106 protein-coding genes, 1 other RNA gene and 2 pseudogenes (1 of these 109 running past the window's edge) are annotated in these 110127 nt (G+C 71.1%); 60 read left to right on the top strand and 49 right to left on the bottom strand.

The annotated features are described in order from the left end of the window. The 6 genes from pulA to ACIHEJ_RS11975 all read right to left on the bottom strand — a co-directional run. Positions 1-663 carry the beginning of a pullulanase-type alpha-1,6-glucosidase gene (gene pulA / locus ACIHEJ_RS12000; protein ID WP_400134458.1) on the bottom strand. The gene continues 4710 nt to the left of window position 1, outside the view, so the window shows 663 of its 5373 coding nt (coding positions 1-663); it begins with the start codon at positions 661-663; its stop codon lies beyond the left edge, outside the window. 160 nt (positions 664-823) lie between these two features. Then, positions 824-2200 carry an alpha-amylase family protein gene (locus tag ACIHEJ_RS11995; RefSeq protein ID WP_400134456.1) on the bottom strand — a complete coding sequence of 459 codons (1377 nt, stop codon included), beginning with the start codon at positions 2198-2200 and terminating at the stop codon, positions 824-826. Positions 2201-2335: 135 nt separating this feature from the next. After that, positions 2336-4018 carry a glycoside hydrolase family 13 protein gene (locus ACIHEJ_RS11990; RefSeq protein ID WP_400134453.1) on the bottom strand — a complete coding sequence of 561 codons (1683 nt, stop codon included), beginning with the start codon at positions 4016-4018 and terminating at the stop codon, positions 2336-2338. 158 nt (positions 4019-4176) lie between these two features. After that, a complete protein-coding gene (locus ACIHEJ_RS11985) occupies positions 4177-5082 on the bottom strand; it encodes a sugar ABC transporter permease (protein ID WP_400134451.1) in 906 nt (301 codons plus the stop codon). A 19-nt stretch (positions 5083-5101) separates the two neighbouring features. After that, a complete protein-coding gene (locus tag ACIHEJ_RS11980) occupies positions 5102-6106 on the bottom strand; it encodes a carbohydrate ABC transporter permease (RefSeq protein WP_400134449.1) in 1005 nt (334 codons plus the stop codon). 119 nt (positions 6107-6225) lie between these two features. Continuing rightward, a complete protein-coding gene (locus tag ACIHEJ_RS11975; protein ID WP_400134446.1) occupies positions 6226-7500 on the bottom strand; it encodes an extracellular solute-binding protein in 1275 nt (424 codons plus the stop codon). Between the two features lie 342 nt (positions 7501-7842). On the opposite strand from ACIHEJ_RS11975, the gene ACIHEJ_RS11970 reads away from it, so the two are divergent. After that, complete coding sequence (locus ACIHEJ_RS11970; RefSeq protein WP_400134444.1) at positions 7843-8877, top strand: LacI family DNA-binding transcriptional regulator; 1035 nt, start codon at positions 7843-7845, stop codon at positions 8875-8877. 68 nt (positions 8878-8945) lie between these two features. Next, positions 8946-9806: a phosphatase PAP2 family protein gene (locus ACIHEJ_RS11965; RefSeq protein ID WP_400134442.1), complete on the top strand. Its 861-nt coding sequence runs from the start codon at positions 8946-8948 to the stop codon at positions 9804-9806. On the opposite strand, the gene ACIHEJ_RS11960 is transcribed toward ACIHEJ_RS11965, so the two are convergent. Both ACIHEJ_RS11960 and ACIHEJ_RS11955 read right to left on the bottom strand, forming a co-directional pair. Beyond that, complete coding sequence (locus ACIHEJ_RS11960) at positions 9788-12787, bottom strand: bifunctional [glutamine synthetase] adenylyltransferase/[glutamine synthetase]-adenylyl-L-tyrosine phosphorylase (protein WP_400134441.1); 3000 nt, start codon at positions 12785-12787, stop codon at positions 9788-9790. The two genes, ACIHEJ_RS11965 and ACIHEJ_RS11960, sit on opposite strands and share 19 nt — an antisense overlap. Positions 12788-13190: 403 nt before the next feature. Next, complete coding sequence (locus ACIHEJ_RS11955) at positions 13191-14183, bottom strand: DUF72 domain-containing protein (protein ID WP_400134439.1); 993 nt, start codon at positions 14181-14183, stop codon at positions 13191-13193. Positions 14184-14313: 130 nt separating this feature from the next. Between ACIHEJ_RS11955 and ACIHEJ_RS11950 the strand changes: the two genes are divergently transcribed. The 3 genes from ACIHEJ_RS11950 to ACIHEJ_RS11940 are packed head-to-tail and all read left to right on the top strand — an operon-like array spanning position 14314 to position 17514. After that, complete coding sequence (locus ACIHEJ_RS11950) at positions 14314-15201, top strand: alkaline phosphatase family protein (RefSeq protein WP_400134438.1); 888 nt, start codon at positions 14314-14316, stop codon at positions 15199-15201. Between the two features lies 1 nt (position 15202). Further along, the gene (locus ACIHEJ_RS11945) at positions 15203-16498 is read left to right on the top strand and encodes an MFS transporter (RefSeq protein ID WP_400134437.1); all 1296 of its coding nucleotides are present in this window, start codon (positions 15203-15205) and stop codon (positions 16496-16498) included. Further along, positions 16495-17514 carry a TolB family protein gene (locus ACIHEJ_RS11940; RefSeq protein ID WP_400134435.1) on the top strand — a complete coding sequence of 340 codons (1020 nt, stop codon included), beginning with the start codon at positions 16495-16497 and terminating at the stop codon, positions 17512-17514. The genes ACIHEJ_RS11945 and ACIHEJ_RS11940 overlap by 4 nt, the downstream gene beginning before the upstream one ends. Before the next feature lie 7 nt (positions 17515-17521). Here the strand turns inward: ACIHEJ_RS11940 and ACIHEJ_RS11935 are convergent, their stop codons facing one another. After that, the gene (locus tag ACIHEJ_RS11935) at positions 17522-18874 is read right to left on the bottom strand and encodes an MFS transporter (RefSeq protein WP_400134433.1); all 1353 of its coding nucleotides are present in this window, start codon (positions 18872-18874) and stop codon (positions 17522-17524) included. 233 nt (positions 18875-19107) lie between these two features. After that, positions 19108-19194 (bottom strand): annotated as a pseudogene (locus ACIHEJ_RS11930) (glutamine synthetase); the annotation flags it as partial. A gap of 1361 nt (positions 19195-20555) precedes the next feature. Between ACIHEJ_RS11930 and ACIHEJ_RS11925 the strand changes: the two are divergent. The 3 genes from ACIHEJ_RS11925 (at position 20556) to ACIHEJ_RS11915 (ending at position 23300) form a co-directional block, all read left to right on the top strand. Then, entirely contained in the window at positions 20556-21728 is a 1173-nt protein-coding gene (locus ACIHEJ_RS11925) for an ImmA/IrrE family metallo-endopeptidase (protein ID WP_400134431.1), read from the top strand. After that, positions 21728-22228, top strand: coding sequence for a DUF4411 family protein (locus ACIHEJ_RS11920; protein ID WP_400134429.1), 501 nt, complete (start codon positions 21728-21730; stop codon positions 22226-22228). The genes ACIHEJ_RS11925 and ACIHEJ_RS11920 overlap by 1 nt, the downstream gene beginning before the upstream one ends. 295 nt (positions 22229-22523) lie before the next feature. Continuing rightward, on the top strand, positions 22524-23300 hold the full coding sequence (locus ACIHEJ_RS11915) for a hypothetical protein (RefSeq protein WP_400134427.1): 777 nt from the start codon (positions 22524-22526) through the stop codon (positions 23298-23300). A gap of 30 nt (positions 23301-23330) precedes the next feature. On the opposite strand, the gene ACIHEJ_RS11910 is transcribed toward ACIHEJ_RS11915, so the two are convergent. After that, positions 23331-23975 (bottom strand): YdcF family protein, encoded by a 645-nt coding sequence (locus ACIHEJ_RS11910; RefSeq protein WP_400134425.1) that lies wholly within the window; start codon positions 23973-23975, stop codon positions 23331-23333. Beyond that, positions 23972-24772 carry a GntR family transcriptional regulator gene (locus ACIHEJ_RS11905; protein WP_400134423.1) on the bottom strand — a complete coding sequence of 267 codons (801 nt, stop codon included), beginning with the start codon at positions 24770-24772 and terminating at the stop codon, positions 23972-23974. Before ACIHEJ_RS11905 ends, ACIHEJ_RS11910 begins: the two co-directional genes overlap by 4 nt. A 461-nt stretch (positions 24773-25233) precedes the next feature. Here ACIHEJ_RS11905 and ACIHEJ_RS11900 point away from each other — a divergent pair, with 461 nt between their 5' ends. From ACIHEJ_RS11900 to ACIHEJ_RS11865, 8 genes are all read left to right on the top strand, one after another. Continuing rightward, the gene (locus ACIHEJ_RS11900; protein ID WP_400134421.1) at positions 25234-25503 is read left to right on the top strand and encodes a DUF6284 family protein; all 270 of its coding nucleotides are present in this window, start codon (positions 25234-25236) and stop codon (positions 25501-25503) included. After that, on the top strand, positions 25500-25667 hold the full coding sequence (locus ACIHEJ_RS11895) for a hypothetical protein (protein ID WP_400134419.1): 168 nt from the start codon (positions 25500-25502) through the stop codon (positions 25665-25667). The genes ACIHEJ_RS11900 and ACIHEJ_RS11895 overlap by 4 nt, the downstream gene beginning before the upstream one ends. Beyond that, the gene (locus ACIHEJ_RS11890) at positions 25664-26515 is read left to right on the top strand and encodes a protein spdB (protein WP_400134416.1); all 852 of its coding nucleotides are present in this window, start codon (positions 25664-25666) and stop codon (positions 26513-26515) included. Before ACIHEJ_RS11895 ends, ACIHEJ_RS11890 begins: the two co-directional genes overlap by 4 nt. Then, positions 26515-26862 (top strand): RRQRL motif-containing zinc-binding protein, encoded by a 348-nt coding sequence (locus tag ACIHEJ_RS11885; RefSeq protein ID WP_400134414.1) that lies wholly within the window; start codon positions 26515-26517, stop codon positions 26860-26862. The genes ACIHEJ_RS11890 and ACIHEJ_RS11885 overlap by 1 nt, the downstream gene beginning before the upstream one ends. Position 26863: 1 nt before the next feature. Beyond that, the gene (locus ACIHEJ_RS11880) at positions 26864-27181 is read left to right on the top strand and encodes a hypothetical protein (RefSeq protein ID WP_400134412.1); all 318 of its coding nucleotides are present in this window, start codon (positions 26864-26866) and stop codon (positions 27179-27181) included. A gap of 2 nt (positions 27182-27183) precedes the next feature. Continuing rightward, positions 27184-27384: a hypothetical protein gene (locus ACIHEJ_RS11875; protein WP_400134410.1), complete on the top strand. Its 201-nt coding sequence runs from the start codon at positions 27184-27186 to the stop codon at positions 27382-27384. Positions 27385-27476: 92 nt separating this feature from the next. Continuing rightward, a complete protein-coding gene (locus ACIHEJ_RS11870; protein WP_400134408.1) occupies positions 27477-29591 on the top strand; it encodes an ATP-binding protein in 2115 nt (704 codons plus the stop codon). Between the two features lie 206 nt (positions 29592-29797). Next, entirely contained in the window at positions 29798-30247 is a 450-nt protein-coding gene (locus ACIHEJ_RS11865; RefSeq protein ID WP_400134405.1) for a hypothetical protein, read from the top strand. A 6-nt stretch (positions 30248-30253) separates the two neighbouring features. On the opposite strand, the gene ACIHEJ_RS11860 is transcribed toward ACIHEJ_RS11865, so the two are convergent. Further along, positions 30254-30841 (bottom strand): restriction endonuclease, encoded by a 588-nt coding sequence (locus tag ACIHEJ_RS11860; protein WP_400134403.1) that lies wholly within the window; start codon positions 30839-30841, stop codon positions 30254-30256. Between the two features lie 136 nt (positions 30842-30977). Here ACIHEJ_RS11860 and ACIHEJ_RS11855 point away from each other — a divergent pair, with 136 nt between their 5' ends. From ACIHEJ_RS11855 to ACIHEJ_RS11830, 6 genes are all read left to right on the top strand, one after another. Further along, a complete protein-coding gene (locus ACIHEJ_RS11855; protein WP_400134401.1) occupies positions 30978-31664 on the top strand; it encodes an SAM-dependent methyltransferase in 687 nt (228 codons plus the stop codon). After that, positions 31661-32500 (top strand): bifunctional DNA primase/polymerase, encoded by an 840-nt coding sequence (locus ACIHEJ_RS11850; protein ID WP_400134399.1) that lies wholly within the window; start codon positions 31661-31663, stop codon positions 32498-32500. The genes ACIHEJ_RS11855 and ACIHEJ_RS11850 overlap by 4 nt, the downstream gene beginning before the upstream one ends. Before the next feature lie 2 nt (positions 32501-32502). Next, positions 32503-33978 carry an ATP-binding protein gene (locus ACIHEJ_RS11845; protein ID WP_400134396.1) on the top strand — a complete coding sequence of 492 codons (1476 nt, stop codon included), beginning with the start codon at positions 32503-32505 and terminating at the stop codon, positions 33976-33978. A gap of 450 nt (positions 33979-34428) precedes the next feature. After that, positions 34429-34668, top strand: a complete 240-nt coding sequence (locus ACIHEJ_RS11840; protein ID WP_400134394.1) for a helix-turn-helix domain-containing protein — start codon at positions 34429-34431, stop codon at positions 34666-34668. Between the two features lie 79 nt (positions 34669-34747). Further along, a complete protein-coding gene (locus tag ACIHEJ_RS11835) occupies positions 34748-36004 on the top strand; it encodes a tyrosine-type recombinase/integrase (protein WP_400134392.1) in 1257 nt (418 codons plus the stop codon). Positions 36005-36096: 92 nt separating this feature from the next. Next, positions 36097-37005, top strand: coding sequence for a hypothetical protein (locus tag ACIHEJ_RS11830; RefSeq protein WP_400134390.1), 909 nt, complete (start codon positions 36097-36099; stop codon positions 37003-37005). Positions 37006-37151: 146 nt separating this feature from the next. Here the strand turns inward: ACIHEJ_RS11830 and glnA are convergent, their stop codons facing one another. Then, a complete protein-coding gene (gene glnA, locus ACIHEJ_RS11825; protein ID WP_400134388.1) occupies positions 37152-38513 on the bottom strand; it encodes a type I glutamate--ammonia ligase in 1362 nt (453 codons plus the stop codon). A gap of 306 nt (positions 38514-38819) precedes the next feature. On the opposite strand from glnA, the gene ACIHEJ_RS11820 reads away from it, so the two are divergent. Next, positions 38820-40004, top strand: coding sequence for a globin domain-containing protein (locus tag ACIHEJ_RS11820; RefSeq protein WP_400134386.1), 1185 nt, complete (start codon positions 38820-38822; stop codon positions 40002-40004). Positions 40005-40101: 97 nt separating this feature from the next. Here the strand turns inward: ACIHEJ_RS11820 and ACIHEJ_RS11815 are convergent, their stop codons facing one another. Further along, positions 40102-41145 carry an FAD-dependent monooxygenase gene (locus ACIHEJ_RS11815; RefSeq protein ID WP_400134385.1) on the bottom strand — a complete coding sequence of 348 codons (1044 nt, stop codon included), beginning with the start codon at positions 41143-41145 and terminating at the stop codon, positions 40102-40104. Between the two features lie 87 nt (positions 41146-41232). Further along, positions 41233-41676 carry an RrF2 family transcriptional regulator gene (locus tag ACIHEJ_RS11810; protein ID WP_400134383.1) on the bottom strand — a complete coding sequence of 148 codons (444 nt, stop codon included), beginning with the start codon at positions 41674-41676 and terminating at the stop codon, positions 41233-41235. Between the two features lie 131 nt (positions 41677-41807). Between ACIHEJ_RS11810 and ACIHEJ_RS11805 the strand changes: the two genes are divergently transcribed. From ACIHEJ_RS11805 to ACIHEJ_RS11795, 3 genes are all read left to right on the top strand, one after another. Then, positions 41808-42494 (top strand): DUF3105 domain-containing protein, encoded by a 687-nt coding sequence (locus tag ACIHEJ_RS11805; protein ID WP_400134381.1) that lies wholly within the window; start codon positions 41808-41810, stop codon positions 42492-42494. Continuing rightward, on the top strand, positions 42491-43126 hold the full coding sequence (locus ACIHEJ_RS11800) for a DUF305 domain-containing protein (RefSeq protein ID WP_400134380.1): 636 nt from the start codon (positions 42491-42493) through the stop codon (positions 43124-43126). The genes ACIHEJ_RS11805 and ACIHEJ_RS11800 overlap by 4 nt, the downstream gene beginning before the upstream one ends. A 233-nt stretch (positions 43127-43359) precedes the next feature. Beyond that, on the top strand, positions 43360-45303 hold the full coding sequence (locus ACIHEJ_RS11795; RefSeq protein ID WP_400134378.1) for a protease pro-enzyme activation domain-containing protein: 1944 nt from the start codon (positions 43360-43362) through the stop codon (positions 45301-45303). A 169-nt stretch (positions 45304-45472) separates the two neighbouring features. Here ACIHEJ_RS11795 and ACIHEJ_RS11790 read toward each other — a convergent pair whose 3' ends face one another. The 4 genes from ACIHEJ_RS11790 to ACIHEJ_RS11775 form a co-directional block, all read right to left on the bottom strand. Continuing rightward, positions 45473-46771 carry an MFS transporter gene (locus ACIHEJ_RS11790; protein WP_400134376.1) on the bottom strand — a complete coding sequence of 433 codons (1299 nt, stop codon included), beginning with the start codon at positions 46769-46771 and terminating at the stop codon, positions 45473-45475. A gap of 103 nt (positions 46772-46874) precedes the next feature. Continuing rightward, positions 46875-47924: an endonuclease/exonuclease/phosphatase family protein gene (locus ACIHEJ_RS11785; RefSeq protein ID WP_400134374.1), complete on the bottom strand. Its 1050-nt coding sequence runs from the start codon at positions 47922-47924 to the stop codon at positions 46875-46877. A 187-nt stretch (positions 47925-48111) separates the two neighbouring features. After that, a complete protein-coding gene (locus ACIHEJ_RS11780; RefSeq protein WP_400134372.1) occupies positions 48112-48741 on the bottom strand; it encodes a TetR/AcrR family transcriptional regulator in 630 nt (209 codons plus the stop codon). An 89-nt stretch (positions 48742-48830) separates the two neighbouring features. Further along, positions 48831-50417 (bottom strand): MFS transporter, encoded by a 1587-nt coding sequence (locus tag ACIHEJ_RS11775; RefSeq protein ID WP_400134370.1) that lies wholly within the window; start codon positions 50415-50417, stop codon positions 48831-48833. A 201-nt stretch (positions 50418-50618) separates the two neighbouring features. On the opposite strand from ACIHEJ_RS11775, the gene panB reads away from it, so the two are divergent. The 6 genes from panB (at position 50619) to ACIHEJ_RS11745 (ending at position 56395) form a co-directional block, all read left to right on the top strand. Next, positions 50619-51485, top strand: a complete 867-nt coding sequence (panB, locus tag ACIHEJ_RS11770) for a 3-methyl-2-oxobutanoate hydroxymethyltransferase (RefSeq protein ID WP_400134368.1) — start codon at positions 50619-50621, stop codon at positions 51483-51485. A gap of 252 nt (positions 51486-51737) precedes the next feature. Continuing rightward, positions 51738-53273: a zinc ribbon domain-containing protein gene (locus ACIHEJ_RS11765; protein ID WP_400134366.1), complete on the top strand. Its 1536-nt coding sequence runs from the start codon at positions 51738-51740 to the stop codon at positions 53271-53273. A 34-nt stretch (positions 53274-53307) separates the two neighbouring features. Next, positions 53308-53691, top strand: coding sequence for a hypothetical protein (locus tag ACIHEJ_RS11760; RefSeq protein ID WP_400134365.1), 384 nt, complete (start codon positions 53308-53310; stop codon positions 53689-53691). A 14-nt stretch (positions 53692-53705) separates the two neighbouring features. Then, positions 53706-54437 carry a hypothetical protein gene (locus ACIHEJ_RS11755; protein WP_400134363.1) on the top strand — a complete coding sequence of 244 codons (732 nt, stop codon included), beginning with the start codon at positions 53706-53708 and terminating at the stop codon, positions 54435-54437. A 108-nt stretch (positions 54438-54545) separates the two neighbouring features. Continuing rightward, positions 54546-55571 carry an ATP-binding cassette domain-containing protein gene (locus tag ACIHEJ_RS11750; protein ID WP_400134361.1) on the top strand — a complete coding sequence of 342 codons (1026 nt, stop codon included), beginning with the start codon at positions 54546-54548 and terminating at the stop codon, positions 55569-55571. After that, positions 55568-56395: an ABC transporter permease gene (locus tag ACIHEJ_RS11745; protein ID WP_400134359.1), complete on the top strand. Its 828-nt coding sequence runs from the start codon at positions 55568-55570 to the stop codon at positions 56393-56395. The genes ACIHEJ_RS11750 and ACIHEJ_RS11745 overlap by 4 nt, the downstream gene beginning before the upstream one ends. A gap of 14 nt (positions 56396-56409) precedes the next feature. On the opposite strand, the gene ACIHEJ_RS11740 is transcribed toward ACIHEJ_RS11745, so the two are convergent. Both ACIHEJ_RS11740 and ACIHEJ_RS11735 read right to left on the bottom strand, forming a co-directional pair. After that, complete coding sequence (locus tag ACIHEJ_RS11740; RefSeq protein ID WP_400134358.1) at positions 56410-59685, bottom strand: ATP-binding protein; 3276 nt, start codon at positions 59683-59685, stop codon at positions 56410-56412. Positions 59686-59699: 14 nt separating this feature from the next. After that, positions 59700-60218: a DUF6578 domain-containing protein gene (locus tag ACIHEJ_RS11735; RefSeq protein ID WP_400134356.1), complete on the bottom strand. Its 519-nt coding sequence runs from the start codon at positions 60216-60218 to the stop codon at positions 59700-59702. A gap of 109 nt (positions 60219-60327) precedes the next feature. Between ACIHEJ_RS11735 and ACIHEJ_RS11730 the strand changes: the two genes are divergently transcribed. Then, a complete protein-coding gene (locus tag ACIHEJ_RS11730; RefSeq protein WP_400134354.1) occupies positions 60328-61128 on the top strand; it encodes a site-2 protease family protein in 801 nt (266 codons plus the stop codon). Here ACIHEJ_RS11730 and ACIHEJ_RS11725 read toward each other — a convergent pair. The 3 genes from ACIHEJ_RS11725 to ACIHEJ_RS11715 all read right to left on the bottom strand — a co-directional run bounded on the left by ACIHEJ_RS11725 (position 61118) and on the right by ACIHEJ_RS11715 (position 63197). Beyond that, positions 61118-61309, bottom strand: coding sequence for a hypothetical protein (locus ACIHEJ_RS11725; RefSeq protein ID WP_400134352.1), 192 nt, complete (start codon positions 61307-61309; stop codon positions 61118-61120). The genes ACIHEJ_RS11730 and ACIHEJ_RS11725 overlap by 11 nt on opposite strands. A 63-nt stretch (positions 61310-61372) precedes the next feature. Further along, a complete protein-coding gene (gene npdG / locus ACIHEJ_RS11720; RefSeq protein ID WP_400134350.1) occupies positions 61373-62086 on the bottom strand; it encodes an NADPH-dependent F420 reductase in 714 nt (237 codons plus the stop codon). Between the two features lie 37 nt (positions 62087-62123). After that, the gene (locus ACIHEJ_RS11715) at positions 62124-63197 is read right to left on the bottom strand and encodes an exo-alpha-sialidase (RefSeq protein WP_400134348.1); all 1074 of its coding nucleotides are present in this window, start codon (positions 63195-63197) and stop codon (positions 62124-62126) included. A 117-nt stretch (positions 63198-63314) separates the two neighbouring features. On the opposite strand from ACIHEJ_RS11715, the gene ACIHEJ_RS11710 reads away from it, so the two are divergent. After that, a complete protein-coding gene (locus ACIHEJ_RS11710) occupies positions 63315-63911 on the top strand; it encodes a hypothetical protein (protein ID WP_400134346.1) in 597 nt (198 codons plus the stop codon). Between the two features lie 58 nt (positions 63912-63969). After that, entirely contained in the window at positions 63970-65238 is a 1269-nt protein-coding gene (locus ACIHEJ_RS11705) for an MFS transporter (protein WP_400134344.1), read from the top strand. Between the two features lie 7 nt (positions 65239-65245). Here the strand turns inward: ACIHEJ_RS11705 and ACIHEJ_RS11700 are convergent, their stop codons facing one another. After that, positions 65246-65482: a hypothetical protein gene (locus ACIHEJ_RS11700; protein ID WP_400134342.1), complete on the bottom strand. Its 237-nt coding sequence runs from the start codon at positions 65480-65482 to the stop codon at positions 65246-65248. 58 nt (positions 65483-65540) lie between these two features. On the opposite strand from ACIHEJ_RS11700, the gene map reads away from it, so the two are divergent. Beyond that, positions 65541-66398, top strand: a complete 858-nt coding sequence (map, locus tag ACIHEJ_RS11695; protein ID WP_400134340.1) for a type I methionyl aminopeptidase — start codon at positions 65541-65543, stop codon at positions 66396-66398. 130 nt (positions 66399-66528) lie between these two features. Further along, entirely contained in the window at positions 66529-67176 is a 648-nt protein-coding gene (locus ACIHEJ_RS11690) for a heme oxygenase (biliverdin-producing) (RefSeq protein WP_400134338.1), read from the top strand. Here ACIHEJ_RS11690 and ACIHEJ_RS11685 read toward each other — a convergent pair. Both ACIHEJ_RS11685 and ACIHEJ_RS11680 read right to left on the bottom strand, forming a co-directional pair. Next, positions 67173-67817 carry a PhzF family phenazine biosynthesis protein gene (locus ACIHEJ_RS11685; protein WP_400134336.1) on the bottom strand — a complete coding sequence of 215 codons (645 nt, stop codon included), beginning with the start codon at positions 67815-67817 and terminating at the stop codon, positions 67173-67175. The genes ACIHEJ_RS11690 and ACIHEJ_RS11685 overlap by 4 nt on opposite strands. Beyond that, the gene (locus ACIHEJ_RS11680) at positions 67810-68286 is read right to left on the bottom strand and encodes a type II toxin-antitoxin system RelE/ParE family toxin (protein ID WP_400134335.1); all 477 of its coding nucleotides are present in this window, start codon (positions 68284-68286) and stop codon (positions 67810-67812) included. Before ACIHEJ_RS11680 ends, ACIHEJ_RS11685 begins: the two co-directional genes overlap by 8 nt. 212 nt (positions 68287-68498) lie before the next feature. Between ACIHEJ_RS11680 and efeO the strand changes: the two genes are divergently transcribed. The 4 genes from efeO to ACIHEJ_RS11660 are packed head-to-tail and all read left to right on the top strand — an operon-like array spanning position 68499 to position 72719. Continuing rightward, the gene (gene efeO, locus ACIHEJ_RS11675; RefSeq protein WP_400134333.1) at positions 68499-69635 is read left to right on the top strand and encodes an iron uptake system protein EfeO; all 1137 of its coding nucleotides are present in this window, start codon (positions 68499-68501) and stop codon (positions 69633-69635) included. A gap of 2 nt (positions 69636-69637) precedes the next feature. Beyond that, positions 69638-70891 (top strand): iron uptake transporter deferrochelatase/peroxidase subunit, encoded by a 1254-nt coding sequence (gene efeB, locus ACIHEJ_RS11670; protein ID WP_400134331.1) that lies wholly within the window; start codon positions 69638-69640, stop codon positions 70889-70891. 3 nt (positions 70892-70894) lie between these two features. Further along, positions 70895-71767 carry an iron uptake transporter permease EfeU gene (efeU, locus tag ACIHEJ_RS11665; RefSeq protein WP_400134329.1) on the top strand — a complete coding sequence of 291 codons (873 nt, stop codon included), beginning with the start codon at positions 70895-70897 and terminating at the stop codon, positions 71765-71767. Further along, positions 71727-72719, top strand: a complete 993-nt coding sequence (locus tag ACIHEJ_RS11660) for a hypothetical protein (RefSeq protein ID WP_400134328.1) — start codon at positions 71727-71729, stop codon at positions 72717-72719. The genes efeU and ACIHEJ_RS11660 overlap by 41 nt, the downstream gene beginning before the upstream one ends. Positions 72720-72734: 15 nt before the next feature. Here ACIHEJ_RS11660 and ACIHEJ_RS11655 read toward each other — a convergent pair whose 3' ends face one another. From ACIHEJ_RS11655 to ACIHEJ_RS11640, 4 genes are all read right to left on the bottom strand, one after another. Then, positions 72735-73472 carry a bifunctional DNA primase/polymerase gene (locus tag ACIHEJ_RS11655; protein ID WP_400134327.1) on the bottom strand — a complete coding sequence of 246 codons (738 nt, stop codon included), beginning with the start codon at positions 73470-73472 and terminating at the stop codon, positions 72735-72737. A 137-nt stretch (positions 73473-73609) separates the two neighbouring features. Further along, a complete protein-coding gene (locus tag ACIHEJ_RS11650) occupies positions 73610-74587 on the bottom strand; it encodes a small ribosomal subunit Rsm22 family protein (protein ID WP_400134326.1) in 978 nt (325 codons plus the stop codon). Between the two features lie 58 nt (positions 74588-74645). Beyond that, a complete protein-coding gene (locus ACIHEJ_RS11645) occupies positions 74646-75827 on the bottom strand; it encodes a serine hydrolase domain-containing protein (protein WP_400134324.1) in 1182 nt (393 codons plus the stop codon). Further along, entirely contained in the window at positions 75767-77074 is a 1308-nt protein-coding gene (locus tag ACIHEJ_RS11640; protein WP_400134322.1) for a multidrug effflux MFS transporter, read from the bottom strand. The genes ACIHEJ_RS11645 and ACIHEJ_RS11640 overlap by 61 nt, the downstream gene beginning before the upstream one ends. A gap of 99 nt (positions 77075-77173) precedes the next feature. Here ACIHEJ_RS11640 and ACIHEJ_RS11635 point away from each other — a divergent pair, with 99 nt between their 5' ends. The 3 genes from ACIHEJ_RS11635 to ACIHEJ_RS11625 all read left to right on the top strand — a co-directional run bounded on the left by ACIHEJ_RS11635 (position 77174) and on the right by ACIHEJ_RS11625 (position 79488). Then, on the top strand, positions 77174-78187 hold the full coding sequence (locus ACIHEJ_RS11635) for a Gfo/Idh/MocA family protein (RefSeq protein WP_400134320.1): 1014 nt from the start codon (positions 77174-77176) through the stop codon (positions 78185-78187). A 96-nt stretch (positions 78188-78283) separates the two neighbouring features. Continuing rightward, entirely contained in the window at positions 78284-78646 is a 363-nt protein-coding gene (locus ACIHEJ_RS11630; protein WP_400135133.1) for a hypothetical protein, read from the top strand. An 83-nt stretch (positions 78647-78729) separates the two neighbouring features. Next, complete coding sequence (locus tag ACIHEJ_RS11625) at positions 78730-79488, top strand: SDR family oxidoreductase (RefSeq protein ID WP_400134317.1); 759 nt, start codon at positions 78730-78732, stop codon at positions 79486-79488. Positions 79489-79707: 219 nt separating this feature from the next. Here ACIHEJ_RS11625 and ACIHEJ_RS11620 read toward each other — a convergent pair whose 3' ends face one another. After that, complete coding sequence (locus ACIHEJ_RS11620) at positions 79708-80925, bottom strand: D-alanyl-D-alanine carboxypeptidase family protein (RefSeq protein ID WP_400134315.1); 1218 nt, start codon at positions 80923-80925, stop codon at positions 79708-79710. A 207-nt stretch (positions 80926-81132) separates the two neighbouring features. Between ACIHEJ_RS11620 and ACIHEJ_RS11615 the strand changes: the two are divergent. Next, positions 81133-81924 (top strand): annotated as a pseudogene (locus tag ACIHEJ_RS11615) (ABC transporter permease); the annotation flags it as partial. A 182-nt stretch (positions 81925-82106) separates the two neighbouring features. Here ACIHEJ_RS11615 and ACIHEJ_RS11610 read toward each other — a convergent pair. After that, entirely contained in the window at positions 82107-82433 is a 327-nt protein-coding gene (locus ACIHEJ_RS11610; RefSeq protein WP_400134313.1) for a nuclear transport factor 2 family protein, read from the bottom strand. A gap of 140 nt (positions 82434-82573) precedes the next feature. On the opposite strand from ACIHEJ_RS11610, the gene ACIHEJ_RS11605 reads away from it, so the two are divergent. From ACIHEJ_RS11605 to ACIHEJ_RS11595, 3 genes are all read left to right on the top strand, one after another. After that, positions 82574-83128: a DoxX family membrane protein gene (locus ACIHEJ_RS11605; protein ID WP_400134311.1), complete on the top strand. Its 555-nt coding sequence runs from the start codon at positions 82574-82576 to the stop codon at positions 83126-83128. Between the two features lie 38 nt (positions 83129-83166). After that, positions 83167-83514, top strand: a complete 348-nt coding sequence (locus ACIHEJ_RS11600) for a MazG-like family protein (protein ID WP_400134309.1) — start codon at positions 83167-83169, stop codon at positions 83512-83514. A gap of 462 nt (positions 83515-83976) precedes the next feature. After that, the gene (locus ACIHEJ_RS11595) at positions 83977-84327 is read left to right on the top strand and encodes a type II toxin-antitoxin system Phd/YefM family antitoxin (protein ID WP_400134308.1); all 351 of its coding nucleotides are present in this window, start codon (positions 83977-83979) and stop codon (positions 84325-84327) included. A 164-nt stretch (positions 84328-84491) separates the two neighbouring features. On the opposite strand, the gene rnpB is transcribed toward ACIHEJ_RS11595, so the two are convergent. Both rnpB and ACIHEJ_RS11585 read right to left on the bottom strand, forming a co-directional pair. Then, positions 84492-84894, bottom strand: an RNA gene (rnpB, locus tag ACIHEJ_RS11590) — RNase P RNA component class A. A 118-nt stretch (positions 84895-85012) separates the two neighbouring features. Then, entirely contained in the window at positions 85013-86449 is a 1437-nt protein-coding gene (locus ACIHEJ_RS11585; RefSeq protein WP_400134306.1) for an RNB domain-containing ribonuclease, read from the bottom strand. A gap of 74 nt (positions 86450-86523) precedes the next feature. Here ACIHEJ_RS11585 and yaaA point away from each other — a divergent pair, with 74 nt between their 5' ends. Further along, on the top strand, positions 86524-87306 hold the full coding sequence (gene yaaA, locus ACIHEJ_RS11580) for a peroxide stress protein YaaA (protein ID WP_400135132.1): 783 nt from the start codon (positions 86524-86526) through the stop codon (positions 87304-87306). A gap of 106 nt (positions 87307-87412) precedes the next feature. After that, positions 87413-88075 (top strand): bifunctional 4-hydroxy-2-oxoglutarate aldolase/2-dehydro-3-deoxy-phosphogluconate aldolase, encoded by a 663-nt coding sequence (gene eda, locus ACIHEJ_RS11575; protein ID WP_400134304.1) that lies wholly within the window; start codon positions 87413-87415, stop codon positions 88073-88075. Here eda and ACIHEJ_RS11570 read toward each other — a convergent pair. From ACIHEJ_RS11570 to ACIHEJ_RS11560, 3 genes are read right to left on the bottom strand one after another with little or no spacing between them, the layout of a single operon-like run. Beyond that, on the bottom strand, positions 88047-89351 hold the full coding sequence (locus ACIHEJ_RS11570) for a bifunctional RNase H/acid phosphatase (RefSeq protein WP_400134302.1): 1305 nt from the start codon (positions 89349-89351) through the stop codon (positions 88047-88049). The two genes, eda and ACIHEJ_RS11570, sit on opposite strands and share 29 nt — an antisense overlap. Positions 89352-89377: 26 nt before the next feature. Then, positions 89378-90121, bottom strand: coding sequence for a zinc ribbon domain-containing protein (locus tag ACIHEJ_RS11565; protein ID WP_400135131.1), 744 nt, complete (start codon positions 90119-90121; stop codon positions 89378-89380). A gap of 16 nt (positions 90122-90137) precedes the next feature. Next, positions 90138-90974, bottom strand: a complete 837-nt coding sequence (locus tag ACIHEJ_RS11560) for a Nif3-like dinuclear metal center hexameric protein (RefSeq protein WP_400134300.1) — start codon at positions 90972-90974, stop codon at positions 90138-90140. 186 nt (positions 90975-91160) lie between these two features. Here ACIHEJ_RS11560 and ACIHEJ_RS11555 point away from each other — a divergent pair, with 186 nt between their 5' ends. Both ACIHEJ_RS11555 and ACIHEJ_RS11550 read left to right on the top strand, forming a co-directional pair. Next, a complete protein-coding gene (locus ACIHEJ_RS11555; RefSeq protein WP_400134298.1) occupies positions 91161-92372 on the top strand; it encodes a hypothetical protein in 1212 nt (403 codons plus the stop codon). A 96-nt stretch (positions 92373-92468) separates the two neighbouring features. Next, positions 92469-92627 carry a hypothetical protein gene (locus tag ACIHEJ_RS11550; protein WP_400134297.1) on the top strand — a complete coding sequence of 53 codons (159 nt, stop codon included), beginning with the start codon at positions 92469-92471 and terminating at the stop codon, positions 92625-92627. Between the two features lie 52 nt (positions 92628-92679). Here the strand turns inward: ACIHEJ_RS11550 and ACIHEJ_RS11545 are convergent, their stop codons facing one another. From ACIHEJ_RS11545 to ACIHEJ_RS11535, 3 genes are read right to left on the bottom strand one after another with little or no spacing between them, the layout of a single operon-like run. Continuing rightward, the gene (locus tag ACIHEJ_RS11545; RefSeq protein WP_400134295.1) at positions 92680-93618 is read right to left on the bottom strand and encodes a 3-oxoacyl-ACP reductase; all 939 of its coding nucleotides are present in this window, start codon (positions 93616-93618) and stop codon (positions 92680-92682) included. A gap of 12 nt (positions 93619-93630) precedes the next feature. Beyond that, positions 93631-94707 carry a Zn-dependent alcohol dehydrogenase gene (locus ACIHEJ_RS11540; RefSeq protein ID WP_400134293.1) on the bottom strand — a complete coding sequence of 359 codons (1077 nt, stop codon included), beginning with the start codon at positions 94705-94707 and terminating at the stop codon, positions 93631-93633. 25 nt (positions 94708-94732) lie between these two features. Further along, a complete protein-coding gene (locus tag ACIHEJ_RS11535) occupies positions 94733-95590 on the bottom strand; it encodes a MaoC/PaaZ C-terminal domain-containing protein (protein ID WP_400134291.1) in 858 nt (285 codons plus the stop codon). A 284-nt stretch (positions 95591-95874) separates the two neighbouring features. Between ACIHEJ_RS11535 and ACIHEJ_RS11530 the strand changes: the two genes are divergently transcribed. After that, positions 95875-97149: a sensor histidine kinase gene (locus ACIHEJ_RS11530; protein WP_400134289.1), complete on the top strand. Its 1275-nt coding sequence runs from the start codon at positions 95875-95877 to the stop codon at positions 97147-97149. Here ACIHEJ_RS11530 and ACIHEJ_RS11525 read toward each other — a convergent pair. After that, positions 97112-97273, bottom strand: a complete 162-nt coding sequence (locus tag ACIHEJ_RS11525; RefSeq protein WP_400134287.1) for a hypothetical protein — start codon at positions 97271-97273, stop codon at positions 97112-97114. The two genes, ACIHEJ_RS11530 and ACIHEJ_RS11525, sit on opposite strands and share 38 nt — an antisense overlap. Positions 97274-97317: 44 nt before the next feature. Between ACIHEJ_RS11525 and ACIHEJ_RS11520 the strand changes: the two genes are divergently transcribed. Beyond that, entirely contained in the window at positions 97318-97959 is a 642-nt protein-coding gene (locus ACIHEJ_RS11520; RefSeq protein ID WP_400134285.1) for a response regulator, read from the top strand. Between the two features lies 1 nt (position 97960). On the opposite strand, the gene ACIHEJ_RS11515 is transcribed toward ACIHEJ_RS11520, so the two are convergent. From ACIHEJ_RS11515 to ACIHEJ_RS11495, 5 genes are all read right to left on the bottom strand, one after another. Then, positions 97961-98749, bottom strand: coding sequence for a hypothetical protein (locus ACIHEJ_RS11515; protein WP_400134283.1), 789 nt, complete (start codon positions 98747-98749; stop codon positions 97961-97963). Continuing rightward, positions 98749-99288: a SigE family RNA polymerase sigma factor gene (locus ACIHEJ_RS11510; RefSeq protein ID WP_400134281.1), complete on the bottom strand. Its 540-nt coding sequence runs from the start codon at positions 99286-99288 to the stop codon at positions 98749-98751. Before ACIHEJ_RS11510 ends, ACIHEJ_RS11515 begins: the two co-directional genes overlap by 1 nt. Before the next feature lie 94 nt (positions 99289-99382). Next, positions 99383-100573: an ADP-ribosylglycohydrolase family protein gene (locus ACIHEJ_RS11505; RefSeq protein ID WP_400134279.1), complete on the bottom strand. Its 1191-nt coding sequence runs from the start codon at positions 100571-100573 to the stop codon at positions 99383-99385. Positions 100574-100624: 51 nt separating this feature from the next. Further along, positions 100625-102043, bottom strand: a complete 1419-nt coding sequence (locus ACIHEJ_RS11500) for an MFS transporter (RefSeq protein ID WP_400134277.1) — start codon at positions 102041-102043, stop codon at positions 100625-100627. A 64-nt stretch (positions 102044-102107) separates the two neighbouring features. Beyond that, complete coding sequence (locus ACIHEJ_RS11495) at positions 102108-103331, bottom strand: lipid-transfer protein (RefSeq protein WP_400134275.1); 1224 nt, start codon at positions 103329-103331, stop codon at positions 102108-102110. A gap of 162 nt (positions 103332-103493) precedes the next feature. On the opposite strand from ACIHEJ_RS11495, the gene ACIHEJ_RS11490 reads away from it, so the two are divergent. The 5 genes from ACIHEJ_RS11490 (at position 103494) to ACIHEJ_RS11470 (ending at position 108948) form a co-directional block, all read left to right on the top strand. Beyond that, positions 103494-105239: an MFS transporter gene (locus ACIHEJ_RS11490; protein WP_400134273.1), complete on the top strand. Its 1746-nt coding sequence runs from the start codon at positions 103494-103496 to the stop codon at positions 105237-105239. A gap of 94 nt (positions 105240-105333) precedes the next feature. After that, positions 105334-105987: a class I SAM-dependent methyltransferase gene (locus ACIHEJ_RS11485; protein WP_400134271.1), complete on the top strand. Its 654-nt coding sequence runs from the start codon at positions 105334-105336 to the stop codon at positions 105985-105987. Positions 105988-106009: 22 nt separating this feature from the next. Next, entirely contained in the window at positions 106010-106966 is a 957-nt protein-coding gene (locus ACIHEJ_RS11480) for an N-acetylmuramoyl-L-alanine amidase (protein ID WP_400134269.1), read from the top strand. Positions 106967-107082: 116 nt separating this feature from the next. Further along, the gene (locus ACIHEJ_RS11475; protein ID WP_400134267.1) at positions 107083-107829 is read left to right on the top strand and encodes a hypothetical protein; all 747 of its coding nucleotides are present in this window, start codon (positions 107083-107085) and stop codon (positions 107827-107829) included. Positions 107830-107937: 108 nt separating this feature from the next. Further along, positions 107938-108948: an LLM class F420-dependent oxidoreductase gene (locus tag ACIHEJ_RS11470; protein WP_400134265.1), complete on the top strand. Its 1011-nt coding sequence runs from the start codon at positions 107938-107940 to the stop codon at positions 108946-108948. Between the two features lie 20 nt (positions 108949-108968). Here the strand turns inward: ACIHEJ_RS11470 and ACIHEJ_RS11465 are convergent, their stop codons facing one another. Next, positions 108969-109544, bottom strand: coding sequence for a hypothetical protein (locus ACIHEJ_RS11465; protein ID WP_400134263.1), 576 nt, complete (start codon positions 109542-109544; stop codon positions 108969-108971). A gap of 128 nt (positions 109545-109672) precedes the next feature. On the opposite strand from ACIHEJ_RS11465, the gene ACIHEJ_RS11460 reads away from it, so the two are divergent. Then, positions 109673-109963, top strand: coding sequence for a hypothetical protein (locus tag ACIHEJ_RS11460; RefSeq protein WP_400134261.1), 291 nt, complete (start codon positions 109673-109675; stop codon positions 109961-109963). Positions 109964-110127 lie beyond the last annotated feature (164 nt).

The raw sequence follows: 110127 nt of genomic DNA, 5'->3' as shown, positions 1-110127 counted from the left end.
GAACTTCCTGCCGCCGTCCGCGTAGTCGGCGTCGTCGAAGGGCCTGCCGTCCTCGGTCAGGTAGGGGAAGGCACCCTTGGAGAGGTAGTCGGAGGACTTCTCCTTGTGGTCCACGACGTCCGCGGTGTGGTTGGTGATGACGTCGAAGAAGACCTTCATGCCCTTGGCGTGCGCCTTGGAGATGAGGTTCTTCAGGTCCTGGTTGGTGCCGAAGTGCGGGTCGACCTGGGTGAAGTCGGTGATCCAGTAGCCGTGGTAGCCGGCGGAGGCGTTGGTGCCCGTGCCCTGCACCGGGCGGTTCTTGAAGATCGGCGCCATCCAGATGGCGGTCGTGCCGAGTCCCTTGATGTAGTTCAGCCGCTTCGTCAGGCCCTTGAGGTCGCCGCCCTGGTAGAAGCCCTTGTCGGTGGGGTCGTAGCCGGTGCTGAGCCGGGATCCGGTCAGGCCGCCCTCGTCGTTGGACGTGTCCCCGTTGGCGAAACGATCCGGCATGACGAAGTAGAACTGCTCGCGGGTGTCGTCGCGCCGGGCGGGCTGGGCGGCGAGCGCCGCGTCCGAGGGGGGCGCGGGCGGGGCGGCCGCGTGGGCGGCCAGTGGCTGGATCAGTGCGGCGGCGAGGGCTGTGGCGGTGACGGCCGCGGCCCGTCTCGCTCTCGGTATCACAGGCGGTAACTCCTAGCGCATGCGGCTCTCTTGGGTCCGACCCCGCGCGACCGTACCGTCGTCGAAAGGGTTGCAGCAAGAGTCCTGAAACCATCGGTAAGGATTTACAACCGGTTCGGCCCGCACCGCCGTGGGGCAGCGGTGCGGGCCGGCGGCCGGTTCAGCAGGCCGGCTTGCCGGCGTAGATCGCCAGCGCGGTGTTCGAGCCGAGCGTGGCGGTGAACTGCCCACCGGAGTTCACCGTCACCGTCGTGCTGTTCTGCACGTTGCAGTACGTCCCGGCGGGCAGGGACGTCTGGTAGGTGCGGGTCAGGCTGCCGCTCTCGTGGTTGATCGCCACGTACCCCTTGCCGCCCCGGCCGAAGGCGATCGCGTTGTTGCCGTCGTCCCACCAGTCGGTGACCGACTGGCCGCGGGTGGCGTTGCGGAAGGCGACCATCGACTTGATCTCCGGCCAGGCGTGCTGGCACTTCCAGCCGTCCTGCCAGCAGGCGTCGACCGTGCCGCCGTCAGGCGGGCCGGCGTCCGCGTCGGACCACTCGTAGCCGGAGTTGATGTCGGGGGCGCCGTAGGGCCAGGCGAGCATGAAGACGTTGGCCAGCGTGTAGTTGGCGCCGTCCTTGTAGTTGAGGGTGGAGCCGTTGCGCTCGGTGTCGTGGTTGTCGACGAACACACCGGCCACGGAGCTGCTCAGATAGCCCCAGCCCTCGCCGAAGTTGTTCAGGTAGGCCAGCTTCTCGTTGTTGAAGACCCGCTTGAGGTCGTAGGCGTAGCGGAACTCCTGGACGTCCCCGTTGCCGGTGTACTCGGAGGGCTGCACGGCCTCGTTCGCGCCGTAGATGACCTCCTGCTTCCAGTAGACGGACGGGTTGGACAGGCGGGACTTGATGTTCGCCAGATCCTCGGCGGGGATGTGCTTGGCCGCGTCGATGCGGAAGCCGTCGGCGCCGAGGGACAGCAGGTCGTTCATGTAGCCGGCGACGGTCCTGCGGACGTACTCCTCGCCGGTGTCCAGGTCGGCCAGGCCGACGAGTTCGCAGTGCTGGACGTTCCAGCGGTCCTGGTAGTTGGTGACCTGGGAGGTGCAGTCGTCGAAGTCGTAGACCGAGTACAGGCCCGGGTAGTCGTACTTCGTGTACGACGAGCCGCCCGTGCCGGTGCCGCTGCCCGCCGACATGTGGTTGACGACGGTGTCGACCACGACCTTCAGGCCGGCCGCGTGACAGGTGTCGATCATGTTCTTGAAGGCGGTGCGGTCGCCGAGCCGGCCCGCGATCTTGTACGACACCGGCTGGTACGACGTCCACCACTGCGAGCCCTGTATGTGCTCGGCCGGCGGGGAGACCTGCACGTAGCCGTAGCCGGCGGGGCCCAGGGTGGTGGTGCACTCCTTGGCCACCGAGGCGTACTTCCACTCGAAGAGGACGGCGGTGACGTCCTTGGTGCCGGGCGGGGAGGCCTCGGCCGCAGTCGGGTACATGCCAACCGAGAGGGCGGCGGCGAGGGCGCACACCGCGGGGAGGAATCTGCGTGCCATGTGGGGGTTCCTTCGTCCTTGAAGGCGCTTGCTGAAATGTTTCAGCAAACTTGCGGTGACGCAGATGTTAAAGGCCCGCTGTCCGAAAGACAGCGGGCCGTTGTGAAGTTGATGCAAGAACTTGTCGACGGTTCGTCAGACGGTGGCGAACCAGACCGTCGTGTCGGCGGGCACCTTGGCCTCACCGTCGGCCTCGGTCACCTCATCGCTGGCGAGCAGCACCCGGCCGTACGCCGGGGACGTCACCGACTCCCCCGTGGTGTTCGCGACGCACACGAACTCCCCGCGCCGGAAGGCCAGCACGCCCTCGGGGGCGCGCAGCCACTCCACCGCGTCGCCCGCGCCCAGGTCGGGCTGCGACCGGCGCAGGCGCAGCGCGGCCCGGTACAGCTCCAGCGTCGAGCCCGGCACACCGGTCTGCGCCTCCACGCTCAGCTCGGCCCAGGTCGGAGGCTGGGGCAGCCAGCTGCCGCCGCTGCCGAAGCCGTACGACGGCCCCGTACGGGCCCAGGGGATCGGGACCCGGCAGCCGTCGCGGAAGCCGTCCTGGCCTGCGCCGCGGAAGTACGCCGGGTCCTGGCGCACCTCGTCGGGGAGGTCCACGACGTCCGGCAGGCCCAGCTCCTCGCCCTGGTAGATGTAGGCCGAGCCGGGCAGCGCGAGCATGAGGAGGGTGGCCGCGCGGGCGCGGCGAAGGCCCAGGTCGCGGTCGCCGGCCGTGCGGATCTGGGTGCCGAGGCCGGGCGGGTTGGCGAAGCGGGTGGCGTGCCGGGTGACGTCGTGGTTGGACAGGACCCAGGTGGCGGGGGCGCCGACCGGGCGCATGGCCTCCAGCGTGCGGTCGATGACCGTGCGCAGCTCCTCCGCGTCCCACTCGGTGCCGAGATACTGGAAGTTGAAGGCCTGGTGCAGTTCGTCGGGGCGGACGTAGTTGGCGGTGCGCTCGACGGTCGGGGTCCAGGCCTCGGCGACGAAGATGCGCTCGCCGGAGTACTCGTCGAGGATCAGCCGCCACTGGCGGTAGATCTCGTGCACGCCGTCCTGGTCGAAGAACGGCATGACATCGTTGCCCAGCAGTTTGAGCTGGTCGTGGGCGCCGAGGTCCGGCAGGCCCGCCGCCTTGACCAGGCCGTGGGCGACGTCGATGCGGAAGCCGTCGACGCCCATGTCCAGCCAGAAGCGCAGGATGGAGCGGAACTCGTCGCCGACCGCCGGGTGCTCCCAGTTGAAGTCGGGCTGCTCGGGGGCGAAGAGGTGCAGGTACCACTCGCCGGGGGTGCCGTCCGGCTCGGTCACCCGGGTCCAGGCCGGGCCGCCGAAGATGGACTCCCAGTCGTTGGGCGGGAGTTCGCCGTTCTTCCCCTTGCCGGGGCGGAAGTGGTAGCGCTCCCGCAGCGGGGAGCCGGGGCCCTCGGCGAGGGCGCGCTTGAACCACTCGTGCTGGTCGGAGGAGTGGTTGGGGACCAGGTCCACGATGATGCGCAGGCCCTGGGCGTGGGCGTCGCGGATCAGGGCGTCGGCGTCGAGCAGGTTGCCGAACATCGGGTCGACGGCGCGGTAGTCGGCGACGTCGTAGCCGGCGTCGGCCTGCGGGGAGGCGTAGAAGGGGCTGAGCCACACGGCGTCGACCCCGAGGTCGCGCAGGTGGGGCAGGCGGGAACGTACCCCCTCCAGGTCGCCCATGCCGTCGCCGTTGCTGTCGGCGAAGCTGCGCGGATAGACCTGGTAGATGACCGCGTCCCGCCACCAGTCGCGGCGGCGGTCGGCGGTGGCGACGGCAGTGGGGTGGGCCGGTGCGGCAGGGTGCTGCTGGCTCATGGCGTCCTTGATGCGTTGCGTAACAGGGTCATGGTGGGCGTGGGTCGGCGGCGGGCCGGGGAGTGCGAGGCGGCCGCGGTGACAGCGGGGTCGGATGGGCACCGCGGCCGCCTACCCGCGCGGACAGGCGCGCGGGAGCCTCTCTTCGGCGGAGGGCGTCAGCCCTTCGTGCCGCCGGCGGTGAGGCCGGTGACGAGGTTCTTCTGCACGAGGTAGAAGAACACCGACACGGGTATCGCGATCAGCACCGCGGTGGCGGCCATGTAGTTCCACTGTGCGTCGTGCTCGCTGACGAAGGTCTGCAGACCGACGGCGAAGGTGTACTTCGAGTCGTCCAGCATGAAGGTCGTCGCGAAGGCGACCTCGCCGACGGCGGTGATGAAGTTGTAGAAGGCGGCCACGGCCAGGCCCGGGCGGGCCAGCGGCAGGATCAGCCGGAAGAAGGTGCCGAAGGGGCTGAGCCCGTCCACGCGCCCGGCCTCGTCGATCTCGAAGGGGATGGTGTCGAAGTACCCCTTGAGCAGCCAGGCGCTGTACGGCACGGCCGTGGTGCAGTTGATGATGATCAGCGACCAGTAGGTGTCGATGAGATCCAGCTGGCTGAAGATCTCGTACATCGGCACGATCAGGATGGCGATCGGGAAGGCCTGGGTGAGCAGCAGGACCCACATCAGCTGCTTGTAGCCGGGAAAGCGCATGCGGGAGACGGCGTAACCGGTGGTGGCGGCGACGAAGACCCCGATCAGCGTGGTGCCGCCGGCCACGATCATCGTCGACTTGAACCAGTCGAAGAAGGCCGTGTGCTGCAGCACGAAGCTGTAGTTCGAGAAGGTGGCCTTGCCCAGGATCTTGCCCGGGTGCAGGTAGTCGTCCTTCTCGGGGCCGAGCGAGAGGAAGACCAGCCAGGCCACCGGGGCGAGCGCGATGAGGCTCGCGACGGTGAGGCCGCCGTGCAGCAGGGCGGCGCCGAGCGGGCCGCGCTCGCCGCGCCGGCGGGTCCGGCGCGCGGGCCGCGCGAGGGGGGCGGGCCCGGCCTCGGTCTTTTCGAGGGTCGTGGTGCTCATGGCGGCGGCTCCTGCGGCGTCAGACGGCGAGCTGGTCATTGCGCTTCAGCCAGCGGAAGTAGAAGGAGGTGAAGACGGTGAGGACCGACAGCAGCAGCACGCCGTACGCGGCGGACTGCGCGAAGTCCCGCGGCTGCTGTCCGAAGCCCAGGAAGTAGGCCCAGGTGACGAGGATCTGCGCGTCGGGGGCGCCGGTCGGGCCGAACAGCAGGAAGATGATGGCGAACTGGTTGAAGGTCCAGATGATGCCGAGCAGGACGACGGTGGAGCTGACCGAGCGCAGACCCGGCAGCGTGACGTGCCGGAACCGCTGCCAGGCGCTGGCGCCGTCCATCTCGGCCGCCTCGTAGAGCGAGGAGTCGATGGACTGCAGTCCGCCGAGCAGCGAGAGCATCATGAACGGCACACCGCACCAGGTGTTGACCATGATCGCGGCGAACCGCTGCCAGAAGGTGTCCTCCAGCCACTGCGGCTGCGGCAGGTGCACCGCGTGCAGGACCTGGTTCAGCACACCGGAGTCGGCGAGCATGATCCGCCAGGAGAAGACCGTGACGAAGGTGGGCACGGCCCAGGGCACGACCAGCAGGAGCCGGTAGAAGGTGCGTCCGCGCAGCTTCTCGTTGAGCATGAGCGCGAGGCCCAGGCCGAAGACGTAGTGCAGGACCACACAGCCGGCCGTCCAGACCACGGTCCACAGGAAGTGCGACCAGAACCGGTCGTACGACAGCGGGCCGAACAGGATGTCCTTGTAGTTGCCGAACCCGATGAACTTGTAGGTGGCCGGGATGTGGTTGACGCCGATCGTGCGCGCCGAGTTGAGGCTGTTGGCGTCGGTGAAGGTCAGGTAGACACCGCGGACCAGCGGGTAGCCCACGATGACGGCGAGGACGAGGACCACCGGGGCGATCATCGCGTAGGCGTACCAGTACCTCTGGTAGCCGTTCTTCAGACGCTGCCCCAGCCCGGGCCGAGGCGCGCGGTCACCGCGGCGCTTGCCGGTCGCGCGGTCGATGGCGACTGTCATGGTTCGACACCTTCGAAGAGATCAGGAGTTGGGCTGGGCACAGGGCGGTGGCCGCCGGATCCTTCCCCCCTCTTGTACAGGGACTTCGCGTACAGGGAGGATCCGACGGCCACGCGGGCTCACTTGCTGAAGTCGGGCACCAGCTTGGCGATGGCCACCTCGGCGTTGCTCAGGCCCTTGTCCAGCGACTCCTTGCCGCCCGCGATCTTGGGCAGCTCGGTGTCGAGCGGACCCCACAGCGAGCTGTACTCGGGCAGGGCCGGGCGGGGCTGGGCGGCGTTCAGGACGCCCTGGTAGCCGGCGATGCCGGGGTCGGCCTTGACCTTGTCGGTGTAGGCGTCGGAGCGGGTGGGCAGGGTGGAGTTCTTCAGGGCGATGGTCTCCTGGGAGGTCGCCGAGGTCATGAACTTGACGAACTTCAGCGCCGCGTCCTGGTGGGCCTTGTCGGAGCCGGCGTAGACCGAGAGGTTGTGGCCGCCGGTCGGGGCGCCCGCCTTGCCGGTGGAGCCGGCCGGGACGGTGGCGATGCCGAGGTTGGACTTGTCCTTGAAGGCGCTGCCCTTGTAGAAGTTCGTGATCTCCCAGGGTCCCTGGATGATCGAGGCGACCTTGCCGTTGACGAACGCGTCCTGGATGTGGGCGTAGGCGTCGGCGGTGGTGTCGGCCTTGTGCAGGCCCTGTCCGGAGAACGTGCTCTGCCAGGTGCCGTAGGCCTTCTTGGCGGCGGCCGAGTCGACGGTGATCTTCTTGGCGCCGGCGTCGACGGTGTCGGTGCCCTCGCCGTAGAGGAAGGTCTGGGCGTAGTAGGCCTGGGTGGAGCCCCAGTAGCCGTACACCTTGTCCTTGGAGTCGATCTTGGCGGCGTCGGCCTTCAGCTCGTCCCACGTCTTGGGGGCCTCGGTGATGCCGGCCTTCTTGAACAGGGCCTTGTTGTACACCAGGGCGAGGGTGTCGGTGACCAGCGGCACGCCGTAGGTCTTGCCCTGGTACTGGGCCTGCTTGATCAGGTTCGGCTGGAACTTGGCCTGGTCGGCCAGGGCCTCGGTGCCGTCCAGCGGCAGGAAGTAGCCCTTCTTGGCGAAGGCCGGGGTCCAGCCGACCTCGGAGCGCAGGATGTCCGGGGCGCCCTTGGAGCCGGCGGCGGTGTCGAACTTGTTCTGCGCCTGGTCGAAGGGGACGTTGACGTACTTGACCTTGATGTTCTTGTTGGCGGCCTCGAACTGCTGGACCAGGGCCTTGTACGTCGGCGCCTCATTCGTGGCGTTGGAGGTGTCCCACCAGGTCAGGGTGACCGGGCCGTCCGCCTTACCGCTGTCGCTGTCGCTCCCGCCGCACGCCGTCGCCGTGAGGGCGAGGGACGCCACGAGCGCGGAGGCCGCTATGCCACGCCGCATGAGTTCTCCTTGAGGGTTGAGCCCGCTGTGCAGGGGCGGTCCCGTCCGCCGTCCCTGCGGTCTTGCCGACAGCGCCGTTGCGGCGGCCGGGCGACCAGGAACGTAACAGCGATGTAAGCGTTGCGAAAGACCTTGCAGAAAAAAAGTGCAAGGGAACACGATGGTTACCCTGTCGTTACCGCTCAACGCACCGACGACACTTGTGCAAGACTCTGCAAGCTCTTGCCGCCACCAATTCGAGGGAGCCCGATGAGGCAGCAACCCAGGGCGGGCCGTCCGGCCGCTCGTGCACGGCGTCCCATCGGTGTGCAAGGCGACATACGACCGGTACAGTCCAGTGCCGTGACCACACGGCTTGCGGACATCGCTGCGCAGGCGGGGGTGAGCGAAGCGACCGTCAGCCGGGTCCTCAACGGGAAGCCGGGCGTCGCCGCCACCACCCGCCAGTCCGTGCTCGCCGCGCTCGACGTGCTCGGCTACGAGCGCCCGGTACGGCTGCGGCAGCGCAGCGAGGGCCTGGTGGGCCTGATCACGCCGGAGCTGGAGAACCCGATATTCCCGGCCCTGGCCCAGGTCATCGGCCAGGCGCTGACCCGCCAGGGCTACACGCCGGTGCTCGCCACCCAGACGCCGGGCGGGTCGACCGAGGACGAGCTGACCGAGATGCTGGTGGACCGCGGGGTCGCCGGGATCATCTACGTCTCCGGGCTGCACGCGGACACCACCGCCGACATGCAGCGCTACGAGCGGCTGCAGGCGCAGGGTGTGCCGTTCGTACTGGTGGACGGCTTCTCGCCGAAGGTGCAGGCGCCGTTCATCTCCCCCGACGACCGGGCCGCGACGACGCTCGCGGTGACCCACCTGGTGTCGCTGGGCCACACCCGGATCGGGCTGGCGCTCGGGCCGAAGCGGTTCGTGCCGGTCCAGCGCAAGATCGAGGGCTTCGTGCGGGCGATGCAGGACCAGCTGGGGCTGAGCGCCGAGACGGTCGAGACGGAGCTGGTCCAGCACTCGCTGTACACGCTGGAGGGCGGTCAGGCGGCGGCCACGGCGCTGATCGACCGGGACTGCACGGCGGTCGTGTGCGCCAGCGACATGATGGCCCTGGGTGCGATACGGGCCGCCCGGCAGCGCGGTCTGGAGGTGCCCCGGGACGTCTCGGTGGTCGGCTTCGACGACTCTCCGCTGATCGCCTTCACCGATCCGCCGCTGACCACGGTCCGCAAGCCGGTGCCGGCGATGGGCCAGGCCGCGGTGCGCACGCTGCTGGAGGAGATCGGCGGGACACCCGCGCCGCACAGCGAGTTCGTGTTCATGCCGGAACTGGTGGTGCGTGGATCGACCGCTTCGGCGCCGAATGTCCTCCGTGCGTCGTAGCGGGTGCGGCTCGGACCCAACCTTGGGATGATCGGTCGAGCAAGCCTTTTCTGGCAGACTGCGTGCCTATGAGTGACTCGACCGTGACAGAGCCGGAAGGTCGCGAGGAGGTGGCCGTTCCGCAGGCCGTCACGGGCGAGAACAGAGGGGGTCTGCCGGGCCGGCTGCGGCGCCCGCGCCGGCCCCGGCTCTGGTTCGAGATCCTTCTGATCGCGGTGAGTTACTGGACGTACTCACTGATCCGCAACGCCGTCCCGGAACAGAAGGGCAAGGCGCTGCGCAACGCGGACTGGATCTGGACCCTCGAGCACCGGATGGGCATCGCCGTCGAACAGTCGGTCAACCACACGGTGAACTCGGCGAATTGGCTGATCATCGGGATGAACTACTACTACGCCACACTGCACTTCATCATCACGATCGGCGTTCTGGTGTGGCTCTACCGGTGGCATCCCGGACGCTACGCGGCGGCCCGGCTGGTGCTGTTCGCGACCACCGGTGTAGCCCTGCTCGGTTACTATCTGTTTCCACTCGCGCCCCCTCGGTTGATGCGCGGGGGCCAGTTCGTGGACACGGTGACGGTGCACCACACGTGGGGCTCGATGGCCTCCGGCGATCTGAAGCACATGTCGAACCAGTACGCGGCGATGCCGTCGATGCACATCGGCTGGTCGCTGTGGTGCGGGCTGACGATCTTCGCGCTGGCGTCGGTGCCGTGGGTGCGCGTGCTCGGTCTGCTCTATCCGGCGACGACCCTCCTGGTGATCGTTGCCACGGCCAACCACTTCTGGCTGGACGCCGCGGGCGGCATGCTCTGCCTGGGCTTCGGCTTCTCGCTGGCCCGGCTCTGGTACGGCGCGCTGCCGTACGCGCTGCCGAGGCTGGTGCCGGCGCGGCTGCCCGCGCCGGCTCACGCCCCGTCGCCGTAGAACTGCTCCTCCACCACCGTGCGCGCCCTGCGGGCGGTCCGGCGGTACGCGTCCAGCATGTCCCCGGCGTGCCCGGAGCCGTAGCCGAGGTAGCGGCCGACGGCGGCCAGCTCGCGGGGCTCGGTCGGGAAGGTGTCCCCGGCCCGGCCGCGGACCAGCATGACCGCGTTGCGCACCCGGGTCGCGAGCACCCAGGCCTCGTCCAGGGTCTCGGTGTCCTCCGCCGACAGCAGGCCCGCCTCGCGGGCGGCGGCCAGGGCCTCGCGGGTCCGGGTGGTGCGCAGGCCGGGGTGGTGCCGGCCGTGGCGCAGCTGGAGCAGCTGGACCGTCCACTCCACGTCGGACAGGCCGCCGGGCCCGAGCTTGGTGTGCAGCTTGGGGTCGGCGCCCCGTGGGAGCCGCTCGGACTCCATGCGGGCCTTCAGCCGGCGGATCTCGCGGACGGCGTCCTCGGTGAGGCCCTTGTGCGGGTAGCGCAGGGGCTCGACGAGGTCGATGAAGCGGCGCGCGATGTCCTCGTCCCCGGCGACCGGCTCCGCCCGCAGCAGCGCCTGCGACTCCCAGACCAGCGACCAGCGGCGGTAGTAGGCCTCGTACGACTTCAGGGTGCGCACCAGCGGGCCCGACTTGCCCTCCGGGCGCAGGTCGGCGTCGATCAGCAGGGGCGGGTCCGCGCTGGGCAGCTGCAGCAGGCGGCGCATCTCGGCGACGACCTTGTTGGCGGCGGCGGCGGCCTCGTGCTCGTCCACGCCGTCCTGCGGTTCGTGCACGAAGAGGACGTCCGCGTCCGAGCCGTAGCCCAGTTCGTGGCCGCCGAACCGGCCCATCCCTATGATCGCGAACCGGGTCGGCAGGGTGTCGCCCCAGCCGTCGCGGACGACCGCGCGCAGGGTGCCGGCGAGGGTGGCGGCGGTCAGGTCCGAGACGGCCGCGCCGACCCGGTCCACCAGCGCGCCCTGGTCGGCCTCGGCCGCGCTGGTCTCGGTGCCGTAGGAGCCGACGATGTCCGCGGCGGCGGTGCGGAACAGCTCGCGGCGGCGCACGCCGCGGGCCGCGGTGACACCCTGCTCGGCGTTCTCGGCGCGGCCCACGGCGGCCAGGATCTCCTGCTCGAGGGGGGCGCGCTCGCGGGGCTCGAGACCGCCGCCGTCGCCGTCGCCCAGCAGGGCCACCGCCTCGGGGGCGCGCATGAGGAGGTCCGGGGCGAGTCGGCCCGCCGACAGGACGCGGGCCAGGTTCTCGGCCGCCGCGCCCTCGTCCCGCAGCAGCCTGAGGTACCAGGGGGTCTTGCCGAGCGCGTCGGAGACCTTGCGGAAGTTCAGCAGGCCCGCGTCGGGGTCCGCGGAGTCGGCGAACCAGCCGAGCAGGACGGGCAGCAGGGTGCGCTGGATCGCCGCCTTGCGGGTCACACCGGAGGCGAGGGCCTCCAGGTGGCGCAGGGCCGACGCCGGGTCGGCGTAGCCGAGGGCGACCAGGCGCTCGCGGGCCGCCTCGGCGCTGAGGCGGGCCTCGCCGGGGGCGAGCTGTGCCACGGCGTCGAGCAGCGGGCGGTAGAAGATCTTCTCGTGCAGCCTGCGGACGACGCCGGTGTGCCGTTTCCACTCGCGGTGCAGTCCGGCCTCCGGATCCGTGCGCAGGCCGAGGGAGCGGCCCAGGCGGCGCAGGTCCGCCTCCGCCTCGGGGACGAGGTGGGTGCGGCGCAGCCGGTAGAGCTGGATGCGGTGCTCCATGGAGCGCAGGAAGCGGTACGCCTCGTCCAGGCGGGCGGCGTCCTCACGGCCCACGTAGCCGCCGGCGGCCAGGGCCTGCAGGGCCTTCAGGGTGGTGCCGCTGCGGAGGGACCGGTCGGCGCGGCCGTGCACCAACTGCAGGAGCTGGACGGCGAATTCGACGTCACGCAGGCCGCCGGGGCCGAGTTTCAGCTCTCTTTCGATCTCGGCCGCGGGGATGTTCTCGACGACGCGGCGGCGCATCTTCTGGACGTCGGCCACGAAGTTCTCACGTTCGGCCGCCTTCCAGACCATGGGGTCGAGCGCGTCGACGTACGCCTGGCCGAGGTCCGCGTCGCCGGCCACCGGGCGGGCCTTGAGCAGGGCCTGGAACTCCCAGGTCTTCGCCCAGCGTTGGTAGTAGGCGAGGTGGGAGGAGAGGGTGCGGACCAGGGGGCCGTTGCGGCCCTCGGGGCGGAGGTTGGCGTCCACCGGCCAGATGGAGCCCTCGACCGTGGTCTCGGAACAGATCCGCATGAGATGCGAGGCGAGCCTGGCGGCGGCGGCGAGGGCCTTGGGCTCGGTGGTGCCCTCGGCCGCCTCCGCCACGAAGATCACGTCCACGTCCGAGACGTAGTTCAGCTCGTGGCCCCCGCACTTGCCCATCCCGATCACGGCGAGGCGGCAGGCCGCCGCGTCGTCCGGGGCGGCGGCCTGCGCCAGGGCGAGGGCCGCGCGGAGCGTGGCCGTGGCGAGGTCGGCCAGCTCGGCGGCGGTGTCGGCGACGTCCGTGGTGCCGCAGACGTCACGGGCGGCGATGGACAGCAGACAGCGGCGGTAGGCCACACGCAGGGAGACGGGGTCGGTGGCCTCGGCCAGGCCCCGCTCGAACTCCTCCAGCCCGGGGTGGAGGTCCCGGGGCTCGTAGGTGACCAGGGCCTGCCAGTCGCTGGGGTGGCGGGCGAGGTGGTCGGCCAGGGCGGAGGAGGCGCCCAGGACGCCGAGGAGGCGGTCACGGAGGGGTTTGGCCGCGATGAGGGTGTCCAGCAGCTCGCGGTGGGCGGTGGGGGCGGGCTGCGCCTCCAGGAGGCGGACCAGGCCGTGCAGGGCGAGATCGGGGTCGGCGGTGGCGCCGAGGGCCTCCAGGAGGACGGGGTCGTCGCGGACGGGCGCCAACTCGGGGCCGTCCAGGAGGCGCTCGGCGGCGGAGGGGTCCGTGAAGCCGTGCCGAAGCAGACGGGTGAAGGTGCTGCTTCTGCGGCCCGGCGTCATCCGTGGTCTCCCCTCGGATCAAGGTTGTCCTGGCCAGAGCCTATCCGGACTGGGGCCGCAGGAGCCGCCGCAGGCCTGGCCCACGCACCCGCACGTGCCGCCGCAGGCCCGGACCGGTCACCCGCCCCCACCACCCCCGACCCGATCCCCGCAGCCGCACCCGCCACCACGAACCCCGTCCCCACACCCGCAGCCGCCGCCACAGGCCTCGTCCGTGCACCCACCGCCGCAGGCCTCGTCCGTGCACCCGCCGCCAAAGGCCCGGACCCGGTCACCCGCCCCCACCACCCCCGACCCGATCCCCGCAGCCGCACCCGCACCCGCCACCACGAACCCCGTCCCCACACCCGCACCCGCCGCCACAGGCCTCGTCCGTGCACCCACCGCCACAGGCCCGGACCGGTCACCCGCCCCCACCACCCCCGACCCGATCCCCGCAGCCGCACCCGCCACCACGAACCCCGTCCCCACACCCGCACCCGCCGCCACAGGCCCGGTCCGTGCACCCGCACGGACCGTCGCAGGCGCACCGTCCCCCACCCGCCGTGCGCGGCCGCGGCAGCGTCGCGGTCAGGAGGTCCCGCATCGTCTGCGCCGCCCTGGGCGCCGCGTCGCCGCAGCAGTTGTTGAACAGGACGTGGACCTCGTCCGTGGCCGCCGCGAGGGCGCGGACGCGTGGGAGCCATTCGGACAGTTCCGCGGTGGTGTACGTGTGGCGGAAGCGGTCCTCCTTGGTGCCCGTGCCCCAGTGGGGGCTGCGGCCGTGGAAGCGGATCAGGGAGAGATGGGGAGTGGTGACGGGTGTGGTGGGAGGCAGGGAGGTCGGTAAGCCCTGGGGGGTGTCGACGGCCACGGCCGTGGCGGCCAGGTCGGTGAGGAGGGCGGTCGTACGGGCGGCCCGGTCGGGGTGCCACCAGGCGGGGTTGCGGAACTCCACGGCGAACGGCCAGTCGCGGGCGCGTTCCCGTGCCGTGCGGAGGAAGGCCTCGGCTGTGGGGCCGGGTGCCAGGGACGGCGGGAACTGGAAGAGGAGGGTGCCGAGTCGGCCGGAGGTGCGCAGGGGGGTGAGGGCGCGGGCGTAGCGGGTCCAGACCTCCTGGCGGAGCGTCTCGTCGCGGGGGTGTGCGCGCAGGTCCGGCGGGAGCGCGGCGGGGCGGGTGGGGTGGCCGGTGAGCAGGGAGAAGGCCTTGATGTCGAAGCGGAAGCCGACGGGGGTGCGCCGGGTCCAGAGGTCGACGGTGCGCTCGCCGGGCAGGGCGTAGTACGGGGAGTCGGCCTCCACCAGGGGGAAGCGGGTCGCGTAGTGACGCAGGCGGGCTTCGGGGGTGCGGTGGCCGGGTGGGTACCAGTCGCCCCGGTCGGTCCAGCCGCAGGTGCCCACAAGGATCTTCGCCATGGGGGCGGGAGTACCCGTCGTTCATCGGGTCTTCACCCGCGAGGTTGGCCGGCGTGGGCCGGCGGAATGTTGGCGTGAGCATGCTCTGTCCGCACCGCCAGCCCCGTCCCGCCCCCACTCGGAGGTTGATGTGTCCGGCAGTTCCGTGTTCCGCCGTGCCCGTACCGTCGTGGCGTCCACCGCGGCGTTCGCCGCCGCCGCGGTCGGGCTGTGGACCGGTTTCGGCAGCGAGTCCGCGCATGCCGCGGGCGCCGTGCCGAGCCCGGACCACGTGGTCGTCGTGGTCTTCGAGAACCATGCCTACAGCCAGGTCATCGGCTCCTCCAGCGCGCCGTACATCAACTCCCTGAAGTCGGGAGGCGCCAACCTGACCCAGTCGTACGCCGAGACCCACCCGAGCCAGCCGAACTACTACGCGATGTTCTCCGGCTCCACCCAGGGCATCACGGACGACAGCTGTGTGACGCCGGGCTTCTCCTCCGCCGCGAACCTGGCGTCCGAGGTCATCGCCGCGGGCCGCAGCTGGGCCAGCTACAACGAGTCGCTGCCCAGCCAGGGCTCGACGACCTGCAGCAGCGGCAAGTACGCGCAGAAGCACAACCCGTGGTTCGGCTTCAGCAACGTGCCGACCTCGAGCGCGAAGACCTTCGCGCAGTTCCCGACGGACTACTCGACGCTGCCCCAGATGTCGTACGTGGTCCCCAACTTGTGCAGCGACATGCACGACTGCTCGGTGTCCACCGGTGACACCTGGCTGAAGAACAACCTGGGGGCGTACGCCACCTGGGCCAAGACCCACAACAGCCTGCTCGTCGTCACCTTCGACGAGGACAACCGGCTGAGCGGCAACCGGATCCCGACCGTGCTCTACGGGCAGCCCGTGACCGCCGGGTCCAGCTCGTCGACCACGTACAACCACTACGACCTGCTGCGCACCCTGGAGGACACCCAGGGCCTGGGCACGCACGCGGGCAACGCGGCCTCCGCGCACGACATCACCGGCATCTGGACGTCCTGACGTGTACGTAGCGGACAGCCGCGCGAGTTCCCCCACGCGCGACGGCGCTCGCACGGAGGGACCCCCGTCGGCGTCCGCGGACGGTGCCGTCCGGCCAGTGGCCGGGCGGCGCCGTGCCGCGATCGCCCCGACCGTGCTCGCTCTGGGGACGGTCAGCCTGGTGACGGACGTGTCCTCCGAGATGGTCACGGCCGTGCTGCCGTTGTACCTGGTCACCGGGCTCGGTCTGTCCCCGCTCGGCTTCGGGCTGCTGGACGGCGTCTACAACGGTTTCTCGGCGCTCGTACGACTGGTCGGCGGGCACTTCGCCGACCGTGGCGGCGGGCGGCACAAGTGGGTCGCCGGATTCGGCTACGCGGTCTCGGCCGTGTGCAAGCCGCTGCTGCTGGTGGCGCACTCGCTGACGCCGATCGGTCTCGTGCTCGCCGCCGACCGGACCGGCAAGGGGCTCAGAACGGCTCCCCGGGACGCGCTGATCTCCCTGTCGAGCACACCGGAGAACCGCGGCAGGGCCTTCGGGGTGCACCGGGCGATGGACACGGCCGGGGCGCTGTTCGGGCCGCTGGTGGCGTTCCTGGTCCTGCGGGCCACCGTGGACGGCTACGACGCCGTGTTCACCGTGAGCTTCTGTGTCGCCGTGCTGGGTGTGCTGGTGCTGGTGCTGTTCGTGCCGGGAGGCAGGGGCGGCGCGGTACCGGCCGAGCGGCCGAGCCTGCGCGGTGCGGTCGGCCTGCTGCGGGGCCGCGAGCTGCGCCGGGTGAGTGTGTGTGCCCTGCTCCTGGGGCTGGCGACGGTGAGTGATTCGTTCGTGTATCTGCTGCTCCAGCGGCGCCTCGGGGTGCCCGACCGGTGGTTCGCGCTGCTGCCGCTCGGCACCGCCGCCGCCTTCCTGCTGCTGGCGGTGCCGCTCGGCCGGCTCGCGGACAGGGTGGGACGGTGGACGGTCTTCCTGGGCGGGCACGCGGCACTGCTGCTGGCGTACGCGCTGCTGCTCTCCTCGTGGCACGGGACCGGGCTGCCGTTCGTCGTGCTCGCCCTGCACGGCGCCTTCTACGCGGCCACCGACGGGGTGCTGATGGCCGCCGCCTCGGACGGGGTGCCCGAGGCGCTGCGCTCGTCGGGGCTGGCCCTCGTGCAGACCGGGCAGGCGCTGGCCCGGTTCGCCTGCTCGCTGCTGTTCGGTGCGGCCTGGACCGTGTGGGGCGACCGGGCGGCGCTCGCCGGGGCGACGGTGGCGCTGGCCGCGTGCGCCGCGTTCTCTGTAACCCTGCGCCCGAAGGGGACGGTGCCCGCATGACCGTACGCTCCCGCGTCCTGATCCTGGTGGCGGCCGTCGCCGTGCTGGCGGCGGTCGGACTGGCGTCCGTGCTGCACGCCTCGGCGCGGGCCGCCCGCCGTGACCACACGCAGGCGGGCGGCCCTCGGGTCACGCCGGGCGCGGTGACCCTGACCGGGCACGGGCGCATGGTGTTCCGGAACATGGCCTGGGGTCCGCACCGGGACGAGCTGACGGCCGTACCGGAGGACGATCCGTCCGGTCCGCGTACCGCGTCCGGGGTGAAGTGCCTGCGGTTCCACGCCGCTTCGGGCACCGGGGTGTGCCTGCAGGCCGTGCACGGCCCGGTCTCGGACAGCTACCGCGCGCTGATCCTGGACGCGCGTCTGCACACCCTGCACCGCTACGACGTCCCCGGCATCCCCTCTCGCGCGCGGGTCTCCCCCACCGGGCACTTCGCCGCCTGGACGGCGTTCGTGGGCGGTGACTCGTACGCCGGGACGAACTTCTCCACGCGCGCGGCGATCGTGGACACCCGCAGCGGTGCGCTGATCCCGTCCCTGGAGTCCTTCGGGATCGTCGAGGACGGGCGTCCGTACCGGGCGGCGGACGTGAACTTCTGGGGCGTGACGTTCGCGACCGACGACCGCACCTTCTACGCCACCATGGCGACGAAGGGCCACACCTACCTGGTCCGGGGAGACCTGCGGGCCCGTACGGTCACCACCGTGCACGAGAACGTCGAGTGCCCCTCGCTGTCCCCCGACGGCACCCGGATCGCCTACAAGAAGCGGGTCGCGGGGCTGCCGAAGGACGCTCCCTGGCATCTGTACGTGCTCGACCTGCGGACGCGGCGGGAGACCCCGCTCGCCGAGTCGCGCAGCGTGGACGACCAGGTGGTGTGGCGGGACGCCCACACGCTCGTGTACGCGCTGCCGGGCGACTACGGCGCCGACCTGTACCAGCTCCCGGCCGACGGCTCGGGCCGGGCACGGCGGATCAGCACGGCCGCGGTGTCGCCGGCGTACCTCGGGTAGCCGCGGTTCAGCCCGGCACGTGCGCCCTGGCCGGCACGCACCGCCAGGCCAGGGCCGCCGCGGTCAGGTAGGCGAGGGCGCCGACTGCCATGCCGGTGCGCAGGCCGGCGCCGTAGTCGGCTCCGGTGGCCAGCAGGCTGCCGCCGAGGGCCACGCCGGTGGCGCTGCCGATCTGGCGGGTGGTGTTGAACAGGGCCGAGGCGGCACCCGCGTACGCCGGGGGCGCGGCGCCCATCACGGTGGCGGTCGAGCCGGTGAGGGCGAAGGACGTACCGAATCCGGTGGCCATCATCGGGGCCACCAGCAGCGGGTAGGCGGGCTCGGTGCCCGCCGCGGCCCAGCCGGCCAGCCCGAGGGCGCCCAGGAGCATCCCGGAGACCACCAGCGGACGGTCACCGGTACGGCGGGACAGCCGCCCGGACAGGACGGAGGCGAACATGGTCATCGCCACCGCCGGGAACAGGGCCAGCCCGGTCCTGAGGGCGCTGTAGCCCCGCTGGTGCTGGAAGTACAGGCTGGCGGTGAACACCATGCCGTAGAAGGCGAAGTTGAACAGCAGGCCGACGGCCGCCGCGCCGCTCATCGCGGGTGAGCGCAGCAGCCGCAGCGGGAGGACGGGGGCCCGGGCGAGCCGCTCGCGCACCAGGAACGCCACCACGGCCAGTGCTGCCAGACCCAGCCCGGCGAGCACGGCGGAATCGGTCCAGCCCCGCCGTCCGGCCTCGTTCAGCGCGGCGGTCAGCAGGGCCACGGCCACGATCACGGCGCACTGCGCCGACGCGTCCAGGGCCCGGTCCGCCTGGCGCGGCGAGGGCGCGACGTAGCGCTGCGTCAGCGCCAGGCAGACCGCGCCGACGGGCAGGTTGACGAGGAAGACCCAGCGCCAGCCCACCGTGGACACCAGCAGCCCGCCCAGCAGCGGCCCGGCGGAGGCCGCGATGCCCGCCATCGACCCCCAGAGCCCGAAGGCGCGCGAGCGTGCCGCGGGCGCCGGGTAGGCCTCCTGCAGCAGGGCGAGGGAGCCGGGGACGATCAGCGCGGCACCGAGCCCCTCCACCAGCCGGGCCACGACGAGGAAACCGGCGGTCGGTGCGAAGGCGCAGGCGGCCGAGGACACCGTGAACACCACGACACCGGCACAGAACACGCGCCGGTTGCCCAGCCGGTCGCCCAGCGCCCCGCCGGTCATCAGGAACCCGGCGAAGACCAGGGTGTACCCGTCCGTGATCCACTGGATGCCGGTGAGCGAGGCCGACAGCTCCCGGCCCACGACGGGCACGGCGACATTGATGACCGTGACGTCCAGGATGACCATGAAGTACCCGGCGCACACGGCGAGCAGGGGTGCGGAGGCTTGCATGCTGTTCGCACTCTCCCCGGAGGAGAAGGTGGCATTTCCAGGTGGAGAGGCCATCTTCACGGCATGCGCCGCTTCATCGGTGGATGTGCGGGCCCGCCCTTCGCCGGGCGTGTTCCGGCCACTACGGACCGTCTGGCGTCCGCCGCCGTCGGCCCGCACGGCGTGGAGGGGCCGACGGTCCGTGACCGTCGGCCCCAAGGGATCGTTTCGGCGGCGACCCGCCCGGCCTGCGTCTACAGCACCGGCAGGTTCTTCCGCAGCTCGAACGCCGTGACCTCCGAGCGGTACTCCTCCCACTCCGACTTCTTGTTGCGCAGGAAGAGACGAGGCCCCAAAGCCACCTCGCGCGTTGGACGTCGATGCAGCGCAGCCGGATACCCGAAGGGTCGTCCTTGGCCATCGTCAGTCACCTGAGGCCGCCCTTCGACGGCCCACAGACGGCCCCGCTTCGGCGCCAATAGGGCTGATCGGATGGCCAGACCTACGAGCCGGCAGATTTACAGCGGGCCGCCTCCGGCGCCCGCCACCTGCAGGTTTGCACCTGGATGTCTCCGCTGGGGGACACCTGGGGGAAGCAGCCTCTTGTTCAAACCACCTCAGCGGCCCAGAAGTCAGGATCTACGGCTCTCCCTCGCCTCGCCCTCCCCCAAGCCACTGAGCCGTAGCCACTACCGCGGCCACGACACCGGTGGCTGTTCCAATCGGAACAGCCAGCGAAGGCAGAAGGCGAACCAGCACCAAGACGGCGCCCCCCACCCCGGAGAGCCTGGCAAGCACAAGCCACCGCCGTCTTTTCCAGCGCCTCTGAGGCGTTCCCTCGGCTACTGAGGGCCCCGCATCGTCCCCGCCTGGCGCTAACTCCTGCGGCTCTGTCGGTAGTGTCACCACTGACCTTTCTCTTCACCTGATGAGGTCAGGGCGGCTCCCGTGCACCCGGGGGCCGTCTTTCGTTGGCCACACCGCCCCGATGCCTGCCCAGAGTGAGGCAAACACCAGCGGCTGCGCATCCCAGCCAAACTTTGCTACTTCACGAAAGCATCGAACAGGCACGCATCTATGGCTGCGTTAGGGTGGGGTTTGAGCTGCACGTTTTATCTACCCTGCCAATGCATGGCTCAGTAATGCAAAGAGGCGGTACGGTGGAGGATCCTGCAGGTAGCGGCAGCGGCAGCACCTGGGCCACAGGCGCCCACCCGGCATGGGCGACCGGCACATCCAGGCCCTCCCACGCCGGGACCTTGAGTCGGGTGCAAGGCAGCTCTCGGAAGGCATTGCCATCGCGTCTCGTTCGCCACCAAGGACCCGTTACGCAATCGTTACATCCAGCGTTGCCGCACCCTGGGGGTCTGCGCAAGCACCAGTGCGTAGGTGTGGGCGCGCATGCGCCTCTAACGCAGTGCTAATCCCCTACGGCAGTCCGTAGTTAGCGGTGGACGCGGCTTGCGACGGCAGGAGGCGTCATCGACGGAGCCCTCAGGTCTCCGGCGACGCGGTGAACTGCATAGCCGTACCGGACAGCGGTGCACCGTCGTACTAGCCGTGCAGATGCACCCGGCCACGCTGTTTGCATCGGTCCGCATAGCCGACAGGGCAGCTGGGCAAGGTTTCACCCTGCAGCAGTGACCGTTCCGTGACTGAAGGTGGAGTTCGCAAGCATCACTCTGGTACCTAACCTAGGGTCATGGGGGAGGTGGATTGCGTGTCTGTTCGTGTTCAAGTTGAGCCTGCGCTCCTGCGCTGGGCAGTGGAGCGGGCCGGCTGGTCGGATGATCAGGTCGCGAAGCGGGCCCCAAAGCTCAATGCGTGGCTCGCTGGTGACGCCCGTCCGACACTGAAACAGCTGGAGCAATTTGCCCAGGCGACACACGCCCCGATCGGCCTACTGTTCCTACCCACTCCTCCGGACGAGCCTGTACCGATCCCCGACATGCGGACTATCGGCAATAGATCCATTAGCCGCCCATCCGTGGACCTCCTCGACACCATCTATTCCTGCCAGTCGCGGCAAGATTGGTATCGGGACTATGCCAATATGCATGGCTACCCGCATGTCGAATTCGTTGGGTCCGCTCGCCTATCAGACAATCCTTTAACCGTGGCCGGTCACGTTAGGCAATTGTTGCGGTTTGAGATCGAGGACCGAGTCTCTTTCCCGTCATGGAAAGAGGCTTTGCGCGGCCTGATTGACCGTATCGAAAACGCTGGCGTGCTTGTCATGGTGAACGGCATCGTGGGAGTCGACACGCACCGTAAGCTGGACCCCAGAGAGTTTCGGGGGTTCGCCTTGTCCGATCCAGTTGCGCCACTCATTTTCGTTAATGGAGCGGACACCAAAGCAGCTCAAATTTTCACCATGGTGCACGAGCTGGCTCACGTATACCTGGGCCAAAGTGCTCTATCGGATGCTGCCCTCGCGAAGCAAACCGACAACGACGCAGAAAAATGGTGCAATCTTGTAGCTGCGGAAGTACTCGTCCCAATGATGGATCTTCGCGGGGCCTATCGAGGCGATCCAACCGTAGCCGAATTGACCCGTCTCGCTCGCAGATACCGTGTCAGCACCCTAGTAGTACTTAAACGCCTCTTTGACGGCAAGTTCTTGCAGTGGGACGACTATCAGAGTCGCTACGCCGATGAGCTTAGCCGAGTCATGGCGCTCCTCAAGGCTGGAGAGGGCAGCGGTGGCGGGGACTTCTATAATGTTCACCCTCTTAGGCTTAGCCGCCAGTTCGCACGAGCAGTCATCACCGACACTCTCGAAGGGGGAACGCAGTTCAGAGACGCCTATAGCCTGCTGGGCACAAAGAAGCATCAAACGTTTCAGAATCTCGTTGAGAAAATCGGGGCCGCTTGATGTTCCTAGTTGACTCCAATGTGCTGATTGAAGCGAAGAATCGCTACTACGCCTTCGACATAGCACCTGGATTCTGGGCATGGCTGGATTATGCGCACGCAAGTCACATTGCCTGCAGTATCGAGCCGGTACGGGATGAGCTTTTCGAAAGAGAGGACGAGCTAGCACGATGGGCCAGAAGCCACGCAGATTTCTTTCGCCCAATTGACGAAGTTGCCACCTCGCACTTCGCTCCTCTAACTTCCTGGGCTCAGTCAAGGATGTACACGGCAGCAGCACTCACTGAATTCTTGACTAACGCTGCGGACTTTTTCTTGGTTGCCTACGCGACTGCGCACAAACACACATTGGTGACGCATGAGCAACCACGGCCAGAGGCCAGAAAGCGAGTCCTCATCCCTGACGCTTGCCGGGCCATGGGAGTCACCTACATGAACACCTTCATGATGCTCCGAAACACCCAGGCCCGACTCGATTTCCAACTGCCAGCCGCTTCCTAAAGAAGCTGGCATCCGGCACCATGCATCGCATCTCTACCGCCTCGATCCTGCCCAATCCGGGTTGCCCTTCTCGTCCCAACCGCTGTGCCGGCCAGGACCCCACCGAAGCGCCTGATTCTCCTGGTACAGCCGCAGGCACCGCTGTTGCCGCCGTCACCCACTGCCGTCAGCGGTTCGACCTGGGGCCGTGAACGCCCACGTATAGCCCCTGCGCCAGCCGACGCTCATCGGCATGATTCGCGACGGGCGCTAATGGAGACAATCTCAGGTACAGGTTCCACCGTGGGGGGTCGACATGCCTAATCCCAGCTCTCGCTTCTCAACGATTGCGCGCAGCGCCATCTACAGCCTCGATTTGTACGTCACTTTGGCCGCTGCGGTCATATTCGGAGTTCTAGGACTGACCGGGAAAGCCTCACAGGAGATAGTCACCTCCGGGATCTTGGCAGTACTGGCGCTGGTAGGCTTTTCACTTCTCAGAATTCGCTCACAGAGTGAAAAAATAAACAAGTCACTCACCGCGATCGGAACCCGGTCGAGCGCAGACAACTTCTTCACCCCTGTAGACGATGGCGAAGAAATCAAAGAGATGATTTCGTCATCACGAGAGGTGTGGATCCATGGTTGGACTCTTGAACTGCATCTAGTTTCCTACGCAAGCGAAATAAGAAAGGCCGTCACGAAGGGGCTTCATGTCAAGATCCTCGTGATCGAGCCCGGCAGCACAGCCATGACCATCGCAGCGAGCGAAGCAGACAACCGTAGCGCCAGCGAGCTTAGCGCCAATCTGGAAGCTAACTTGAGGCGACTGGAGGCACCTTTTTCCGGCCCAGTTTCCGGCAAGCTTGAGATCAGGACCCTCACACACGTTCCTCATTGCACGGTGATTGCGTCTGATCCAGCAGCCGATCACGGCAAAATCGTGATGCGCATCGCCACATTCCAGGCCGAGCACTGGCAGCGCCCGACATTTTCCGTCACTCGACAGAACGACGGCACATGGTACGAGTTCTTTAAAGAGCAATTTGACAAGAAGTGGGAATCCGCCACTCCCTACGCTTCCCTGCCATAAGCCCTGTGACTGCCGCCCTATCTCTGCTGTTCAGATCAGTCGGCTAGTGAACCCGCCTCTGCACAGACGCTCGAATGCCTTGATTACGTCGTCAGGAATATGCTGCTCGATCATGAATCCCTGCTGAGGATAGACCATGATTCGCTGCTGAGCCCCAACAAGCATGTCGATTACCAGCCGCGCGTCCTGAATCGACTCGACATATTCAGGAAACGTCAGCGGAGTGGACGCACTTACCCACTCGACCTCCGGCCACAGCTTCCGTGCAGTGGCGTATGCCCTTCGTTCCTCATACGGCTTACTGACGAGAAGCACGGACGCCACCGTTGCCCCGCGCTCCTCAAGCAGAGCGCGGGACAAGGAAATGTTCTGGCCGGTGTTGCGAGCGTGCGGCTCTACGAGAATGACGTCCGCCGGCACACCCAGCTCCAGAGCACGGTCCCGGTAATGCTCAGCCTCACCGCGCGGCATGCGGTCCTGCGTGGTTCGGCTGGTGGCGCCAGTGAAGACGATCAACGGCATCATGCCCCGGCGGTACAGATCGACGGTGGTGTCGGCGACGCCAAGGTCGTGACTACCGAGACCGATAGCGACCGAGCATGGGCGGGGCTCGTGATGCATCTGCTGGTAGTCCCACAAGAGCTGTGCGTCTTGCCGGTCCTGCTCGGAGATCACGCTGAATCCTCCGCACCGTTGTGGTAGGCAGAGTCGGGAACCTTGAACTCGTACTCCCACGCGAAGCGGGATGCCGAGTGGATGCCGACGGCGAACTCGACGACCGTACCGTCTGCCGTGTACGTCGTCCGGTGCAGTTCGACCACAGGTTCGCCGGCAGGCAACTGCAGCATCTGCGCTTCTTCAGCCGTTGGAACGCGGGCGAACAAAGCCTCTTTCATGTGATCGATCTCGTATCCAGCGTCGTAGAGGACGCGATACCCGCCACCCCTGCCGGCCGGCCCAGGGGTGGGGTCGACGATGCGCGTTCCTTCGACATGTTCGGGCCTGTAGTAGCTGGTCAGCGTGTGCGTCGGCTGAGTCCCCTCCTTCACCAGACGGGCGCGCGCGTAGACGTCGGAGCCGACGGGCACTCCTAGGCCTTCCGCAACGAAGCTGCTCGCCCTCTCGCGACTAACCGTCTGCGTCTGTTCGTCGCGCTTGTACCCGCGGCCAGACGCGACGCGGTCGGCAATGAACGCGACTTCGTCCCCGTCCCGCCACTTGGCCTTGTCGTAGCGGGTGATACCGAGTCGCTTGAGGGGAGTGCGCGGCCGTACGACGGTCCCGTGGCCACGCGTAGAGGTCACGAGGCCCTCAGCCTCCAGGGCCTTGTATGCCTGATGAACCGTGGCCTTCGATCCTTCTCCCGCTTCGACCAGCTCCCTGATCTGCGGCAACTGAGCGCCCGGTGCGTACTGACCGTTCCTGATCTGCTTCGCGAGCCTGTCCGCCAGGTCGCGCCACTTCGGTGCCACGTCGAACTCCTCTCGATGCAAACCAGTGAAACACAGTCCTAGGACTGTTGACAGTCCTAGGACTACGTGCCACTGTCTCCTCAGGTCGCCCGCAGTCCTAGGACAGCGGCGCGGAACGGCCCTTCTTTGGGCTGCCCATAGACCTCTGGTTCGGGATAGCTCACCCCCCGCGAGGGAGAAAGCCCCCTGCCGGCCGTTGCTTGAGAACTCAACAGAGTGCCTGAGGTAGATCACCCCGCCTCCGCAAGCAAGTGGGTGACGTACGCGGGTTCTGCCCCAGCGTGCGAGTACAGCGCGACCCAATCTCCGCAGCACCGCTGCGGCCGGTTGCCTCCGCTGCTCGTCTCGTACGAGCAGCGCCGAGGGGAGCCGGATGTTCCGACTTCAACGGCGCGCGCCCCCGGTGCGGGAACACCGGGGGCGCTGTTCGGGCCGTTCCTACGTGAGAGGAACACGACCCAATGGAGCACATCGTCACTGTTCAGGACGCTGTTACCGCGTTCGCCGACTGGCGGGAGCCGACCGCCGCTGAACTGCACGCGGTTGAACAGGAGATGCCGCTGACTCTGGCGGAGGTCGATCTACTGGATGCGCAGATCATCACACTCGACCGCACGCCGAGCGAGCTGGACGCCCGTCGGATCCGGCGGGCCCGCCGCCGGGTGCTCGCCGCGCGGGCGGCGCTGGCCAACCACACCACCGGCATGAGCCTGCCGGGCGGTGCGGCATGACCCGCGTCCGCCGCGCCCTGCGGCGCCTGATCGACCGCCTCTTCCCCTCACCGGAGTGCCCGCCGCTGGTGCTGGTGCCGGACTGCGACGACGAATGGATGGGCGAGCGGTACGTCTGGGAGCCGGGCGACTGGGAGGAGTACGACGGGGAGGCCAGCCGATGAACCGCAAGACTGTGCTGCCCGCCGTCGCGATGACGGCGGTGTCGATGGTCCTGACCCTGGCCGTGGTCGTGATGTGGCTGGGTGCGGCGGTGCCGTGGCCGGTCGCGCTGGTCGTCGGTCTCGGGATCGACGGCGGCTGGCTGGCCACCCTCGCCTACGAACGCCGCCTCGCCGCGCAGGGCGACCACAGCAACGCCGTGACCGCGGTCGGATGGGGCTTCGGCCTGATCGCGGCCGGCGTCCTCATCGCACACGCGCTCACCGCCGACGACTCCGCCGCCTGGCTGGCTGTCGCCTGGCTGCCCATCGCGGCCAAGGCCTTGTGGCTGGTGCACGGGCTGTGGGAGCGCACCGCACTCACGCCGGCCGCCCTGGACGCGATCCGAGGGATTCAGCAGGAGGCCCGCGACGAAGCAGCCGTGGCCCGCGCCCGGCTGCGCGCCGAAGCGGCCACCGAGGAGACCCGGCTGACCGCCGTGACGGGTGCCGGGGCACGCGTCGCACGCGTCCAGGCCAAGACCGCCCAGACGCTCTCTAGGGCGTGGGCGACGCTGGAGACGGCCCGCTCAGGTGAGGACACCGGCCGTGCGCTGACCAGCGTGACGGCCCGCGTCACGCCCGGTGTCACGCCCCGCTGGGACCTGCCCGTATGGGGCCCGATGGAGCCGGTTGCCCCGGCGCTGGAAGGGCCCGCGCTCACCGATGACGCACTCGATGCCGTGGTGGACGAGATCCGGCACAGCGAGGACCCGGCCCTGTCCTACCGGGAGATGGCCTCCCGCTTCCGTGCGGCCGGCCACTCCGCCTCCGAGGTCCGCCTCCGGGCCGCGTGGAAGCGGGTCGTGTGATGGGGGCGCTGCCGGTGTTCCGGTGGCGCCTGGCCCCGGACGGCTACGCCACCTACCGCCAACTCCGCGCCCACGGCCTGCGCCCCGGGGGCCAGCCGGTGGCCGCGCAGCTCGAACGCCCGCGCCGCCGGCGCGGCCCGCTCATCGCCTACCTCTACCGCATCGACCTCGCCAAGCCGGTCCGGCCGATGACCGAGGCCCGGTGGGCGGCCCTGGCCAAGGCCAACCGCGCCCGCCGCACCTGCCCGACCTGCCGCCGGGATGCGGGCTACGTCATCCCGCCCTCGCTCGGCATGTGCGTGTCCTGCGCGTTCCCCGACCCCTCCCGAGCTGTGAGGAGTGCCTGACATGGGCAAGCCCGACACCCGCCGCCTGGACAAGGCGATCCTGCAGACCACCCGCAAGCTGGAAGCGGTCCAGAACCGCGAGATGTGGCCGCTGAACAGCCGCGAGCGCCGCGCCGTGCTCGGAGCGATCGGATCCGGCGCCTACAGCCTGCACCGGGGCAACGGCACCGCCCGAGCGGACCGCAAGCTCGACACCGCCTGGCAGTCGGCCGAGACACGACTGACCGCCGAAATCACCGCGCTGCGGATGGAGCGGCAGCGGATCGTGACCGAGGCCGCCAAGACCAACGCCGCGAAGAAGTTCTCCGGGTGGTGGTGACCATGTCCCGCACCGACCGTGCCCTGCCCGTCCTGGACTCGCACTTCCACTGCCCCGACTGCGGGCCGCTGGTCTTCGGCGTCACCCGGGCCGTCTGCGGCCAGGTCATCCCCGCCCCGGTCGTCGGTGACGGCCCCAGCCGCAAGTGCCCGCCGTGCAAGGCGGCCCTGCGCGCCCACGAGGCCGGCCACCGGCGCCGCTGATCCCGTGCCCGCCCCCGCTCGCGCCGTGCCGAGCAGGGGCCCACATCCTCAGGCTTCCCGCCCCACACGGGGCAGACAGGAGTAGTTCCGTCATGAGCGGCAACGTCGTTCACCTGCACAAGGACACCGATCCCGACCCGGCTGCCGTGACCACCCTGACCGTGGTCCCCGACCCGTCGGCCGCGCCCCTGGTCCCGTTCTGGGTCCGTTCCGGGCGCGCCATCAAGACCGCCGTCAGCCACGAGCGGACGAAGACCACCGCCCGTACGATCGCCCGGCACTCCCTCTACCTCGCTGGTGGCGCGCGGATCGTCGGGCGTCGGGCGTGGGACGGCCGGACCGCCGCCCGCTATGAGCGCTACATGCGCACGGCGGAAGCCGCGGGGAACTTCGAAGCTGCAGCGGAGTGGGAGGAGCGCGGGCAGCGCTTCCGTGAGGCACGGCACCGCCGCCGCATGGACCTGCTGCATTCCCCGCTGGACGCGGCCAAGGGCGCGGCGGTCAGTGCCGGCATGGGCATCGGTGGCCTGGTCCTGCTCGGCATCGCGATGGCCGTCGCCACCAAGGACGCCTCCGAGGTCGTCACACCGCTGATGGCCGTCATCAAGTTCATCAACCTGATGGTCACCATCGTGCGGGTGGTCTGGGGCCCGGCGATCACGGTCGGCCCTCTGCTCGCGCTGCTGGCGCTGTGGTCGGTGGGCGCCCACCAGCAGGCCGCACCCCAGTGGGCGCTCCCGCCCAACGTCCGCAACGGGGAGGGGGAGCCGATCACGCCGTCGATCGTGGTCAAGGCCCTGCGCGACCTCGGAATCCCTGCCCTGCGCAAGGCCATCACCGAGATGGGCGACGCAGGAGCGTCGATGCTGTCCCCGATCGTCATCGCCGGATGCGGCGTGGAAGTCGACGTGACCCTTCCCTCGGGGGTGTCCACGAACGAGGTGCAGGGCAAGCGGCGCAAGCTCGCCGAGAACCTGTCCCGGCACGAGCACGAGGTGTTCATCACCATCCCCACCGCCGCCCGCACGGTGCGGCTGTGGATCGCCGATTCCGGGGCGCTGGACGAGCCGATCGGCCCGTCCCCGCTGGTCACCGACGAGACCGTGACCGCCAACTACAAGACCGGCAAGGCCCCCTGGGGACAGGACCTGCGCGGCGACGCGGCGGCGCTGAGCCTGTATCAGCGGCACCTGCTCATCACCGGTCTGTCCAACCAGGGCAAGACCGCCTCCCTGCGCGCGCTCGCCCTGTGGGCCGTCCTGGACCGCACGGTCGAGGTGCGCATCGCCGACCTCAAGGGCGGTGACTGGGCCATGTTCGACGGCATCGCCACCGTGCTCATCCAGGGCCCGGCCGACGAACAGGTCATCCAGGCCACCGAGATGGTCGAGGGCCTGGTCGAGGAGATGAACCACCGCATCGAGACCCGCCGGACCAACCCGGACGCGGTGTTCCCGCCGCTGATCGGCATCGTGGACGAAGCACAGGTGGCGTTCATGTGCCCGGTCAAGGACGAAGACGGCCGCCCCTACGGCGGCTCCAAGGCCACCTCCCGCTACTTCATGGCCGTCCGCAAGGTCCACAATCAGGGCCGCGTCGTGAACGTGCTGATGTGGGAGGGCACCCAGGACCCCACCGACCAGAACCTGCCCAAGCTCGTGCGAGAGGGAGCCCACACCCGCGCCGCCCTCGCCCTGGGCACCGAATCCCAGTCCCGCATGGCGCTCGGCGACAAGGCCGTCGACGGCGGCGCCGCCCCGCACCTGCTGCGCCAGGGCTTGGACAAGGGAACTCTGGTCGTCGCCTCCGACGGCATCGACACCCCGGCCGGCCAGTCGTCCATCACCGTGCGCACGCACTACATCAGCGACGACGAAGCCAAGGCCATCGCCGCCCGCGCCCGCGCACTGCGCGACGGCATCACCACCTTGCACACCATCGAACGCGACGAGGAGCGGGACCCGCTCGCCGACATCGCGGCCGTCGTCGGCACCGACACCCGCGTGCGCACCCAGGAGGTCATCACCCGGCTCGCCGGCGTGAACCCGGACGCCTACGGCAGCTGGTCGTTCATCGACCTCAAGCGCGTCCTGGACGGCACCGGAGCCGAGCCGTACAAGTCCGACGGCGTCATGGTCATCAGCCGCGACCGCCTCACCCGCGCCCTCACCGACCGCGACGAGACGGGTTCCGCTTCCGCCTCCTGACGGCAGGGAGGCGACCCCGCCCGGGCCAGGGAGGCAGGGAGAACTCCCTGAACCCCTCCCCGACCCGCCTCCCTGGCGCTGACCAGCCCAAATGATCCATCAGGGAAGCAGGGAGGCCGCAGCTCAGAGCCTCTGAAACCCCCTCCACACGTCATCCCCGTGGGAGTGCCGTGCCCTCCCTAACCCAGCATTGGAAGGGATTCCGCATGTCCCCCGAACCGACCCGCAACGCACCCAACGGCCGAGCCGTCGAGGTCCACACGCCCACCCCGATCACCCTCGCACCCGTGGTGCCGGTGCAACTGGACAACGTGCCGACGGTCGCGAGCGTCGTCCTGCCGGACGGCCGAGTGGTCACCGGCTACGCCGTCGAGCCCGCCAAGACCGAACCGGTCGCGGCCAAGCCGGCCGTCTCCCGCGCGGCGGTGAACGTCGCCCTCGGGGGCATCGGGTTCCTCGCGGTGTGCGGCGGGCTGCTGCTGCTCACCACCTTCATCACCGCACTGACCGCGCTGATCACCCAGCTCATCACCCTCACCGCCGTCATCTTCGGCGGCTGGATCGCCGTCCAGGTCTTCAGCGCGAGCGGCCGCCGTGAAGGGACCACGGTCAACATCCGCAAGGCCGTCTTCAAGCGCAGCCACTTCCACCGCTGAGCACAGCTAGCGGCTAACGAACAGGGGAGCCTCTCCCCGGAAGAACTGGCCGTAGTCGTCCGTCTCCATCAGATCGGCAGGGTACGGCCCGAGAGCGGAGAGACTGGTGATGTCGTACATGACGCGGTCACTCCGCCGGATCTGGCCGGGAACGTACCTGGACATCGCATGCTCGGCCGCCGACTCAGTCTCCAGCCAGTCGACCTCCAGTTTCGCCACACCGACCCGAAGCGGGCTGTTCTGCGTACCAGCGGCACGCGCCCGTGCACCCGCAGAGAACCCCTTGGGCGAGTACAGAACGGCGCTTTGGGCTGCCACGTCGAGAGCCTTGCCGACAAGCTCATCAACCTTGCCGATCTGAACCGTTCCTCCGTAGCACTTGGCTTCGAAGACGACCGTCATCGGGCAGCCGGCCACCTCGCCTCTGGCGAGGACATCGATCTGGCGGGGACGTCCGCTGAGCACTCCCGGGACGGTCACATCGCGCTGTACGTCGGCATTGCCCAGCCCGGCTACGGCGCGCTCGACCTCCTCCTCGAACTTGCGCCAGAACTGCTTGCCCGGTGACTTGTCCCGCCGCCTCACTGTCCTCACCGGCCACATTCTGCCCGCGCCGATCACCCGGCGTCCGCAGTTCTGCCCCACCCATGAAAGCGGGCGGCCCGCTCTCGCCAAAGCCCGGGCCGCCCTTACCAACCAGCCCCTACAGACCCGTTGGAGGTCTCCCAGCATGACCCAACCCACCGACATCCGGCGAGTACGCGGACGGCGTCCGCGCTTACTGGACCTGTACTGCTGCCAGGGCGGCGCCGCCAAGGGCTACAACGACGCCGGCTTCGACGTGACCGGCGTCGACAAGAACCCGCAGCCCCGCTACCCCTTCCGGTTCATCCAGGCCGACGCCACCACCTTCGCCCTGGAACACGGCGCAGGGTTCGACTTCATCCACGCCTCACCGCCGTGCCAGCACGACAGCGACTGCCAGCGCATCCAGAACAACGCCCACCCCGACCTGATCGCCCCCACCCGCACCGCGCTGGAAACCACCGGGCGGCCGTGGGTGATGGAGAACGTGGGCGGCGCCTCACCCAAGCTCCGCAACCCCGTGATGCTCTGCGGGCCCATGTTCGGCCTGGAGACCTACCGGCACCGGTTCTTCGAAACCGGCGGAGGCTTCCACCTCACCCAGCCCGAGCACCCGGCCCACACCGTGCCGCAAGCGAAGATGGGCCGCCCCGTCCCACCCGGGCACTACGGCCAGTTCGTCGGCAACTTCTCCGGTGTCGAACTCGCCCGGCGGGTGATGGCCGTGCCCTGGATGAACCGCGACGGCATCCGCGAGTGCATCCCGCCCGCCTACGCCGAACACATCGGACGTGCCTTCCTCACCTCCCGTGCGCTGGCGGCGGCGGCATGAGCGAGCACCTGCGTACCGCGCTCTTCCTCGCCGCCTTGCGCATCCCGGTCCTGCCGCTGAGGGCGGGCAAGGTCCCCTTCGGCAACTGCGACCGCTGCGCGGACAACGCGTGCGGTGGCCGGCCGAACATGAAGAGCCCCGGGCTGTGCGCCTGCCCCGGTCCCTGCCATGCGTGGGCCGCAGCCACCACCGACCCGCGCATCATCGCCTCCCCCGCGTGGGCGTGGACGTGGCGGCACGCGGCGGTCGTGGCCTACCACCCCGGCGGGGCCGGACTGACCGTCGTTGACCTGGACAACCCCGCCGCCGTCCGGTGGGCCCGCGAGACACTGCCCGCCACCTGCACCGTGCCCACGACGCGGGGCGAGCACTGGATCTACCGGGGCACCATGCCGTCCGCCAACGCCGTACGGCCCGGCGTCGACATCAAGTCCCTTATGGCATACGCCCGTTGGCTCGGACACGGCGCAGGCATCACGGCCCCTCTGCCGGACTCTGTGCGCGCGTTGGCAGTAAAGGCCCCTCCCCCGGCCCGCAGGGCTCCACAGAGCCTCACAGCGCCTCTCAGTGGTCGTGGGGGCGAGTGCCCGCACCGCACACCCACCTATCTGGAGCGTGGCGTGTCCATGGCCGTGCAGCGGATCACCGCCGCCCGCAGCTCGATCCACGCGACCGTGTACCGGACGTTTCTCGCGGTGCTGTCGACGCATGGCCGGTGTGGCTGCCTCACCGACGCCCATGTTGCCCGGCTCTTCACTGCCGCGCAGGCCAAGGGTGAAACGGCCCGGCATTGCACCGACGCGTGGACCAACGCCCGCACCGCACTGGGGATGTAGCCATGCCCGAGGACGAGAAGACTCCCGCCCGCCAGATCATCACCGACTACGCACAAGCGCACTTCCGCTACTTCCGCACCATCGACGGCACCGTCTACGCGCAGAAGAACGGCCACCCCGTCGCCCGGCCCCTCCGCTCCCAGGGCACGACCGGGAGCCACCGGCAGGAACTCATGGTCGGCCTCTTCAAGGACGGAATCGGCGTGTTCAACGGCACGGCACTCAAGGAGGCGCTGGACTTGATCGAAGCACTCGCCCTGACCGAGGACGTACAGCCCACCCACATCCGCGTCGCCCCGGGCTTTGACGGTGCGACCTGGCTCGACCTGGGCCGCGACGACGGCCGTTCCGCCCGCATCCACCCCACCGGTTGGGACATCCGCACTCCCGACCCGCAGGAAGTCTGCTGGCGCCGCACCCAGCTCACCGGGGAACTGCCCCTGCCGGCCAAGGACACCGAGGGCAAGGGCATCGACCTCCTGCTCCGCCTGTGCAACTTCGCCAGCGCCGAGACCGAGTGCCTGGCCCTCGCCTGGCTCATCGGCTGCCTGGAGCCGTCCGTGCCTGTCCCCGCCCCGTTCCTCACCGGGCCGCAGGGGGCGGGCAAGTCCACCGGCGGCCGGATGCTGGTGCGGATCATCGAAGGGATGAGTGGCGACCTGCGCCGTGCCCCGAAGGACGAGGAGAACATGATCACGGCCGTAGCCGCGGGCTGGGTCACCGCCCTGGACAACCTCTCCCACCTGCCCCCTGACCTGTCCGACCTCATGTGCTGCATCGTCACCGGCGCCGAGAGCATCAAGCGCGCGCTGTTCACCGACGGGGATGTCGTCCGCTCCCGCTACCGGCGCCCGATGCTCCTGACCGGCATCGACGTCGGCGTCATCCGCCCCGACCTCGCCGAACGCCTCCTCCCGCTCCGCCTCGTGCGGCCCCGCGTGCGGCGCACCGAGGCAGAGCTGTGGACGGAGTACGCGGAGATCCTCCCCGTCGTTCTCGGCTCCCTGCTGGACCTGACCGTGAAGGTCCGGGCCGCCGAGGCGGACACCCCCACCGACCTGCGCATGGCCGACTTCGCCCGCCTGTGCGCGCAGCTCGACGCGGCGACCGGCTTCGGCGCACTCCGGGCGTACCGGGCCAGCCTCGACGACCTCAACGACGACGTCATCGAAGGCGACCTCCTCGCCCAGACGGTTCTGCAGCACGCCGCCGGCCTCGATGAGGGCGCGGAGGTCCGCATGACGTCATCGGAGTGGCTGCACTGCCTCACCGCCCTCTACAGCGGCGAGGAGTGCCGTCCCCTGCCCAAGGGCTGGCCCACCACCGGCAAGGTCCTCTCCGACCGGCTCAAGCGGCTGCAGCCGACCCTCGCAGCCCGCGGCGTCCTCATCGACTGGGGCCGCACCAAAACGGCCCGCTACATCGAGATGGCCCGGCACTCTCTGTCCTCCGCGCACGAGCAGGAAGCGGCGTTCTGACCTGCGCCACCGGCGCCGCACCGAACAAGCAAGAGGAGCACCCCGGGCCGTGCGTGCTCCTCTTGCTGTTCCGGCGGCACCGCCGCCGTTGCACAAGTCGTGCCGCGAAGCGGCTCCTTATGCACGGGCTGAGCCGCGCCGCACCATCGCAGACACCACCGCCTCTCTTTTTCCTAAGAGAGGAGACGCTGCGTCACCCACGTCACCAGCCACCCGAAACCGGCCCCTGACCAGCGGCTACAGCGATGACGCAGACAGCCGACACCTGCGTCATCCGGCGTCACCCGCGTCACTGGTGACAGAGCCCCGCCCCGCCCGGTGACACGCGCCGAGCGGCCCGCGTCACCGAATAACCGCAGGTCAGAGCCACAGGTGACGTGAGTGACGCGATGACGCAGAAATCCGAGCCTCGGACACATGCGGCCATGCCCTCCCAGCCTTGGAGTCCCTATGGCGAAACCGACAGACCCGGACCCGCGTGCCACTCTCCGAGGCGGCCTCCCGGACCGGTACCTCACCCCGGACGACATCGCCGGAATGTTCGAGGTGCCGAAGGAGACCGTCTACCAGTGGCGCAAGAAGCGCATCGGCCCACCCGGCTTCCGCATCGGCAAGCACCTTCGCTACGACCCCGCCGACGTGAAGGCCTACGTCGGTGACCTCAAAGGCGCCGACCGCGACACCGCCTGACCAACCACCCCACCATGCAGCAGGGGGAACCGCTGAGAGCGGCTCTCCCTGCTGCATGTCGAGAAGGGACCGCCGCCACGTGGCCGGCCATATCCAAGACCGCTGGTACAAGACCGATACCGACCCAAACGGCAAGCCCCGCCGCGTACGGACCGAGCGCCACGGCACCGGACTGCGCTACCGCGCCCGCTACATCGGCCCGGACGGAGCCGAGAAGAGCAAGTCGTTCCCCGACGGACAGAAGCGCCTGGCCGATCAATGGCTCGCGCACATCGAGGCGGACATGTCTCGCGGACAGTACGTGGACCCCGCCGCCAGCCGGGTCACGTTCCGTCAGTACGCCGAAAAGTGGCTGAACACCCAGACCACTGACATGACCACACGGGAGTCAGTGGAGTCTGTGATTCGTGGCCATGCGATCCCCTATCTGGGATCGCGCCCCCTCGGCTCATTCAAGCCAGAACACATCCGAGATTGGCTCAGTGCGTTGGAGCGGGCCGTCCCTGCATCGTCGTACCGGCGCGTGATCTACAACAACGTATCCACAGTGCTCAACGCAGCTGTAGATGACGGACACCTGTCGAAAAACCCGTGCCACGCACAATCGGTGCGTCCGCCTGCTGCGGGAACCGGCCGCGTCGTGCCGTGGACCGCTGAGCGGGTCTTCGCCGTACGGGCGGCGCTACCGGAACGCTACCGCGCCACGGTCGACCTCGGAGGGGGATGCGGACTACGGCAGGGTGAGATCTTCGGGCTCCCTGTCGATGAAATCAGCTTCGACTCAGGATGGCTGCACATCGCGAACCAGGTGAAGGTGACGAAGCAGGGCCTCGTGTTCGCCCCGCCCAAGCGGAACAAGGTCCGTGACGTGCCTTTGCCGGATCACGTTGCGCACATCCTCAAGCAACACATTGAGACGTACCCTCCGGTAGAGATCACCCTGCCCTGGCTCCGGCCGGACGGTCCCCCGGTCACGAAGCGGCTGCTGTTCACCCGGCTCGATGGCGCCGGCGCGGTCCGGCGGACCGACTTCAACGTCCACACGTGGAAGCCTGCCCTTGTCGCGGCTGGGGTGATCCCTCAGCCGCAGCCAGGTGAGCGCCACCAGGCCGCCCGTGAACACGGCATGCACGCCCTCAGGCACTTCTACGCTTCGGTACTGCTGGACGCCGGCGAGAACATCAAGGCCCTGAGCCACTACCTCGGACACAACGATCCGGGGTTCACGCTCCGGGTCTACACGCACCTCATGCCGAGTAGTGACGCACGGGCTCGGAAAGCCATAGACAACCTCTACCAACACGCGCCTGACGCAGTCCCCACCGACAGGCGATAAGGGAACGAACATGGCATTTCGGGATAACTGAAACAGGTCACAGTTACCCCGAAAGCTTACGCATGAAAACGCATCATCACTATCATGCCCACATGAGCAGCCGCCCTTTCCCCTCCCCCACTAGCGACGAAGTGATCAGCGCCCTAGGGCGCACTGGTTACCTTCTCGAACAACGCGTAGCCAGCAAGGCGAGGTCCGCGGGATTCACAGTAACCACCGGAAAAGCATTCAAGGACCCCGACGAGGGAAAGTCGCGCGAAGTTGACGTATTCGCCATCAAGAAAGTATGGGAAGCCCCCTCTCGCAATATATTGGTATCAATTCAACTAGTGATCGAATGTAAGCGCTCCGACGGACCATATGTTGTTCTTGGGAGGGATCCTAGCGTAGTTGACACACACCGTCAGCCGTACTCGCACACAATGCCAGTCAGTCAAGTTCGATGGCTGGAGTACGTAGATGAACGATCAGCTCGCCAGCATGGAATGCAGACGTGGAAGTGGCTCGGCCTCCATGAACTTCCCGGCAGCCCAAATCGTGACACGAAAAGGGGTATCCAGCTGGTCCGAATGAACTTGAAGAATAAGGAGTGGAATGCAGAAAACTCGTCCGTTTTTGAATCGCTGACCGTGCCGCTAATGAAGGCCGTGGAAGCCTTCCGCCCTCAGCGAGATAAGGCCCCCGAGCCAAGGTACGCCCACTTGTGCCTCTGCTTTCCGATCGTCGTAACGAGCGGCGAACTATTCTATGTGAATGGGGAAGCAGAGGAACCTGTCGCAGAACGCGTTGACTGGGCTCCCTTGGAACGAGACATCGACATGGAATCGATGACGGGGCTGTTCAACCTGGATGTTGTGACCTACAGCGCGCTGGATCGATTCCTGCAAGAACGCGTGTTGCTCTTCAGCGAAGCTGTGGGCGAAGAGGTCGCGAAGGAGCCAGACAGGTTGAAGCAGAGGGAGCTGGATCCACGGCAGTCAAGCAGCAAGAGCGACGCGTGATGGGCTGTGGTGGTCCCTCAAGCTGAGTCACTGGCGCCTACGACGGCCCACAGACGGCCCCAAGTCGTGCGGCACCCCATCGGGTAACGACAACAACCATCGCCCAACGGGGTGCCGATCCGCTCAGAAGCCGTGCTGACCTGCGTCTACAGCACCGGCAGGTTCTTCCGCAGCTCGAACGCCGTGACCTCCGAGCGGTACTCCTCCCACTCCGACTTCTTGTTGCGCAGGAAGAAGTCGAAGACGTGTTCGCCGAGGGTCTCGGCGACCAGGTCGCTGCTCTCCATGAGAGTCAGGGCCTCGCCGAGGTTCTGCGGGAGGGGCTCGATGCCCATCGCGCGGCGCTCGGCGTTGGACAGCGCCCAGACGTCGTCCTCGGCGCCCGGCGGGAGCTCGTAGCCCTCCTCGATGCCCTTCAGGCCGGCGGCCAGCAGGAGGGCGTAGGCCAGGTACGGGTTGGCGCCGGAGTCCAGCGAGCGGACCTCCACGCGCGCTGAGCCGGTCTTGCCGGGCTTGTACATCGGGACGCGGACCAGGGCCGAGCGGTTGTTGTGGCCCCAGCAGATGTAGGAGGGGGCCTCGCCGCCGGCACCGGCCGTGCGCTCGGAGCCGCCCCAGATGCGCTTGTACGAGTTCACCCACTGGTTGGTGACCGCCGAGATCTCCGCCGCGTGCTTCAGCAGGCCCGCGATGAAGGAGCGGCCGACCTTGGAGAGCTGGTACTCCGCGCCGGACTCGTAGAAGGCGTTGCGGTCGCCCTCGAAGAGCGAGAGGTGCGTGTGCATGCCGGAGCCCGGGTGCTCGGAGAAGGGCTTCGGCATGAAGGTCGCCTGGACACCCTGCTCCAGCGCGACCTGCTTCATGACCAGGCGGAACGTCATGATGTTGTCGGCCGTCGAGAGGGCGTCGGCGTAGCGCAGGTCGATCTCCTGCTGGCCGGGGGCGCCCTCGTGGTGGGAGAACTCCACCGAGATGCCCATCGACTCCAGCATGGTGATCGCCTGGCGGCGGAAGTCCATGCCGACGTTGGTCGGGGTGTGGTCGAAGTAGCCCGAGTTGTCGGCCGGGGTGGGGCGGGAGCCGTCGAGGGGGCGGTCCTTCAGCAGGAAGAACTCGATCTCGGGGTGGGTGTAGAAGGTGAAGCCCAGGTCGGAGGTGCGGGCGAGGGCGCGCTTGAGGACGTAGCGCGGGTCGGCGAAGGACGGGGAGCCGTCCGGCATGAGGATGTCGCAGAACATGCGGGCGGTGCCGGGGGTCTCCGCGCGCCACGGCAGGACCTGGAAGGTGGAGGGGTCCGGCTTGGCGATCATGTCGGACTCGTAGACACGGGCGAAGCCCTCGATGGCGGAGCCGTCGAAGCCGATGCCCTCGTCGAAGGCCTGCTCCAGCTCGGCGGGGGCCACGGCGACGGACTTCAGGAAGCCCAGCACGTCCGTGAACCACAGCCGTACGAACCGGATGTCGCGCTCCTCCAAGGTCCGGAGCACGAACTCCTGCTGCTTGTCCATCTTCCGCTTCCCCATCCTTGCTGGTCAGGCCGCCTGTCCCCGGTCCCTCAGGAGGCGGTCGGGCACCTGAGCATCCCACCACAACACCATTTCATGCGCGTTGCGGACCTTGATCGCCCGAGCGTCCTCGGCCTGAACGCCTCTCGTACGGCAGGTGTACTGCTCTGTCGCCCATCTTGCCTGCTCGGACCGACATCCGTAATGGCCGGTCCGGTACGCGACGTGAGCGACACCACCTCCGCTTAATTTGCATCTCAGATGCAAGTTTTCCTACCGTTCCGACCAGTCGAGTTGCAAGGAGTCCCGATGCTGTCCGAGCGGTCCGCAGCCACCGTCCGTGCCACCCTTCCCGCCGTCGGTGCGGCCATCGGCGAGATCACGGAGCGGTTCTACGCCCGGCTCTTCGCCGCCCACCCCGAGCTGCTGCGGAACCTGTTCAACCGCGGCAACCAGGCCTCCGGCGCCCAGAAGCAGGCGCTGGCCGGTTCCATCGCCGCCTTCGCCACGCACCTGCTGGAGCACCCGGAGCGGCGGCCGGACGCGATGCTGGGCCGGATCGCCCACAAGCACGCCTCGCTGGGCGTCGCGCCCGAGCAGTACGACGTCGTCCACGAGCACCTCTTCGCCGCCATCGTCGAGGTCCTCGGCGAGGCCGTCACACCCGAGGTCGCCGCCGCCTGGGACGAGGTCTACTGGCTGATGGCCAACGCGCTCATCGCCGTCGAGAAGCGGCTGTACGAGGCGAGCGGCAGCCGCGAGCTGCGCGCCTGGGAGGTCGTCGAGCGGGTCGAGGAGACCGCCGACGTCGTCACCTTCCGGGTGCGGCCCGCGGCCGGGGGGCCGGTCCGCGACTTCCGCGCGGGTCAGTACGTCTCCGTGGGCGTCGAGCTGGCCGACGGGGCCCGGCAGATCCGGCAGTACAGCCTGTCCGGTGCGCAGGACGAGTCGGTGCGCCAGTTCAGCGTCAAGCGCGTGCACGGCGGTGCGACGCCCGACGGTGAGGTCTCGAACCACCTCCACGCGCGCGTGGGGGTGGGCGACGTCCTGCAGCTGTCGGAGCCGTACGGCGACCTGGTCCTGGAGGACATCGCCGGCCGGCCCGTGCTGCTCGCCTCCGCGGGCATCGGTGTGACCCCGATGGTGGCCGTGCTGGCCGCGCTCGCGGGCGACGGCCACGGCGCCCCGGTCACCGTGGTGCACGGCGACCGCTCCCCCGCCGACCACGCCCTCCGTGCCGACCACGCGGCGTACGCGGAGAAGCTCCCGGAGTCGTCCGTGCACTTCTTCTACGAGCGCGACGCCGAGCCGGGCACCCGAAGCGGCCTGGTCGACCTGACCGGCATCGCCGTACCGGCCGGCACGCGCGCGTACCTGTGCGGCCCGCTGCCCTTCATGCGCGCCGTGCGCACCCAGCTGATCGAGAAGGGCGTGGCCCCGGCCGACATCCACTACGAGGTCTTCGGCCCGGACCTGTGGCTGGCCGAGGGCTGAGCGACCCGCCGCCGAGACACGGGGCCGCCCGTCGCGCACCGAGCGGCGGGCGGCCCTCGTCCGTCGTTCGAGGGGACCCCCGCAGCGGCAGCGGCCCTCAGGCGCCGAAGGCCCGGGCGCCCTCCTGGCCCGTCTCCTGGTTCTCGGTGACGTACGGGCGCAGCTCCTGCTCGTAGGCGGTGAAGGCCTTCGTGTGGTCGTCGGGGGACTCGGCGAGCCGGCGGGCCAGGGTGCGGGCACCGATCAGCGCCTGTGAGGTACCCATGCCGGAGGTGGGGGCGGCGCAGTAGCCGGCGTCGCCCAGCAGCACCACCCGGCCCTCGGACCAGCGGTCGAGGTGCACCTGGCAGGCCGAGGAGAAGTAGAAGTCGGTCGCGGCGGACATGTCGTCCAGCAGACGGGGCACGATCCAGCCGGCCCCCGCCATCCGCTCCCGCGTGATCCGCTCCTGTTCCGCGCGGTCCAGCAGGTCCAGCCGCGGCGAGTCGCTGGCGAAGGAGAGGCTGACGGACATCCGCTCGGGGTCGGCCGCGCTGAACAGGTACACGGCCTGGCCCGGCGTCTGCCGGAGCGCGCCCCGGTGGTCCAGGCCCAGACGGTTCGGGGCGCTGAAGCCGGCCCCCGACAGGCCGAGGTGCCGGATCGCCTCGTCGTGCGGGCCGAAGACCAGGCGTCGCACCACGGAGTAGACACCGTCGGCGCCGACGACCAGATCGAAGGTGTCCGCGGCGGCCCGCTCGAAGCCGACCCGCACACCGTCGGCGTCCTGCTCGACGGCGTTGATCGAGTCGTCGAAGACATAGCGCACCGCGTCCGCCGTACGCCCGTACAGGATGCGGGTCAACTCCCGCTTGGGAACCTCCAGTTCACCGGCGAAGACCTCGGCCGGCAGCTCACCGGCCCGGTTTCCGTCGGCGTCCAGCAGATCGGTGCCGCGCATCCCGGTGGCATGCCCGCGCACCTCCGCCAGGATGCCCATGTCCTCCAGGACCTCGAAGGCCGCGCCGCGGAAGTCGACGGCGTACCCGCTGTCGCGCAGCGTCGGGGCACGCTCGACCACGGTCACCTCGTGGCCGTCGCGGTGCAGGAAGAAGGCTAGTGCGGGTCCGGCGACGCTGGCGCCGGAGATCAGGACCTTCATGGGAACCCCCGTTGTCACTGGTCGAAGTCGTGGGCCAGCCTTCCTCAGGACCGCCGGGCGATCAACGACGACTTCCGGCCGACGACGTCAATCGGCCTGCGGGCCGCGGGAGATGCCCAGCAGCAGCGGACCGGTCGGGTCGGCGACGATGTCGGAGACCGTGATCGGGTCGAGCGTGGCGTAGAACGCCTCCTGGGCCCGGCGCAGGGCGCCGCGCAGCCGGCAGCCGGAGTTCAGCGGACAGGGGGTCGGGCCCTCGCAGTCGACCACGTCGCCGTCGCCCTCGAACGTGCGCACCACCGCCCCGACCGACGCGGCACGGCCCCGCTCGGTGAGGGTCAGACCGCCGCCCCGGCCGCGGCGGGCGTCGACCAGGCCGAGGTGCTGCAGTTCGGCGACGACCTTCGCGGCGTGCGTGTAGGCCACGTCCATGTCCGCCGCGGCCTGCCGGGTCGTGGGGCTCGCGGGGCCGGCCACGGCGAGCCGCATGAGGATCCGCAGGGCGAGGTCGGTGGAGTGCAGAAGCCGCATACCACGAGCCTAGATAATCGGCATTCCGGGTTCAAATTATCGGCGGTCCTGCGGAAGGCAACCGCATCCCCACTAGGATCGGCGCGCCCCACCCTTCACCGTCGTCGGCCCTTTCCCCAGAAGGACACCTCATGGGTTCCGCCAAGAACAGCAGCACCGCGGCGCGCTCGGCGCGCATCGAGGAGATGCGGCGCGCCGAGCGTTCCCGCGAGCGCCGCAACCGCGTGCTCACCATCGCCGCCAGCGTCGTGGTCGTCGCCGGTCTCGTCGTCGGCGGTGTCGTCCTCGTGCACTCCCAGTCCGGCAAGAAGGACTCGACGGTGAGCGCCAAGAGCGGCGACGGCAAGGGTTCCGGTGACTCCGGGCACTGGGTCACCGGCAAGGACGGGGTGCGGACCTGGACCGGGAAGCTGTCGCGGACGCATGTGACGGAGAAGGTCTCGTACCCGATGCATCCGCCGGTCGGCGGCAACCACAACCCCGTCTGGCTGGACTGCAACGGCGACGTCTACACCCAGCCGGTGCAGGACGAGAACGCCGTGCACGCGCTGGAGCACGGCGCGGTCTGGGTGACGTACACCGGCAAGGCGAAGAAGGCCGACGTGGACGCGCTCGCGGCGAAGGTCAAGCAGACGCCGTACTCGCTGATGAGCCCGTACGAGAAACAGGCCGCCCCGCTGATCCTGTCGGCCTGGGGCCACCAGGTGGCGGTGAAGAGCGCGAGCGACCCCGAGGTGAACAAGTTCTTCACCACCTACGTCCAGGGTGCGCAGACGCCCGAGCCGGGCGCCTCCTGCACCGGCGGGGTCATGAAGTGAGGCGGCGGTACATCGGCTGGATCGCGGGGCCCGCGGCGGCGGTGCTCGTCGCGGCCGGCGCGATCACGTACGCGGTCGCCGAGGACTCCGGCGGATCGCCGGAGCCGAAGGTGCCGGCCGCGGAGTCCGCGGACGCCGGCTTCGCGCGGGACATGGCCGTGCACCACCAGCAGGCCGTCGAGATGTCGTACATCATCCGGGACCGCACGCGGAACACGGAAGTGCGGCGGCTCGCCTACGACATCGCGCAGACGCAGGCCAACCAGCGCGGCATGCTGCTGGGCTGGCTGGACCTGTGGGGGCTGCCGAAGGTGTCGGCGAAGCCGCCGATGGCCTGGATGGGCATGGGCGACATGCCCGAGCGCGGGGACGGCTCGCTGATGCCGGGCATGGCGACGAACACGGAGCTGAAGAAGCTCCAGGCGCTGAACGGCAAGCAGGCCGAGGTCCTCTACCTCCAGCTGATGACGGCCCATCACAAGGGCGGCATCCACATGGCCGAGGGCTGTGTCGCCAAGTGCACCGTGGGCGTGGAGAAAAGGCTCGCGCAGGGCATGGTCGACGCGCAGCAGTCGGAGCTCCAGGTGATGGCAGGCATGCTCGAGGAGCGGGGAGCCGCGCCGCGTTCATGAACAGCCGAGAGATCGTTCCGTTACCCAACCGTGAGGTACGAAAGGCGCAATTCGCCCTACATGACGGGCACTTGAGCTTCTCTTGACCTTTACCTTCCCCTGGCATGAACGGTTCATCGCAAGAGTGACCCCCATCGTGTGATCCATTCGCCGGCCGAACCGCCGCGGGCCGGCGCGCGGACGCATGACGTACCGACCACTACATGCATGCGAACCGCATCGCAGGGGGTTCTATGAGATCCAACCGCGCCAAGATGCGCGCTGTGAGCATGGCAGCGACACTGCCCATGATCGCCGGCGCGCTGGCGCTGGGCATACCCGCGGCACATGCTGCGGACAGCCCCGCTCGAGACGCACTGAAGGGCACCAAGCCGCTCTGGGCCACGGCCAAGGCGGACAAGGGCGCGACCTCGAACAGCGCCCAGGTGAACGCCCGGGTCTACCTGGCCGGCAAGGACGCGTCGGGCCTCGCCGCCTACGCCAAGGCCGTGTCCGACCCCAGCTCGCCGCTGTACGGCAAGTACCTGAGCGCCAAGAAGGCGCAGGCCCGCTTCGGGGCCACCAAGGCCCAGGTGGCCGCCGTCAAGACCTGGCTGAAGTCGGCCGGTCTGCGGGTCACCGAGGTCACCACGCACTACGTCGCCGTCTCCGGTGACGTCGCCGCCGCCGAGAAGGCGTTCGGCACCCAGCTGCACAACTTCGCCAAGGGTTCGAAGACCTACCGCGCCCCGGCGCAGACGGCCACCGTACCGGCCGGCCTGAAGGGCGCCGTCCTGACCGTCACCGGTCTCGACAACGCCCCGCACAAGGCCGACCACGACGACCAGCTGCCGCCGCCGGACGCCGTGTTCAAGAACGCCGGGCCGTTCTCCTCGTACTACGGCTCGAACACCGCGAGCACCCTCCCCGACGCGTACGGCCAGAAGATCCCGTACGCGATCAAGGGCTACACCGGCAAGCAGCTGCGCGCCGCCTACGGCGCCGGCTCCTACACCGGCAAGGGCGTCCGGGTCGCCATCACCGACGCCTACGCCTCGCCGACGATCGCCTACGACGCGGGCACGTACGCGGTGAAGCACGGTGACGCGGCCTGGAAGACCGGCCAGCTGCACCAGTCGCTGCCGAAGAACTACACGAAGACCAAGGAGTGCGGCGCGGCCGGCTGGTACGGCGAGGAGACCCTCGACGTCGAGGCCGTGCACGCCGTCGCCCCGGACGCCGACGTCACGTACGTCGGTGCGGCCTCCTGCTACGACGACGACCTGCTCGACTCGCTCAGCAAGGTCGTCGACAACCACCTGGCCGACATCGTCTCCAACTCCTGGGGCGACGTCGAGTCCAACCAGACCCCGGACCTCGCGGCCGCCTACGACCAGGTCTTCCAGCTGGGCGCGGTGCAGGGCATCGGCTTCTACTTCTCCTCCGGTGACGACGGCGACCAGGTCGCGGCCTCCGGGGTCAAGCAGGTCGACACCCCGGCCAACTCCGCCTGGGTGACCGCGGTCGGCGGTACGTCGCTGGCGGTCGGCAAGGGCGACACGTACGAGTGGGAGACCGGCTGGGGCACCGAGAAGGCCTCGCTGTCGGCCGACGGCAAGAGCTGGACCAACTTCCCCGGCGCCTTCACCTCGGGCGCGGGCGGCGGCACCAGCAAGACGGTCGCCCAGCCGTACTACCAGAAGGGCGTGGTCCCCGACGCGCTCGCGAAGGTGAACAACGCCTCCGGCAACCGGGTCGTCCCGGACATCTCGGCGATCGCCGACCCGAACACCGGCTTCCTGGTGGGCCAGACCCAGACCTTCCCCGACGGCTCGGAGAAGTACAGCGAGTACCGCATCGGCGGCACCTCGCTGGCCGCCCCGGTCATCGCGGCGGTCCAGGCGCTGGCTCAGGAGGCGCGGGGCGGCAAGGCGCTCGGCTTCGCCAACCCGGCGATCTACGGCAAGTACGGCAAGAAGGGCGTCTTCCACGACGTCACGGACAACCCGACGGGCTCCGGCCTCGCGGTCGTCCGCGTGGACTTCGCCAACGGCCTCGACGCCTCCGGCGGCCTGCTGACCTCGGTCCGCAGCCTCGGCAAGGACAGTTCGCTGTCCGCGGTGAAGGGCTACGACGACGTGACGGGCGTCGGCTCGCCGGCAGGCGGCTACGTCGCGTCGTACGCCAAGAAGCACTGACGCGCTGACGCTCCGCCGAGGAGCAGGGGCGTGGGGTCACACCGACCCCACGCCCCTTCTGCGTTCCGGCGCACGCGCCCGGCAAGTGGCAGTTGCGTTCCACCCACAGGAAGCTTTCCGCCCCCAGGCACCCGCCTCGCCCTAGAACCCCCCGGAACAAACCTGCCAATCACCCCCGAAGCCGATGAGACCCGCCTCGCTCCGGCCCGACACCGGACGAGTGCTCATGCGGGGGCAGCGGCTCGCGGGCCGCCACCACGCGCCCAGCCGCCGAGCCCGAACGCGAACCCGAACCCGAACCCGAGCCCGCCGAGGTTCCCCCTCGCCGGTCCACCGCGTACGCCACGCTCGCGACACCCAGGCCCAGCACCGCGAGGGCGGCGCCCGCCAGGGCCGGGGACGTCGTACCGAAGCCCGCCGCCAGGGCGAGGCCGCCGATCCAGGCGCCGCCGGCGTTCGCCAGGTTGAAGGCCGCCTGGTTGGCGGAGGAGGCGAGGGAGGGGGCCGCGGACGCCTTCTCCATCACCATCAGCTGGAGCGGCGAGCCGGTGACGAACGCCGCCATGCCGAGGAGGGTCACCGCGAGCGCCGCGCTCCACTCCGCCCGCATCAGGAGCGGGAAGAGCAGCAGGACCAGTCCCAGCGCGGCCAGGCCGCCGAACAGCGTGCCCCGCAGGGAGTGGTCCGCCAGGCGGCCGCCCAGGAGGTTGCCGGCCGTGGCGCCCACGCCGAACAGCGCGAGCAGCAGGGTCACGTTCGTCTCGGCGTAGCCCGCCGTGTCCGTCAGCATCGGGGTGACGTAGCTGTAGGCCGCGAAGAGCGCGCCGAAGCCCGCCACCGTCGTACCGAGGGCCAGCCAGACCGGGAGGGAGCGCAGGGCCGCCAGTTCGCCGCGCAGGCCCGTCGGTGCCGCTCCGTGCGCCCTGTCGTGCGGGATCAGCAGCGCCAGCGAGGCGATCGCGGCCAGGCCGATCACGCTCACGCCCAGGAACGTCGCCCGCCAGCCGAGGTGCTGTCCGACCAGCGTCGCCACCGGCACACCCGCGATGTTCGCGACGGTCAGGCCGAGGAACATCAGCGACACGGAGCGCGCCTTGCGCTCCGGCGGGACCAGCGCCGTGGCGACGACCGCGCCCACGCCGAAGAACGCGCCGTGCGGCAGCCCGCTGAGGAAGCGGGCGGCCAGCAGGGAGTCGTTGCCGGGGGCGAACGCCGACAGGGCGTTGCCCGCGACGAACAACGCCATCAGGCCGATCAGGACCGTGCGCCGGGACATGCGCGCGGTGAGCGCGGCGAGCAGCGGGGCGCCGATGACGACGCCCAGCGCGTACGCCGAGACCAGGTGCCCCGCGGCGGGGATGGAGATGTGCAGGTCGTCCGCGACGTCGGGGAGCAGCCCCATCATCACGAACTCGGTGGTGCCTATTCCGAAAGCGCCGACGGCCAGAGCGAGCAGGGCCAGGGGCATGAAGGGCCTGTGCCTTTCCAAAGGGGAGAGCGGAGTTCCGTACCAGCCTATTACCTATGTTCAGCAACGGAACAAAGTCTCTCGGGCCCAGTATTCCAACCGGTTACGACGACGTGTCGAGCTTCACACGGGCCGCCACCGGAAGGTGGTCGCTGCCGGTGCGCGGCAGGGTCCAGGAGCTCACCGGGTCGACGCCCCGGACCATGATCTGGTCGATCCGCGCCATCGGGAACGACGCCGGCCAGCTGAACCCGAACCCGCTGCCCGCCGCGCCCTGCGTGGAGCGCAGCTGGGAGGTGACGGCGTTGAGCGAGCGGTCGTTCATCGTGCCGTTGAGGTCCCCGAGGAGGACGACCCGCTTCAGGGACTCGTCGGCGATGGCCTCGCCGAGCGCGTCGGCACTGGTGTCCCGCTGCCGGGCCGTGAAGCCGGCCTTCAGCTTCACCCGGACCGAGGGCATGTGGGCCACGTAGACCGCGATGGGGCCCTGGGGAGTCGCCACGGTGGCACGCATCGCGCGCTTCCAGCCGAGCTTGATGTCGACGGCCTGGACGTCGGTCATCGGGTACCGGCTCCACAGCCCGACCGTGCCGACGACCGCGTGGTACTTGTACGTCGGCGCGAGCGCCTTCTCGTACACGGGCACGGCGGAGGCGGGCAGCTCCTCCAGGGCCAGCAGCTGGGCGCCCGAGCCGGCCACGTCGCGCGCCGTCGTGGCCGGGTCCGGGTTGTCGGCGTTGACGTTGTGGGTGGCCACCATCAGGTCGCCGCCGGTGCCCGTCTTGTCGGTGAGCAGCCCGCCGAAGAGGTTCAGCCAGACGATCGCCGGGAGGAGGACGGCGAGGAGCGCGGTCGCCGATTTCCGGATCAGGCCGAGGACCAGCAGCACCGGGACGGCCAGGCCCAGCCAGGGCAGGAAGGTCTCCGAGAGACTGCCGAGGTTGCCGACGCCGTTGGGGATGTGCGCGTGCAGCAGCATGACGAGGGCGAGCAGCAGGGCCAGTACGGCGAGGACGACGCCCCGGCGCCAGATGCCCGTGTCGCCCCGCCAGCCCGCCGTCAGACGGCGTGTCAGGCGTCGAAGCCGGGATCCCGGGCGCTCGGGTCCCGAGCCTGAGCCGTCCGTCTCCGTCATGTACGCCTGCTGCGCCATACCGTCTGCCTCACTGCCTGCCGTGCACACCGTCGCCCCCGTGCCTCTTCCGACCCTAGGGGATGATCGGCTCCGCTCCCGCCGTCCCATGACGGCCGTACGGAAGACGAGGACGAACGAAGCGGGGCTGGGAGTTCCGCTCAGCCGTGCGACACGTGAGGTCTGTGACGAAACGCGCACATACGTGCTACGAGGCTGTGGAGCTGACGGGTCGTAGGCCGGCCAGGACCGTGTCGACGATCTCCTCCGCCAGCCCCTCGGGCAGGTCGGCGTCGGGGCGCATCACGGTGCGGACGAGCATGGGGCCGATGAACAGGTCGTTGGCCAGCTCCGGGTCGATGTCCGGCCGCAGTTCGCCGCCGCGCTGCCCCCGGCGCAGCACCTCCAGGGCGAGGACGCGGCGGGGCGCTATGACGCTGGCGTGGTACGCCGCCCAGATCTTGGGGCTGCTCTTCATCTGGGCGTACACGTTGTGCAGGATCACCGACGAGCGGGTGGCCAGGCCGCGTTGGCGCAGGGACTCCAGCAGGGCGATGAGGTCGCCGCGCATGGAGACGCCGGGCAGGACCGGGTCGGGCGGTTCGGCGGCGCGCATGACGTCGACGAACAGCTCCTCCTTGCCGCTCCAGCGGCGGTAGATCGTGGCCTTGCCGACCCCCGCGGTCCGCGCGACGCGCTCGATGGAGAGTTCGGCGAGCGGGACGCCTTCCTCCAGGAGCTTCATCACGCCTTCCAGGATGGCGCGTTCCACGGCCTCGCTGCGGGGCCGGCCCCGTGCGGGGCCGACCGGGCGGGGCCGGCTGTCGGCAAGGCTCACGTCGTTTCCGTCCTTCCGGTGTGCTGCGGGGATTGTCCCGCAGCGACCTCCCTTTCCTCTGGACGCTCGCTGGATGTCCGCTGGACGCGTCAGTCCGCGGCCGCGACCAACTCCGCTTCCCTCTTGCCCTGCTGACCGGCCGGCGGCTTGCCCGGCAGGAACAGGGCCGTCACCACGGCGCCGACGAGCGCGACGCCCACACCGCACAGGGCGGTGACGTGCATGGCGTGCAGGAAGGCGGCGTCGGCGGGGTCGACGAGCGCCTGGCCCCGCGGGCCGAGCTTCTCGGCGATGCCGAGGGTGGCCTCGATGGACTCGCCGGCCTTGTCGCGCAGGGCGGCCGGCAGCGGGCCGAGCTTGCCCTCGACGCCGTTGCGGTAGGCGGCGGACAGCACCGAGCCGAGGACGGCGATGCCGAGGGCGCCGCCGACCTGGCGGAAGGTGTTGCTGAGCGCGGAGGCGGAGCCGGCCTTCTCGCGCGGCAGGGCCTGCATGATGACGACGGAGGTCGGCGTCATGATGTGCGCCATGCCGGTGCCCATGAGGAAGAAGACGATCTCCAGCAGCCAGATCGGCGTGTCGGCCTCGAACGTGGCGAACGCGGCCAGCGTGGCCGCGATCAGCACCAGGCCCGCGGTGGTGGTGGCCCTGTTGCCGAACCGCTCGACGACCAGCCGGGCGCGCGGCGCGAAGATCATCTGGGCGGCGGCCAGCGGCAGCATCAGCAGGCCGGACTGCAGCGGCGAGTAGCCGCGCACGCTCTGGGTGTAGAAGACCGAGAAGAAGGTGACGCCCATCAGCGCGAAGAACACCAGCGCGATGGCGGCCATGGCGGCCGAGAAGACCTTGTTCCTGAAGTATCCGACGTCGAGCGACGGGTGGTCGCTGCGCTTCTCGAAGACGACGAAGGCGGTGAGGACGACGAGTCCGGCGGCGATGGTCGCGAGGACGGTCGCGTCGGTGAAGTCGGCCAGCTGGCCGCCCTTGATGATGCCGTACACGAGCAGGACCAGGCCGACGACGGACAGGACCACGCCGACGGGGTCGAGGCGGCCCGGGCTCGGGTCGCGGGAGTCGGGCACCAGCCACAGCATCAGCGCGAGCGCGACGATCACGATCGGCACGTTGACGAGGAAGACCGAGCCCCACCAGAAGTGGTCCAGGAGCGCGCCGCCGGTGATCGGCCCGATGGCGATGGCGAGCCCCACGCCGCCCGCCCAGATGCCGATGGCCTTGGGCTGCTCCTCGCGCTCGAAGACGTTCATCAGCACGGCGAGGGTGGCCGGCATCACGAAGGCGGCGCCGAGGGCCATCAGGGCGCGGAAGGCGATCAGCTGGCCGGGGGTGCTCGACTCGGCGGCCAGGGCGGAGCCGACGCCGAACACGGCGATGCCGGCGAGCAGCACCTTCTTGCGGCCGAGGCGGTCGCCGACGAGACCGGCGGTGAACAGCAGACCGGCGAAGACGAGGGTGTAGGCGTTGATCGCCCATTCGATCTGGCTCTGGGTGGCGCCGAGGCCGGTCGGCGCCGGGGTGGAGATCGTCTTGATGGCGACGTTCAGGATCGAGTTGTCGAGCACCACGATCAGCAGGCTCAGCATCAGCACGCCGAGGATCGCCCAACGGCGCCGGTGCACCGCTTCCGGTATCCGGGAGGAAGGGACGGAGGTTGTCATGTGTTCGAGCGTACGACCATTCCGATACGGCACCGTCTCGTATCTTAATTTCTTTACTCAGGCCTTACTACGGCCGGGTTTCGCCGCTTCCGGAAGGGATCACAGGGAGCCCCTCTGGCCGTGACTGGCACGAGGTGCCACCATGGATGCGATCCGGGGACGCCGTCAGGGCGCCTCGAGATGACTGAAGGAGCCGTTGCCATGACGCAGCTTTCGGCTGCCCAGAACAAGCCTTCCGACGGCAGCAAGGCGCTGTACGGGGGGAAGGGCACCCGCCGCATCACGGTCCGCGACATCGCCCTCGCCAAGGAGCGGGGCGAGAAGTGGCCCATGCTCACCGCCTACGACGCGATGACCGCGTCCGTCTTCGACGAGGCCGGGATCCCCGTGATCCTGGTCGGCGACTCGGCGGGCAACTGCCACCTGGGGTACGAGACCACCGTGCCCGTCACCCTCGACGAGATGACGATGCTGTCGGCGGCCGTCGTACGCGGTACGACCCGCTCCCTGATCGTCGGCGACCTCCCCTTTGGCTCCTACCAGGAGGGCCCGGTGCAGGCGCTGCGCTCGGCGACCCGGCTGGTGAAGGAGGCGGGGGTCGGCGCGGTCAAGCTGGAGGGCGGCGAGCGGTCGCACGAGCAGATCCGGCTGCTGGTCGAGTCCGGCATCCCGGTCATGGCCCACATCGGGCTGACCCCGCAGTCCGTCAACGCGATGGGCTACCGCGTGCAGGGGCGCGGCGAGGAGGCGGCGCAGCAGCTGCTGCGGGACGCGAAGGCCGTGCAGGACGCGGGCGCCTTCGCGGTCGTGCTGGAGCTGGTGCCGGCCGAGCTGGCCGCGGAGGTCACGCGCGTCCTGCACATCCCGACCGTCGGCATCGGCGCCGGGCCGGAGACGGACGCGCAGGTCCTGGTGTGGACCGACATGCTCGGGCTCACCTCGGGCCGGGTGCCGAAGTTCGTGAAGCAGTACGCGAACCTCCGCGAGGTGATGACCGGCGCGGCCAAGGCGTTCGCCGAGGACGTCGTCGGCGGCGCGTTCCCGACGGAGGCGCACTCCGTCCACTGATCCACCGTCGCACCAAGGACAGCCCGCCGATCTTCCCCCGTCGGCGGGCTGTCCCCTTTCACCGTCCTCCCGCGGTCGGCCGGACCCCTCGCCGGAAACCCAAGCTTTGGCCTCAACTTGCCCGTGATCAAGGGCAGTTGAAGTGAACCTCTTGTAACGGAGTGGCGTCGAAAACGCCAGGAGACCCGCAAGGCTCCTGGGGCGGTGGTGCACTGGGCGGTGTGGGGCGTCTCACATCGGGGGGAACCGGCCATGGCCCAGACACAGACCAGTTGTTCCGGCTGTTCCGCCGCCACCGTGCCCGGAGCGGCCTTCTGCGGCACCTGCGGGACCACGCTGACCGTCGCCGGCACGGCCGACGCGGCACGCCCGGCACCCGGCAGGGCCGTCCCCCGCTGGAGCGGCGGCCGGGACCTGACCCGGTACATGTGCGCGGCCGTCTACCTGGACCGGAGTTACGCCGACTCGCTCATCAGGGACGTCGCCGCCGAACCGCATCTGGGCGTGGCACCGGCTCCCGGGTGCGACGTGCCGGTGGTGCTGCGGTACGCCTACGAGGCCAACGCCCGCAGACACGCCCGGGACCTGGTCCTGGCGGCCGAGTTCCTGGTGCTGCTCGTCGGCCTGCTGGCGCTGGGCAGCGGCGTCACCGCGCTGCTGATGCTCCTGCTCGCCTGGGTGACGACGCTGGTGTTCGCGCTCACCACCCACTACGGCGAACGCCTCCAGCAGCTGCGGCCGGACCGTTTCGACCCCGCACAGGCGCCGCCGCCGCCCAACGAGTCCGCCGCCCTGCGGCTGCGCCAGATCGACGAGTACGCGCAGGGCAACCTCAGCGTCTACAGCGGCTTCTCACCGTTCACCGGATACGGCCAGGAACTCGACTCGTGGTCGCTGGTCTTCGACGTGACCAGCTCGGGCCGCGAGGGCGTCACCCCGCGGGACTTCGACGTGACCGACCTGTACGCGCACGTGGCGCGACGGGTCGGCGAGCTGTCCCTGCCCTGTCTGGAGATCGAGGAGCGGGTCTTCGTGGAGGGGTCGGCGCTGCTCGGCGACGGCCGCTTCCTGCCGGATGCCCTCGGCCGCCCCTTCGCCCGGCTCGGCGCCGAGCGGGTGGAGGCGCTGAAGCGGGCCCCGGAGGAGACCGCGCGCGTCTATCTGGTCGCCCATTCCTCCGGCTGGGGCGGCGAGCTGGTGACCTCGGTGTTCCTGCGGCTCGTGCGCTCGGACTCCAATCTGTTCGTCGAGGCCGTGCCGACCGTGCTGTGCCCGCTGCTGGACCGCTACCGGACCATCGACAGCCTCATGCCCAGCCCGTCGCCGCGCGAATTCCTCGCGATGGTGGCCCAGAACCTCGCGAGCATGCCCTTCGTGCTGCTCGCCTCGCCGGTGCGTGCGGTCACGGGCTTCTTCCCCGACTTCCGGATGCGGAGCCGGATGAAGAAGCAGCACCGGCAGATCACCCGGCTCAAGATGTTCGACTACGGGGCACGCCACAGTGTGCGGCAGCTGGCCTCCGCCACGGACCACCGGCGGTACTTCCAGAAGGCCGACTCCGGCATGGTCCTCAAGACCGTCGAACGGCGGATCCTGGACGCCCTCGTGGAGTTCGCCCTGGAGCACGACATCGATGCGGGCGACCTGATCAGGCGTCAGGAGACCATCATCAACAACGGCATCATCGCCACCGCCGGGGCGAGGGTCGAGTCGAGCGCGGTCGCTTCCGGCGACAAGTCCCGGATCCAGACCATCCTCAAGAAGATTCCGCTGCCCAACACGGACTGACGACGACCGTGAACGAGAACGAACGGGGACCGACATGGACGGACGCAGCAACGACGGCGTCATCGCAACGGGAAATGCCCAGGTGAGGAACGCGGTGGTCGCGAGCGGCAGCAACGCACGCGTCGACTTCCGCGTCACGGAGCGCGAGGAGGCCCCGGCCGCCGACGGCCGGCAGCCGACCCCGCAGGAGATCAGCGAGCTGCTGGCCCGGTTCATCGAGGATCTGCGCCGCTCGGACCACCCCGAGCGGGACGACCTGGCGGAGTTCGCCGAGGACGCGCGCGAGGAGCTGACCGCGCCGGAGCCCCGTACCGGGAAGCTGCGCACGGTCGCCAAGGCGCTCGTGGAGGCGGTGCCCGGCTTCACCGCGCTGGCCTCCCTCGCCGTGACGATCGAAGAAGCGATCCGCGGGCTCTAGGCGGAGGCGGAGCCATGCACTTCTGCGTTCACTGCGGCGTGCGCATCGAGAACGCCGCACAGCAGGCCTGCCCGAACTGCGGGGCACCGTCCCCGGCCGGGCGGCCGACCGGGCCCGCCGCCGACGGGGGCGGCTTCGTGCGCGTGGGAGCCACGCGCCTGCCGAGCTGGCTCCCCTGGGCCCTGGGGGCCGTCCTGGTCGTCGGCGGCGTGACGCTCGGGGTGGCCTTCGCCAACCGCCCCGACACCTCCTCGGCGGGCGACGCCCCGGCCGGCCTGGTGTCCCCGCAGGCCTCGTACGACGGCTGGACCGCCACCCCGTCCCCCTACGAGGACGGGTCCGACACGGACGAGCCCTACCCCGACGACACCTACGCGTCCGACGCCGGCGGCGGCTACGACGACGGCTCGGACACCGAGACCACCGAGCCCTCCGAGGAGGCCTCGCAGGACACCGAGGACGCGAGCACGGTCGTGACGTCGTACTACGACTACCTCAACGCCGGGAACTACTCGGCGGCCTGGGACATGGGCGGCTCGAACCTCTTCAACGGCTCCTACTCGGACTGGGTGGCCGGCTTCCGCACCACGGCACACGTCGACATCACCACGTCCGACGACGGCTACGGCGAGGTCGGCGTCGCCATCCGGGCGACCCAGACGGACGGCTCGGTCCGGAACTTCGCCGGCACCTACACCGTGCGGGACGGCAAGATCGTGGGCGCCCGCATACGGGAGGGGTCGTAGCGTCCGGCCTGCGCGGAACAGGCCGCCGTCGGTGCCGTCCGGCGCTTGTCGGCGGTCTGTCGGCGGCCTGTCGGCCGTTTGTCGGTGGGGACTGGCACTGTCTTGCGCATGACGCGAATCGATGACAACCCCGTCGGCGCGGGCCACGCAGTGACGGTACGGGGACTGGTCAAGCACTACGGCGAGACCAAGGCACTGGACGGTGTCGACCTGGACGTGCGCGAGGGCACCGTGATGGGCGTGCTCGGCCCGAACGGCGCCGGCAAGACCACCCTCGTGCGGATCCTGTCCACCCTGATCACCCCGGACGCCGGCCGGGCCACCGTGGCCGGCTACGACGTCCTGCGGCAGCCGAGACAGCTGCGCCGGGTGATAGGGCTCACCGGGCAGTACGCCTCGGTGGACGAGAAGCTCCCCGGCTGGGAGAACCTGTACATGATCGGCCGGCTGCTGGACCTGTCCCGCAAGGATGCCCGCGCCCGCGCCGACGAACTGCTGGAGCGGTTCTCCCTGACGGAGGCGGCCAGGCGGCCCGCGAGCACCTACTCCGGCGGTATGCGGCGCCGGCTGGACCTCGCCGCCTCGATGATCGGGCGGCCCGCGGTCCTCTACCTCGACGAGCCGACCACCGGCCTCGACCCCCGTACCCGCAACGAGGTCTGGGGCGAGGTGAAGGCCATGGTCGGGGACGGAGTCACCGTGCTGCTGACCACCCAGTACATGGAGGAGGCCGAGCAGCTCGCCTCCGAGCTGACCGTGGTGGACCGCGGCAAGGTCATCGCCACGGGTGGCATCGACGAGCTGAAGGCCCGCGTCGGCGGCCGTACCCTGCGCGTCCGCCCGGTCGACCCGCTGGAGCTGCGCCCCCTCGCCGGCATGCTGGACGAACTGGGCATCACCGGGCTCGCGGCCACCACCGTGGACACCGAGACCGGCACCCTGCTGGTACCGATCCTCAGCGACGAGCAGCTGACCGCGGTGGTCGGCGCGGTCACCGCGCGCGGCATCACCCTCTCCTCCATCACCACCGAACTGCCCAGCCTGGACGAGGTGTTCCTGTCCCTCACCGGCCACCGCGCCAGTGCCCCGCAGGACACCGAGCCCGCCGAAGCCCGCCAGGAGGTCGCCGTATGAGCGCCGCCACCACCCCCACTCTCACCGCCCCCACCGCCTCCGACGTCCGTATCCCGCTGCGCGGGCATCTGCGGCACACCGGCGCGCTGATCCGCCGCAACCTGCTCTGGATCCGCCAGGATCCTGAGTCGATGTTCGACGCTCTGTTCATGCCGATCGTCTTCACGCTGCTGTTCGTGTACGTCTTCGGCGGCTCGATCGGCCAGGCGCTGGGCGGCGGCCAGGAGCGGTACGTGCAGTACGTCATCCCCGGCATGCTGGCGATGATGAGCATGACCCTGTCACAGGGTGTCGGCACCGGGTTCAGTCAGGACTTCAACAGCGGTGTGATGGACCGGTTCCGCACGCTGCCGATCGGCCGTGGTTCGGTGCTGTTCGCGAAGATCGCCGTCGAGCTGGCGCGGATGCTGTTCGCGACGGTCATCCTGATGATCGTCGCCGTCCTGGTCGGCTTCCACATCCACCACTGGGCCGGCCTGTTCGCGACCGTGGGCCTGTCCGCGCTGTTCGCCTCCTCGATCATGTGGGTGTTCCTCACCCTCGGCGTGATGCTGAAGAGCGCTCAGTCGGTGCAGGGCGTGGGCTTCCTGGTGCTGTTCCCGCTGCAGTTCGGCTCGTCGATCTTCGCGCCGACCAAGTCGATGCCGGGCTGGCTGCAGCACTTCACCGACTACAACCCGCTGTCCACGCTCGCGGACGCGGCACGCGGGCTGATGATCGGCGGTCCGGTGGCGCACGACCTGTGGGTGACCGTGGGCTGGTCGGTGGCGATCACCGCGGTCATGGGACCGGTCGCCATCCACAAGTTCCGTACCAAGAGCTGACGTACGCCGTGTCCTCAGACCAGGGCGGTGGCCTCCGCGAGGGAGAGGCCACCGCCCTCGGCGTACGCGGCCCGGTAGGCCGGCTCGTCGAGCTTCTCGCGGATCCGGGCCTCGGTGAGGTCGTGGATCCGGTGTTCCACGCCCGACAGGATGTGGCCGGGCGGCAGCAGGGCGTCGGCGGTGCCCAGGCAGCGGACGGCGTCGGTGGCTCTGCTGCCGCCGTCGAGGCGGGCGAGGCCCATCGCCGCGACGGTCAGGCAGAGGGAGTCCATGTGCGGGGCGATGGTCCGGGTCAGCGGGTCGCCGGCGAGGCGCAACGCTCGCCGGGCCCGCTCCAGGGCCTTCTCGGCCCGGCCGTCGAGTCCGTCCAGCCAGGCCTCCTGCACGAGGATCATGGCATCGAAGACGACGAAGTGCGCGATCTTGAACTCCTCGCGCAGCAGGCGTAGTTGCTCCCGCGCTTCGGTGGTGCGGCCGGTCAGACCGAGCCAGCAGGCGAGGAACAGCCGGGCGGCGGGCATCGCCTCGTTGAGGGAGCCTGCCTGGCTCGCGATGACGTCCCGGAGCAGGCGCTCGCCGCCCTCGATGTCACCCGCCTCCATGAGGACGCTGCCGAGGCGGGCCCGGAGGATGGCCATCTGGCCCCGGGCGCCGAGGCGTTCGGCGTGTTCGATGGCCGCCCGGTAGTCGTCGGCGGCCTCGCGGTGGGCCCCGCGGCGCTCGTGGGCCTCGCCGCGGGCGGACAGCGCCTCGGCCGCGCCCCAGGCGTCACCGAGGCGGCGGAAGATCTCCAGCGCCTCCTCGGCGTCCTGGGTGGCGTCTCCCGCCCGGTCGGCGCGGTTGGCGAGGAGGTTCGCGCGCAACTGCAGTGTCACGGCCAGTTCCTGCTCGAAACCGGGGGTGTCGCGGCAGGTCTGCACGCAGGCGTCGATCACGGTCCACATCCGCTCGGCGCCGCCGGTCAGCATGACGGCGAAGAACCAGAGCAGGCCGGGCACCCGGCAGGTCTGCGGCAGCCCGGGCTCGTAGGTCTCCACGATGGCCCGCAGCTTGGCCTGCGCCCCGGGCGTCTGCCACGCCTCCAGGTCGTGGTCCATGCAGGCGAGATGGGCGAGGTGGACACCGCGCCGGGCCTCGGCGAGGATCTCGCCGGTGTACGGGGGCGGGGCGTCGGTGCAGCGCTGCCACAGCGGCGGGGCGGGCCGTACGGGCTCGGCGAAGGGGTCGGGGCCGAGCGTCATGACCTCCTCGCACCAGGCGCGGGTCTCGATGCGCTGGTCCCGCATCTGCCAGAAGACCACCAGGGACAGCACCAGGCACAGCGCCTCCTGCTCGTCCCGCGCGGTGACGGCGTGCCGCAGGGCGGTGCGCAGGTTCTCGTACTCCAGCTCGAACCGGTCGATGGCGGTGCGCTGTCGGGGACCGCGCAGCAACGGGTCGGTCTCGCGCGCGAGTTCGCGGTAGTACGTCAGGTGGGCGCGCTCCGCCTCGGCGCGGCGGCCGGTCTCGTCCAGCCGTTCGCCGGCGTACTCGGCGACGGTCTCCAGGAGCCGGTAGCGCATGCCGCCGCCCCCGGCGCGCTCGGCCGGCGAAGGCGCGGCCACCACCAGCGACTTGTCGACCAGGGAGCCGAGCGCGTCCAGGGCGGCCGGGCCGCACACGGCCTCGGCGGCGGGCAGGTCGCAGCCGCCCGCGAAAACGGACAGCCGGGCGAGGACGTCCCGTTCGTCCGCGTCCAGCAGCTCCCAGGACCAGTCCACGACGGCCCGCAGGGTCTGCTGGCGGGGCAGGACGGTGCGGCTTCCGGAGGTGAGCAGCCGGAAGCGGTCGTCCAGCCGGTCGGCTATCTGGCGCGGGGTCAGCATGCGCAGGCGTGCCGCCGCCAGCTCGATCGCCAGGGGCAGTCCGTCGAGCCTCCGGCAGATCTCGGCACAGGCCCCGGGGTCGTCGTCGGTGCGGAAGCCGGGCCGGGCCGCCGCGCCCCGGTCGGCCAGCAGCCGCAGCGCGACCGGCTCGGGCAGCGGCTCCACCGGGCGCAGCAACTCCCCCGGCACGCCCAGCGGTTCCCGGCTGGTGGCGAGGACGGTCAGCTCCGGGCAGCGGGCCAGCAGGCGCTCGGCGAGATGGGCGGCCGCCTCGATGACGTGCTCGCAGTTGTCCAGGACGATCAGCATCCGGCGCCGGGCGCAGTGTTCCACGATCCGTTCGAGGGGGTCGTCGTACCGGTCGGTGACCGCGCGCATGCTCTCGGCGCCGGCGCCGTGCAGCAGGGTCTCGCGGGCGCCGATCGCAGTGAGCACGGCCTGGGTCACGGCCTCGGGATCGTCCACGGGGGCCAGTTCGGCCAGCCACACCCCGTCCCGGACGGTGGGCCGTACGGCCTCGGCGGCCTCCTGGGACAGCCGGGTCTTCCCGGCGCCGCCGGGTCCGAGCAGGGTGACCAGGCGGGCGGCGGCGAGATCGGCGCCGATGGCCGCGATGTCGGCTTCCCGGCCGACGAAGGAGGTGAGCCGGGCGGGCAGGTTGCCGAGGGCGGGCGCGGGCCGCGGCGCCGGAGGCGGTTCCTCGGCCAGCAGTTCGGCGTGCAGAGCGCGCAGCTCGGCGCCGGGGTCGGAGCCGAGCCGGTCCGCGAGGAGCTGCCGTACGTCCTCGTAGGCGGCGAGCGCCTGCGCCGGGCGGCCGGTGTCGCGCAGGGCGCGCAGCCGCAGCGCCTGCAGCGGCTCGTCCAGCGGGTGGCCGTCGCACAGGGCGGTCAGCTCGGGCAGCGACTGCTCGGCGTGCCCGAGGGCGAGGGCGGCGGTGTGCCGGGCGCGCAGGGCGTCGAGGCGGCGGGTCTCCCAGCGGGCCGCCTCGGCGGTGTGGCCGGGCAGGTCGGCGAGGGCGGGGCCGCGCCACAGGGCGAGCGCGTCGTCCAGGACCGCGGCGGCCTTGGCCGGGTCGCCGTCGGCGAGCGCGCGCAGGCCCTCGCCGGTCAGCCGTTCGAAGCGGCCGAGGTCGACGTCGTCGGGGGCGGCGGTGAGCCGGTAGCCGCCGTCGGCGGATGCGACGGCGGCGGCGCCGAGGGCCCGGCGCAGCCGGCCGACGAGCGCCTGGAGGGCGCCGGCGGCGTCGGCGGGCGGGTCGGCGCCCCACACCTCGTCGACCAGCACGCCGACGGGGACGGTCCGTCCGGCCCGCAGCGCGAGCACGCTCACCAGGGCACGCAGCCGCGCACCGCCGACGGGGACGGCCGTGCCGTCGGGGCGGAGTACCTGGGTGGTGCCGAGAAGGGAGAAGCGCACGGGGTCCATTGTCTCCGGAGCCGTCAGGGGTGGTCGCCGGATTCGGGTTCGTCCGGCGTGGCGTCGACCGCCGGCCGGGGGACGTCCACGGTCCCCGTGACGTCGAGCGTGACGAGGGCGCCCACGGTACGGCGGACCCGGTACGGCACCTGCCGCGGCGGCGGCTCCTCGTCCTCCTCGAACCACTCGGGGCAGGCGTCGACGGGCTGCAGCGTCCGACCGTGCGGGACCTCCTCCAGAGCCCGCCCGGCAGGTCGCAGGACCAGCGTGCCGGGTTCCGGCTCGGGGTGTGCGACGGCGAGCGGATCATGCCGGGCCAGGTACTCCTGGTGCACCAGCTCGATGACGTGCACGCGGCCGACGGTCGCCCGGTCGGGGCCGCCGTGGTTCTCCACCCACGCCTCGGCGCCGTGCCCGGCGTTCCCCCGGCGGTCCTTCCCGCTGTAGGGCACCAGCCGCCACACGACCTCGTCGCCCACCGCGAACGGTGTGCCGCAGCATTCCATCTGCCAGTCCTCGTAGAACACCCTCGTCCGCGGCATTCCCTCACCTTCCAGGAACCGGGCGGCCACCGCGAGACGTTTTCCCCACGTGTCCGCGGCCGGTACGGTCGCAGTCCCCGACCGTCCCCGCCCGGACAGGAGTCCGTCCATGACCACCGCCACCACCCGCCACGGCGAGCGCAGGGTCAGTCCCGTGTTCGTGGGGATCCTGGCCGTGACGGCGGTGACCGGCTGGGCCGCCTGGACCGGGTTCGCCGCGCAGCCGGGCCTCGCGGTGTTCCTGTTCGTGACGGCGGCCTGGATCGTCTCCCTGTGCCTGCACGAGTACGCGCACGCGCGCACGGCCCTGCACGGAGGTGACATCACGGTCGGCGCGAAGGGCTACCTCACGCTGAACCCGCTGAAGTACACGCACGCCCTGCTGAGCATCGTGCTCCCGGTGCTGTTCCTGATCATGGGCGGGATCGGCCTGCCGGGCGGCGCGGTGTTCATCGAGCGGAACCGCATCAGGGGCCGCTGGCGGCACAGTCTGATCTCGGCGGCGGGCCCGCTGACGAACGTCCTGTTCGCGGCGGTGTGCACCGCGCCCTTCTGGCTGCACGCCCTGGACGGGGTGCCGGGCGAGTTCCGCAACGCGCTGGCGTTCCTGGCCCTGCTGCAGGTGACGGCGGCGGTGCTGAACTTCCTGCCGGTCCCGGGCCTGGACGGCTACGGGGTGATCGAGCCGTGGCTGTCGTACCGGGTGAAACGGCAGGTGGAGCCCTTCGCGCCGTTCGGACTGATGTTCGTGTTCGCGCTGCTGTGGCTGCCGTCGGTCAACACGGTGTTCTTCGACGGGATCGACGCGATCCTCAGGGCCCTCGGCGTGGACGACTTCTCACAGGCCTGCGGCCATGCGCTCTACCAGTTCTGGAAGGGCACCCCGGAGATCTGCACGATCAGCCCGTGACCGAGGTGTCCCGCCCGCCGGCGGCCCGGCCGCGCTTCACGTAGTACCAGGTCATGTTGGACGACAGGCCCGCCAGCAGCACCCAGACGATCCCCAGCCAGCTGCCCTGGGCGAAGGAGACGACGGCCGCGGCCACGGAGAGTACGCAGACGGCCAAGGTGTAGAGGGCGATGCGGGGCATGGGGTCGGCTCCTTGCGGGGGACACTGCTACGACGACCAGTGTCCCCCATCGACCCTGACGGCTCACACGTCGGTCAGGCGCAGCCCTGCGTGTGCCTTGTACCGGCGGTTGACGGAGATCAGGTTGGCGACCAGCGACTCGACCTGGTGGGCGTTGCGCAGCCGCCCCGAGAAGATGCCGCGCATGCCGGGGATGCGCCCGGCGAGGGCCTGCACGATCTCCACGTCGGCGCGCTCCTCGCCCAGCACCATCACATCGGTGTCGATCTGCTCGATCCCGGGGTCCTGGAGCAGCACGGCCGACAGGTGGTGGAAGGCGGCGGTGACCCGGGAGTCCGGCAGCAGGGCAGCGGCCTGCTCGGCGGCGCTGCCCTCCTCGGGCTTGAGGGCGTAGGCGCCCTTCTTGTCGAAGCCGAGCGGGTTGACGCAGTCCACGACGAGCTTGCCGGCCAGTTCCTCGCGCAGGGACTTCAGTGTGTCGCCGTGACCGTCCCACGGTACGGCGACGATCACGATGTCGCTGCGGCGGGCGGTCTCGGCGTTGTCGGCGCCCTCGACGCCGTGGCCGAGCTCCTCGGCGGCGGCCCGGGCGCGCTCGGCGGCCCGGGAGCCGATGATCACCTTCTGGCCGGCCCGGGCGAGCCGGTAGGCGAGGCCCTTGCCCTGCGGTCCCGTGCCGCCGAGCACGCCGACGACGTACCCGGAGACGTCGGGCAGGTCCCAGGGGTCCTTGGCGGGGGCCTTGGCAGGGGTCTGTGCGCTGTCGGTAGAGGTCATGGGGCGACTCTACGTCCGTGGGCGGGGCGGCACCGGCTCAGGTGAGCCGGTGGACCGGGACCCGGCGGAAGGTGATCGTCTCGTACGCGCCGAAGTCGCCGGTCTCGTAGAGGAGTCCGACCGTGTCACCGTCGACGCGGACCAGGTCGGAGTAGGCGGCGGGCAGCCCGTCGACGGTGAGTGCCGTGCGCCAGGTGGTGCCGCCGTCGGCGGAGGCGCGGATCGCCATCAGGGCGCGGGCGGCGGGGTCGGCGGGGGCGGAGAACAGGAGCAGGTCGGGGTCGCGCAGCTGGAGGACGGAGGCCTCGCAGACGGGGGCGGTGAGGCCGGCCTGCGGGCGGAAGGGTTTCACGAGGGTCTTCCCGCCGTCCTTCGAGTGGGCGTCGGCGCGGTTGCCGGGGGCGGGCGAGTCGTTGCGTGTGTTGAAGTAGACGCGCCCGTCGGGGAGTTCGGCGGCCGAGGTCTCGTTGACGTTGATGTACCCGTCGGTGTTCTCGTCGAGGTAGCCGAGGTACCAGCTCTCGCCCCGGTCGTCGCTGAGCAGGCAGTGCCCGCTGTTGTACCTGGCCTCGGCGCCGGTGTCGGTGCCGGTGGGCGGCAGGGTGTGGTTGGCGGGGACGAGCACCCGGCCGCCGCTGAGCTGGAGGGCGTGCCCGGGGGTGGTGGCGTACCAGCGCCAGCCGGTCTTCCTCACCTGCGCGGTGATGTCCTTGGGGCAGGACCACGTACGGCCGTCGTCGTCGCTGTGCTGGACCCAGACCCGGCGGCCGTCGGCGCCCTTGACCTGGCCGCGCAGGATGGCGGCCTCGGTGGCGGAGGCGGCGGCCCGGACGTGGACGAGCAGGATCCGGCCGGTGTCGAGGACGACGGGGGCGGGGTTCCCGGCGAGGTTCGTCCCGTTGCGCGCGGCGACCTGGAGCGGCCCCCAGGAGCGGCCGCCGTCCGTCGACCGCTTGAGCACGATCTCGATGTGACCGTGGTCGGCGGCGGAGCCGACGCGGCCCTCGCAGAAGGCGAGCAGGGTGCGGCCGGCGGTGGCGACGACCGCGGGGATCCGGAAGCTGGCGTATCCCTCGTGGCCCGCGCGGAAGGGGATGCTGACCTCGGTCATCGGCGGCTCCTCGGCAGTGGGCGCGGATCGTACGCGGATCGGTGACTGTCCCCACGTCGGGCGAATTCGGGGTGAACTCCACGTCACAAGTGGCCGGTTGCGGCAGGATGCGGGCCCATGGACGCCGTACGGGTCGCGTTGCTGCGGGAAGTGCTGGCCGGGACCGAGTGGCTGGGGGCCACCCGGAGATTCGCGGGGGTGCTGCGCGGGTCGGTGGTGGCGCACGGGGGCGGACTGCTGCTGGTGGGCACACCCGCGTACGAGCCCTGGCATCTGGCCGCACACCTGGTGGACGAGGCGGCGTGGTCGGGGACGCCGGAACTGGCGCCGACTCTCGTACGGCATCACGCGCGTCCCTCGGATCCCCCGCACCTGGCGGTCGGGCCCGGGCGGATCGAGGCGGCGCGCCGGGGCGAGACCCTGCTGGTCGTGGCGCCCGAGGAGCCCGCGCCGCTGCTGGAGCGTGTCCACTCGGCGCGGCGGACCGGGGTCACGGTACTGGCTCTGGGCTCGGACGGCGGCGAACTCGCGGCCATGGCGCACGACGTACTGACCGTGCCCGACGGGGCGGAGCTGGACCTGGACACCGTGCAGCATCTGGTCAGCGCGGCGGCGGGAGAGAACGCGGGCTCTCCGCGGGTCCGCCGGGGATTCCGGGACCGGCTGGCGAGGCTGGCGGAGACCCTGACGGCACCGCCGCCTGCCCCTTGGTGACCTCGCGGACGCGGGAAAAACAGTTGCCCCGCCCTGCTCCACGGCCGAGCATGCCTCAGTGAGTCGAGCCCTTCTCCCCGACCTCTCCCCCTGGAAGGCCTCCGCGGACTTCCGGCGGCTGTGGAAGTCCGGTCTGATCAGCAACTTCGGCAGCTTCCTGACCTTCGTCGCCCTCCCCGTCCAGCTGAAGGACCTCACCGGTTCCGCGGCGGCGGTCGGGGCGATCGGGGCGGTGGAGCTGCTGCCGCTCCTCGTGTGCGGCCTGTACGGCGGTGCCCTCGCCGACGCCTTGGACAAGCGGACGCTGATCGTCTGGACCGAGGCCGGCCAGGGCCTGCTCAGCGCCGCCCTGCTGCTCGACGCCCTGCTGCCGCACCCCGCGGTGTGGCCGCTGTACGCCGTCGCCGCCCTCTCCTCCGCCCTGGTCTCCGTGCAGCGCCCGGCACTCGACTCCCTCTGGCCCCGGATCGTCGCCCACGACGACATGCCCGCCGCGGCCTCCCTGAACTCGCTGCGCTGGACCGTCGGCGGGGTCGCGGGACCGGCGGTCGCGGGCGTGGTCGTCGCCTACGCGGGCCTGGGCTGGGCGTACGCCGCCGACCTGCTGACCTTCGCCGTCTCGCTGGCGTACATCGTGCGGATCGCCCCTTCCCCCGCCTCCCACGAGGCCTCCGGACCCTCGCTGCACGCCGTCCTGGAGGGCGCCCGGTACGCCTGGAGCCGCAAGGAGCTCCTCGGCACCTATGCCGTCGACCTCGCGGCGATGTTCCTGGCCATGCCGCTGGCGGTGCTCCCGTTCCTCGCCGACGAGCTGCACGCCGACTGGGCGCTGGGGCTGATGTACGCCGCCGTCCCGGCCGGGGCCCTGCTGGTGAGCCTGACCGGCGGCTGGGCCTCGCGGGTCCACCGGCACGGGCTGATGGTGGTGCTGTCGGCGGCCGGGTGGGGCCTGGCGGTGGCGGCAGCCGGAGCGTGCGGGAATCTGTGGCTGGTGCTGCTGTTCCTCACCGTCGGCGGCGGCTTCGACATGGTCAGCGGGATCTTCCGGGCCGCGATGTGGAACCAGACGATCCCGGACGAGCTGCGCGGCCGGCTCGCCGGGATCGAGCTGCTGTCCTACTCGGTCGGCCCCCAGCTGGGCCAGGTCCGGGCGGGTGGTCTCGCCGCCCGGCTCGGGGTCCGGGCCTCGGTCTGGTCCGGCGGACTGGCCTGCGCGGGCGCGATGGGCCTGCTCGCGCTGTGCCTGCCGCGGCTGATGACGTACGACGCCCGCACCGACGAACACGCGGTGCGGATGCGCGAGCGGCGCGCCGCCGTGCGGGTGTGACCGCTCGTCACCCCTCGTCGTCGCTGCCGCCCCCCGCGGGCGTGTCGTGCCAGCGCGGGTCGTTCTCCCACTGGAGGTTGCGCTCGGCGGCGGTCTCCATCGCGTGCTGGGCCTCCTGCGGGGAGGCGTACGGTCCGAAGCGGTCCTTGCCCGGGCAGTCCGGGCCCTCCTCGACCTTCTTGTGCTCCAGGCAGTAGTACCACTCGCCCGGCTTGCCGGCGGTGCGCTTCTTGAACAGGGCCATGGACAGCTCCTCTCGCCACGGACATGTTCCCCCATGTGCGCTCGATAGACTCGTCGGCATGTCTGGCCAGTCGCTGCTCGTACCAGGGGAGCTGTCCCCCACCCGTTCTGTACCCGGAAACGTCCGCCGCCCCGAGTACGTCGGCAAGCCCGCGCCGACGCCGTACACCGGGCCGGAGGTGCAGACCCCGGAGACCATCGAGGCGATGCGGATCGCCGGCCGCATCGCCGCGCAGGCGATGGAGGAGGCCGCGAAGATCATCGCACCCGGCGTGACCACGGACCAGCTGGACAAGGTCGCCCACGACTACATGTGCGACCACGGCGCCTACCCGTCCACGCTCGGCTACCGCGGCTTCCCGAAGTCGCTGTGCACGTCGGTCAACGAGGTCATCTGCCACGGCATCCCGGACTCGACGGTCCTCAGGGACGGCGACATCGTCAACCTGGACGTGACCGCGTACATCGGCGGGGTGCACGGCGACAACAACGCCACCTACCTGGTCGGTGACGTGGACGAGGAGTCGCGGCTGCTGGTGGAGCGGACCCGGGAGTCCCTCACCCGCGCGATCAAGGCGGTCAGGCCGGGCCGGCAGATCAATGTCATCGGCCGGGTCATCGAGTCGTACGCCAAGCGGTTCGGCTACGGCGTCGTCCGTGACTTCACCGGCCACGGCATCAGCTCGTCGTTCCACTCGGGCCTGATCATCCCGCACTACGACAGCCCGCACGCCACGACGGTCATGCAGCCGGGCATGACCTTCACGATCGAGCCGATGCTGACGCTGGGCACGCACGAGTACGACATGTGGGACGACGGCTGGACGGTCGTGACGAAGGACCGCAAGCGGACCGCGCAGTTCGAGCACACGCTGGTGGTGACGGAGACGGGCGCGGAGATCCTCACCCTGCCGTGACGCCACGCCCGCCCGGGCCCGCTCTCTTCGGAGGGCGGGCCCTTTTTCCTGCACCGGCTCCGGCTCCTGGTGTTTTTCCGACATGCTGTCGGTAAACTTACCGACAGGCCGTCGGCATCGAGGAGTGTCCATGGAGTCGTTCTCGTCCCTGATCCGCAGCGCCTCCCACGAGCAGCACAGGGAGGCGGAGACCTCGACGTTCATGACCGACCTGCTCGGCGGCCGGCTGGGCGTGGAGGCGTACGCGCGCTACACCGAGCAGCTGTGGTTCGTCTACGAGGCGCTGGAGAGCGCGGCCGGGCGGCTGACGTCGGATCCGGTGGCGGGCCCGTTCGTGCGGCCCGAGCTGTTCCGGCTGCCCGCGCTGGAGCGGGACCTGGCACATCTGCGGGGGCCGGGGTGGCGGGCCACCCTGAGCGCCCTGCCCGCCACCCGGGCGTACGCGGACCGGGTGCGGGAGTGCGCCGAGCGCTGGCCCGGCGGTTACGTCGCCCACCACTACACCCGCTACCTGGGCGACCTGTCCGGCGGCCAGATCATCCGGGGCACGGCGGAGAGGACCTGGGGCTTCGCGAAGAAGGGCGACGGCGTCCGCTTCTACGTCTTCGAGGCCATCGCCAACCCGGCCGCGTACAAGCGGGGTTACCGCGAGCTGCTGGACTCGACAGCGGTGGACGACCTGGAGAAGCAGCGGATCGTCGGGGAGTGCGAGCGGGCGTTCGCACTGAACACCGGCGTCTTCCGGGCCCTGGGTGAGGAGTTCCCGCTGAGCGCCTAGCGTTCCAGGAAGACCCGTCCGCCGACCTCCACCCAGCCGTGCGGCTGCGGGGCCGTCAGGATCTGGGAGCCCCGGCCCTGTCTGATGTTGAGGGCGCGGCCCAGCCGGTCGGTGAGGAGGAGGGCCGCCGCGCCCGTCGCCTCGTCCTCCTCGATGCCGTCGTCCCGGCCGGGGAAGGCGCGGGCGCGGACCCGGCCGGCCGCCTCGTCCTCCCAGGCCCAGGCGTAGATCCACTCCCCCGGCGGGGGCACGTCGAGCGCGTCGACCTCGGCGGCGCCGGCGTACTGGCGCAGGGTGCGCGGCGGTGCCCATTCCGCCCGCGCCTCGATCCAGCTGAACTCGCCGTCCAGCCGCGCCCCGACGACTCCGGCGGGGGTGACCAGTTCGGGGACGTCCAGCAGCCACGCGGTGCCGACGCAGGGGTGACCGGCGAAGGGCAGCCGCAGGGTGGGCGTGTAGATGTCGATGACGCCGCGTTCGGGGTCGTCCACGAACACGGTCTCGCTGAAGCCGAGTTTTCCGGCCAGCGCCTGCCGGTCGCCCCGCTCGGGCAGGACGGAGCCGTCGCGGACGACGCCGAGTTCGTTGCCGTAGCCGCCGTCCGGTCCGCAGAAGACGCGGAGTACGTCGTAATCAGTCACCGGGGAATTGAAACACCGCTGCACGGGCGAGCGCGTGCCGGGCGGGGGGCCAGGTGAGGATGTTCGAGGAGTGGCCGCAGGACAGCCCGGCCACGATGCCGCCGCGCCACTGAGCCAGGCCACCGGTTGCGGCTCCGCCCGGGGCATGGCGGACCGATGTGGCGAAACGAGCCCTCCCCTCCGTGCGGACCGCTGCCACGCTTCCGGCCGCCGGACGCGCCGAACGGTCAGCGCATGCGCCCCGGATGACGGTCACACCGACACGCCGGTCACTGATCTCGTACGCCACCCGGTATGCGCCGACGTGGATGCGCAGCAGGTCCGGGCTGCCCGAATGCTCCGTCGGGCCGGGGTCGTCGCCGAGCCGGTCGACCGCGGCGAACACCAGCCGCACTCCGCCCGGGTCGTCCTTGGCGAGCCGCTCCGCTTGAACGAGGGCCTCGGGCTCCCGGATGACCTCGTATCTCACGCCTCGCCCGAACAGGTTCCCGAGTGGCATGGACGGTGCGCGCGATGGGCACCCAGGCGGGCACGCGCTTCCACGATCGAGTAGGTCAGCTCCGTCATGCACACCCCGCGCCCCCGTCGTGAGACCTGAATCACCACCCCGCGGGGTATGGGTGAGGTAAGCCTCAGGTAAGTTAGGGCAGCCTCACCACACCAGATCCGCCAGGAGCCCGCATGCGAGCCGTCCGACTGACCGTCACCGCCGCCACGACCGTGGCGGCTCTGACCGCCCTCTCGGCCTGCACCGCCAAGAGCGACGCCAAGGACGGCGACGCCATCCAGGTCACCGCGGCCGACTCGAAGTGCGACACCTCCGCCACGTCGGTCCCGGCCGGCCAGGTGACACTGAAGATAGAGAACAAGGGCGCCAGGGCCACCGAGGTCGAGATCCTGTTCCCGGACGACCGGATCGTCTCCGAGAAGGAGAACATCGGGCCCGGCACCAAGTACACGCTGACCGCCGAGGTGAAGGCGGGGTCGTACGAGATCGCGTGCCGGCCGGGCATGAAGGGACACGGTGTCCGGCAGAAGCTGACCGTGACCGGCTCCGGCGCCGCCGCCAAGCGCGACCCGAAACTGGACCGGGCCGCCGCCGAGTACCGGCAGTACGCCCAGGACCAGGCCGACGAGACGCTGCCGCGGGTCGAGGCCTTCGTGAAGGCCGTGAAGGACGGCGACCTGGACGCCGCGAAGAAGGCCTACGGCCTCTCCCGCCTGGGCTGGGAGCGCACCGAGCCGGTCGCCGAGTCCTTCGGTGACATCGACCCGAAGGTCGACGTCCGCGAGGACGGCCTGGAGGACGGCCAGAAGTGGACCGGCTGGCACCGGCTGGAGAAGGCCCTCTGGCAGGACAAGAAGATCGGCGCCGAGGAGAAGGGCCTCGCCGACCAGCTGGTGAAGGACCTCAAGGACTGGCAGGGCCGGGTCGGCAAGGCGGAGATCACCCCGACCTCCATGGCCAACGGCGCCAAGGAGCTGCTGGACGAGGTCGCCACCGGCAAGGTCACCGGCGAGGAGGACCGCTACGCGCACACCGACCTGGTCGACTTCAAGGGCAACGTCGAGGGCGCGCAGAAGGCGTACGAGCTGCTGAAGCCGGTCGCCGCGAAGAACGACCCGGCGCTGACCGGGGAACTGGACAAGCAGTTCGCCGCGCTGAACACGCTGCTCGACAAGTACCGCTCGGGCACGTCCGGTTACGGCTTCGTCTCCTACGACAAGGTCACCAAGGACCAGCGCAAGGAGCTGTCGGACGCGGTCAACGCGCTCGCCGAGCCGCTCTCCAAGCTCGCCGCCGCGGTGGTGAAGTGATCATGACCGACACCAATGGCAGCAGCAGTCCGTCGCGTCGGGCGCTGATCGGCTGGGGCGGTGCCGGGCTCGCGCTCGGGGCCGCGGCGGCCGGGGGCGCGGTGGCGATGGCCAAGGCGGGCGACGACGTGGACCCGGTGGCCGCCGAGGCGGGTGGCGCGGTGGAGTTCCACGGCGCCCACCAGGCCGGCATCGCCACCCCGGTGCAGGACCGGCTGCACTTCGCCGCGTTCGACGTGAAGACCGACGACCGCGCCGAGTTCGTGCAGATGCTGAAGGACTGGACGGCGGCGGCCCGGCGGATGACCGCGGGCAAGCCGGTCGGTGAGGGCGCGTACGGCGGGCTCGCCGAGGCCCCGCCGGACGACACCGGCGAGGCGCTCGGCCTCAAGCCGTCCCGGCTGACGCTGACGATCGGGTTCGGGCCTTCGCTGTTCGAGAAGTTCGGCCTGAAGGACGAGCGGCCGGCGGCCCTGGTCGACCTGCCCAAGTTTCCCGGTGACAACCTGGACAGGTCCCGCACCGGCGGCGACCTGTGCGTCCAGGCCTGTGCCGACGACCCGCAGGTCGCCGTGCACGCCATCCGCAACCTGGCCCGGATCGGCTTCGGCAAGGTCGCCATCCGCTGGTCGCAGCTCGGCTTCGGGAAGACCTCGTCGACCACGCCGGACGCGCAGACCCCGCGCAATCTCATGGGCTTCAAGGACGGCACCCGCAACATCGCGGGGACGGAGACGGACCGCCTGAAGAAGTTCGTGTGGGCCGCCGACGGGGACGGGCCGGAGTGGATGACCGGTGGCTCGTACCTGGTCGCCCGGCGCATCCGGATGAACATCGAGACCTGGGACCGGACCTCGCTGCAGGAGCAGGAGGACGTGTTCGGGCGGGACAAGCGCGAGGGCGCCCCGGTCGGCAAGGCCAAGGAGCGCGACGAGCCGTTCCTGAAGGCGATGAAGCCCGACGCGCACGTGCGGCTCGCCCACCCCGACTCCAACGGCGGGATCACGATCCTGCGCCGGGGCTACTCCTTCACCGACGGCACCGACGGCCTCGGCCGCCTGGACGCCGGCCTGTTCTTCCTGGCCTACCAGCGGGACGTGCGCCACGGGTTCATCCCGCTGCAGCGCAGGCTGTCCGCGCACGACGCGCTCAACGAATACATCCAGCACGTGGGTTCGGCGGTGTTCGCGGTACCTCCCGGCGTCCGGGACGCGGACGACTGGTGGGGCCGCGCGCTGTTCTCGAAGGAGGCGTAGCCCGTGTTCTCCAACTACCTGATCGGCCTGCGCGAGGGCCTGGAGGCGTCGCTCGTCGTCTGCATCCTGATCGCCTACCTGGTCAAGACCGGCCGCCGGGACGCCCTGCGGCCGATCTGGATCGGCATCGGCATCGCGGTCGCCCTCGCGATGGGTTTCGGCTGCGCCCTCGAATTCGGCTCCCAGGAGCTGACGTTCCAGGCGCAGGAGGCGCTCGGCGGCTCGCTGTCGATCGTTGCCGTCGGGCTGGTGACCTGGATGGTGTTCTGGATGCGGCGGACCGCCCGGCACCTGAAGTCGGAGCTGCACGGCAAGCTGGACGCGGCCCTCGCCATGGGCACGGGCGCGCTGGTCGCCACCGCGTTCCTCGCCGTCGGCCGGGAGGGCCTGGAGACCGCGCTGTTCGTCTGGGCGTCGGTGCACTCGGCCTCCGACGGCACCCCGCGCCCGCTGGTCGGCGCGGCGCTGGGCCTCGCCACCGCCGTCCTGCTCGGCTGGCTGTTCTACCGGGGCGCGCTCAGGATCAACCTGGCCAAGTTCTTCACCTGGACCGGCGGGATGCTGGTCGTGGTCGCGGCGGGCGTGCTGGCGTACGGCTTCCACGACCTGCAGGAGGCCGACTGGGTCCCGGGCCTGACGCACCTGGCCTTCGACATCAGCGACACCATCCCGCCGGACAGCTGGTACGGCACGCTGCTGAAGGGCGTGTTCAACTTCCAGCCCGACCCGACGGTGCTCCAGGTCACGGTGTGGCTGCTGTACCTGATCCCGACGCTCGCCGTCTTCCTCGCCCCGGTAGGGTTCGCCTCCGGAAAGGGGAGGGTGAAGCAGCCTGATGAGCAGGGAACACAGCCGTCGAAGGCTTCGCAGGCGTGACCGGAACGCACTCATAGCGGCCTCGCTGACCGCTTTGTCGCTGACGGCGAGCGGATGCGTGGTGGTGCACGGGGAGCGTGAAGTGCTCCCCGCCGCCACGCGCGCCGAGGCCGCCAGGGCGCTCACCGCGTTCACGGACGCCTACAACAAGGCCGACAAGGCCTACGACAGCTCCCTGGACGCGCCCTATGTCACCGGCGCGCTCGCCGACATCGACCGCGCCCGGTTGAAGGCGGGGCACACCAACAGCCCGTCGGGCAACGCGAACCACACCCCGCTGAAGCTGACGGACGCGAAGTTCACGATCCCCGAGAAGGCCGGCTGGCCCCGCTGGTTCGTCGCCGACACCAAGGCGAACAAGGCCACCGGCTTCCGCTGGCTGCTGGTGTTCACCCGGGGCGGCCTGGGTGAGCGGTGGCGGGTGGCGTATCTGACGCTGGTACGGCCCGGCGCCGTACCGCGGTTCAAGACCGGCGCGGACGGCTTCGCCGAGGCCGTGCCCGCCGACTCGGCGCAACTGGCCGTACGCCCCGACGCGTTGAGCAAGAACTACGCCGACTACCTCAGGAGCGGCGGGAAGACCTTCGCGGACGGCGGGAGCACCAGCGGTCTGCGCGCGGACCGCAAGAAGCAGGCCAGCAAGCCCGGACTGGTCCGGCAGTACATCGACGAACCGCTCAGCCACGGCGACTACGCGCCGCTGGCACTGCGCACGGCGGACGGCGGGGCACTGGTGTTCTTCACCACGCACCACTACGAGAAGCAGACCGCCGCCGCGGGCACCTCCGTACCCACCCCCAACCAGGACGTGCAGGCCCTGACGAAGGGCGAGGTGACCCAGTCCCTCACCCTGGAGTCGATCTCCGCCGAGGCCGCGCTCGATCCGGTGGGCAGCGGCCGGGTGCAGGTGCTGGGGCAGGTCCAGGGACTGACGTCCGCCCAGGGCGAGTGACGGACGCCCCGGCGTTCAGTGGCGCAGGGGCCAGGCCGCGCCCTGGTGGTCGGCCCCCGCTCCGGCGTGCCGGGCACAGGCGTCGGTGAGCGCCTCCAGCAGGCTCAGCGGGTCGGGCAGCGGATGCTCGGGGCCGCGCGCCCAGCGCACCTGCTGGTCGTCGTCGCCGGGCAGCCGGGCGGGCGGCACCAGGACGTAGGAGCCCCGGCAGTGCCAGCGCAGGCCGGGGTGCTCGTCCATGGTCTCGGGGTGGCAGTCCAGCTCGCAGGGCCACCACTCGTCCTCGTCCTCGGGGGTGCCGCGGGTGAGGGTGAAGAACAGCATGCGGCCGTCGTCGCTCTCGGCGACGGGTCCGACCTCGACCCCCGCGCCGAGCAGCCGGTCCAGGGCCTCCCGGCCGGCTGCCAGGGGGACGTCAAGGACGTCGTGGACCATGCCGGTGGCGGTGATGAAGTTGGCCTGCGGCTGGTGCCGGGCCCAGCGCTCGATCTGGGCGCGGTCGGTGGTGGACTGGGTCTGCCAGGCGAACGACACCGGGTGCCGGGCCGGAGTGGGACAGCCGACGCGGTCGCACGAGCAGCGGTAGCCGGGGGCGGGGTGCGCGGCGGGGGCGAGCGGCAGGCCCGCCGCGGCGGCGGCGAGCAGCAGGGCCTCACGCCCGCCGGGGTCGGCGGCCTCCTTCGGGCGGCGCCCCAGCAGCCACTGGGAGAGTTTGCCCTGCCGGCCGGTCCGGCCGCCGAACGTCGCGCTCATCTGTCCCCTCGGCCTCGTGGTCTCGCTGGTGTGCGGACAGCATGCCCTATCGTCCCATCTTCGTGTGCTTCGGGGGGTCGAGGGACGGGAGAGCCGTCCCACACGGCCACCTCATCGTCACGAAGCGTCACGAATGGTCACGAAGAGGCGTCTTCCGGTGGCCATGCGTCACCCCAGTCGGCGTCCCGGGCCGCCTTGTACAGGTCGCCGTGGCGCTTGGTGACCGTCGTACGGCCCAGCCGCTCGTCGGCCTCGCACAGGTCGAGGAGGACCTGTCCCTTGCGGATCTGGGGGCGCCGGATCACGCGGGCGGGGGCCGGGCGGGCGGGCAGCCGGGTGGCGGCGACGTAGGAGAACTTCTCGTCCTCGTACGCCAGGGAGCCGCCCTTGACCTGGCGGTGCAGGGAGGAGCGGCCGACCCGGGCGGAGAAGTGGCACCAGTCCTTGCCCGGTTCGATGGGGCAGGCGGCGCTGTGCGGGCAGGGGGCGGCGACGCGGAACCCGGCCCGGATCAGGCGGTCGCGGGCCTCGATGACACGGGCGTAGCCGGCCGGGGTGCCCGCCTCCACGATCACGACGGCCCGGGCGGCGCCGGCGGCGGCGTCGACGAGGGCGGTGCGGTCGGCCTCGGAGACTTCGTTGAGCACGTACGACACCGTGACGAGGTCGGTGTTCTCCAGGGTGAGGTCCGCGCCGATCCGGGCGTGCTGCCAGCGGGCGTCCCTCAGCGCCGGGTTGGCCGCGGCGATCTCCCGGCCGAGGGCCAGGGCGGGCTCGGCCCAGTCCAGCACGGTGACGCTGCGCTCGCCGGGCCAGGTCGCCTCGACGGCCCAGGTGGCGGCGCCGGTGCCGCCGCCGACGTCGACGTGGCCGGCGGGGGCCCAGTCGGGTACGGCGGCCGCGAACGCCGCCAGCGCCGAGCGGACCGCCTCGAAGGTGGCGGGCATGCGGTAGGCGGCGTAGGCGGCCACGTCGGCGCGGTCGCGGAGGATGGGGGCGTGGGTGGGGGTCTCGCCGCGGTAGTTGGCGATCAGCCGGTCCACCGCTCCGGCAGCTTGCTTGGGCGGGAGTCCGTCGAGCAGCTCCTCGAGGGTGCTCCGGAGGGTGTCGTTCACCTGCCGATTGTATGGCTGGGCGGTACCCGTACCGGACCTGCCGGGCGGGCGCCCGGGCTCAGATCACCGCCCTCGCCAGGTGGGTCGCCAGCGTCGCCCTCGGGCGGCTGTCCGGTGGCCGGCGTCTCGGGTGGACGGTGTTGGCGAGCAGCACCAGGAACGTGTCCGTCGCCGGGTCGATGACCAGGGAGGTGCCGGTGAAGCCGGTGTGGCCCGCCGCGCCCCGGCCCGCCAGCTCGCCCATGAACCACGGCTGGTCCACGGCGAAGCCCAGCCCGGGCGGGGTGAGGAGCAGCTCCACGAAGTCGGGGCCGAGGATGCGGGCCGGGCCGTAGGAGCCGCCCGCGAGCAGGGCACGGCACAGGACGGCCAGGTCGGGCGCGGTGGAGAACAGGCCCGCGTGTCCGGCGACCCCGCCGAGCGCCCAGGCGTTCTCGTCGTGGACGACGCCCCGCAGCATCCCCCGGTCCGCCTTGGCCCACGGCTGCCGCTGGTCCTCGGTGGCCGCGGCGCCCGGGCACGGGCCGAAGGCGGTGGAGGTCATCCCGAGCGGACGGGTGATGCCGTCCTGGACGAGGACGTCGAGGCTGCGGCCGGTGAGGCGCTCCAGCACGCTCTGGAGCAGGAGCATGTTCAGGTCCGAGTACAGGTGGGTGCCCGGCTGCGCCGTCGGCGCCTCGGCGCGCAGCAGGTCCAGCCGGGACGCGTCGTCCGGGCAGTCGTACAGCGGGAGGTCGGGGCGCAGCCCGGAGGTGTGGGTGAGCAGCTGCCGCACGGTGATGCCGTGGGCGGCCGCGGCGTGGAAGTCGGGCAGGTAGTCGCCGACCCGGGCGTCCATGCCGAGGGTGCCGCGCTCGATCTGCTGCACGGCGGCGACGGCAGTGAAGAGCTTGGTGAGGGAGGCCAGATCGAAGGGGGTGTCGACGGCGGCCGGGACGCGGGCGGCGGCCGGCAGTTCGACGCCGGTGCCGGTCTCCGGGTCGTAGCCGGAGTAGCGCACGGCCCAGCCCGCGGCCTCGGCCACGGCGATCACGGGTCCGCGGCCGGCCAGCACGACGGCGCCGGCCGCCCAGGGGCGGTCTCCGGCGGTGAGGGCGTGCACCTCGCCGACCAGGTGCGCGAGTGCGGCGGGGTCCAGCCCCGCCCGTTCCGGTGTGTCGGCGCGCAGTCTCGGTGCGCTCAGTTCTCGTCTCCCTCCGACCCCGCACGGGCGTTCCCCCGCGTGTTCCAGGGACGGCACATTCCCACGAAGCAGGCCACCGCGACCAGTGCTCCCGCCAGCTGGACGACGGCCATGGGCACGGCGGTGTGCTCACCGGCCACCCCGACCAGCGGGGAGGCGACCGCGCCGACGAGGAAGGAGGAGGTGCCGAGCAGCGCGGAGGCGGAGCCGGCGGCGTGCCGGGTGCGCAGCAGGGCGAGGGACTGGGCGTTGGGCAGGGTGATGCCCATGGCGGACATCAGGACGAAGAGGGAGGCTGCGACGGGGACGAGGCCCACGTCACCGAGGGCGCCGGTGGCGATCAGCAGCAGGGCGGTCGCGGCGAGCACGATCACCGTGAGGCCGGCGGCGAGGACCTTGTCCAGGCTGACCCGGCCGACCAGCACCTTGCCGTTGATCTGCCCGGCGGCCACCAGACCGACGGAGTTCAGGCCGAACAGCAGGCTGAAGGTCTGCGGGGAGGCGCCGTAGATCTCCTGGATGACGAACGGGGACGCGCTCACGTAGGCGAACAGCGCGGCGAAGGCGAAGCCGCCGGCGAGCATGTAGCCGGTGAAGGGCAGGTCGGCGAGGAGGCCGCGCATCGAGCGGAGGGCCTCCCTCACGCCACCGCCGTGCCGCTCGGCCGCGGGCAGGGTCTCGGGCAGCCGCAGCCAGACCAGGGCGCCCAGCAGCACGCCGACCAGCGTGAGCACGACGAACACGCCCCGCCAGTCGGTCACCCGCAGGATCTGCCCGCCGATCAGCGGCGCCACGATCGGGGCGGCGCCGGATATCAGCATCAGGGTGGAGAAGAAGCGTGCCATGGCCACGCCGTCGTACAGGTCGCGTACGACGGCCCGGGCGATGACCACTCCGGCGGCACCGGCGAGCCCCTGCACCAGCCGGAAGGCGATCAGGGTCTCGACGTTCGGGGCGAGGGCGCACAGGGCGGTGGCGAGGAGGTAGCCGGCGATGCCGATGAGCAGCGGGCGGCGGCGGCCCCAGCGGTCGCTCATCGGGCCCACGACCAGCTGTCCCAGTGCGAGGCCTGCCATGCAGGCGGTGAGGGTGAGCTGGACGGTGACGGCGGGCGCCCGCAGGGAGCGGGTGACCTCGGGCAGCGACGGCAGGTACATGTCCATCGCGAGCGGAGTGGTGGCGGTGAGGCCGCCGAGCAGGAAGGTGACGAGCGCGCCGGTGGGCGGGCGTCCGGCGTCCCGCGGCCGGTCGGAGGCGGCCGCGGGCTCCGTGCGCGGTGTCGGTGCCGCCGCGTGCTCGTGCATGCGTCCCTCCCCTTGTCTGAACCACCTGCCGGACCCGCCCGGCACCTATGCTCTCAGCTCGTACACACTGCCGAGGCACGGTTGAACGAGGGTGGGGCGATGGCGGAGCGGAACGTGCGGTGGGGGATCCTGGCGACGGGCGGGATCGCCGCGGCGTTCGCGGCGGACCTGGTCGATCTGCCGGACGCGGAGATCACGGCGGTGGCCTCGCGCAACCGGGAGTCGGCGGAGGCGTTCGCGGAGCGGTTCGGGGTGGAGCGGGCGTACGGCGACTGGGCGTCGCTGGCGGCCGATGCGGACATCGATGTCGTGTACGTGGCCACTCCGCACGTGGCGCACCGGGCGGCGGCGGGGCTGTGCCTGGAGGCGGGGCGGAACGTGCTGTGCGAGAAGCCGTTCACGCTGAACCTGCGCGAGGCGGAGGAACTCGTCGCGCTGGCCCGCGAGCACGGCCGCTTCCTGATGGAGGCGATGTGGATGTACTGCAATCCGTTGGTCCGGCGGCTGCGGGAGCTGGTGGCCGACGGGGCGATCGGCGAAGTGCGCACCGTGCAGGCGGACTTCGGCCTGGCGGGGCCGTTCCCGCCGGCGCACCGGCTGAGGGATCCGGAGCTGGGCGGCGGGGCGCTGCTGGACCTCGGCGTGTACCCGGTGTCGTTCGCGCAGCTGCTGCTCGGGGAGCCGGACGCGGTGACGGCGAGCGCGGTGCTGTCCGAGGAGGGCGTCGACCTCCAGACGGGTGCGCTGCTGTCCTGGGAGAGCGGCGCGCTGGCCTCGCTGCACTGCTCGATCGTGGGCGGTACGGGGGTCACCGCGTCGGTGACCGGCTCCCGGGGCCGCATCGACGTCCCGTCCGGCTTCTTCCACCCGGACCGTTTCGTGCTGCACCGCGACGGCCGTGACCCTCAGGAGTTCACCGCCGACCCCGCCGACGGGCCGCGCACCAGCCTGCGGCACGAGGCGGTGGAGGTCATGCGGGCGCTCAGGGCCGGTGAGAAGGAGTCGCCGCTGGTGCCGTTGGAGGGCACCCTCGCGGTGATGCGCACGCTGGACGCGGTGCGGGAGCGGATCGGGGTGCGCTACCCCGGGGAGGCCGTGACCGCAGCCGCCTGAGGCATTTGCCGCGTCAACTTCTCTTCGGCGAATGAAAGTTCTACGGAATGGCACGGATGCCCGGATTGCGAGTAACGCGAAGAAAGCGCGAGCGGCATCCCCCTGAGCGACCACACCGGCTGGGTCGGCGCGCCGGCCTTCAGCCCGGACGGCCGCACCCTCGCCTCCGCCAGTGCCGACGGCACCGTGCGACTGTGGGACGTGGCCACCGGGAGGAGTCGGGGCATCCTCACCAATCATGAAGGCGGGGTGGATTCCCTCGCCTTCAGCCCCGACGGACGCACCCTCGCCACCGGCAACGACGACGACACGGTGCGCCTCTGGCAGGTCGCCCGCGCCCAGCCCGACACGTGGATCGAGAAGGTCTGCCACGCTGTCGGACACGGCCTGACCCCGCAGGAGCGCTCGCAGTACCTCCCGGACGGCTCGCTCGGCCGTGTCTGCCCGGCCGGCCGGTAGGCGACGCTCGAGGGGCCTTCACGTCGACCGTATGACGGACACTGGATTCCGCATGGCGGACTTCACGCCTACGCTGCGATGCCATGACTGACAGGCAATCGAAGATCGCGGTCGTGACCGGCGCCGGTTCCGGCATCGGCCGGGCCGTCGCCGTGGAGCTGCTGCGCCACGGCTGGTCGGTGACGCTGGCGGGCCGGCGGACCGGGACGCTGGAGGAGACGGCGGCGCTGGTGCCGGACGGCGCCGCGCTCGCCGTGCGCACGGACGTGTCCCGGCCCGAGGACGTGGACGCGCTGTTCACGGCGACCGTGGAGCGGTTCGGGCGGGTGGACCTGCTGTTCAACAACGCGGGCACCTTCGGGCCGGGCGGCGTCCCCGTCGAGGAGCTGCCCTACGACGCGTGGCGGCACGTGGTGGACACGAACCTCAACGGCGCCTTCCTGTGCGCGCAGGCCGCGTACCGGCGGATGAAGGAGCAGGATCCGCAGGGCGGCCGGATCATCAACAACGGCTCCGTCTCCGCGCACACGCCCCGCCCTCTCTCGGTCGCCTACACCGCGACCAAGCACGCGCTGACCGGCCTGACCAAGTCGCTGTCGCTGGACGGGCGGCCGTACCGGATCGCGGTCGGGCAGATCGACATCGGCAACGCGGCCACCGACATGACGGCCCGGATGGAGACCGGCGCGCTCCAGGCGAACGGGGTGGTAGCCCCGGAACCGGTGATGGACGTGGCCGACGTGGCGCGCACCGTGCGGCACATGGCCGAGCTGCCGCTGGAGGCGAACGTGCAGTTCGCGACGGTGCTGGCGACGACGATGCCGTACATCGGGCGGGGCTGACTTCACTTACACAAGCGGAATTTGAACGTCCGCGCCATTGCGGCCGGTCGAGCACGTATGCTCAACTTTCCTCCACGAGAACTTCACAGTTGGAGCACATGGATTCCGCAGCCACACCGAGGGGGGAGGCGGCGGCCGTTCCACCGGACCGGAGTTGGGGGTGGACCTCGCGCGTGCCCGCGGGGTGCACACCGGTCGATGGAACGGCCGCCGCACAGCTCAACGCCGGTGCCTGCCGCCCGTCTCCGCCGGATCCGCCACCGTCTCCGTCTCCGTCTCCGCCCGGGGTTCCGTGGCCGTCGCCCCGCGCCGCCGCTTCAGCGCCCAGGCACCGGCCGCCCCCAGCAGAAGGGCCGTACCCGCCGCACCCTCCACCAGCCGCCCGGCCGAGGGGCCGCGGGGCGCCGAGCCGGGAGCGCCGGCCGCCGCGCGTGCCGTCCCCCGCTCCCCCGGTGCCGGACTCGCGCTCGCCCCGCCCTCGCTGAGCGGTTCGACCAGGGTGCCCACCGCCTGCGCCGTACGCCCGCGCCCGAACCCCCAGTCGAGCAGCGCGGCGGTCTGCTCGTAGACGGCGTTGCTGCCGGCGACCGGGTGCATCACGGTGACCAGCAGGGTGCGTCCGCCCCGGGTGGCCGCGCCGGTGAAGGTGTTGCCGGCGTTGCTGGTGTAGCCGTTCTTGACGCCGATCAGGCCGTCGTACGTCTTCAGGCCCCACGCCCCGGTCAGCAGGCGATCGGTGTTCTGGATCTGGAAGGTCTTCTTGCCGCCCGCCGGGAAGTCGGCGGTCCGGGTGCCGCAGTACCCGCGGAAGTCGGCGTCCTTCAGACCGTGGCGGGCGAACAGCGTGAGGTCGTACGCCGAGGAGATCTGACCCTTGTGGTCGAAGCCGTCGGGGCTGACCACATGGGTGTCCAGCGCCTGCAGATCCGCGGCCTTGGCCTGCATCTCGGCTACCGTCTTGGCGATGCCGCCGTTCATGTGGGACAGCACGTGCACGGCGTCGTTGCCGGAGCGCAGGAACACGCCCTGCCACAGCTGCTCGACGGTGTAGGTGATGCCGGGCTTGATGCCGACCAGACTGGAACCGGCCGGAACATCCGAAATATCGGAATCCTGGACGGTGTAGCGCTGGGCGCGGTCGAACTTCTTCAGCACGGTGTCCGCGAACAGCATCTTCAGCGTGGACGCGGGCGCGAGCCGCCGGTGCGCGTTGAACGAGGCGAGGACCTCGCCGCTCTCGCCGTCGGCGACGAGCCACGCGCGGGCGTCGAGCTTCTTGGGCAGGCCGGTGGCACCCCTCACCTGGACACCGCCCCGGGCGAGCCGTTCGCCTCCGATGACCGTGGTCGCCGAGGCCTCGGTGGCCGTGGACAGGGGAAGGGCGGCGGCCGTCAGTCCGAGGACGGCCCGCCGGCTGAGCCGGGAACATTCGCGCACCCCGGGACCGTACACCGCGCCGAGCAGCGGTTTCCGTGACGGACGCCGCAACGGCCCGGAATTTGCCGCGTTATGAAAATCCGATGAGCTACCCCGCTTTCTCGGGTCTTACACATCCCTTACCCAAGGCGGCTCAAAGGTTCCTCCCTAGCTTGTGGCAGCGCCCGCAGCGGGCGCCAAGAGCCTTCGGGGACCGGGACGTTTGGCATCTATCTCACACGCGAGCTGAGCCGCCGCAGGAAGGCCGCTCTGGTCATCGCGATGGGTCTGGCGCTCGGAATCGCGCTGGTCATCACCGTGAACTCGGTGTCGGCCGGCATGACGCAGGCGCAGGACAAGGTCCTGAAATCGCTCTACGGCCTCGGCACCGACATGACCGTCACCAAGGCCCGGTCGGCACCGAAGGCGGGCAGCTCGCAGGGCCCGGACTTCCGGTTCGACGCCAAGTCGAGCAGCAAGGCCGGCCAGAGCGCCGACCGCGTGATGGCACAGGGCAGTCAGACCCTGAAGTCCTCCCTGGTCCAGAAGGTCGCCGCGCAGAAGGGCGTGGCCTCGGCGGTCGGCGCCCTCTCCCTGAACGTGACCAAGGTCGACGGCTCCTTCACCCAGGGCAAGGCGCAGTCGTCCGGGAACTCCGGGAACAGTGGGCAGCAGGGCGGACCCGGCGGCGGGAGCGGCGGCGGACAGCCGCAAGTGCAGGGCGGTGGCGCGAACTTCGACGTCAACACTTACTCGGTGGCCGGCGTCGACGTCACGGACCAGGCGCTCGGCCCCCTCGCCACCATGAAGATCGCTTCCGGGAGGACCTTCACCTCGGCGCAGACGGACGCCGAGGTCGCGGTGGTCAGCACGTCGTACGCCAAGCCGAAGAAGTACGAGACCGGCTCGACCTTCAAGATCTCCGGCACCGAGTACACCGTCGTCGGCATCGCCACCCCGGACAGCGGCGAGTCCACCACCGACGTCCATCTGCCGCTGAAGCAGGCCCAGCCGTACGGACTCGTCGTCGTCGACCGTGCCCCAGCCGAGGGGCTGCCCGTCGGCGGACTGCCACTCGCCGCCGATGGCCCAGCACCCGAAGCCGAGTGCGCTCACGTCGATGCCGCTGCGTCCCAGAGTCCTCGTCATGGACGGGAACGCTGGGCCTCGGGGCGCACGCGAGCACAAGCCCGCGGGGCCTGTTACGCCTGCCCGGTCTCGAACCGCGAGATCCGTCCGTCGTCGTCGATCTCGAAGCGCCACCTGGTGCGCATCTCGCCCCAGGTGTCGTTGCGGTAGTGGGCGAGGAGGGCGCGGCCGCCGTCGGACTCGTTGTCGACGTCCAGATGGCCGTGGGAGGAGAAGATCTCCTGGTCGATCCACTCGGCGAGATCGCGGTCCTGGCCGTCGTCGGCCATGGTCGCGCCGGGCGTCAGGAGGGACATGAAGCCGTCGCGGTCACGGGAGTTGACGGCGTTCACGAAGGCGCGGACGGCCGGATCGCTGAGCTTGGCTGGCTGAATCGTCATGGCGCCAGGCTCACACCGCTGCCTGGGCCCCGCCACCCGAACGCCCTCCACGACGCGCCCGGTGGTGGGAGAGCTGCGACGGTGGAAACGCCGGGAGGGACCCGTCCGCCAGTGACCGCATGTCTTTGCAGGGAGTCACCGTGAGCTGTTACGACCGACGTGATCTGGGCCTGCTCCTGCTCCGGCTGGGGACGGGCGGAGTGCTGGCCGCGCACGGCGCGCAGAAGCTGTTCGGCTGGTTCGGCGGGCACGGTCTGGAGGGCACCGGCCAGTTCATGGAGTCCGTCGGCTACGCGCCGGGCCGGGCGAGCGCCACGGCGGCGGGCCTCGCGGAAGCCGGCGGCGGCACCCTCCTCGCCCTGGGCCTGGCGACCCCGGCGGCGGGCGCGGCGGCGGCCGGCGCGATGGCGGGGGCGGCGGCGGTCCACATGCCCAACGGCTTCTTCGCCCAGGAGGGCGGCTACGAGCACGCGGCGAGCCTCGGCCTCGCGGCGGCCGGCCTGGCCGTCACCGGCCCCGGCCGGCTCTCCCTCGACCACGCCCTCGGCCACGTCGTCGACCGCGGCTGGATGGTGCCGACGGCCCTCGGCGTCACGGCTGCGGCCACGGCCGTGGTGATCGGGGCGCGCAACCGGCGGTGCCGGGCGAAGAGGGAAGGCGAGCAGGAGGCGCTGTTCGAGGAGTTCGAGGAGTAGCCACCGGCCGTCCCGAACGGCATGGGACGCTGAGCGGCATGACCGACCGTGACTGCGCCGCTGCCCTCTGGCCGACCGTCGACGACCTCTGGTCCCGCCTGGAGGCCACCCAGAAGCACCACGGCCGCGAAGGCGTCCTCCTCCGCGTCCTCAAGCTGTCGGAGGAGGTCGGCGAGGTCGCGGAGGCAATCATCGGCGCGACCGGCCAGAACCCGCGCAAGGGCATCACCCACACGTGGGAGGACGTCCAGGCGGAACTGTGCGACGTGGTGATCACGGCGCTGGTGGCGTTGCGGACGCTGACGCCGGAGGCACGGGAGGTGTTCGAGCGGCAGCTGAGGAGGGTGGCGGACCGACCGCTCGGGCCGTCGGAGCGATCTGCGTGAGGCGTTGCTCCGGCGGTGCTGATTTCCGTAAGAAGGCGTCCCCGCGCCGGAGCGGTCCGGACGGAGGCTTCGTCGCTATCGGAGTTCAGACGGTCTGCTCGATGCACTCGAAGATGACCGAGTCCGTCTCCTGCTGCCGGGTCGTCCGTCCGGCTTCTTGCCGATGAATCCCGAGTTCAGCCGGTCGGCCAGACCAAGCACCGTCTCCGCGTACTGCACGACCTGATCGATGATGTCGCCCATGGCCGCGCACACCTGCGGATGCTGGCCGAAGGATCCGTACTCCAGGACCGTGTTACGGCCGGCGCGTACGTCGTACGAGCTCTGGGGCGGAATGTCTGCGGCACCTCGTTCAACGAGTGCGGCGGCACACCGGTGGGGGCGGGCGGGCATGGCGGCATCCACCAGAATCCGTACTAGAATCTGTACAGAATCAAGACTCTATATGGGTACGGTGACAGCATGGAGATCCCCGAGGTCGTGACCGTCAGCGACGCCCGCGCCAGATTGTCGCGGATCCTGACCGACCTATCGGAGTCCGGCGCGGATGCCGAGCCGGTCCTGATCGGCGCCCACCGCAAGCCCCAGGGCGTCCTCCTGTCCGTCGAGGCCTTCGAGGCACTGAGTGGCCGAGCCGCACGGCGTGCGGCCGTCGCCTCGGCCACCGGCTCCATCGAGGCCGAGGGGCTCCACGCCTCCGAGGCATCCGACCGCGACACCGAGGCGTACGTAAAGGGCGACCTCGACGCGGACACCCTTGTCGCCCGCGCGATCGCCCGCCACGGACAGACTTCGGAGCGGCGGGCAGGGTGAACGATCCGTACGCCATGCCCAACGGCGTGCTGCGCAACAAGCTCGGCGACGTTCGTCACCGTGAGGTCCGGCTTGAACCGGTACGGACCGGGGTTCGATCAAGCTCCTGACCTGGCAAAAAGAGCCCCTGCCCAGCATGTTCCCTGGTCAGGTGCCCTTGGCGGCAGACGAGTCGGGCTGTACGCCGGGTTCTGTTCCGAGGGGGCCTCACGGCCCCCTCGGCGACGGCCATCCATCTAGGACCGGTGTTGCCACCGGTCTCGTGCGGTCTACCCGCGGACTCGGGCGGGCAGCCCTCGAACGTCCGCGCAGAAACACCGGGGTGTCTCCTTTTGACCTTGCTCCGGGTGGGGTTTACCTAGCTGCCCAGGTCACCCTGGGCACTGGTGGTCTCTTACACCACCGTTTCACCCTTACCGAGGACCGAGGTCCCCGGCGGTCTGTTTTCTGTGGCACTGTCCCGCGGGTCACCCCGGGTGGCCGTTAGCCACCACCCTGCCCTGTGGAGCCCGGACGTTCCTCGGGAAGCCCCCTGGGGGGACTCCACGCGGCCGCCCGCCCGGCTCGTCTGCCGTGTCGACCATGGTACCGGGCGGGTGGGGCGTCGTGGACCGGCGGCCGTCGCCGGTACGGAGCCGGTCAGGATCAGGGCGAAGGCCACCAGGACGGAGGGGGTCAGCGGCTCTCACGCCGGCGTGAAGAGGATCTGCGCCGTGCCCGGGTCGGCGCGGGTGAGCCGGACCCGCAGGCGTTCGCCGAGGGGCAGCCGGTCGCCCTCGATCCGGCCGACGACCGCGGGGGACACCAGCTGGACGGTTCCCGCGTTCGGCTGATGTCCGTCGAGGTCCACCACACAGCCCTCGAAGACCTCCCCGACCCGGTCCGCGAGCAGCACCGCCTCCACCAGGTCGACGCACCCCCGCTCGGCGGTGCCGGCGCGGCGGGCGCCGTCGGCCATCTGCCGGGGCAGCGCGTCGAGCGCGGCCAGCACCCAGTCCGGCGAGGTCTGCCCGGCGACGGCGGCGAGGCAGATCTCGGCGGCGTAGCGGTCGGCGAGGCGGCGCAGCGGGGCCGTGCAGTGGGTGTAGGGGGCCGCGACGGCGGCGTGCGTGGCGATCGCGGGGAGGGCGCCGTCCCGGAAGACCGTGTAGCCGGCACCGCGCAGGAGCGTCGTGCACTCCTGGAGGAAGGCCGCGTGGCGAGGATCGTGCGGGTCCAGGGTGCGGATGAGGGCCGCGTACGACACATGGTGCGGCCAGTCGATGTGCAGGGCGGTCGCGGTACGGCGCAGCCGGGCCACGGCGCCGTCGGGGGCGGCCGGGAGGGTGCGCAGGATGCCGGTGCCGTGGGCGAGCATCAGGTCGGCGGCGGCCATGCCGGTGAGCAGGGAGAGCTGGGCGTTCCAGGCGTCGGCGGGCAGCGGGGCGCGGTAGCCGAGGCCGTAGGTGTGGTCCTGCGCGGTGATCTCCTGCTCGGGCACGTTCAGGGAGATCCCGCCGCGCTCCACCTCCAGCCGCTCGCGGGCCTCGCCGATCTCCTCGAGCAGGGCGACGGGCTCCTCGGCCGTCCCCGCGTCGATCTGCTGTTGTACGCCCGCGTAGTCGAGCCTGGCCCGGCTGCGCACGAGGGCACGGCGGACGTCGACGGCCAGGGTGCGGCCCTCCGCGTCCAGGTCGATGGTCCAGAGCACGGCCGGGCGGGTCCGGTCCGGCAGCAGGCTGGCGGCGCCCTCGCCGAGCACGGCGGGGTGCAGCGGGACCCGCTCGTCGGGGAAGTACAGGGTCTGCACCCGGCGGTGGGCCTCCGCGTCCAGGGCGCCGCCTGGTACGACGAAGGCGGCGACGTCGGCGATGGCGTACCGGACCCGGTAGCCGGTGCCCTGCCGGGAGAGGTGGGTCGCCTGGTCGAGGTCGAGGGAGCCGGGAGGGTCGAGGGTGAAGAAGGGGATGTCCGTGGCGTCGTCGTACGACGGCGCGGTGGCGGCCCCGGCCGCTCGCTCGGCCTCTTCCCGCACCTCGGGCGGGAAGATTTCCGGGATGCCGAGCTCGGCACGCAGCGCGGCGAGGGCGGCCCGGAGCTGGGCTTCGGGGGCGCCGGTGACGCGGATCTTGCGGCAGGGCATGCCACGAGCCTAGGTCGCCGGCCGGTGGGCGGCACGCCGTACGCTGTCGCGGAGGTCTACGTGAGGAGTACGTGTTGCTGGTCCTGCTGCCGCCCTCGGAAGGCAAGGCGAGCGCGGGCGGGGGCGCCCCGCTGGAGCTGTCGTCGCTGTCCCTGCCGGGACTGACCGCCGCGCGGGAGGCCGTGCTCGGCGAGCTGGTCGAGCTGTGCGCCGCCGACGAGGAGAAGGCGCGCGAGGTGCTCGGGCTGAGCGAGGGGCTGCGCGGCGAGGTCGCGAAGAACGCCGGACTGCGCACGGCGGGTGCCCGCCCGGCCGGCGAGATCTACACCGGTGTCCTCTACGACGCTCTCGGCCTGGCCTCGCTGGACGCGGCGGCGCGGCGGCGCGCGGCGGACTCGCTGCTGGTGTTCTCCGGGTTGTGGGGCGTGGTGGGGGTGGCGGACCGGATCCCCTCCTACCGCTGCTCGATGGGTGTGAAGCTGCCGGGGCTGGGCGCGCTGGCGGCGCACTGGCGTGCGCCGATGGCCGAGGTGCTGCCCGAGGCGGCCGGGGCGGGCCTGGTGCTGGACCTGCGCTCCTCCGCGTACGCGGCGGCCTGGAAGCCGAAGGGGGAGGTCGCCGGGCGGACGGCGACCGTGCGGGTGCTGCACGCGCCGACCCGGAAGGTGGTCAGCCACTTCAACAAGGCGACGAAGGGGCGGATCGTCCGGAGCCTGCTGTCGGCCGGGGCCGTGCCCGAGGACCCCGCCGGGCTGGTGGAGGCGCTGCGGGACCTCGGCCACGTGGTGGAGGCGGAGGCCCCGGGGAAGGCCGGCAAGGCGTGGTCGCTGGACGTGCTGGTGGAGGAGATCCACTGACGCGCTGACGGGAACTCCGGGCGCGCATCCGGTCAGACATCCCGTGCGCATTGCAGCATGTGCAACGTTCATTGTGCATGCTGTACCGGCTGGGCACGATGAGGGCATGACCTCGCCGCCGCCCTCGCCCGCTGCTGCCTCCGTGCTGGATCTCGCGCCGGTGGTGCCCGTGGTGGTGCTCTCCGACGCCGCCGACGCCGTACCGCTGGCGCGGGCACTGGTGGCCGGGGGGCTGCCCGCGATCGAGGTGACCCTCAGGACGCCGGCGGCGCTGGACGCGATCCACGCGATCGCCGGCGAGGTGCCCGGGGCGGTGGTCGGGGCGGGTACGGTCCTCACGCCCGAGCAGGTGCGCACGTGCGCTGCGGCCGGAGCCGAGTTCCTGGTCAGCCCGGGGTGGACGGAGGGGCTTGTGGACGCGATGCGGGGGTCCGGGGTGCCGTACCTGCCCGGGGTGTCGACCGCCTCGGAGGTCGTCGCGCTGCTGGAGCGCGGGGTGCGGGAGATGAAGTTCTTCCCGGCGCAGGCGGCGGGCGGTACGGCCTATCTGAAGTCGCTGGCCGGACCGTTGCCGCAGGCCCGCTTCTGCCCGACCGGCGGGATCGGTCCGGCGACCGCTCCGGAGTACCTGGCTCTGCCCAACGTCGGCTGTGTGGGCGGGAGTTGGATGGTACCGGCGGATGCGGTGGCCGCCGGGGACTGGGCGCGGATCGAGGAGCTGGCGCGGGGCGCGGCCGGCCTCAGGGACGCAGGTGCGACGTGTCGTTGAACAGGCGGACGCTCGCGTTGCCGTCGGCGTAGTACGCCACCGCCGAGAGGGAGGCGGCCGACAGCTCCATGCGGAACAGGGCGGTGGGCGGGGCGCCGAGGGCGAGGCGGACGAAGGTCTTGATCGGGGTCACATGGGTGACCAGCAGGACCGTGCGGCCCGCGTAGGCCGCGACCAGCTTGTCCCGGGTGGCCGCGATCCGGGTGGCCGTCTCGGCGAAGCTCTCGCCGCCGCCGGTGGGGTGCGCCTCCGGGTCGGCGAGCCAGGCGTTCAGGTCCTCGGGGTGGCGGTCGCGGACCTCGCCGAAGGTGAGGCCCTCCCAGGCGCCGAAGTCGGTCTCGCGCAGGCCGTCCTCGACCGCGACGTCCAGGCCGAGGCGGGCGGCGACGATGCCCGCCGTCTCGCGGGTGCGGGCCAGCGGGGAGGCGACGACCGCCTGGACGGTGCCGCGCCGCGCGAGCGCCTCGGCGACGCGGCGGGCCTGCTCGCGGCCGGCGTCGGAGAGGGAGGGGTCGGTCCCGCCGCTGCCGGAGAAGCGTTTCTGGGGGGTGAGGGGGGTCTCGCCGTGCCGGAGCAGGACGAGGGTGGCGGGGGCGCCGAGGTCGGGGGCGCTGCTCCAGCCCGGGCTCGAGACGTGCTGCCCGGTCGGGGTGGGCGCCGCCTCGGCCGCACGGCTGCCCGCAGCCGCGGCGGGTGCGGCGGCAGCGCTGCCCGTGGCGGCGGCCGTATCGGCCGCTCGCCCCTCCGCCAGCGCCGCCCGCGCCCTGGCCGCGCCCGCCGCCGCGTCGCCCGGCGGGCCCGACGGCTCGGGAACGGCAGGGGGGGTCTCCAGGGCCGCCCTCGACTCGGACGGGGACCACTGTCTGCCCTTCACCCCCGCGTCCATCGCCTCGTTGGCCAAGCGGTCCGCGTGCTTGTTGCGTTCCCGGGGGATCCACTCGTAGGTGACCTGGGCCGGCGGGAAGACCGTCCTCGCCTCGGTCGCCAGGGGCTTCATGTCGGGGTGCTTGATCTTCCAGCGGCCCGACATCTGCTCGACGACCAGCTTGGAGTCCATCCGGACGTGGACCACGGCGGACGGGTCCAGGGCGCGGGCCGCACGCAGGCCCGCGAGCAGGCCCCGGTACTCGGCGACGTTGTTCGTGGCCACGCCGATGTACTCGGCGGACTCCACCAGCGTCTGACCCGTCGCCGCGTCGCTCACCACGGCGCCGTAGCCCGCCGGCCCCGGGTTGCCCCGCGACCCGCCGTCGGCCTCGACGATGAACTCCCTCACCCCTCAGGCCCCTTGTCTGCCGACGCCTACAGACCGGACTCGGCCGTGCGCACCAGGATGCGGCGGCAGTTCTCGCAGCGCACCACGGTGTCCGGCGCCGCCGCGCGGATCTCGTTCAGCTCGGTGATCGCCAGCTCCTGGCGGCAGCCCTGGCAGGTACGGGCGTACAGCTTGGCCGCGCCGATGCCGCCCTGCTGCTCGCGCAGCTTGTCGTAGAGCTTGAGCAGGTCGGCGGGGACGGAGGCCGCGACGACCTCGCGCTCCTTCGTCACCGAGGCGGCCTCGCCGTCGATCTCCTCGAAGGCGGCACTCCGGCGGGCACCCGCGTCGTCGATCTTCGACTGGACGGAGCCCACCCGCTCGGTCAGCTCGCTCACCCGCTCCTGCGCGGCCTCGCGGCGCTCCATGACCTCCAGGACCACGTCCTCCAGGTCGCCCTGTCGCTTGGCGAGGGAGGCGATCTCGTGCTGGAGGTTGGACAGGTCCTTGGGCGAGGTGACCGCGCCGGAGTCCAGCCGCTGCTGGTCCCGGGTGGCGCGCTGGCGCACCTGGTCCACGTCCTGCTCGGCCTTGGTCTGCTCGCGGGCGCAGTCGCTCTCCTCGGTCTGCGCGGCCACGAGCAGGTCGCGCAGCTGCGTGAGGTCCTTGGTCAGCGAATCGATCTCGGCGTGCTCGGGCAGCGACCTCCGCTTGTGCGCGAGCTGCTGCAGGCGGACGTCGAGTGCCTGGACGTCGAGGAGTCGGATCTGGTCGGCGGGCGCGGCGTTCAGTTGGGGGCTCCCAGGTTCAGCTAGAGGTGGTGGACGCCGCGTGGGCGGTCCAGGGGTCGGTGACCGTCTTGGAGACGTGGACGCGCAGGTCCCAGCCGTGACGGTCGGAGATCTCGTCGAGCTGGCTCGCGGCCAGCTCGCACCAGGGCCACTCGGTGGCCCAGTGCGCCGCGTCGAGCAGCGCGAGGGGACTGTGGGCCACCGCCTCGGAAGCCGGGTGGTGGCGCAGATCGGCGGTGAGGAAGGCGTCGACACCGGCCGCGCGGACCTGGTCGAAGAGGCTGTCGCCGGAGCCGCCGCTGACGGCGACCGTCCGGACGACGGCCTCGGGGTCGCCGGCCACCCGGATGCCCTGCGCGGTGGCGGGCAGCCGCTCGGCGGCGCGGGCGGCCAGTTCGCGCACGGTGAGGGGGTGGTCGAGTTCGCACACGCGGCCGAGACCCCGACAGCCCTGCGGGTCGGTCGGGTCCGGCACGAGGGGGCGTACGACCCGGAGGTCGAGCGCGCCGGCGAGGGCGTCCGAGACGCCCGGGTCGGCCGTGTCGGCGTTGGTGTGGGCGACGTGCAGGGCGATGTCGTTCTTGATCAGCGCGTGCACGACCCGGCCCTTGAAGTGGGTCGCCGCCACCGTCGTCGTACCGCGCAGGTACAGCGGGTGGTGGGTGACCAGCAGGTCGGCGCCGAGCTTCACCGCCTCGTCGACGATCTCCTGCACGGGGTCGACGGCGAACAGGACCCGGGTGACCTCCTGATCGGGGTCGCCCACGACCGTGCCGACCGCGTCCCAGGACTCGGCCCGCTCGGCGGGCCACAGGTTCTCCAGCGCGGCGATGACTTCAGACAGACGGGGCACGGGGAAAAGGCTACCTGGCTGTTCGGCGGGGCCGCACCGGATCCCGCCCGGCGTCCCGCCCAGCACACCACCCCCCGCTTCCTCAGAGGAATCGCTTCTGCGCCACACGTATGTGTGAAGCGGGCGACCGGCGGTCCCCCGGCCGTGCGTGCGAAAACTAACTTCGTCGCCGGAGGTGACCGAACGATGACCGCCTGTGCGACCGAACCCCCGTCGACCGGTGCCGCGGACGGCTCGGCGGCGTGCGCCATCACGGCGGACGGCGCGTACGCGGCCCGGCTCGCGCCGGCCGGTGACTGCTGGTTCCCGGAGCGCTGGACGCTGGACGGCCCGGAGCCGTACGCCGTGCCGCTGCCCGGCAACCAGCCGGAGGAGCCGGGCACCGAGGTGCAGCCCATGGGCGACGGCCGGGTGCTGATCCACCGGCTGACCGAGGGGCGGCACGTCTTCTCGCTGCTGTACCCGACCGGCCCCGGCACCGGCGAGCTGCCGCTCGGCGCGGTGGAGTGCCCGGAGCCCGGCGCCCGGCTGACGCTGCTGCCGCCGGTGCCGGGGGGCGTGCGGGCGTACGCACTCGCCGCCGGCCCGCGCTCCGGGACGGTCTGGCTGGTGGCGGGCGGGGCCTTCGGTCCGGAGCGGGTCGCCGAGGTGCCGGGACGCTGTGCGGGCGGGGTCTGGCTGGACCGGGGCGCGCGGATGCTGGCGCTGGACCGGGAGCTGGGCGGGCGGACCAAGACGGTGGTGGTGGACCTGGAGCGCGCGGAGGTCTCGCCGCTGCTGCAGATCGCGGACGGCAGCGACGACCGGCTGCTGCTCGCCGACCCCGACAGCGGGTTGCTGCTGATCTCCTCGGACGCGCCGTGCCCCGGGCGGGAACGGTTGGGCTGGGGGGTGCTCGGCAGCACGCTGCCGGTGCGTTTCCCGGAGTGCCTGCGGATGCCGGACTGCACGGTGACGCCGTTCGCCGTCCAGCCGGGGCAGGTGCTGATGCCGGAGAACTGCGCGGTGGCGCTGCGCGTCGACGGCGCGCTCGGCAGCTGGGTCGGCACCTGGCGGCCGGCCGAGCGGCAGGTGCGTCATCTCCCGGCGCCCGCAGGGTGGTTGGCGGGGACCGGGCTGTGGACGCGGGACGGGGTGCTGCGGCTGCCGTACGCCACGGAGGAGACTCCGTGCGGTGTGGCGGAGCTGTCGGTGCCCAGGGGGGAGACGGGGGCCGCGGGCGGTACGGCCGCCGCGGTGCCGGGGGGCGTGGGCCTGGAGGATCCGGTCCGGGACGGCACGGCTGCCGGGGTGCCCGAGGCGCCCCGGGAGGCGGCGGAACCGGATCCTCCGGAGCCTGTGGTGGCGCGTCCGGTGCCGTTGCAACAGGCGCCCCTGGGACGTCTTGTAACGAAGTAGTGCCGGTTGGCGTGTGCGCCTGGATTCGGCCCGTGGTGTGCCGGTTACACTCGCCCGGCTGTACGAAAGATCATGTTGACGGGGTGAATACGTCCGATGAACGACACCAGCACGACGGAGCAGCTGACCGCCGACTCTCGTGAGGCTGCCGGCCACGGCCGGCACCGGGGGCCGGTCGCGGCCCAGGAGAACGAGACGGCTCCGCACGGCCGGCACCGCAAGCCGGCCGAGCAGACTGCCGAGGCGGCTGCCTGAGGGTGACAGCGGAGAAGGGGGCGTCCGACGGGCGCCCCCTTCTTCCTGTTCCTCACCCGCGTTTCAGCCCCAGTACCTCCGCCGCCGCGAAGGTCTCCCCCGGTGGCCGGTCCGCGTAGTGCGGGGTCAGCAGGGCGTCGAGTTCGTCGTACGTGAACGTCTCCTGCTTGCTGTCGAACTTCGCCTGGACCCGGGGCCGTTCGACGACCGCCACCATGCCGCCGTGCACGACGAGCAGCTGTCCGTTGATCCGGGCGGCGGCCGGTGCGGCCAGGTACCCGACGAGGGGGGCGACGTGCTCCGGGGCCAGGGGGTCGAGGCCCTCGTCCGGCGCCCTCAGGCCCGCGAAGACGTCCTCGGTCATCCGGGTCCGGGCGCGTGGGCAGATGGCGTTGGCCGTGACGCCGTACTTGGCGAGGGCCAGGGCGCTGGACGTGGTCAGACCGACGATCCCGCCCTTCGCCGCCGCGTAGTTGGGCTGGCCGGCGGAACCGGCGAGGAACGCCTCCGAGGAGGTGTTCACGATCCGCCCGTACACCGGCCCCCCGGCCGCCTTGGACCGCTCCCGCCAGTGCGCCGCGGCGAAGCGGGTCGTGTTGAAGTGCCCCTTGAGGTGGACGCGGATCACCGCGTCCCACTCGTCCTCGGTCATGGAGAAGACCATGCGGTCGCGCAGGATGCCCGCGTTGTTCACGAGGACGTCCAGCTTGCCGAACTCGGCGATCGCCAGCCGGACGAGCTCCTCGGCCTGTCTCAGGTCGGCGACGTCCCCGGTGTGCGCGAGGGCCTCGCCGCCGGCCGCCCGGATCTCGGCGGCGACCTGCTCGGCGGGCCCCGCCGACGCCTCGCCCGAGCCGTCCCGCCCCGGCTGCCCGTAGTCGTTGACGACCACGGCCGCACCGAGCCGGGCGAGTTCCAGGGCCTCCGCCCGGCCGAGTCCGCGCCCGGCGCCGGTGACGACGGCGGACAGTCCCTCGAGTGGCAGTGCCATTCCGCTCCGTCCTCAGATCTCGATGCAGGTGCGCAGGGCCGTCCCGGACCGCATCTGGTCCAGTGCCTCGTTGATCTCCGCCAGCTGCACCCGGTGGGTGATCAGGCCGGCGAGGTCGACGCGGCCGGCCCGCCACAGGGCGATGGTGCGCTCGTAGGAGCGGATCACGTCGCCGCCGCCGTACATGGAGGGCAGGATGCGCTTCTCGTCGAAGAACAGCTCGAACATGTTGAGCTGCAGGAAGTCGTCCATGGCGCCCGCGCCGACCACGACGAGGGTGCCGCCGCGCCGGGTGTTCTCATAGGCGGTGCGGGCGGTGGCGGACCGGCCGACCACCTCGAAGACGTAGTCGAAGCCCTCCCCGCCGGTGACCCGCTGCTTGGCGTCGGCCAGCTCCTGAGGGGCGACGGCCTGCGTGGCCCCGAACCTGAGCGCGGACTCGCGCCGGGATGCGACCGGGTCGACGGCGACGATCTCGGCGGCACCCCTCAGCCGGGCCCCCTGCACGGCGGAGATGCCGACGCCGCCGCAGCCGATGACGGCGACCGAGGAACCGGCCTCCACGTCGGCCGTGTTGAGCGCGGCCCCGAGCCCGGTGGTCACCCCGCAGCCGATCAGCGCGGCGATGTCGTACGGCACGTCGTCGGGGATGGGCACGGCGCAGCCGGCGTCGACCACGACCTCCTCGGCGAAGGTGCCGGTGCCCGCGAAGCCGAAGACGTCCCCGCCGGAGCGCCGGAAGTTCGGGGTGCCCGCGTTCATGAACCCGGCCAGGCAGAGCTCGGTCTGCCCGCGCCTGCAGGCCGGACAGGCCCCGCAGGCCGGCAGCCAGCACAGCACGACCCGGTCGCCCGGCTTCAGGTGCCGTACGCCGTCACCGGCCTCGAGGATCTCGCCGGCTCCCTCGTGGCCCGGCACGAACGGCGCGGGCTGCGGCAGCACCCCGCTCATCGCGGACAGGTCCGAGTGGCACAGCCCGGTGGCCCGCACCCGGACCCTGACCTTGCCGGGGCCGAGGCCCACCGCCTCGACGTCGTCGTGGACCTCCAGCTTGTCCTGGCCGATCTCGTGCAGTACGGCTGCGCGCATGGTGCGGCTCCCCTCGGTACGGGTTTCAGGAGTGGTCTACGACGGTGTCGGCGAGGACCGGCGTGTCCCCCCGCTCCACGGCGCTCACGGCCACCCGGACGCCGCCCTCCTGCCGCCACATGCGGATGCGCAGGGTCTCGCCCGGATACACCACCCCGGCGAACCGGGTGCTGTAGCCGCGGACGCGCGTGACGTCGCCGCCGAGCAGCGTGTCCACGACCGCCTTCAGCGTGATGCCGTAGGTGCACAGGCCGTGCAGGATGGGCCGTTCGAACCCGGCGAGCTTCGCGAACTCCGGATCGGCGTGCAGCGGGTTCCAGTCGCCGGAGAGGCGGTAGAGGAGTGCCTGGTCCTCGCGGATCGGGCGCTCGACGGTCCGGTCGGGGTCGCCGATGGGCGGGTCCGGGCGGGTCGTGGGGCCGCGGTCGCCGCCCCACCCGCCCTCGCCGCGTACGAAGATCTGGGAGTCGTTGGTCCACAGCGGGCCGTCGGGGTCGGTGACCTCGGTGCGCAGGACCAGGATGGCGGCCTTGCCCTTGTCGTACACGGCGGCGAGCCGGTTGGTCGCGGTCGCCGTCCCCTCGGCCGGGATGGGGCGGTGGACGCGCAGCGACTGCCCGCCGTGCAGGACCTTGGCGAGCTCGACCTCCACGCCGGGCATGGACAGCCCGCTGATCACCCCGGGCGCGCCGGCGCCCGCGACGGTGGCGAAGCTCGGCAGGACGTGCAGCCGGGACTCCAGGGTGTAGCGCAGCTCGTCGGGGTCGGTGGCGGGGACGCCCGCGCCGACGCCGAGGTGGTAGAGCTGTACGTCCTTCGTGGTCCAGGTGATCTCGCCGGTGCGTGGTTCCGCGGCGAGGGCCTTGGCTGCGTCGATGGGCATGGGACTCCTGGGGGCATCTCAAGACCTCGGCACGGCCGTCCGCACCGTCGGCCGCACCGAGGTCGTCCATGGGGCGGATCTAGAACGCGTTCCATTCCGGCGCCCCCTGTATAGCCCAGCGCTCCGCACATGGGAAGGCTCCTGACGCTGTGTCAGCTGACGTCGGTGGGACATGTGTCCTGTCCGAGTCCGTACATGCGCCTCTGCCCCGGCGGGATGTTCGGTTCGTACGCTGTGCTGTCGTACCGCCGTGCGGCGGGGACCGTCCGATCGGGGGAACGAACATGACGTGGGTGCGAGGAGTCCGGTGCCACATACGGGCACTGCAGGCCGAGCGGCGCCAGTGGCGGGCCGATCACGAGCGTTTCCGGGCCGCGCAACGGGCCGCCCGCAAGCAGGGCGGACACCCGGACGTCGACCATCCGGGCCCGCCGCCCACCGGCTTCGCCCTGCTGCCCTGGCTGCTGATGGGAATGGGGGCCTTCTCCAACCTCCTGCAGGGCAGGGCCCCGAACCCGTGGATCGGCGGCCTGGGCCTGCTCACCTTCAACTCGCTCTACATCTACGTCACCTTCCGCTCCTTCGACCGGACCAAGCGCGAGGCGGTCTCCAGCCGGGTGGCGCTGGCGCTGATGGGCCTGCTGACCACGGGCCTCGGCCTCGGGTACGGCGGTGACTGGCTGGTGTTCTTCCCGCTGCTGGGGCTGGCGGCGGGGGCCTCGCTGCGCGGGCCGTGGCTGGGCCGTACGGGCCTGCTGCTCTCGGTGTACGCGGGTGCGGTCTGCTACGTCCGCGAGGGCTGGGGCACCGCATCGAGCATCGGTTACGCCACCTTCATCTCCAGCATGGTGACCGCCGCGATCCTCGGCCTGTCCGAGGCCGTACGGGAACTGCGGGCCGCCCGTGAGGAGCTGGCCCGGCGCGCGGTGGAGAAGGAGCGGCTGCGCTTCTCCCGCGATCTGCACGACCTGCTCGGGCACACCCTGTCGGTGATCGTGGTGAAGTCGGAGGCGGCCCGGCGGCTGGCCGCGCGTGACATGGACGCGGCGCTGGGGCAGATCACGGACATCGAGTCGGTGGGCCGGCAGGCGCTCACCGAGATCCGCGAGGCGGTGACCGGCTACCGGGAGGGCAGCCTCGCCACCGAGCTGACCCGGGCCCGCTCGGCGCTGTCCGCGGCGAGCGTGACGCCGGTGGTGCGCGAGTCGGGCGCGCCGCTCGCACCGCAGGCGGAGGCGCTGCTCGGCTGGGTGGTGCGCGAGGCGGTCACCAACGTCGTCCGGCACAGCGACGCCAGCCGCTGCGAGATCACTGTCGAGAGCGGCGGCGAACAGGCCCGGCTCACCGTGACCGACAACGGCTCGGGGGAGGCCGCCGGCCGGCCCCGGGAGGGCATCGGCGGCACGGGCCTGAAGGGGCTGACCGAGCGCCTCGCGGCGGCGGGCGGCTCACTCACGGCCGGCCCGTCGCCGCGCGGCGGTTTCACGGTGACCGCCGAAGTCCCGCTGGATTCGGCTGATTTCACGGACGCGGTGGCCGCAGCGCCCAGGGCGGGCTGACCACCCGGCCGACGTCGTCGGTCCCGGACATGGTGCTGTCGAAGTCGTCGGAGCCGCCGTCGCTCGCTACGTACGGGTGGTGGTGGTAGTGGCGCAGGAGTCGCCGGGGGGGTTCCGGAGTCATGGCCGACGGGCCTCCCGGCCGGACCGCGGCCGTACCCTGAGCCCATGAACGAGATGCCCCGGGAGCACCGGCCCGCCAAGTCCATCCGGGTGCTGCTCGCCGAGGACCAGGGCATGATGCGCGGCGCCCTCGCCCTGCTGCTCGGCATGGAGGAGGACATCGAGGTGGTGGCCCAGCTGGCCTCGGGCGACGCCATCGTGGACTCCGTGCTCGTCCACCGGCCGGACGTGGCCCTGCTGGACATCGAACTGCCGGGCGTCAGCGGCCTGGACGCGGCGGCCGAGCTGCGCAGGCAGGCACCCGACTGCCGGGTGCTGATCCTGACCACCTTCGGCCGGCCCGGCTATCTGCGCCGGGCCATGGAGGCCGGGGCGTCCGGGTTCCTCGTCAAGGACGGGCCCGTGGAGGAACTGGCCGCCGCGATCCGGCGCGTGCTCACCGGGGAGACCGTGGTCGACCCGGCGCTGGCCGCCGCCGCCCTCAGCGCCGGGCCCAGTCCGCTGACGGCCCGGGAGTGCGATGTGCTGAAGGCGTCGGCGGACGGGGCGACCGCCGCGGACATCGCCGGCCGACTGCATCTGTCCGAGTCCACCGTGCGCAACTACCTGTCCTCGGCGATCGGCAAGACGGGCACCCGGAACCGGGCGGAGGCCGTACGGGAGGCGCGGCAGCAGGGCTGGCTGTGAGCTACCGGATCACCTCCGTGTCCTTGTAGGCCGTCCCCGCCGGCGCCGCGCACGCGAACCATTCCACCGGCGAACCGGCCACCGCCTGTGGCTCGACCACGGTGCTCGTGCCGTCCTTCCAGCCGCACTTGACCTGCCGGGCGGTCAGGGCGACCGTGCCCACCACGAGCCGCTCGGGCCCGTCGGTGTCCGCCGCGTTCAGGGGAACCGCCCCTGACATCAAGTCCGTGCCGGACAGGGGCTCCCACTTCTTGACCGTGTCGAACAAGATCGTTCTGAAGTGGTGGTCGCCGTAGTACAGGCCCGAGTAGTGCGAGGTCTTCCCGACCAGGTGCCGGCTGTCGGGAAGCACGGCCGGCTCGATGCCGTACTTCCGCATCGCGGACAGCTGCACGGCCGCCTCCGTCCTGTCCCGCGGCGCTCCCCACACGGTCACGATCACCCGCCAGCCGGTGCCGTGGTCCGTGCCGCGCGCCAACTCCGTTACCTGCGGCTCGTAGACGTGACGTGCCTCGGGTGTGGACGGCTGCGTCGCCATGGGCCGCTGTCCGTCGCCGTGGCCGCCCGGCAGCCCCGCCAGCCCCAGCGTCGCTCCCGTCGACCCCGCGAGGACCAGGGCGGTGGCGGACGCCATCGCCCAGCGGCGGGCTCTGCGGCGCCGGCCGCCGCGGATGACCGCCTGCACGGGGGCTGCGCCGATCTCGACCTCGTCCGCCGCGTCCGCGAGGAGGAGGGCGATGTCCGTCTGCGTGATGTCGGTCATCTGGTGGTTCTCCCGGTCCGCGCTCATCACTTCCGCCCTCCGTACGTGACCGTGTCGGCCAGTCCCGGCAGGGCGCGGAGCTTCGCGATCCCCTTGGCCGCATTGGACTTCACCGTGCCGACCGAACACCCCATCGCCTGTGCCGTCTGGGTCTCCGTCAGGTCCTCCCAGTAGCGCAGGACCACCGCCTCCCGCTGCCGCGCGGGCAGTTGGGCGAGCGCCTGGAGCAGCGCGCCGCGGTCGTCGGCCTGCGCGATCCGGTCCCCCGTGTCGGCCACCTCGCGCACCAGGCCCGAGTCGTCCCGCGGGGCCAGGAACTCCTTCAGCCTTCTTCGGTGTCTGCGCGCATGCGCGTTGATCATCACCCGCCGCACGTACGCCTCCGGGTCGTCGGCGGCGCCGACCTTGCGCCAGGACGCGTAGACCTGCTCGAGCGTCGACTGGACCAGGTCCTCGGCGGCGTGCTGCTCCCCCGTGAGGAGAAAGGCCGTACGCATCAGCCGTGGCCAGCGGCCGACCATGAAGCTCTGGAACTCCTCGTCCCGAGCCTTCTTCGCGTCCCCCATGAGCACCTCCTAGATGTCAGAAGGAGTCCATGAGCGGCCCGGACCGTTGCCTCCCGTCGCGGACATCACGAAGAAATCCCCTCCCGGCCGGGGTTCACCAGCCGGGATAACGGTCCCACCAGTACGGGTCCCAGCCCTGGACGTATTCGCTGCCGCTGGGCGAGTCGTCGATCTGGGCGAGCATGTCGCGGGCCAACGTGTCGAGGATCCAGGCCAGTTCGTGCCGGCTCACCCGGTCCGCCGGCAGTGCCTCGGCGCCGTGGACGGCACCGAGCAACGCGCCGGTCACACAGGCGACGGCGGGACCGTCCGGGGCACCGGCGGCGAACTCCAGTGCAGCGGTGATCTGTTGGCGCCCCGGAAAGGACACCGCCGCGTACAGTCCGCCGAGCAGCGCCGAGGGTGCGGTCGCGTCCGGTGCGAGACGGGCGAGCAGGGCCGGCTGCGCGGGCTGCTCGACGGCGTACCGGTACCCCTCCCGCAGCCACCGCTGCTCCTCGGCCGCCGCCGCGGCGATGCCGTCCGCCGAGCCGCCGCCGGGGGTCGTCGGGCCACTCTCCTCCATGGTCCGCCGGACGACGTCCGGCACGGCGGCGACAGCGGCCTCGACCGCCTCGCGGACGGCACGGTCCGCGGGGCCCGCCGCACCGGGAACGTGCTCGGGGGGAGGCGTCGTCAGGCAGTGGTGGACCAGCAGGGTGCCGAGCACGGCGACGGACCGCGCGGCCCTGTCGCCGTGGGTGAGTCCGGCGAACTCGCCGGCCTGCCGTACCCCGGGCAGCCCGGCGAAGGCCACCGGGAGCGTCCGGGTCAGGGCGTGCGAGCCACGGCTCGGGGTCGCCGTCGACTCGTGGGGATCCCCGACACGGGACAGCGCCGCCACCGTCGCCGGGGCGCTGCCCCGCCGCTCGGCGAGGGCGGGCACCTTCGCGAGCCAGCCGTCCGGCCAGGCCCTCTCGCTCATGTGGGAGCCCCAGCGGCGCCGCATCCTCGCCACCTCGATGCCCTGCAGGGCCGCCCAGCGGCAGTAGGCGTGCAGGGCCACCCCGGGCGGATGGCAGATTCCCTTGTGTTCGCCGCGCACGAAGGCGCGGATGACGCCCTCGGTGGTGAAGCAGGCCAGTTGGGTGCTGACGCCGGCGCGCAGCGGACCGCTTGTGGGCAGCCGGCCGCGAGTGGTGCCCACCGTGTCGCCGAGAGCCAGCCCGAGCAGCATCCCGCGCATCCGGGACTCCGTCCGCAAGGCGTTGCGCCGCGCGGCCTTCTCGTCCTTCCCGTCGGCCACACCGGCCCCCTTCCCCGTGTCACCGGGCGCGGTGCGGTCCCCTCGCGCGCCTCACTTCCGCGGCAGCCACACCCGGATCAGGACCGCGCCGGCCAGCAGCACCGCCGTGCTCGCGCGGAACGCCAGCGCGTAGCCGTCCGTCAGCGCGGCCGGGCCGTCGCCGCTGCCCGCGCCGGCCGCGGCGACCGTGGACATCACGGCGAGTCCGAGTGAACCGCCCATCGTACGGGAGGTGTTGATCAGCCCGGAGACCACACCGGCCTCGCCCGGTGCCGCCCCGGAGGTGGCCAGCGCGGCGAGCGGGGTCGCGGCCAGGCCCGCCCCGAGCATCATGAGGACGCCCGGGATCATGATCGCGGGGATGTACGCCTCGTGCGCGCTCATCGTCGACTGCCAGCCGAAGCCGGCCGCGGCCACCAGCGTGCCCCCCACCGCCACCGACCGCGCGCCCGCAGCCCGCATCAGGCGTGGGGCCAGCTTGGAGCCGACGACCACGGCGAGCGAGCTGGGCACGAGGGCGAAGCCGGCCTCCAGCGGCGAGTAGCCGAGCACGTTCTGGGCGTACAGCGTCATGAAGTACCACATGCAGAACATGGCCGAGCCCGAGACGAACATCGCCGCGTTCGCCGACGCCACCGAGCGCACCCGGAGCAGGCCGAGCGGCATCAGCGGGGCCGCCGTCCGCGCCTCGACCAGCAGGAACGCGGCGATCAGCAGCAGCCCGGCGAGCAGCGGCAGCAGGGTCGCCGCCGCGCTCCAGCCCTCCGCCTCCGTCTGCGCGATGCCGTAGGCCAGCGCCGCGAGGCCCGCCGTCACGAGCAGCGCGCCCGGCAGGTCCAGGCGCCGCCCGTCCCCCGCCCGGCTCTCCACGAGCCACAGCACCGAGCCGGCCAGCACCACGGCGCCCACCGGCACGTTGATCAGCAGCACCCAGCGCCAGGACAGCAGGTCCACCAGCACCCCGCCGACCAGACCGCCCGCGGCCCCGCCGCCGGCGCCCACCGCGGTCCAGGTGGCGATGGCCCGTGCCCGCGCCGGACCTTCCGGCACCGCGGAGGTCAGCAGGGTCAGCGTCGAGGGGGCCAGCACCGCGGCGCCCAGCCCCTGCACGGCCCGTGCCAGCAGCAGCTGCCAGCCGTCCTGGGCCAGGCCGCCGCCCAGCGAGGCCAGGGTGAACAGGGCGAGGCCGACGAGGAACATCCGCTTGCGGCCGTAGAGGTCGCCGGCCCGGCCGCCCAGCAGCATGAAGCCGGCGAAGGCGATGGCGTAGGCGTTCACCACCCACTGCAGACCGGACGTCGTGAGCCCGAGGTCGGCCCGCATCGAGGGCAGGGCGACGTTCACGACGGACACGTCGAGCACGACGAGGAACTGACCGGCGCAGGCGAGCGCGACCACCAGCCAGGTCGGGGGTGCGGTGCGGCGGGATATGTGGGGTGAGGTGACGGCCGATTCGAGCATGGGTGTCATGGTCTCAAGCCGCCGACGGTCCTTGCATCGGCATTTCGGACCACCGCGGGATAGGTCGTACGGCCTACACCCCGGGCGCTGCGTCGCCGGACCGTACGGCCCCCACCCCCCGCAGCACCGTCACCACCGCCGCCCCGCCCAGCCCGATGTTGTGCGCGAGGCCCACGCGCGCTCCCGGCACCTGCCGCTCCCCCGCCCGTCCCCGCAGCTGCCACACCAGTTCGGCCGTCTGCGCCAGCCCGGTCGCGCCCAGCGGGTGTCCCTTGGAGATCAGCCCGCCGGACGGGTTCACCACCCACCGGCCGCCGTACGTCGTCGCGCCCGACTCGACCAGCTTGCCCGACTCGCCGGGCGCGCACATGCCGAGCGCCTCGTACGTCAGCAGTTCGTTGATCGAGAAGCAGTCGTGCAGTTCGATCACGTCCACGTCCTCGATGCCGAGACCGGCGCGCCCACAGGCCTGCCGGGCCGCCTCCCGGGACATCGGCTGCCCGACGACGTCGATGCAGGAGCCGGACGCGAAGGACTCCTCGGTGTCCGTGGCCATCGCCTGCCCGGCGATCTCGACCAGGCCGTCCAGCGACCGTTCCCGGGCGAACCGCTCGGAGACCACCACGGCCGCCGCCGCGCCGTCCGAGGTCGGTGAGCACTGGAGCTTGGTGAGCGGGCGGTGGACCGTACGGGAGGCGAGGACGTCGCCGACCTCGTACACGTCGCGGAACTGGGCGCGGGGGTTGTGCGCGGAGTGGCGGTGGTTCTTGGCGGCGACGGCGGCGAGCTGCGCCTCGGTCGTGCCGTACCGCTCCATGTGCTCGCGGGCGGCGTCACCGAAGATCTGCGCGGTCGGCGGGGTCGCCTCGAAGCCGTGCCGGGCGGCCATGACGCCGTAGTGCCGGGCCACGGGAGACGTCCGGAAGTCCCCGCCGTCCGCCCCGCCCCCGAGCGCCCCCTTCTTCATCTTCTCGAAGCCCAGCGCCAGCACGCAGTCGGCCGCGCCGCCCTCGACCAGCTGCCGGGCGAGCATGAGCGCGGTCGCGCCCGTGGCGCAGTTGTTGTTGACGTTGTAGACGGGGATGCCGGTGAGACCCAGCTCATACGCGGCCCGCTGACCGGCCGTCGAGGGCTGGAAGCAGTAGCCGACGGGAACCTGTTCCACCTCGGCGTAGGTGACGCCCGCATCCTCCAGCGCGGCGCTCCCCGCCTCCCGCACCATGTCCCAGTACTGCCACGCACGGGTCTCGGGCTTCTCGAACCTGGTCATCCCGACCCCGGCGACATAGGCCTTCATGACGCAGGAGATTAGAACCTGTTCCAGCGGAGCGCCAGACCCTGACGCCGCATCAGAAACCCATGAGCGGGTCAAGAATCGATTAGAGGCCCGAAGCAACGGAATAGTTGCCTGTGCATACGAGGTTTACCGGACACTTATGTTCACGGGAGGCCTCACTCAATGACTGACACGACGACCGATCAGCCCGCTCGGCGAACGAGCGGCGCCGTGGTCCCGGTGCTCGCCTTCGCGGGCATCGTGGTCGCGGTGATGCAGACCCTGCTCGTGCCGGTCATCAAGGACCTGCCGCAGCTGCTGGACACCGCCCCCTCCAACGCCACCTGGGTCCTGACCTCGACCCTGCTGTCCGGCGCCGTCGCCACCCCGATCATGGGCCGTCTCGGCGACCTGTACGGCAAGCGGCGCATGCTCGTCCTCAGCCTCGCCGTCATGGTGGTCGGCGCCCTGGTCAGCGCGCTCACCAGCCAGCTGCTCACCATGATCGTGGGACGCACCCTGCAGGGCTTCGCCATGGGCGCGATTCCGCTCGGCATCGGCCTGATGCGCGACATGCTGCCGCGCGAGAAGCTCGGCTCGGCCATGGCACTGATGAGCTCCTCCATAGGCGTCGGCGGCGGCCTCGCGCTGCCCGCCGCCGCCCTGGTCGCCCAGCACATGAACTGGCACGCCCTGTTCTACGGCGCCGCCGGCCTCGGCGCCGTCGCCATCGTCCTCACCCTGCTCGTCGTGCCCGAGTCCCCGATGCGCGCGGAGGGCTCCTTCGACCTGCTCGGCGCGATCGGCCTGTCCACCGGACTGGTCCTCCTCCTGCTGCCCATCACCAAGGGCAGCGACTGGGGCTGGTCGTCGGGCACGACGCTCGGCCTGTTCGCCGCTTCCGTCGTCGTCCTCCTGCTGTGGGGTCTGTTCGAGCTGCGCGTCCAGGCGCCCCTGGTCGACCTGCGCACCACCGCCCGCCCGGCCGTGCTCTTCACCAACCTCGCCTCGATCATGGTCGGCGTCGCGTTCTACGTCGTCTCCCTGGTCCTGCCGCAGCTGCTCCAACTGCCGAAGGTCACCGGCTACGGCCTCGGCCAGTCCATGGTCGTCGCCGGTCTGTGCGTGGCCCCGCTGGGCCTGACCATGATGTTCACCGCCCCGGTCTACGCCCGGCTGTCCGCCAGGTACGGCCCGAAGACCACCCTCATCATCGGCCTGCTCGTCATCGCCCTCGGCTACGGCGGCGGCCTCGGCCTGATGGACGCGGCCTGGCAGACGATCGTCACCTCCGTCGTCCTCGGCGCCGGAATCGGTCTCGCCTACTCCTCCCTGCCCGCGCTGATCGTCGGCGCGGTCCCGGCCTCGGAGACCGGCGCGGCCAACGGCCTCAACACCCTGATGCGGTCCATCGGTACGTCGGTGTCCAGTGCCGTCATCGGCATGGTGCTGGCCAACACGGCGAACGACGTGGGCGGCATGGCCGTCCCGACCATGCACGGCTTCCGGGTCTCCTTCCTGATCGCCACGGCCGCCGTCGCCGCCGGCCTGCTGCTCGCGCTGTTCCTGCCGAAGGCCCCGCGCCCCGTTCAGCAGCACACGCAGCTGCGGGCCAGCAGCGAGGAGGACGCCTCGCTGGAGCGGGCCGAAGAGGTGCTGCGAGGCTTCCGGGGCCGGGTTCTGGACGCCGCCGGCGTGCCGGTCGCCCGGGCCAAGGTCACGCTGATCGACCGGCGGGGGCGGCAGGCGGGGGCGACCGTCTCCGAGGCGGACGGCAGCTATGTGCTCGCCGTGCCGGCTCAGGGTGCGTACGTGCTGGCCGCGAAGGCCTCCGGCCATGGGCCGCTCGCGTCCTCCGCCACGCATTCCGGTGAGGAGCGGGCTGTCGAGCTGGATCTTTCGCTGCCCGGGGAGACGGTGCACGCCTAGAGCTCCGGAGCGCTGTCCGCACCCCCGGTCACGCACGTGACCGGGGGTGCGGCAGCATGGGCCCCGGAACAGTCGTACGACCGGAAGGCCCCCCATGTCCGCGCCCTCCCCCAAGCCCGAGATCCTTGCAGCGTTCGAGGCGGCCAAGGGGTTCATGCCCGTGGACGAGGGGCTGGCGCTCTATGCGGCGGCGGTGGAGGCGGGGCGGCTCGGGCTGCCGTTGCTGGAGGTCGGCACGTACTGCGGGCGCTCCACGATCCTGCTCGCCGACGCGGCCCGGGAGGCCGGGGTCAGCGCGCTGACCGTCGACCACCACCGGGGCAGCGAGGAGCAGCAGCCCGGCTGGGACTACCACGACCCGCAGACCGTGGACCCCGAGGTCGGCCTGATGGACACGCTGCCCACCTTCCGGCGCACGCTGTTCCGGGCGGGCCTGGAGGAGCACGTGGTCGCCCTCGTCGGCCGCTCCCCGCAGATCGCGGCAATCTGGAACTCCCCGCTCGGCCTCGTCTTCGTCGACGGCGGCCACACGGACGAACACGCCGCCGCCGACTACGAGGGCTGGGCCCCGCACGTCGCCGAGGGCGGCCTCCTCGTCATCCACGACGTCTTCCCGCACCCGGAGGACGAGTTCACCGGCCAGGCGCCCTACCGGGTGTATCTGCGTGCACTGGAATCCGGGGCGTTCACCGAGGTCACAGTGGCCGGCTCCCTGCGTGTCCTGCGGCGAACGCGAGCGGGGATCTGACGCCCCGGTTAGAGTCGCTGACGTGTCGTACGTAGGCCCGGACTTCGATCCCCCGCAGCCGCGCCGGCCCCGGCGCGGCCCTTTGACCGTCGCGCTCGCCGCGCTCGTGCCCGGCGCGCTGCTCGGCTGGGTGGTGTACGAGGCGGTGGGCGGCGGCGGTTCCGACGGCTCGGGCCGTACGGCCGCCTCCGCGTCGGCCGCGCGCACCACCGCGGCCTCCTCGTCCCCGCCGGCCCGCTCCACCTCGCCCTCCGACGACGGCAAGCGGCCTCCCGCGACGCCCGCACCCGCCGGCTCCGGCCCACTCAAGGGCAAGGTCGTCGTCGTCGACGCCGGGCACAACCCGGGCAACTTCCAGCACACGGCCGAGATCAACCGCCAGGTGGACATCGGCACCAACCACAAGGAGTGCGACACCACCGGGACGTCCACCAACGCCGGTTACACCGAGGCCCGGTTCAGCCTCGACGTGACCCGCCGGCTGCGCACCCTGCTGGAGGAGCAGGGCGCCACGGTGAAGCTGACGCACGACGGGGACAGCCCGCCCTGGGGGCCGTGCGTCGACGAGCGGGCCAGGATCGGCAACGTGGCGCACGCGGACGCCGCCATCTCCATCCACGCCGACGGCTCCGCGGAGGGCGACCGCGGCTTCCACGTGATCCTTCCGGGGTCCGTGCACGCGGGTGCCGCCGACACCCGGCCGATCGTCGGGCCCTCGCGCGACCTCGGCACCCGTGTCGCGGGGACGTTCCTGCGCGTCACCGGTGAGCCGCCGTCCAACTACCTCGGTGAAGGTACCGGTCTCGTCACACGTACGGACCTGGGTGGTCTCAATCTGTCAACGGTTCCCAAGGTGTTCATCGAGTGCGGCAACATGCGCGATAGCAAGGACGCGGCACTGCTGAGCAGCGGCGCCTGGCGGCAGAAGGCGGCGCAAGGGATCTCTGAGGGAATCGTGAGTTTCCTGCGCGAGTCGTGACCGTCGGGCGGAACCGGGCGGACAGCCCGATCTTGCGGACGGTAGTGTCTACCGACGACGAGACGACTTACGAAGGACCTGAAGTGAATATCCGCTCCCTCACTAGAGGCGATGGCGTGGTGATCGGAGCAGCGGTGGTGCTGTTCATCGCGTCGTTCCTCACCTTCCAGAGCTACTCCTTCCTCGGCTCCTCGGCCAGCGGGAACGCGTGGGACAACCTGGGCATGGGCCTGGGCGTCTACATGGGCGCGGTGATCGGTGCCGGCCTCATCGTCGTCAACCGCTGTCTGCCGCAGCAGCGCAAGGTGTTCGGGCTCGACCTCGCGCAGGTCGGTACCGCGTTCCCCCTCATGGCGGCCTGGGTGCTGCTGTGGTCGCTGATCGACACCCCGGACGGCGCGGACGTCGGCGCCGGTCTCATCCTCGGTCTCATCGCCGCTCTCGTCCTCGCGGGTGCCGCCATCGCCACGCCCCTGGTCCCCGCGCTCCAGGCCGAGCTGATCCCGGCGCCCAAGCCGGCCGCCCCGCAGCCCTACGGCGCGCAGCCGCCCGGTGGTTACGGCTACCCGGGTGCCCAGCCGCAGCCGTACGGTGCCCAGCCGCAGCCGGGTCAGCCGTTCGGGCAGCAGCCGCAGGGCGCCCCGGCGCCGCAGCCGCCGGCCGGGGACTTCTCGCCGTTCTGGTTCGCCGTGCCGGTGACCCGTCCGCTGTTCGCGGAGGACGGCTCGCCGGCCCCGATCGCCGAACTGGCGCCGGGCACCTGGTACCTGGCCGTCGAGCAGCGCGGTGCCGCGCTGGTCGCGCAGACCCAGGACGGCCGCCGTGGCGTGCTCCAGGACACCTCCGGCATCCAGCGCGGCTGACCGCCCGCACACCGCCGCAGCGACGGCCCCTCGCCCTTCCGGGCGCGGGGCCGTTGTCGTACAGTCGCCTCCCATCGGAGAACTGACGATTCGTCAGGAGGCAGGCGCATGCGGCTCGGTCTCGCACTCGGGTACTGGGGACGCGGTCCGGACGCCGGTCATGTGGCGCTCGCGCGGGAGGCCGAGCGGCTCGGGTACCACTCGGTGTGGACGGCGGAGTCCTGGGGTTCGGACGCGTTCACGCCGCTGACCTGGATCGCGGCGCACACGTCGACGATTCGGCTGGGTACGGCCGTTGTCCAGATGGCCGCCCGCTCGCCGGCCGCCACCGCGATGCACGCGCTCACCCTGGACCACCTGTCCGGCGGGCGGACGATGCTGGGGCTCGGGCTGTCGGGGCCGCAGGTGGTGGAGGGCTGGTACGGCCGCCCGTTCCCCGAGTCACCGCTGACCGCGACCCGGGAGTACGTGGACGTCGTACGGCAGGTGCTGCGGCGCGAGGCACCGGTGCAGGTGGACGGCCGGTTCCACCCGCTGCCCTACCGGGGTCCCGACGGCACCGGGCTCGGCAAGCCCCTGAAGCCGATCACGCACCCTCTCCGCCCCGACCTTCCCGTCCTGCTGGGCGCGGAGGGCCCCAGGAACGTCGCGCAGACGATCCGCATCGCCGACGGCTGGCTGCCGCTGTACTGGGCGCCGAGCCGGCCCCAGGTGTACGGGGAGGCGGTGCGGAAGGTGCCGGAGGGGTTCCTGGTGGCGCCGATGGCCCGGGTGAAGGTGTGCGACGACGTGGCCGAGGGGCTCTTGCCCGTGAAGGCCATGCTCGGCTTCTACATCGGCGGGATGGGGCACGCGGCCCGCAACTTCCATGCCGACCTCATGGCACGCATGGGGTACGAGGAGGAGGCGCGGCGGATCCAGGAGCTGTTCCTTGCGGGGCGGCGGGAGGAGGCCGTGCTGGCCGTGCCGGACGCGTTCGCCGACGAGATCTCCCTCGTCGGACCGCGCGAACGCATCGCCGAGCGGCTCGAGTTGTGGCGGAGGGGCCCGGTGACGGACCTGCTGGCCCTGTCACCGGACCCGCACACCCTGCGGGTGCTGGCGGAACTGAACGGCTAGGGGGGCCCGCACGAAGCCTCCTAGCTGCCCCTGGTGAGCTGAGAGGTCGTGGGCACCTTGTCCTTGACCGGGGCGCCCGCGCTCTTCCCCGCGTCCTTGACCTGGTTGATGATGTCGTCGAAGGAACTGGCCGCGTTCTCATCGCCCTTGCGCAGCTTGGACGGCAGGTCCTTCAGGGCCGCGATGCCCGCGCTGAGCGGGGCGAGGGCCTTGGACAGCGTCGGATCGCCCTGGGCGTTCTTCTTGGCCGCCTTGAGCCGGTTGTAGGTGAAGGCACCGGCGAGAGCGGCCTTGACCAGGGCCGTCTTGCGGCCCTTGGCGCCCTTCTTGAACTTGCCCGCCTTCCAGGGCTTCACGATCCACTGGTACGTCGCGCCCGCGGCGAGGCCCGCGTCCAGCACGAAGCGGGTCTTGGCGAACTTGCGCTTCTCCGCGGACGTGGTCGGGCTGGGGGTGTCGGCGGCGGGCGCTGCCTGCGACGCCGAGGCGGCCTTGGTGGTGCCGGTCGTGTCGCTGCTGCCGCACGCGGTGGAACCGGCCAGCAGGGCGCAGCACAGGGTGAGCGCCACGCAGAGGCGCCGTATGGGTACGGGCACGGGGTCCTCCGGACTTGTCCTCCCCGAGCGGTCTGCTTCCTCCGGAAGCCTCACCCGGGGCGGTGGCCCGCGCCACCTGACGGCAGCCGTACGGGTTTCACCGCCCGGCGCCCGGCAATCCGGAAGGTATGTCCCCTCGATATCGCGGTGCGAATCAGGCCGGCACGGTCGTCGCGGTCGTCGCCGACATCATGGCGCTGATCCTCGGCCTGTGGATCCTGATGTATCTGCTGGACGCGAACCGGGCCAACAGCCTGGTGCAGTTCGTCCATGACGCCGCCACATGGCTGGCCGGCTGGTCCCACGACCTGTTCACGTTCGACGAGGCCTGGGCCCGCGTGGTGGCCGGCTACGGCCTGGCCGCCGTGGTCTACCTGTTCGTGGGCCACGCCATCGCCAACCGCATGCACCGGCACTGAGCCCACCCACCCCCGGCACACACAGGTCCCACGACCCGGGGGCCTGGGGGCACCCCCCAGAAAACACAGCACGTTCGACGAGGCCTGGGCCCGCGTGGTGGCCGGCTACGGCCTGGCCGCCGTGGTCTACCTGTTCGTGGGCCACGCCATCGCCAACCGCATGC

This window comes from Streptomyces sp. NPDC052301, from assembly GCF_044593395.1.
Lineage (GTDB): Bacteria > Actinomycetota > Actinomycetes > Streptomycetales > Streptomycetaceae > Streptomyces.
This window is presented reverse-complemented; position numbering and strand designations above follow the sequence as displayed.

Excerpts from the sequence above, each read along its gene's own strand:
- ACIHEJ_RS11865 (WP_400134405.1), top strand. The coding sequence starts at position 29,798 with ATGTCCCCCGAACCGACCCGCAACGCACCCAACGGCCGAGCCGTCGAG.
- ACIHEJ_RS11740 (WP_400134358.1), bottom strand. The coding sequence starts at position 59,685 with ATGGACCCCGTGCGCTTCTCCCTTCTCGGCACCACCCAGGTACTCCGC.
- ACIHEJ_RS11775 (WP_400134370.1), bottom strand. The coding sequence starts at position 50,417 with ATGACAACCTCCGTCCCTTCCTCCCGGATACCGGAAGCGGTGCACCGG.
- ACIHEJ_RS11490 (WP_400134273.1), top strand. The coding sequence starts at position 103,494 with ATGACTGACACGACGACCGATCAGCCCGCTCGGCGAACGAGCGGCGCC.
- ACIHEJ_RS11795 (WP_400134378.1), top strand. The coding sequence starts at position 43,360 with ATGAGATCCAACCGCGCCAAGATGCGCGCTGTGAGCATGGCAGCGACA.
- ACIHEJ_RS11530 (WP_400134289.1), top strand. The coding sequence starts at position 95,875 with ATGACGTGGGTGCGAGGAGTCCGGTGCCACATACGGGCACTGCAGGCC.
- map (WP_400134340.1), top strand. The coding sequence starts at position 65,541 with ATGTCTGGCCAGTCGCTGCTCGTACCAGGGGAGCTGTCCCCCACCCGT.
- ACIHEJ_RS11750 (WP_400134361.1), top strand. The coding sequence starts at position 54,546 with ATGACGCGAATCGATGACAACCCCGTCGGCGCGGGCCACGCAGTGACG.
- ACIHEJ_RS11995 (WP_400134456.1), bottom strand. The coding sequence starts at position 2,200 with ATGGCACGCAGATTCCTCCCCGCGGTGTGCGCCCTCGCCGCCGCCCTC.
- panB (WP_400134368.1), top strand. The coding sequence starts at position 50,619 with ATGACGCAGCTTTCGGCTGCCCAGAACAAGCCTTCCGACGGCAGCAAG.
- ACIHEJ_RS11760 (WP_400134365.1), top strand. The coding sequence starts at position 53,308 with ATGGACGGACGCAGCAACGACGGCGTCATCGCAACGGGAAATGCCCAG.
- efeO (WP_400134333.1), top strand. The coding sequence starts at position 68,499 with ATGCGAGCCGTCCGACTGACCGTCACCGCCGCCACGACCGTGGCGGCT.
- ACIHEJ_RS11765 (WP_400134366.1), top strand. The coding sequence starts at position 51,738 with ATGGCCCAGACACAGACCAGTTGTTCCGGCTGTTCCGCCGCCACCGTG.
- ACIHEJ_RS11600 (WP_400134309.1), top strand. The coding sequence starts at position 83,167 with ATGACCGACCGTGACTGCGCCGCTGCCCTCTGGCCGACCGTCGACGAC.
- npdG (WP_400134350.1), bottom strand. The coding sequence starts at position 62,086 with ATGACCTCTACCGACAGCGCACAGACCCCTGCCAAGGCCCCCGCCAAG.
- ACIHEJ_RS11960 (WP_400134441.1), bottom strand. The coding sequence starts at position 12,787 with ATGACGCCGGGCCGCAGAAGCAGCACCTTCACCCGTCTGCTTCGGCAC.
- ACIHEJ_RS11935 (WP_400134433.1), bottom strand. The coding sequence starts at position 18,874 with ATGCAAGCCTCCGCACCCCTGCTCGCCGTGTGCGCCGGGTACTTCATG.
- ACIHEJ_RS11820 (WP_400134386.1), top strand. The coding sequence starts at position 38,820 with ATGCTGTCCGAGCGGTCCGCAGCCACCGTCCGTGCCACCCTTCCCGCC.
- ACIHEJ_RS11635 (WP_400134320.1), top strand. The coding sequence starts at position 77,174 with ATGGCGGAGCGGAACGTGCGGTGGGGGATCCTGGCGACGGGCGGGATC.
- ACIHEJ_RS11585 (WP_400134306.1), bottom strand. The coding sequence starts at position 86,449 with ATGCCCTGCCGCAAGATCCGCGTCACCGGCGCCCCCGAAGCCCAGCTC.
- ACIHEJ_RS11925 (WP_400134431.1), top strand. The coding sequence starts at position 20,556 with ATGGGGGAGGTGGATTGCGTGTCTGTTCGTGTTCAAGTTGAGCCTGCG.
- ACIHEJ_RS11940 (WP_400134435.1), top strand. The coding sequence starts at position 16,495 with ATGACCGTACGCTCCCGCGTCCTGATCCTGGTGGCGGCCGTCGCCGTG.
- ACIHEJ_RS11985 (WP_400134451.1), bottom strand. The coding sequence starts at position 5,082 with ATGAGCACCACGACCCTCGAAAAGACCGAGGCCGGGCCCGCCCCCCTC.
- ACIHEJ_RS11725 (WP_400134352.1), bottom strand. The coding sequence starts at position 61,309 with ATGCCCCGCATCGCCCTCTACACCTTGGCCGTCTGCGTACTCTCCGTG.
- ACIHEJ_RS11880 (WP_400134412.1), top strand. The coding sequence starts at position 26,864 with ATGGGCAAGCCCGACACCCGCCGCCTGGACAAGGCGATCCTGCAGACC.
- eda (WP_400134304.1), top strand. The coding sequence starts at position 87,413 with ATGACCTCGCCGCCGCCCTCGCCCGCTGCTGCCTCCGTGCTGGATCTC.
- ACIHEJ_RS11755 (WP_400134363.1), top strand. The coding sequence starts at position 53,706 with ATGCACTTCTGCGTTCACTGCGGCGTGCGCATCGAGAACGCCGCACAG.
- ACIHEJ_RS11745 (WP_400134359.1), top strand. The coding sequence starts at position 55,568 with ATGAGCGCCGCCACCACCCCCACTCTCACCGCCCCCACCGCCTCCGAC.
- ACIHEJ_RS11625 (WP_400134317.1), top strand. The coding sequence starts at position 78,730 with ATGACTGACAGGCAATCGAAGATCGCGGTCGTGACCGGCGCCGGTTCC.
- ACIHEJ_RS11845 (WP_400134396.1), top strand. The coding sequence starts at position 32,503 with ATGCCCGAGGACGAGAAGACTCCCGCCCGCCAGATCATCACCGACTAC.
- ACIHEJ_RS11890 (WP_400134416.1), top strand. The coding sequence starts at position 25,664 with ATGAACCGCAAGACTGTGCTGCCCGCCGTCGCGATGACGGCGGTGTCG.
- ACIHEJ_RS11535 (WP_400134291.1), bottom strand. The coding sequence starts at position 95,590 with ATGCCCATCGACGCAGCCAAGGCCCTCGCCGCGGAACCACGCACCGGC.
- ACIHEJ_RS11990 (WP_400134453.1), bottom strand. The coding sequence starts at position 4,018 with ATGAGCCAGCAGCACCCTGCCGCACCGGCCCACCCCACTGCCGTCGCC.
- ACIHEJ_RS11545 (WP_400134295.1), bottom strand. The coding sequence starts at position 93,618 with ATGGCACTGCCACTCGAGGGACTGTCCGCCGTCGTCACCGGCGCCGGG.
- ACIHEJ_RS11805 (WP_400134381.1), top strand. The coding sequence starts at position 41,808 with ATGGGTTCCGCCAAGAACAGCAGCACCGCGGCGCGCTCGGCGCGCATC.
- ACIHEJ_RS11870 (WP_400134408.1), top strand. The coding sequence starts at position 27,477 with ATGAGCGGCAACGTCGTTCACCTGCACAAGGACACCGATCCCGACCCG.
- ACIHEJ_RS11610 (WP_400134313.1), bottom strand. The coding sequence starts at position 82,433 with ATGACGATTCAGCCAGCCAAGCTCAGCGATCCGGCCGTCCGCGCCTTC.
- efeB (WP_400134331.1), top strand. The coding sequence starts at position 69,638 with ATGACCGACACCAATGGCAGCAGCAGTCCGTCGCGTCGGGCGCTGATC.
- ACIHEJ_RS11735 (WP_400134356.1), bottom strand. The coding sequence starts at position 60,218 with ATGCCGCGGACGAGGGTGTTCTACGAGGACTGGCAGATGGAATGCTGC.
- ACIHEJ_RS11660 (WP_400134328.1), top strand. The coding sequence starts at position 71,727 with ATGAGCAGGGAACACAGCCGTCGAAGGCTTCGCAGGCGTGACCGGAAC.
- ACIHEJ_RS11965 (WP_400134442.1), top strand. The coding sequence starts at position 8,946 with ATGAGTGACTCGACCGTGACAGAGCCGGAAGGTCGCGAGGAGGTGGCC.
- ACIHEJ_RS11690 (WP_400134338.1), top strand. The coding sequence starts at position 66,529 with ATGGAGTCGTTCTCGTCCCTGATCCGCAGCGCCTCCCACGAGCAGCAC.
- ACIHEJ_RS11460 (WP_400134261.1), top strand. The coding sequence starts at position 109,673 with ATGTCCCCTCGATATCGCGGTGCGAATCAGGCCGGCACGGTCGTCGCG.
- ACIHEJ_RS11875 (WP_400134410.1), top strand. The coding sequence starts at position 27,184 with ATGTCCCGCACCGACCGTGCCCTGCCCGTCCTGGACTCGCACTTCCAC.
- ACIHEJ_RS11855 (WP_400134401.1), top strand. The coding sequence starts at position 30,978 with ATGACCCAACCCACCGACATCCGGCGAGTACGCGGACGGCGTCCGCGC.
- ACIHEJ_RS11485 (WP_400134271.1), top strand. The coding sequence starts at position 105,334 with ATGTCCGCGCCCTCCCCCAAGCCCGAGATCCTTGCAGCGTTCGAGGCG.
- ACIHEJ_RS11810 (WP_400134383.1), bottom strand. The coding sequence starts at position 41,676 with ATGCGGCTTCTGCACTCCACCGACCTCGCCCTGCGGATCCTCATGCGG.
- ACIHEJ_RS11895 (WP_400134419.1), top strand. The coding sequence starts at position 25,500 with ATGACCCGCGTCCGCCGCGCCCTGCGGCGCCTGATCGACCGCCTCTTC.
- ACIHEJ_RS11955 (WP_400134439.1), bottom strand. The coding sequence starts at position 14,183 with ATGGCGAAGATCCTTGTGGGCACCTGCGGCTGGACCGACCGGGGCGAC.
- ACIHEJ_RS11495 (WP_400134275.1), bottom strand. The coding sequence starts at position 103,331 with ATGAAGGCCTATGTCGCCGGGGTCGGGATGACCAGGTTCGAGAAGCCC.
- ACIHEJ_RS11470 (WP_400134265.1), top strand. The coding sequence starts at position 107,938 with ATGCGGCTCGGTCTCGCACTCGGGTACTGGGGACGCGGTCCGGACGCC.
- ACIHEJ_RS11730 (WP_400134354.1), top strand. The coding sequence starts at position 60,328 with ATGACCACCGCCACCACCCGCCACGGCGAGCGCAGGGTCAGTCCCGTG.
- ACIHEJ_RS11640 (WP_400134322.1), bottom strand. The coding sequence starts at position 77,074 with ATGCACGAGCACGCGGCGGCACCGACACCGCGCACGGAGCCCGCGGCC.
- ACIHEJ_RS11830 (WP_400134390.1), top strand. The coding sequence starts at position 36,097 with ATGAGCAGCCGCCCTTTCCCCTCCCCCACTAGCGACGAAGTGATCAGC.
- ACIHEJ_RS11520 (WP_400134285.1), top strand. The coding sequence starts at position 97,318 with ATGAACGAGATGCCCCGGGAGCACCGGCCCGCCAAGTCCATCCGGGTG.
- ACIHEJ_RS11920 (WP_400134429.1), top strand. The coding sequence starts at position 21,728 with ATGTTCCTAGTTGACTCCAATGTGCTGATTGAAGCGAAGAATCGCTAC.
- ACIHEJ_RS11850 (WP_400134399.1), top strand. The coding sequence starts at position 31,661 with ATGAGCGAGCACCTGCGTACCGCGCTCTTCCTCGCCGCCTTGCGCATC.
- ACIHEJ_RS11785 (WP_400134374.1), bottom strand. The coding sequence starts at position 47,924 with ATGGCGCAGCAGGCGTACATGACGGAGACGGACGGCTCAGGCTCGGGA.
- ACIHEJ_RS11700 (WP_400134342.1), bottom strand. The coding sequence starts at position 65,482 with ATGGCCCTGTTCAAGAAGCGCACCGCCGGCAAGCCGGGCGAGTGGTAC.
- glnA (WP_400134388.1), bottom strand. The coding sequence starts at position 38,513 with ATGGACAAGCAGCAGGAGTTCGTGCTCCGGACCTTGGAGGAGCGCGAC.
- ACIHEJ_RS11885 (WP_400134414.1), top strand. The coding sequence starts at position 26,515 with ATGGGGGCGCTGCCGGTGTTCCGGTGGCGCCTGGCCCCGGACGGCTAC.
- ACIHEJ_RS11550 (WP_400134297.1), top strand. The coding sequence starts at position 92,469 with ATGAACGACACCAGCACGACGGAGCAGCTGACCGCCGACTCTCGTGAG.
- ACIHEJ_RS11900 (WP_400134421.1), top strand. The coding sequence starts at position 25,234 with ATGGAGCACATCGTCACTGTTCAGGACGCTGTTACCGCGTTCGCCGAC.
- ACIHEJ_RS11710 (WP_400134346.1), top strand. The coding sequence starts at position 63,315 with ATGGACGCCGTACGGGTCGCGTTGCTGCGGGAAGTGCTGGCCGGGACC.
- ACIHEJ_RS11840 (WP_400134394.1), top strand. The coding sequence starts at position 34,429 with ATGGCGAAACCGACAGACCCGGACCCGCGTGCCACTCTCCGAGGCGGC.
- ACIHEJ_RS11555 (WP_400134298.1), top strand. The coding sequence starts at position 91,161 with ATGACCGCCTGTGCGACCGAACCCCCGTCGACCGGTGCCGCGGACGGC.
- ACIHEJ_RS11655 (WP_400134327.1), bottom strand. The coding sequence starts at position 73,472 with ATGAGCGCGACGTTCGGCGGCCGGACCGGCCGGCAGGGCAAACTCTCC.
- ACIHEJ_RS11510 (WP_400134281.1), bottom strand. The coding sequence starts at position 99,288 with ATGGGGGACGCGAAGAAGGCTCGGGACGAGGAGTTCCAGAGCTTCATG.
- ACIHEJ_RS11500 (WP_400134277.1), bottom strand. The coding sequence starts at position 102,043 with ATGACACCCATGCTCGAATCGGCCGTCACCTCACCCCACATATCCCGC.
- ACIHEJ_RS11515 (WP_400134283.1), bottom strand. The coding sequence starts at position 98,749 with ATGAGCGCGGACCGGGAGAACCACCAGATGACCGACATCACGCAGACG.
- ACIHEJ_RS11815 (WP_400134385.1), bottom strand. The coding sequence starts at position 41,145 with ATGAAGGTCCTGATCTCCGGCGCCAGCGTCGCCGGACCCGCACTAGCC.
- ACIHEJ_RS11980 (WP_400134449.1), bottom strand. The coding sequence starts at position 6,106 with ATGACAGTCGCCATCGACCGCGCGACCGGCAAGCGCCGCGGTGACCGC.
- ACIHEJ_RS11715 (WP_400134348.1), bottom strand. The coding sequence starts at position 63,197 with ATGACCGAGGTCAGCATCCCCTTCCGCGCGGGCCACGAGGGATACGCC.
- ACIHEJ_RS11790 (WP_400134376.1), bottom strand. The coding sequence starts at position 46,771 with ATGCCCCTGGCCCTGCTCGCTCTGGCCGTCGGCGCTTTCGGAATAGGC.
- ACIHEJ_RS11540 (WP_400134293.1), bottom strand. The coding sequence starts at position 94,707 with ATGCGCGCAGCCGTACTGCACGAGATCGGCCAGGACAAGCTGGAGGTC.
- ACIHEJ_RS11595 (WP_400134308.1), top strand. The coding sequence starts at position 83,977 with ATGGAGATCCCCGAGGTCGTGACCGTCAGCGACGCCCGCGCCAGATTG.
- ACIHEJ_RS11915 (WP_400134427.1), top strand. The coding sequence starts at position 22,524 with ATGCCTAATCCCAGCTCTCGCTTCTCAACGATTGCGCGCAGCGCCATC.
- ACIHEJ_RS11525 (WP_400134287.1), bottom strand. The coding sequence starts at position 97,273 with ATGACTCCGGAACCCCCCCGGCGACTCCTGCGCCACTACCACCACCAC.
- ACIHEJ_RS11975 (WP_400134446.1), bottom strand. The coding sequence starts at position 7,500 with ATGCGGCGTGGCATAGCGGCCTCCGCGCTCGTGGCGTCCCTCGCCCTC.